This is a genomic window from Pectinatus frisingensis, assembly GCF_015732285.1.
GTDB lineage: Bacteria > Bacillota > Negativicutes > Selenomonadales > Selenomonadaceae > Pectinatus > Pectinatus frisingensis.
Genome location: NZ_WIQU01000007.1, coordinates 57,672 through 147,548, shown reverse-complemented (window position 1 = coordinate 147,548; position 89,877 = coordinate 57,672). Strand labels below are relative to the sequence as shown.

Here is an 89,877-nt window from a genome sequence, read left to right as displayed (position 1 = left end):
ACATAAATGCTTTAATCAAAGAAACTGCAGAGAATGAAGGATTTACCGACGTCAAATTTATTGTGTCAGATAAAGGCGCATGGGATTATACGATAAAAGCAAGAGTAATCGCCGCTCTTGAAAGGGGGATACAATAATGACCGAAATGACTGATCCCAGAACCAGACTGCGTCGTACCATGATGTTCGTTCCCGGTAATAATCCTAAAATGATAAATTCTGCCGATATTTATGGCGCAGACAGCTTGATGTTCGACGTCGAAGATGCCATAACAATAACAGAAAAAGATACCGCACGCTATCTTGTTGCCAATGCCCTTAAGGCGCTGCAGTTTCATTCAGAAACAGTCGTGCGGATAAATCACCCAACCCAGACACCTTTCGGTATGGATGATTTAAAAATCATTTTACCAGCAAAACCGAATATGATCCGCTTACCTAAAGTCGAAGATATTTCAGAAGTCGAACTTGTAAGCAACGAAATAGAACGAGTAGAAAAAGAAAATAACTGGCCAAAAGGTACCATTAACATCATCGGTGCAATAGAAAGTGTCAAAGGACTTTATAATGTCCGGGAAATATGCAAACATCCTCGTATGATGGCAATTGCACTCGGTGCAGAAGATTTTATCGCCAATCTAAAGACACAACGGACCAAGACCGGCATTGAACTTTACTATGCGCGCTCGGAAATACTGATGGCCGCGCGTGATGCCGGAATACAATGTATGGATACTGTATTTTCCGATATTAATGATATGGAAGGCTTTGATCGCGAAGTAACCAACAGCCGCGATATGGGATTTGACGGTAAATCTGTAATTCACCCCAAACAAATCAATGAAGTCCATCGCATCTATACTCCAAATGATAATCAACTGCACCATGCCCTTAAAGTTCTCGCCGCTTTCGAAGATTCCACCAAAAATCATAAAGGTGTACTAGCCGTAGATGGCAAAATGATTGACGGACCAATAGTAGTCAGGGCGGAACGTGTTGTAAACCAAGCCGAAGCGGCTGGTATTGATATTGAAAAGAAGAGGGAAGAATTATGAAAAATGCAGCAGGACGTGAAATCCCCGCACATATTGCAGGAATCAATAACATAAGATTATATAATGGTCCTTTTTCATATATACCACAAAATACAGGTGTTGGGAAAAAAATTCATGCAGGTAAACCTCATACCAATAAAATATTAGCTTCTATCAGTGAGGCAATTGATAAAACCGGTCTTAAAAACGGACAGACTATTTCTTTTCACCATCATCTGAGAAATGGTGATTATGTAATGAAAATGGTAGTGGAAACCATTGCTGATAAGGGCATAAAGGATATAACAATAGCATCCAGCTCGCTTAGTCCATGTCATGATTTTCTTATAGATTATATAAAAAATGGCACAATAACGGCATTAGAATCAAGCGGCTTGCGCGGGCAATTAGGCAAATATCTGACAATGCATCCCCAAGCGCTAAAAAGGCCAACAATAATACGTTCACATGGTGGACGCGCCCGGGCGATAGAAGCCGGGGAGTTGCATATCGATGTAGCTTTTATGGCCGCTCCTGCCTGTGATTACCAGGGTAATGCCACCGGTCGCATCGGTAAATCAGCTTTTGGATCTATGGGCTATGCAATGATCGACTGTGCTTATGCCGATAACGTCGTGTTAATTACAGATAATTTATCGACCGACCCCATCTATCCATGCAGTATTCCACAAACACAAGTGGACTATATCGTTCCTGTTGAAGCTATAGGTGATCCAACCGGTATAGCTTCAGGCGCTATACGTATGACTAAGAGCCCCACCCAACTGCTCATTGCAAAATATGCAACCCAATTAATGGATGAAACAGGCTATTTAAAACAAGATTTTTCAATGCAGCTTGGCAGTGGTGGTGCTTCACTGGCCGCAGCAAAATTTATCAGAGAAAAGATGACCGCAAATAATATCACCGGTAGATTTGGTATTGGCGGTATAACCGGTATTTTTGCCCAAATGTTAAAAGATGGTTTATTCAAAACTTGCTATGACACTCAAACATTTGATACTGTTGCCGTAAAATCATTGGCAGAAAACCCTAATCATCTTGAGATATCAGCTTCTTTTTATGCCAACCCATGGAATGCAGGACCAATAGTCAATAATCTCGATGTAGTCATTCTAAGTGCTACTGAAGTTGATCTCGACTTTAATGTAAATGTAATAACCGACTCCAACGGTATATGCATGGGAGCATCAGGCGGGCACAGTGATACAGCAGCCGGATCTGCTCTCACGATAATAGTAATGCCTCTTGTGCGCGGCAGACTGCCAATGATCAGAAATCACGTGCAAAACATAGTTACTCCTGGGGATTTGGTAGATGTTATCATCACAGAACGTGGTATTGCCATCAATCCAAAAAGGAAAGATATCATCAAAAAATTACAACACAGTAAATTGCCCATTATGAGCATAGAAGCACTGCAGAAAATTGCCTACAGCTTCGTCGGTGAACCCGATTCCGTAAGACTCAGCACTGCCGATAATGATATTGTTGCCGTAATAGAATACCGGGATGGCAGTATTCTCGATGTAATCCATAAACCATTGATTTAATATCATTTTTTAAAATGACCGTATATACCATAAGCGCATCTTTTATCTGAATGTAACACAAGATGCGCTTTATCTTTATTTTATGACATTTATTTCCAGGCAACCCATTAATATTATTTAAGGATACCATAAAAAGGATATTTCACTTTTAATGCCGAAAATTAAATATATAATACTCTATTTTAAAAGGCAGTGAATATCAATGGATGACCGTGATTGGCATATAATAAAAAAGCTGTATACCGAAAAAAATATAACTAAAGCAGCTCAGGCTCTTTATATGTCGCAGCCGGCTCTGACCTCCCGATTGCAGCATATTGAACGCGAATTCAGTGTCTGTATCGTTCATCGGAGCACTAAAGGCATTCAATTTACCGCTGAAGGAGAATACCTTGTAAAACAAGCCGTAATCATGATTGAAAAAATGCACCATATCAAAAATGAAGTCCAGGAACTGTTAAGTGAAAATTCGGGGACTTTGGAAATAGGTGCATCTAACTATCTGACAATGTATATTCTTCCAATATTACTAGAAAAATTTAAAAATAAATACCCAAAAGTAAAGTACCGCGTAACTACCAATTGGAGTAAAAACATTTTTACACTTATTTATAATCAAAAAATACAGGTAGGTTTTGCCAGTGTCGATTATGGCGGCTGCAAAAACAAATACCTGCTTTATGAAGAACCGATCTATGCTGCCTATTATAATCCATTCGAGCTTTCCGATCTTCCTGCACTGCCCAAAATAGAATACGATAGTGATTATCTTCTTAAATCACAATTGGATAAATGGTGGCGGGATAACTATAAACAGCCACCTCAGGTAAGCATGCACGTTTCCAATTTAGAAAACTGTAAGCAAATGGTAGTGCACGGCCTGGGCTACGCATTATTACCGGCACATATAATAAAAGGATTTAACAATCTTCATACTTTGGGTATTACAGATTCCTCCGGCACTTCGCTTGTCAGAAAAACCTGGCTGCTTTATAATGATTTTAATAAAGATATCCCCATAGTAAAATTATTCGTCAATTTTGTAAAAGAATATAAATTTTAATAATAAAGCCTTATGCTGGCATGTTGCAATGTCAGCATAAGGCTTTATTTCACAATCCTGAACGTTTTTTTATTACATAACCGATTGTCAGCAGTATTATCCATATTGGCAAAATAATAACTGCTAAACGCATGTCAGGAATCTGTGTCATCATAATAATAACAAAAATGAAAAAAACAATGCACAGATAATTGTCATACGGATAAAAATATGTCTTAAACGCGGTTTTTTCTCCTTGTTTATTTTTTTTGCGCCGAAAATTGAGATGCACCAAAACAATTGTGAACCAACTTATAACTATAGCAATGATTACAACTGACATTAGATACATAAATACTTCCTTAGGAAATAAATAAGTAAGTACGACTGCCAGCAGCGTTATTAACGAAGATAATAACGTTGGCAGCGCCGGAACACCGGAGCGCGTCAAATGTGAAAATACTTTTGGTGCATTATTTTGTTTAGCCAAACTATACAGCATACGGGATGTGCTGTACATAGCACTATTATATACGGAAACGGCTGCCGTCAAAACTACCACATTAAGTAAATTAGCTGCTGCCGGAATTCCCATTTTAGAAAAAATTTCTACAAAGGGGCTGCCGGATAAACCGACTTCATCCCAGGGATAGATGACCATAAGTACAAACCATGCCCCAATATAAAACAGCAATATGCGCCATATTACATTATTAATGGCCTTAGGAATGGTAACTGACGGATTTTCCGCTTCACCGGCCGTTATACCGACTAATTCTATACCACCAAAGGAAAACATGACAATGACTAATGAGATAGAAAATCCCCATAACCCATGCGGCATATAACCTCCATGCGCCCAAAGGTTGCTAAAATTTTCTGGAAATGGACCAAGCTGTGTCGCAATAATAATTCCGCCAAAAATCATCATTGCTATTATCGCTGTTATTTTAATAATGGTCATGCCAAACTCTACTTCACCATACGAACGGACATTTACAAGATTGACCACAGTAATAATACCTATACAAATTAATGCCGCAATCCACTGAGGAAAATCCGGCAGCCAAAAGTTGACATAAATACCGACAGCCGCAAGTTCTGACATACTGACTAAAATATAGCAAAACCAATAATTCCAACCAGATAGAAAACCCCAAAACTCTCCGCAATATTTATTGGCAAAATAACTGAATGAACCGGCTATCGGTTCATCAACTACCATTTCACCCAACATCCGCATCACACAAAAGATAATTATGCCGCCAACAATATACGCCAATGATAGTGATGGCCCTGCAGCCTGCAATGCCGGCGCTGAACCATAGAAAAGGCCTGTTCCAATCGAACCGCCCAATGCAATCATCTGCAAATGGCGATTTTTTAAACCACGTTTCATTTCAACATTATTTTCATCCATACATTGACCCCTTCGCGCAACATTAAAAAATCCGTATTTATTATAATCAAATCATCTAATAAATTCGGATTTTAAATTCAGTATCATTTTTCACCAATCAATCGTACTTCCGGATATAATCTGACACCATGTTTTTCATAGACACGTTTTTGTACTTCTGCTATAAGATTCAATACATCAGCCGCTGTAGCATTACCGGTATTAACCACAAAACCGGCATGCTTCATCGATATTTGGGCTCCACCGACTTTCAAGCCTTTTAATCCAGTCTGATCTATTAAAGTCCCCGCATAATACCCAGCCGGCCGCTTAAAAGTTGAACCGGCACTTGGTAATTCCAAAGGTTGTTTATTTTCCCGTCTTTGTGTGTAATCAACCATTGCTGCTAATATCTCAGACTTTTCTCCCTTTTTTAAACTGATTTCCACTTCACAAATAACATTGGCATTTTTTTGAAAAATGCTTTGACGATAACCAAATCCTAATTGTTCTTCATCATAACGCACTATCTTACCCTCAGCTGTGACTGCAGTAACCGCTGTAACTACATTTTTTATCTCACCGCCATAAGCACCCGCGTTCATAAATATTGCTCCACCAATACTACCAGGAATACCAACAGCGAACTCGAATCCCGTAAGTAAATTTGAGGCAGCAAATTTTGATAAATCAGCTAACAATGCCCCACAGCCCGCAATCATAAAATCATCGGTACAGCGTACATACGACATCTGCCTGCCGAATTTCAAAACAATACCGCGTATTCCTTTATCAAGTACTAATATATTAGAACCATTACCAATTATTGTGCACGGCACATCATATTTTTTAGTCAATCTGATAATTTGTTGTATTTCTTCAATTGAGCCGGGGAAAATAAGGCAGTCAGCCGGACCGCCAATTTTGAATGTAGTCTGTTCCGACATTGGCGCCTGCAGCAAAATATGGTCCACTGGTAAAATCGATTTTAATTTTGTTATACAATCGTCAATACGTGACAATAAACTCATTCCTTATATTTAAATCAATTTTTTTCAAGATAATCATTTGTCTTTTTCAAACCGATAAAATTTTGCTGCCTGAGCGCTTCATAAACCACAATAGATACCGAATTAGACAAATTCAGCGAACGAGCTTCATCTATCATCGGTATCCGTACACAAGAAGACAAATTCCCTTTCAAAATAGTCTCAGGAATACCAGCATCTTCCCGTCCAAACACCAGCATATCATTTTTGCCGTAAGAAACATCAGTATAAGTATTCGGTGCTTTAGTCGACAAATAATGATATATATTCTCCGGATATTCTTGTAAAACTTCAGCAAAATTCTTATGAAAATGGATCTTAAGAAAATGCCAATAATCAAGCCCGGCTCGTTTTAAATGCTTATCATCAGTTGAAAATCCGAGAGGTTCAACCAAATGAAGCTCACAGCCGGTCACCGCACACAGGCGGGCAATATTGCCTGTGTTTGGTGGAATTTGCGGCTCGATAAGTACTATATGCAACTTTATTACCTGCCTTATAATAAAACCTTGTGAGAAAGATTTACTCGTCCCTGGCTGTCAATTTCCGTAACTTTTACCTCAAGTTCGTCACCGACACTGACAACATCTTCTACCTTACCAACACGTTTTTTATCAAGCTGTGATATATGGCAAAGACCTTCTTTACCCGGTAAAACTTCAACAAATGCGCCAAAATTCATAATGCGGGTTACTTTCCCTTTATAGACTGCACCGACTTCTACTTCCCGCGTCAAATCTTTTATTATATCTACGGCTTTTTGCGCAGCATCAACACCAACAGCTGTTATATGAACAACACCGCTGTCTTCTATATCAATTTGCACGCCGGTTTCATCAATGATTTTTTTGATGATCTTTCCGCCTGGCCCAATAACATCGCGAATCTTATCAACAGGTATCTTAATGGTTGTCACCCGCGGCGCATATGGTGATAACTCTGCTGCAGGTTCACTGATTGTTTCCATCATCTTACTCAGTATGTGGGCCCGGCCTCGTTTAGCCTGTTCCAACGCCGCCGCCAATATTTCACGGGTAATTCCGGTCAGCTTTATATCCATTTGAATAGCAGTTATACCATCTTCAGTCCCTGCAACTTTAAAATCCATATCCCCCAAGGCATCTTCCATACCCTGAATATCCGTGAGAATGGTGTAAGCATCACCATCTTTAACTAATCCCATAGCCACTCCGGATACCGGTTTTTTAATAGGAACACCTGCATTCATCAACGATAACGTACTGCCGCAGACACTTCCCATAGAACTTGAACCATTCGATTCCAAAACTTCAGATACAAGACGAATTGTATAAGGGAACTCTTCTTCCGACGGAATCACTGGAACAAGCGCCCTTTCTGCCAAAGCGCCATGCCCAATTTCGCGACGTCCAGGACTTCTCATAGGACGAGCTTCCCCCACACTATAGCCGGGGAAATTATAATGGTGTATATAGCGTTTTGTTGTTTCCGTACCTAATCCATCAAGTATCTGTTCGTCACCAAGCGAACCCAATGTTGTTATTGTGAGAATCTGTGTCTGTCCACGGGTAAACAAACCTGAACCATGTACGCGCGGCAATAATCCCACTTCACAGCTTACCGGGCGCACTTCATCTACTGCCCGTCCATCAGGACGAATTTTTTCATGTGTAATCATTTGGCGAACAATTTCTTTCACCAATTTATGCAAAACAGCATTTATTTCCATAGTTGATTCCGGATATTCCTCCAGAAAATGCTCAAGAACCGCAGCTTTAACTTCAGTTATATGTTCATCACGACGCAGTTTATCACTGTCACGCACGGCTGTATTCAACTTGTCATAAGCATATGCCCTGATTTTATCAATGAGTTCTTCCTGCGGCTGAAATAGTTTTACAACACGTTTTTCCTTGCCGCATTCTTCAACCATTTTCTGCTGAAATTCAACTAATTTCTTAATTTCCTGATGACCAAATAAAATAGCTTCCAAAATTACATCTTCTGATAGTTCATTGGCACCGGCTTCAACCATCATGACAGCATCATGCGAACCTGCAATAGTAAGATTCAAATCAGATTTTGCCCGTTCTTCAACTGTTGGATTGACAATGAACTGCCCATCGATACGACCGATACGAACACCAGCAATAGGGCCTTTAAAGGGTATATCAGAAATTGACAGTGCTGCTGAAGCCCCGATCATCCCGGCTATTTCTGGTGGATTATCCTGATCAACAGAAAGTACTGTTGCAACTATCTGAACGTCATTTCGAAATCCATCAGGGAATAATGGTCTGATTGGTCTGTCGATAAGGCGGCTGCATAAAATAGCCGATTCAGCCGGACGCCCCTCCCGTTTAATAAATCCACCGGGAATTTTCCCTACAGCATACATTTTTTCTTCATAATCAACAGTCAAAGGGAAAAAATCAATTCCCTCACGCGGTTCAGCAGAAGCCGTAGCCGTCACAATAACCACCGTTTCACCATAGCGAACGAGCACTGCACCATTGGCCTGCTTAGCCATCTTGCCGGTTTCTATGACGAGACTGCGCCCGCCAAATGTGGTTTCAAAACTATGCATCATTTTACCTCCTGAAAAATGCGGTAACCGTGCACAGTAAACAGTGAAATATCTGCTTGCCTTAAAATATTGCAAACAAACATTTCACCATCCACTGAACACACCGCAAATAATTTATTTATAAATATAAAACACGGGACTGGTCCATTATACAAATAGACAACAGCCCCGCTTTTCGATAATCACTAATGTCGGCTCGTATAACTAAATTTCATTTCGCTAAAAATCGAATAAAATCAAGTCTTATCGAATTATCTTTTGTTAGCTTTTCCGATATTTAATTTCTTCAAAATGGCACGATAACGTTCAATGTCTTTATTTTGCAGATAAGCTAACAGTCTGCGACGATGTCCGACCATTTTGAGAAGACCGCGGCGTGAATGAAAGTCTTTCTTATTAGTCTTCAAATGTTCTGTCAAATAAAGTATGCGTGCAGTCAACAGTGCTATTTGCACTTCGGGAGATCCTGTATCTCCTTCATGAGTAGCATTATCCTGCATAATTTGTAACTTTTGTTCCTGTGTAAGCATCAAAATCCTCCTAAAAATTATATAATTCCTATTAGCCAGGCAACCGATGGAGTGGCTAGTAACCGCGCTAAAGGATATAGATTATTCTTACAAAGAATATCACAAAAATAGTCAACTGTAAATAAAAATATATCAGATATCCCATTTTAATGAAGACGGTATAGGAGTAGCTTGATCAATTTCCCGTATTATCCGCGGTGCATCATCATCTGTTGCACTCATAATATTTTCCAGTATTGCCATATTTTTTTGTGGCACTGCCATATATGATAATGCTTTTTTCATCATTTCTATTGTATCGACCGCGTGAAAGTTAGCTGCAGCTAACTGTGCCAAAAAACGATAACCATAATATAAGTAACTTATATGTTTTATAGGTAATGCTCCATAAGCGGCAATTTTATCTTCCACCTCATCGGCAGCAAGGTCAGTCCTGCGCTGTCGTGCCAGTATATTCCATCGATCAGCCCACAGTTCACCGCGCAAAATATATTTATACAGAAAATCGTGCTCTTCTGCCAGTTCAATTGCACTATTTATATAATTCAACGCATCATCAAGCTTGCCTGCATCACGCAGCACCGTACTCAGATGCTGCAGAGCATACACTTTTTCCTCGATATCTTCTGACTCATTCTCATCAACATCTGCCTCAATAACAGAGCGAAAAAGTTCAACTGCCGCTGCTGTTTTATTAAATTCCGGCAAAACAAGGAAATGAGCCAGCCGGGCTCTCACATGCCAATCATCAAATCCTTTGGCAAACAACGCAACCGGTGGATGTAATTTTGAGTCAAGCACCAAATGTGTCAATTCATGAAATTCATTATTGTTCATAAAAACCTCGTTATTAAAATCATTATTATTATCTATGCAGAGTATTACATTTATTATATATAATAATCTGCGTACTATCAATTGCAAATTTAATATATACGTTGTAAAATAAAGTTGTTAAGCTATATTTTCATCGTATTAAGCTTTATTTACAATTACAATTATTTACTATAATTCCAACTTTTGATACGGTTTAAAACTTCTTTTCGAAGGATTGTGAATGAAATGCTGACAGTATTTTTAGGGGCAGCGTTGTTAATAATCTCAGTCAGTGTATTTCTTATATACCATTTCACTTCATTTTGCAGGTTGGGGTTAAATTTAAAGGCAATATTATTGGCTGCTGTTTTGGCATTTGCCGTCAATTTTCTGCTTTGGCCCGTAGAAAAATATATCACCATACCTTATTATGTGATTATTATACTGACTGTTTTGACAGCATCGCTTGTTGCTACCCTTTACAATAAAAAACTTTTAGTTACAACCTCCTGTATCACTGAGACTGTTACTAAAAGCAGCATCACAACTGTAATTGCCCCGCTTTCTATACCGGATACAGCTTCAAACGAATTATCCATACCTGCCATGCTTATTCGGCCACAACGTCTGCCTGCCATTATTATTAATCCGACTGCACCAAAATACCTGCCCGCTGTTTTGGACAAGACAAACAAATATTTCATATTTGCAATAGGTTCTATTTCTACCACTAATAAATTTTTTCTATTTTTTCATAACGATATTTTACTGCCGGCCTTATCCCAGTCAACGCAGAAAAACTTTATTAGCAGCCCGTCTGTCAAACGATATTACAATTTACCAGTTCCTTTGGCAATAAGCAATATTTATGGCATGGCTTTATATCTATTAGACAGTGAAAAAATAAAAATAACATTTTTGTTTAATAATACCCGATCTATCGATGATCTTCTCAATTATATATATGATGAAAAAGAACATGGTCATTATGCCTGTGCTTTATATGCTTTAAAAAAAGGCTTACGCAAATATAATGCCAGCTCTTATGCACCTTTTATCTGCATTGAAATGAGCAATATTTACAAAAAACTTGGATTATATACCAATGCAATAGCGCTGCTGCGCACTGCTCTGCGTTTACCAACTGTCACAATATCCGTGAATGTACAACAAGAATTTATCCGACAAATAAGATATTTGCAGGATATTATTACTATCCCTGCCAATAATGACTTATCAATTATATTATCTGACCGCAGTTATATCGGTTACTTTGAAACAGGAGAAAACTATTACAGTCTCTAGTATAATTTTATCTTTCACTACAGACAGACTTATTATCAACTTATTTTGGTGCTTCATAGATTTTTATCTATTGACATAGAATGGAAGGGGCTTTAATTTAAATGAAAAAAAATGAAGAATTTTTGGGTTTACCTATTATCAGTATTACTGAAGGCCGTGAACTGGGGGTAAGTAAATCTTTATTGATCGACGCAGAACATGGTTGTGTCGCGGCCATTATCATTGAAGATGAAGACTGGTATCGCGGTGTAAAACTTTTACCTTATGGCTCAGTTGTAGCTATTGGTCATGATGCCATCACCATAACCAGCAGTGAAAATATTCTGGTACTTGATGACGCTGTGGAATTTGAACCCTTTCTTGACCAAAATATCCGTGTTATCGGCACTAAAGCCATAACCAAGGGTGGCACAATACAAGGTATTGTTTCCAATATTTTCATCGATGATGATGGAAAAATCGCCAAGATTGTTTTGTCTGCGCAAGATACAGAAGAACAAAAAGAGCTATCTGCCGACGAAATATCAATATTTGGCAAAGAAGTCACAATAATTGACAGTGCTGTCCCTGACAAAGTCAATAATAAACCCGTCGATAAAAAGACATTTTCTGCTGCCGAACAAATAAAACCGGCCATTAGCGTAAAAAAAACCGAACCATCTGAAACAAAACCTGAAAAAAATACCGAACAAGTAAAAAATACTGCCAATATGACTAAAAACGATACCAAACCGATCAAATCAACATCTGTTTCCGGTACAGCTTCAACTAATGATACTACTGCTGAAAAAACAGATTCCTCAGTTACAGCAAGTTCTGCCGAAGACAGACATCGTCGTTTTCTGCTTGGCAAAAAGGCATCCCGTCGCATAACTACCGACAATGGCATTGTGATTGTTGAAGAAGGTGCTGATATAACAGAAGAAATTTTACAAAAAGCAAAGCTTGCTAATAAATTTATTGAGTTATCAATGAATGTAAAATAAACAATGCGTCTGTTTCATGAAAGCTCCTGCGAATACAGGGGCTTTTTATAATCCATATTATTGTTTCGATTTTATTAATTATTGCCTCGATTATATTAACCAAAATATTTATCAGTTGATTTTATCATGAGGGGGCGTGTCGCTTTTGCCGAGACTGCACAAATTAACTATCATATTTTCTATTATCTCTTTCATTCTTGTCGCTGCAAGTGCATCCATATTAGCAATAAAAAACGCTCCCGGTATCACTACTGGTGTTCATTCCGGCAATGTCGATTTGTCCGGACTTGATATTTCTACTGCACAAAAATCTCTAGAAGACAATTTTAATCAAAACATAACAGGGAAAATACTGATTCTAAATTATGACAATCAAGAACAGTCTATAGCAGCATCTGATATAGACTTAGTCTGCGACAGCGAAACGACCGCCCGGGCAGCGGCAAAAATAGGTCACAGTGGTAATTTTTTACGTGATGTGTTTAGTAAGCTCCATTGCCTATATCAAGGCAATGATATCCCGCTGGCAATAAATTACAATGAAGCCAGTCTCACTTACATCTTGAATCAAATTATTCAAAAAGCTTATATTGCCCCGGTTGATGCTTATTGTTATGTTGATCCTGCCGGAGTAAAACTAGTACCGGAAAAAATTGGTAAAAGTATTGACCGTGAACAGCTGTTGTCAACTGTCAAGGCAAAATTAGCCACAGCGACCTACCCACAGGTAATCAACATAAACTCTGTTGATATAAAACCATCCGTCACTGCCAGTAATCTAAAACATATTAATACCATATTGGCATCGTACACAACTAAATTCAATGCTGGTGCTGCCAATCGCAGTGAAAATGTGGCATTGGCAGCCAAAAATCTATCCGGCACGCTGGTCAACCACAACGAAGTTTTTTCCTTCAACAATGCTGTTGGCCCCAGGCTGGCAGCCAGCGGTTATCGTGAAGCTCCGGTAATAATCGATGGTAAAGTTGTTCCCGGTATCGGCGGTGGTGTGTGCCAGGTCAGCTCTACCCTTTATGATGCGATATTATTGGCAGGACTGACGCCGGTCGAAAGAACTGCGCATTATTTTCCCGCTGACTATGTACCACCTGCTTTTGATGCAACAGTGGCCGATGGCGTTATTGATTTCAAATTCAGAAATAATCTGCCGCACAGCATATATGTCTTCACCAGAACGACCAACGAAACACTTTCTATTTTCATTTTAGGCAGCAATACGGATAAGTTACCGTATACCATAACATTAAAAAGTTCTTATAATAATGGTGCCGCTTCTGCTTATCGTGTCTTCAGCAAGGATGGGACAATAATAAAAAATGAATTTTTGCATACTGATAAATAGTTTGTCCCATGTTGTGCTAATTAATAAAAATCGCCAATATACATCTATTTTTAATAATAACTTCTTTGAAGGGAGCCCCTCATATGCATACTGCACGAGACTGGAAAATAATACTGGCAATTTTGACCTGTAATGTTGTCTTAATGTCGGCCAGTTATACTATGTTAATTCCATTCTTACCTCTCTACCTGATAAAAGAGCTTGGCGTTGCCCAAGCTAATGTAAATATGTGGAATGGGGCAATATTTTCAATTTCATTTCTCATTGGTGCAATAATGGCCCCGATATGGGGAAAAATATCAGATAAAAAAGGCCGCAAACTCATGGCTGTACGCTCCAGTATTGGTCTGTCAATAACCTATTTTTTAGGCGGTTTAGTAACTTCCCCGGAACAATTGTTCATGGTACGTGTTCTGCAGGGTTTAGCCGCAGGATTATGGGCATCTGAATTGGCTATCGTGTCATCATCTGTCCCCAGCGAAAAACTGGGTTTCAGTCTTGGTGTTATGCAAGCCGGTCTGACCAGCGGCGGTGTTATTGGCCCACTGTTAGGTGGTGTATTAGCAGAGGTATTCGGCATGCGGGCATCGTTCATGATTGCCGGAATTGCTCTATTTACAATATCACTTATTACAATCTTTTTCGTACCGGAACCACCTCATGACGAAACCGCCAGGGTATCTGCAAAACCTTCACGGCAAATTGATTTATTAAAAAAACCCGTCATAAAACAAATGCTTATTTTAAGCGTATTAGTCCAAATGGTAATTCTTATATTGCAACCGATAATAACTTTATACGTTGCCCAGCTTCGCGGCAGTATGGAAAACATTATTTTAATAGCCGGTGCCGTATTTTCACTTGGGGGCATTGCCTCATCCATATCAGCACCATTTTGGGGCAGGTTTGGTCAAAAAGATTCTTTTGGACTGACAATGTATTTAGCAATGGGTGGTGCCGGTATCTGTCTGTTACTGCAATCAATTCCAAATCAATTGACCTTATTTGCCGTAATGCAGTTTGTCACGGGATTATTTTTTGCCGGCATTAATCCTTCTATTAGTGCTGTTTTAGCTAATAACACAGAAAGAGCCATACAAGGGAGTATTTTCGGTATGCTTTTTTCTGCTCAGCAGCTTGGTTCTATGGCCGGCCCACTCTTAGGCGGACTTGTCGGAACATATTGGGGTTTGAAAGAAGTTTTCATTGTAGCCGGTGCAATCATGATAATGACAAGTATTTTTGTAAAAAATACTCGCGGCAGCATATATTGAACTAATCGCATGCATATGCAATTAGTTTGATTAACCCTACAAAAAATGGTAAAATATAAGGTATATAAATTAGAAGGATGATGTTATGAGCTTAGATGATAATAAAATTGATTTAGTTGATTTATCCGATATCAAAATAAATCATGAAGAAATGAGCAATGATGTAACTGCTGTAAAGAGCAAATATGATGCCAAGCAGATTCAGGTATTGGAAGGTCTCGAAGCTGTCAGAAAACGCCCCGGCATGTATATCGGTGATCAGTCATCACACGGCTTGCATCATCTGGTATCGGAAGTTGTTGATAATAGTATTGATGAAGCTTTAGCAGGATATTGCACCCATATTGAAGTCGTTGTCCACAAAGATAACAGTATAACTGTTTCCGATAACGGACGCGGTATTCCGATTGATATGCACGTCAGCGGCAAACCTGCCGTTGAGGTCGTGCTTACCGTACTTCACGCTGGTGGTAAATTTGGCGGTAACGGCTATAAAGTTTCCGGCGGCCTGCATGGCGTCGGTGTGTCCGTAGTCAATGCGCTCAGCCAAGCGATGAAAGTTCAAGTTAAACGCGGCGGAAAAATATATGAAATCACTTTTGAATATGGCATCACCAAGACACCTTTACGTGAAATAGGCACTACCGACAGTACCGGCACAACAGTATGGTTTAAACCAGATAATACCATCTTCACTGAAACAACCTACGATTACGATATTCTTAAACAGCGCCTGCGTGAATTGGCATTTTTAAACTGCGGCATTCATATAACACTGACCGACGAACGTGATGAAACAGAAAAAAAAGAAATTTTCTACGATAAGGGCGGCATCTCATCTTTTGTAAAATATCTCAATCGCAATAAAGATTTACTGAGTGAAGAACCTGTTTATTTTAATGGTCAAAAAGATGATACTATTGTTGAAATAGCACTTCAATATACGACCAGTTACACAGAAAATATTTATGGCTATGTGAACAATATCCATACTGAAGAAGGCGGTACTCATATCGCCGGCTTAAAAAGTGCCCTGACTCGTGCCACTAATGATTTTGCCCGCAAGCAAAATATTTTAAAATCTAATGATCCCGCTTTAAGCGGCGAAGATGTACGTGAAGGAATAACCTGTGTAATAAATCTCAAGGTGCGCGAACCACAATTTGAGGGCCAGACAAAAACCAAACTTGGCAATTCTGAAGTGAGAGGTATAGTTGACTCAATTGTCACAGAAGGACTGAGCGAATACTTTGAAGAAAATCCGGCAATCACTAAAAAAATAATTGAAAAATCAATAATGGCTTCACGTGCCCGTGAGGCCGCCAGAAAAGCCCGGGATCTTACCCGGCGGAAAAATGCTCTGGAAGTAAGTTCACTACCCGGTAAACTTGCCGACTGTTCGATAAAAGATCCAATGCAGGCTGAAATATACCTGGTCGAAGGTGACAGCGCCGGCGGTTCTGCCAAACAAGGCCGGGATCGTCGATTTCAGGCAATCCTGCCGCTGCGTGGTAAAATTCTCAATGTTGAAAAAGCCCGGCTTGATAAAATTTTAAATAATGAAGAAATACGCACAATGATAACAGCCTTTGGCAGCGGTATCGGAGAAGATTTTGACATTACCAAAAGCCGTTATGGTAAAATCATTATTATGACTGATGCTGATGTTGACGGTGCCCATATTCGTACATTGCTGTTAACCTTTTTTTATAGATATATGCAGCCGTTAATTAAACAAGGGCGTGTATTTATCGCCCAGCCGCCTTTATATCAAATCAGAAAAGGCCGCCAACACTGGTATACGTATAGTGATGATGAATTATCACAAAAGCTGACTGAAGTTGGCCGTGATGGAATTACTGTACAACGTTATAAAGGTCTTGGTGAAATGAATCCGGAGCAGTTATGGGAAACGACAATGGATCCTACAGGAAGAACTGTATTACGTGTTGATTTAACTCAGGCAGAAGAAGCTGATGGTATTTTCTCGGTTCTCATGGGCGACAAAGTTGAACCACGCCGCCGTTTTATTGAAGAACACGCTGATTTGGTGCGCAATCTCGATTTATAATTAAAATCATAAACTCCATGCGGGCAATCACGTACCCGTATGGAGTATTTTTATTCAAATCCATTGCTGGTTTTATATTTTTTGTTATGCTATACTTTTATGAGTAATATTTATCGCATTTTCACACTAAACGGCATGTTTCTGCAATGCCGCCATATTCTATATTTTATTTTTTTTGGGGGGTTCAGTTTGAACTTTATAAAAGAACCAATGGATATTGAAAACCGCAGCATGGAAATAATTGCACCATATTTATCCCTGCTTAAACTGACTGATGATGAAGTGAAATTATATTCACGTATGATTCATGCCTCAGGTGATGTTGATTATGCCAATGTAATAAAAATAGATAAAAACACTATTCCGGCAATGAAACAGGCCTTATGCAAAAGTTGCAACATATTCACTGATGTGGAAATGGTACGCACCGGCATCAACAAAAAAAAACTGGCCTCTTTCGGTGGTAAAGTTTTTTGCCAAATTGCCGATGAACGCATTGCTGCAATTGCCAAGCAAGAAGGTATAACCCGATCAATGGCCGCCATGCGTGATTTCGGTACTAAGCTCAATGGATCTATAGTTGCCATTGGTAATGCCCCTACAGCACTTTTTGAAGTGATCCGCCTAATGGATGAAGAAGATATAAGACCGGCTGCAGTTATCGGCACGCCAGTGGGTTTCGTCGGTGCCGCCGAATCAAAAAAAGAACTTATAGAGCATTCCAAAGTGCCTTACATAACTGTTCAAGGTACCAAAGGCGGCAGTCCAATCGCCGTATCATGCATTAATGCTGTAATGTACCTGATAGATAACAGCAGGTAATCATGAAATACTGCAATATTCCCCGCATTGTTTTAGCAGCACCGCAGAGCAGCTCCGGTAAAACCACGGTAGTTACAGGAATATTAGGTGCTTTGTACAAAAAGGGACTCACTGTTCAACCATTTAAAATTGGTCCCGACTATATAGATCCATCATATCACACTATTGCCGCTCATCGACCGGGCCATAACCTTGATACATGGCTAGTTGACGAACAAAGAATAAGCCAGTTGTTCGCTGAAGCTTCAGCCAATGCCGATATTGCTATAATCGAAGGAGTCATGGGGCTTTATGACGGCGGCAAAAATGGCATAAGTTCTACAGCTGAATTAGCTAAAAAATTAAATGCGCCAATTATCTTAGTTATAAACTGCCGCTCCATGGGTGACAGTGCTGCCGCCTTAGCATTGGGTTTTCGTGAATACGACCCTGATATCAATTTAAGTGGTGTAATTTTAAATTGTCTGGGATCCGCAACACATGAACAAATGATCCGGGATGCCATGGGGCGGTTAAACATACCTGTTTTGGGGGCAGTGCGGCGCGATGACGCTTTAAAAATGCCGGAACGGCATCTAGGTCTTACACCGGCCGGAGAAAAAGATACAACCAAAAAAATAGCCTATATTACTGAAAAAATTTCCAGGCAGGTAGATTTAAAAGCCCTGATACAGACAGCAAAAACAGCTTTACCTCTGCCATATGAAGATTTAATAATAGATGCACTGCCGTCATCCGTGAAAATAGCTGTGGCCAAAGATGAAGCTTTTTCCTTCTACTATGCTGCCGGCCTTAATATATTAAAAAAACTTGGAGCCCGGATAGAATTTTTCAGCCCTATTCATGACACCAGCCTTCCTGAATGTGATGCTGTAATATTAGGCGGCGGCTTTCCCGAATTATTTGTCGATTGTTTGGCATCCAATACTTCTATGCTGAATTCAATAAAAAAAGCTGCAGCTGACAAAATACCACTTTATGCCGAATGCGGTGGCTTTATGTATCTGATGCGGCAAATAAAAGACTTTACCGGGAAAACCTGGAAAATGGCCAATGTTATACCGGCAGATGCTATTATGCAGGAAAAACTGCAGACTGTTGGCTATGTTACCGCACAAGCACTGACTGATAATATTATTGCCACCAAAGGACAGATATTGCATGGTCACGAATTTCATTTTTCCATGCAGGCTGCTGCCGTTGCTGCTTTCCCCTGGGCATTTCTTCTCACTAAGAATCGCACAAACAGTCAGTATAAAGCTGGCTATTATAATGATAATATTTTAGCTTCATATTTTCATTTACATTTTCTCGGTTCAATTAAGGCAGCTAAACGCTTTATTCAAAAAGCTGTTGAATACAAAAAGCTAAAAACAAACCATTATAAATAGTATCATTATTTATAGCCCCGAATCCACCAGTGTTTTGGAGCTGTTATTTTTTTATTTACTGACAATGATTATTCATTACAGTTTTCATCCGGGTTACCTTATATTTATTATTTAGGAGAATTCAGTATGACAAAATACATAATGCTGCAGGGAACATCGTCACATGTTGGAAAGAGTATCTTAACAACGGCTCTCTGTCGTATATTCTTTCAGGATGGTATAAATATAGCACCATTTAAAGCACAAAACATGGCTCTTAATTCCTATGTTACTGAAGATGGCCGGGAAATGGGACGAGCTCAAATAGCTCAGGCTGAAGCCGCCGGATTAAAACCATCTGTAGAAATGAATCCTGTGTTATTGAAACCAACTGGAAATGCCAGCTCCCAGGTAATTTTAATGGGACGGCCTATTGGCAATATGTCCGCCAAACAATATCATCAGGGATATTCTTTAAAAGCTTTTGAAACAGTAAAACAAGCTTTGAATATATTGCAGAATAAATTTGAAATGCTGGCTATAGAAGGAGCTGGCAGTCCGGCTGAAGTTAATCTGAAAGCTAATGATATCGTAAATATGCGTATCGCCAAGTACCTAAACGCACCCGTTTTACTTATAGCCGATATTGACCGCGGTGGAGCATTAGCCTCATTGGTCGGTACTCTGGAGCTCCTTGACGATGACGAACGTGACTTAGTAAAGGGTCTTGTCATCAACAAATTCCGTGGTGACATCAAACTCTTGACACCAGCAATTGATTTTCTGGAAAAAAAGACCGCCAAGCCAGTATTAGGTGTTATCCCTTATTTAGAAAACTTAGGAATAGACGATGAAGATTCAGTATCCCTGGATGATAAAATAACAACAAATAACAACGCTCCTCTCAAGATAGCCGTCATCCGCACACCTAAAATATCAAATTTCACTGATTTTGCTGCCCTAGCCCAAGAAAAGGATGTATTCCTTTACTACGCCGCAAAACCTGAGCAGCTGGGAAAACCTGATCTGATAATACTCCCCGGCAGTAAAAATACCACCGAAGACCTATTACATTTACGTGCATGCGGTATAGAAAAAAAACTTCAGAAAGCTCATGCCGATAAAATTCCATTAATCGGCATCTGCGGAGGATATCAAATGCTCGGCCAAAAAATCTGTGATCCCTACCATACCGAATCATCACATAACACAATAACGGCATTTTCTTTTCTGCCGATGATCACCACATTCGCGCGAAAAAAAATAACCTCACAGGTAACTGCCCAATCACTCGACTGGCATTTCTTAGATGAACAACACGATTTTTCCTCACTGCACGGCTACGAAATCCATATGGGATTAACCGAATTCACTGCAAAAACTGCCCATCCGTTCGTGATAAAAAAACACAATGGTAAAAAGGTTGACAAAATTGATGGTGCAATTTCCTCTGATAATCTCATAATGGGTTCATACATCCATGGCATTTTTGATAACGACGAATACCGCAGGACCCTGCTCAATATGCTGCGGCGACGCAAAGGGCTTTCTCCCTTACCATTGCAGCAAAATTATGCTGCACAAAAACAGGCTGCTTTCAATCGTTTGGCTCAAACTGTCAGAAGTGCTTTAGATATGGAAAAGTTAAAACAAATAATCAGCAAAGATTAGCTGCAAATTTTACGAAGGGAAATAACGATATGCAAACAAAAATTACTTGGCAACAAGCATGGACACATCTGCAAAAATATAACCAGGAGAATTTTCATCGAGTTCATGCCGTCACTGTATCAGCAGTTATGCGTTGGTATGCGCAACAACTTGGTTACACCGATGAGGCCGATTTTTGGGAAATTGTCGGCTTGCTGCACGATATTGATTTTGAAAAATACCCTGAACTGCATTGTCAAAAAGCCCCTGAAATATTATCCCAAATCAATGCCGAACCAGAGCTTATCCACGCTGTTTGTTCACATGGCTATGGTATCTGTTCAGACATAAAACCGACCCATCAAATGGAAAAAGTCTTGTTTGCCTGTGATGAATTGACTGGTCTTATTGGAGCCGCTGCTCTTATGCGCCCATCCAAAAGCGTGCAGGACATGGAACTAAAAAGTTTGAAAAAAAAGTTTAAAGATAAAAAATTTGCAGCCGGCTGTTCCCGCGATATAATAAAACAAGGTGCTCAAATGCTTGACTGGAGTCTTGATGATCTATTGGAAAAAACACTGTCGGCAATGCGCGATAAAGAAGCCTATATCAAAAATACTATCCAATAATTAAATGGGGTTGTTGCACACAGTCATTTTCATTCATAAACATGCAATATTCCGCTTCCTTTGTCCGCTCTTAAAAGGGTGGATACCCGTGTAGCAGTTGTGAATTGCACCTTATGAGGTCAATGTTGTTCATGCGACAGCCCCATTATCATACAAATCTTATTGTGCTTTGATTTCATGCACCATTGTATCAAGCGGATAATTAGTCATTTTAAACCACTGTGCCGTATCATCCCAAGATAACACCAAATTCTCCTGTAGGACATTGCTGCTTCCAGAATCCGCGAAGCCTTGTAAAACAGGCCATGCATCATCAGATAGTTGAACCACTTTCATATGGATACTGTTCCACCCCATAGTGACAATATTACCCATGTCAGCATAAGTAGTATAATAATCAGAATATGGCCCAATCAAATAAAAATCATGTGTCAAACCACTGTCATTACCGGTACCATCCTTGACTATCCAAAACACCATATCAGGATCAACTGCTTTAAATTCAAAGATTTTTATTACTCCACCCGGTAAAAAATCCAAATTTATATTATTGGCATTACCGGAAACTAAAAAGCTGCCGTGTATTTTCCCATTATAATTATCCGGTACATAAAAAGTGAATCTAATATATTCATTCCATTGTCCCACTGTGCGGACACTGGCCGTGTTTCCCCATAAACCGCTGGTATCAAAACTAGCAATTTCCCGGCTGCTTACAACATGCATCGCCTGACAAACCGGCTGGAAAAAATATAATATAGACAAGAATAAAATACTAACAACAGTCAATTTTCTCATAAAATCACTCCTTACAAAAACAGCTGCATAGATTTATTATCGTAGCTTTATAATACAAAATTACTGAATTAACCATCAACAGCTTGAAACATATATTGCTGAAAAATACTTTATACATAAAATATTTTATCATAAAATACTGTCTATTGTCTAAAAAGCAACCGTTGAATCCACTGTAAAAACTTTTTCCATCTTAATCATGTCAATCTCTAAAAAAAGCCATTTAACCCAATATATGGTGTTGTAATATAATTTACCATACAATATCTTGTTATATCATCATGGATTAAAATTGCGTCAGCAATATTTTTCCACTATAATAATTGCATCGATAATAAATTATCTTATTAGAATTATACATATAAGGAGCGAGTTTTTTTGGAAAAATGGTATGAAAATGATATTGGCAAAAATATTCTAAAATCAAAATACTATCATGTTGGTGAAGACGATCCACAGGCATTTATCAATCGGGTAGTGTCAATATTTTCCCCTGAAGTCAGCAATCATATGCATAATTACTTGGAAGACGGTTCAGTCTGCCCTGCCGGAAGGACTTTATATGCTGCTGGAGCTAAAGGCAAATTTAAAGCCAGTTTAAGCAATTGTTATATTCTTCCTTCTCCTAAAGACAATATAGAATCCATCTTCAAAGTTAATACTGAAATCGCTCGGATTTTTTCATACGGCGGCGGTATTGGCGTAAATATAAGCAATTTACGGCCCAAGGAAAGTATCGTCAACAATGCTGCCCGTACTTCCACCGGTTCAGTATCTTTTCTCAAAATTTTTGACTCCACCGGAGAAGTCATCAGTCAAAACGGCCGTCGTGGTGCGATGATGGTTGGGCTCAACTGCGATCACCCTGATATTTACGAATTTCTTCATATGAAACAAAACAATGAAAAACTAGCCTCAATGAATATATCCATTTTATTCAAAGATGATTTCATGAAAGCTGTTATCAACAATGAAGATTATGAATTAAAATTCAATGTAGAAGCCACTGGCGAAAAAATCAGAAAAAAAATCAATGCCGCCGACTTTTTTGATGAATACTGCCAAACTCAGTGGGACTGGGGTGATCCTGGTGCATTATTTGTTGACCGGCTCAATGACTACACTTTACTCAGCGGTTATGATGATTATAAAATCGAAATAACTAATCCATGTGGTGAATTTGGTGGCAATGCCTATAATTCCTGCAATCTTATGAGCATAAATTTATATAATTTTATTGATGATAAATTTACTGATACTCCGCATATAAATGAAACTGCTTTCAACACAGCCGTTGAAACAGCCGTGCGCGCTCTCGATGAAGTGCTCGACTATGGTTATGACACACAACCACTTGATGCAAATCGCAGCTGTATTGACGATTGGCGCAGCATTGGTCTGGGACTCTTCGGTGTAGCTGATGCACTTATCGCCATGAAATTGAAATACGGCAGTCAGGATGCCAACCAATTTGTTGCTGACATTATGCGTACTATGCTCATCGAAGCTGCTCGCACGTCAGCCCAACTGGCAAAGGAAAAAGGAACTTTTGGCCGTTATGACTGGGAGAAAACTAAAAAATCACCATTAATACAATTAATACGCAGGGAAGCACCTACTGTTTATGAAAGTATCAAAGAATCCGGTCTCAGAAATGGTACACTTTTATCCATTGCCCCCACCGGAACCATCTCTTTACTCATGGGAGTATTTTCCGGTGGCTGTGAACCGCTTTACAAAATAAGTTATATGCGCACCACTCATAAAATGGAAGGTGACAAAAAATCTTTTAAAGTGTATGCGCACTCAATAAGGGATTTACTTGACTACCACAATATGAGTTACGATACCGAAGACAGTAAAATAAAAGAATTATTCCCCTGGATCATTGAAAGTCACGATGTACCTTATCTGCATCGAGTAAAATTACAGGCAGCTATGCAACGTTATGTGGATAATTCTATTTCCTCAACCGTAAATCTACGTCATGATGCCACCCCGGAAGAAATCAAAAATATTTATATTGATGCTTGGAAAAATAACTGTAAAGGGATAACGGTATTTCGTGACGGCTGCAAACGCGGTAATATTCTAGGTGTTGATCCCAATGAAAAAACCAAAATAAATTATGATAGTATTCAGCCAATGAAACGCGACAACATTGCCCGCCTGGATGGTTGTACCTTGGTCCGCCATACCTCCTGTGTAGACAAAATGTATATAACTATAAATAAAACCTTAGACGGACAGGTTTTTGAGGTCTTTACCAACGCTTCCGGCGGTTGCTCCAGCAATATTGCTACTATTACCCGCCTGACTTCATTGGCACTGCGTTCCGGTATCAGTGTTAAGCATATTATTAAACAACTGGCCGTAAGCAAATGTTCAGCCTGTCAGGCCTTGATCCGCGGTGGCCGCCGCGATATGTCTCTTTCTTGCGGTAATGCAATTGCTTCTGCCCTCATGGAAATCTATAACGAAGCACAGAAAAAAAGAGATGCCGACGAATATGTTGATAATTCTGAAGACCGCTCAATAAACAAAAAATGTCCGGAATGTGGTCATTATACATTAAGACCAGAAGGTAATTGTGTGACATGTACTTATTGCGGCTGGTCAAAATGTGAATAAGTTTCTACTCAAACGCATGCACACTGCCCATATAAATAATAACGGCAATGATGATTAACATCATTATTGCCGTTATTATTTATATGGGCTATTTTTTCTCGCAGGAAAAGCCATTATGTATGTTTAATTAGGAATAATGATTCAACAATATATAAGGGGAGTAGATTCTATGGAAAGATTAAGAAATCTAAAAATCATTTACAAAGCAATGGCAATAATTGCCGTTGCTGCTATTGGCATGATTATAGTGGGATATACAGGCTATTCCTATTTAATCAAAGCCCAGGCAGCAATGGAAAGTATCTATTCACAAAATTTACAGTCTATAAACTACCTTAGCAATGCAATTGTCGATACCAGGATAATTCAAAGCCGTGCTTTACAGACGTCCATTGAAACTGATCCAGCTAAGCTTCAGGCACGAAAAAATGATATAATGAAATTTATCGGTGACTATGAGCAGCAATGGTCTCAATACCAGTCATTGACTTCAGCCGGTAAAAACGATTTAACACAAACAGATGATGCCTGGAAAAACTATAAAAGCACAATGCTGAACATCATGCAATTGAGTTTACAAGGAGATCGGCAACAGGCAGCCGCTCTTTATGAAGACAAGGGTGCTGCCGATATGATAAAATTACGTGACAGTTTGAACACCCTGCAAAAAAAAGAAGATGACACCGCCAAAAATACTAATGCACAAAATGCCAAAGATATACAGACGGCAATCTATACTATGCTCATAAAAACACTTATTGTTTTTTCGGTTTTATTTATTGCCTGCATGTATTTTATAAAAGAAATAACCCGAATGATAAAAGAAATGATAAAAGTATGTCAGACCCTGCACTCCGGTGATTACCGGGAAAATGGTCCCAAAACATCACGTCGTGATGAATTTGGTGAAATGGCCGCGAGCCTTTTTGATGTTCGCAAAAGCATAGCTGATTTTATGAGAAAAATCAATGATTCGACCGAACAAGTTGCTGCTGCTTCAGAAGAGCTCACGGCAAATTCTACCCAGTCATCACATACTGCTGTACAAATAGCAGAATCTGCCACTCACACAGCTGATATCACCGAGCAAAATAAATCTGCTGTAGACAAAGGGAAAAATGCCGTAGAACAAATTACCCGTTCCATAGAAAATATTCGTGATGAATCCAACAAAGTAACTAAGAATGCTACTAATGTTGCCAAATATATTACCGAAGGCAACAGCTCAATAGATGCCTCTGTAAATAAAATCAAAACTGTGGAAAACACTGTGCAAGCTTCGGCAGAAATTGTAGAAAAACTTGGCCAAAGTTCTCAGGAGATTGGTCAAATAATCGACACCATATCCAATATTGCCGGCCAAACCAATCTGCTGGCGCTCAATGCTGCCATAGAAGCTGCCAGAGCCGGTGAACATGGCAAGGGGTTTGCCGTAGTTGCCGAGGAGGTAAGAAAACTTGCCGAACAATCGCAGGATGCAGCTACACGAATAACTGAATTAATAAGTAATATTCAAAATGAAACTTCCAGTGCAGTAAACGCCATGCAAAAAGGCCGCACGGAAGTCGTAGAAGGTGCACAATCCGTAGAAAATCTGCGTGATATGTTTAGTCAGATAGATACTCTTGTTGATAAAGTGTCTTCGCAAATGACTTCTATGGCACAAGCTGTTGATAAAGTAACTGAAAATGCGAAAAATGTCGATGATGATGTTAAATTGATTGACACTCACAGTAACAGCATATCAGCCGAAATACAGTCAGTGTCCGCTGCCACCGAAGAACAATCAGCTGCCGCGGAAGAAATTGCTTCAGCCAGTGAGGCTCTGGCAAAACTGGCACAAGAATCGCAGGCTGAACTGCACAAATTCAAATTTTAAAAAATATAACCGTGCCTCTCATTATACTAAAACCTTATCCGGTACAAGCCCGATTTTACTTATTGTCTATTCAGTCTGTCTTTCTCCATGTGATTTTTTATATCTGCAAATTTTAAAGGGGTCATCACACGTAAACATTTTCGCTCATAATATGCAATATTTCTTTCTTCTCATCTGGCCTTAAAAGGACAGACTACATAAAAGATGAATTGCATTTATCAGGTTAATGTTACTATGACAACCCCTTTTTATATCTAATTATTTATTTTTCGGCAGCTGTTTGAGAATTTTTTAATGTTCCAGACAGCAATTCTCTGCCACAATGTTTAACCACTGATACTGCCAATATCATAAGAGCCAGTGCCAATATCAGCTGCAGCCCATCGCTCATAAATACAAAATTACCATCGACCAGTTTATTTATAATATGGTAAACAGCCTGACCCAAAGCAGTAAATGTCACTACAAACATAATTCCCATAGGAATGTATAACATCCAGCCTTTACGGTTGGTCATGCGCAAAAACACCGCCATACATATCAATACCAATGCACTTAAAAGCTGATTGGCAGAACCAAACAAAGGCCAGATATTCATATAACCGATACGGCAAAGCAAATAGCCAACAGCTATAGTAAGAAAGGTGGCAACATATTTGTTGGCACATAATTTCTGGATTACATTCATTGATGCGGCATCATCTGATTTGCAAAGTTCCTGCAGTGAAAGCCGCCCCACTCTCACTACCGTATCTAAGGTCGTAAAAGCCAATGCTGACACACACATAGTAATAATACACACAGCATACAACTTAGGTAATCCAAACATACTCAAAAATCCTGCCACAGCACCTGAAAAAATCTGAAATGGTGTACCTTCCGGCATCTGCCCATTTGTTGCCGCTGCGCACACAATTATCAAAGCTGCAATACCTAACACACATTCCACCAGCATGGAACCATACCCGATAAATAACATATCGCGCTCATTGGCAACTGTCTTGGATGATGTTCCTGACGATACCAGGCTATGAAAACCCGATACGGCACCGCAGGCTATCGTTATAAACAAAATAGGGAACAAACTCTGCCCATTCACTTCAAATCCTACAAATGCCGGCATATTTATTGCCGGATTAGCAATACTAATACCAACGACAGCACTAAGAATCATCCCAATAAGTAAAAACGTACTTAAATAATCCCGCGGCTGCATTAACAACCACATTGGCAGCACTGAAGCAACAAAAGAATAACCAAGTGCAACAAAAATCCATATATCACGTGAAAAATATAGGGGAAAAGCGATCCCCAGACAAATCATCCCTGCCATTAACAATACGGCAACTACAAATCTTAATTGTTCTGTCGGTTTTATTTTTTTCACAAAAATTCCAAAAATCAAAGCACCGACAATATAAAGCATAGATATTGAAGCAGCGGCAGCTCCTGGCAGTGCTCTGCTGCCATCTTTGGCAAACCCATTAAAAGTATTGGCAACTATGTCGGCAAAAGCTGCTATCACAAGCAATGTAAACAACCAGCAAAACAACAAAAATAATTTTCTACCCGTTTTACCTATATATTGCTCAATAAGTACTCCCATTGATTTCCCATCATTTTTCACTGATGCATATAATGAGACAAAATCCTGCACACCGCCAAAAAATAGTCCCCCCAGGACAATCCATAAAAATGCCGGCAGCCAGCCAAACATTGCTGCTATAATCGGACCGGTCACCGGTCCGGCACCCGCCACAGAAGAAAACTGATGGGAAAATACCATAAATTTTGATGCCGGTGTATAATCCTGACCATCTTCATACTTGTAAGCCGGTGTCTTTGCCTGCGGATTAATTCCCCAGGTACGTGCCAGCCATTTTCCATATGTAAAATATCCTGTTATAAAAATAATAATTGCTAATCCAAGCATAATTACGCCATTCACATATATTAACTCCTCTCATAAATTTTTGCTAATAATAAAATATATGTGCTCTTTAATATAACACCTATGCTCATCGCAGTCAATTAATATGTGTTAATTTGTAATTATAAAATTTTTGTTATTTTATAATCATAATGATTTTTATTATCATTTTTATCTAAATTCAAGACACTTTTTCAGGAAAATTTCACATTTGTATTGTAGCATGAATATATAAATCTAAAAAACTATATCAGGAGTGCTGTCTATTTTATGTGGAAACAGAAGAAATTTTATTTTATAATATTTTTTCTTTTAGCAGCTGTTTTTTCTATCAATCGCTTCATGAGCAAAAGAGAAATACCTGTCCTCAATTATCACGAAATAAACAATACCAACCACACAGTATTGGCTTTAAGTACCCAGGAATTCACTACACAAATGAAATATCTCAATGATAATGGTTATACCACCATCACACCAGATCAATTATTCAATTATCTGCAAAACGGTGTCCCATTACCCCCCAATCCGGTATTAATAACTTTTGATGATGGTTATGAAGACAACTATACCAATGCTTATCCCATACTAAAGCAATATCATCTTCAAGCTGCGATATTTCTCATTTCGCACTATATTGGCTATAATAATTACCTTTCATGGCAGGATATAAATAAAATGAGAGATACCATTACTTTTGAGGGACATACATTTAATCATCCATATTTGAACAAAATAAATAATGATAATGAACTTCAAAAACAATTATTGGATTCCAAATTGGATCTGGAAAAACATTTGGGCTATCATATTGACTGCCTTGCCTATCCTTATGGGGCTTACAATCAACATGTAATTTCCCTGCTTAAAAAAGACGGTTATCGTGCTGCTTTCACCGTTAATCTGGGAGATGATGCCAAGCGCGACGATATGTATGAATTAAACAGGATACCTGTCTTTCAGGCATACAGTCATACTTTCATCCGTTTTTGGCTTGATTTACACTTTCCATATTTTATGCGTGTTGCAGCGAATACACACTTAAATTTTCCCATATAATAAGTAATTAAAAAGGACATTTGCCAATGAATCGCAGAAGATTTTTACTTTATTCGCTTTATACTTTAGGAAGCTTTTATCTTGCACCAAATCTGCATTTGACCAATATTGCCTATGCGGCAAACGACCATCATGTATCTCCACCTTATATAAAGGAAACTTACCTTCAGTTTGCCCAGCCCCTGCAAGACCGCCCCAGTACCGATATGATCATAATACATCATGTTGGCGGAACGAACCGCGATGTTTCTGCTGCTGAAATCCATCAATGGCACCTTGCCAACGGTTGGGCCGGAATAGGTTATCACTATGTTATACGAAAAGACGGCACAATAGAACGCGGCCGCCCCCGCACAACGATAGGTGCCCATTGCTACGGATATAACCAGACTTCTATCGGTATCAATATAGTCGGTGATTTTGAAGAAGCCTATCCTACTGATCCGCAATTACAATCTGGAGAACAACTTACAGCATTTTTATGTGAATTATATAAATTGAATCCTTCTAACAACGTCATATACGGACACCGTGACCTCAACAGCACATTATGTCCGGGGAAAAATCTTTATTGCCAGCTTGACGATTTTCGCCAAAAAGTCATCGCACAAATGTAATATCTGTATTATCCTGCATTAATGATGATCATCATTGACATCTATCTGTCATTCATTGAATAAGGTGACTGTCATGTACTTAGCTGATTACTTAAACCATATTCCCATTCCTGCCGCATTTTCATTATTTATTCAAAACATTGTTGAAAACACTAACCGTACCAATGAGTTGTGCTTAACACATAAATTTTGCAATAAAAAGGCATTAGAATTACTCAAAAACCCTTTTATCAAAAAAACCGTCAGCTTACATACACTGCAGGAAAATTTTTCTGCAGTGCAAAATGGTGTCGTATGGGCAGATCTAAACTTTAAAAACACCTGCCATTTTTTCAATCCTGCTACTAACCACGGTTTATGGTTTCTCCCGTCAGCCCGCAGCATCTTTTTTTCTTATTTGAATAAAGCAGAACAAGCCAGTAAAAGGCATAATTTCCCCAGAGCATTTTTCTATCTTGGCGCTGCTGCCCATCTACTGCAGGATATGACCGTTCCCCACCATGTATGTATTCATTTATTTCATGGCCACAAAAAATTTGAGCGATGGGTGAGGGCTCATCTCAGCGAATTTACTGTCCTGACAGATAATACCTTGCCAATCTGTCAAAATCCCATGGAATTATTTATCGAAAATGCCAAATTTACCGTTGCTTTCATGCCATCTATAAACGGATCCGTTTCAGAAGACATTTATTTCCACTGTGCCCAAATATTGCTGTCGCGCGCCCAAACCAGTTCTGCCGCTTTTTATCTGTGGTTTATTAAGGAAAACATATCAATTTATGACGCTACACTATAAATTTACTATAACTAACAAAAAGGCTGCCGCATGAACACTACTATTGACCTCATAAAAATGCAGCCTGCCATTGTCCGTTCAATGACAGGCAATTAAAACCAATATGCATATTTATGAATGAAAATATTTACATGCGGCAGTTTCTTTATTATCTTATTACTACTTTTTAAATACTATCAATAAAATGTTCCATAACGTTTAATGTACACTTTTTTTACAACAGTAACTAAAAACATATATACAGCAACCGTGCCTAAGAGAATTGTCCAATAAATACTATTTAAAGGTGCCAGTCCGATATCTGCACCAAATGACGTGTATGGTATATAGGAAAGCACTGCGATCCCGATACTAGTGAGCGTTATTACAGGAAATGATGCGCGGCTTTGAAGAAATGGGATTTTAGGTGTACGAAGCATGTGAATAACTAAAGTCTGTGTCCACATTGATTCAATAAACCAACCTGCCTGGAAAACTGCCACATAAAGAGCCCGCATAGCTGTATCGCTTTCTGGAATGGCTGAGTACAGCAGTCCATTCGATACAATCATTGGACAAACGATAAAATACATAAATAAGTATGTCGTTATATCAAATACTGAACTTGTTGGACCAAACCACAGCATAAAAGATTTTACAAAAGAAGCATCCCATTTGCGGGGAACTCTTAGAAACTCTTTATCCACATTGTCCCAGGGAATCGATGTACAAGACAAATCATAAGTAAGATTTAATAAAATTAAATGCAAACTTTCCATGGGTAAAAATGGCAAAAACATACTGGCAATAACCACAGAAAACACATTGCCAAAATTTGACGAGGCAGTCATTTTTATATACTTAATCATATTGGCATAGGTTTTACGACCTTCGATAATGCCTTTTTGCAAAATCATCAAATCTTTTTCCAATAAAATAACATCTGCAGCTTCTTTAGCTATATCAACTGCTTCATTTACGGAAATACCTACATCAGAAGCCCGCATTGCAGCCGCATCATTTATTCCATCTCCCATAAAACCTACCGTATGTCCATTAACCCGCAGTGCAGTAACAATTCGTGCTTTTTGTTCCGGTGACAGTTTGGCAAACACATTACTTTTTTCTACGGCACGATTTAATTGTTCATCAGTCATACCATCAATATCGCTGCCCAGCAGCAGGTTCTTCGTTTCAATTCCGACTTGCTTGCATATACATGACGTTGTTTCAGGATTGTCCCCAGTGAGTATTTTAGTTTCTACACCACAATCCCAAAGACTTTTTATAGCATTAAATGAAGATTCTTTTGGTGGATCAAAAAATGCCAAATAACCAATTAACACCATATTGCATTCATCTTTGACACTAAACTCCCCAGCTGGTGCCGGATTCGTTTTTTGTGCAACAGCTAATACACGCATCCCATCCAAATTTAATCTTTTGACCGTTTTCTTAATTTTATCGCGTAGCTCCGCTGTTATCTCTGATACATTTCCATCATATTCTACATAAGAACAGATAGACAGCATTTCTTCCACTGCACCTTTAGTTATTATCTGACGTTTTTTTTCTTGATCTTCAACAACTACACTCATACGACGGCGTGTAAAGTCAAATGGTATTTCGTCAACTTTAATATATTGCCCAGGATAATTTTGCAAATGATCATCTTTTTTTGCTTCTTCATCCATACGATTGATTATAGCAATATCCATAAGATTTTTTAAACCGGTCTGAAAATAACTGTTTAAAAAAGCGTGCCGCAATACCCGAACATCTTCCTGTCCTTGTACATTAAGATGATATTCCAGTACAACGCGATTTTGTGTAAGTGTCCCTGTTTTATCAGTACAAAGAATATCCATTGCGCCAAAATTTTGTATGGAATTCAAATTTTTAATTATCGTTTTTTCCTTGGACATAGATACTGCCCCTTTGGCCAGACATGTCGTAACAATCATCGGCAGCATTTCCGGAGTCAGTCCCACTGCAACAGAAATGCCGAATAGAAATGCATCAAACCAGCTTCCCTTGGTAAATACGTTAATGAAAAAAATAACCGGAACCATCACCAACATAAACCGAATCAACACCCATGATACGGAATTTACCCCTTTTTCAAAACTAGTTATCGCCGGTTTTTTAACTACTGCCTGAGCCATAGTGCCAAATAACGTATCATTGCCTGTAGTCACCACCACAGCTTTGGCTGTGCCGCTTAAAACATTGCAGCCCATAAAAACTAAGTCTTCGTATTCCGTCATACTTCCCTTTTTACCGGGTTGTTCTACTACAAATTTTTCGACTGGTTCACTTTCACCGGTCAATACTGATTGACTGATAAATAAATCTTTTGCCTGCAAAAGACAAACATCGGCAGGGATCATATCCCCTGCTGATAAATGTACAATATCACCAACAACTATATCGTCAATGGGGATTTCTGCCAACCCTGTTTCCTTTCTTTCCACAGTGGCTGTTGTCGTAATCATTTCCAATAATTTCGATGCGGCAGCGCCGCTGCGTGATTCTTGTATATATCGCAGTAACCCTGAAATGATAACCATCGTCAAAATAATTATTACGGAAGTAGGATCCACATCATCAGGTGAATTTTGATATATTGGAATAATTATATCTGTAAAAGATGATATAAGCGCTAAAAATATCAAAATGGACGTAAACGGATTAATGAAAGCTTTCGTTATCTTTTTTAAAAACGACAGCCTTTTACCATGCACTATTTTATTATTACCATAAAGTTCACGATTATTTTCTATTGCTTCCGATGATAATCCCTCTGTATCCGTGTTCACTGTCCGTAAAAATTTTTCTTTGTTGTTAACTGCTGATAAAAGCCTTTTTTCGATTTTTTCTTTTTGAACCTTCATTTTTAAATTTTCACTTTTTTTCATTGTCTTCCCTCCATATTTTGCTATGAGGAATTTATCTTTTCAGATGTATTGATAAATATTCTTTTTATGTAAATAAGATATTTATCAATACATCTGAATTTTTTATTATTTTCCCCAAAGTTTATCCTGTGATGACCACCAGCATCATCCATTGTCCTCACCCCTTTCAGTTCAATGCAATTTATAAATTTTTCCATCCGACTCCGATTACTCCTTTATTAATACTCAAGCGGGCAATCAATTTTTCTGCAATTACATTTCTTTGTTTGCCATAACACGAAACCACTGCTTCAATCTCCACTTTTTCACCAATAATATCACCACTTTCCAGTTTAATGAGTTTTAATTTTGTATCTGCAATATAATTCATGATTTTTTCTCGTATGGTCAATTCCTCTCTTTCCATACAAGTCACACAAATATGATATACATTCTCCGTTTCATCAAAATATTCCAAAGGTTTCAGCCAATTAGCAAATGGCCGCAACAATAAATTAACCATGAGTAATACCCCCGTAGCCGCCAAAACAATAGCATACTGTCCAGTACTGGCAAGTACGCCAATTGCTGCTGAACACCAAATAGTTGCTGCCGTATTTAATCCGCGTACACTAGTACCTTCTTTAAAAATAATTCCGCTGCATAAAAAACCAACTCCCGAAACTATCTGCGCTGCCACTCTGGACAGATCCGCCACATGTTCCGGCTCAATTACCATAGAAAACAGTACAAAAACACACGCTCCCAGGCTGACCAGTGTATTGATCCGGACTCCGGCCGGATGCCCTGTCAGCTGACGTTCTATACCAATCAAAATACCGGCTAGCACCGCTATTCCCAATCTCATCAAAAACATCGTAAACATTGTGTCCATCTCCCTCTCATAATGGATTTTTGCAGATCATTTAACCATTTCCACTAAAAAAAGGGCGCAAAAAATCCACAGTCAATTCAATTAAGAAAAATAATTCATTTTATTGTTTTTCTTAATGCCTGACTGTGGAAAATATTATTTATATTAATTCATTGATAAAAATCTATACTTAATATCACTAAAAATCAATTAAATTTCCCCAGTCCGGCATTTTTCGAATACTTCCATCATCCATCACATTCATCTCCTCAAATAAAACAAAAACCCATGTCCCGGTTACAAACCGCAGACATGGGAAAATATCAAATAATATTTTCGCAGTGCAAAAACACCACGCCACCGTTTGAGCTTTAACTTTGCAAGGCGGTGAAACTGTATTAGATGATACCTTGTTTTTCGATATCACCTGTTCAAACCTTCTCATAGTGTCTCCACCACTCCGCGGCAACAGTCCATATCCTTGCAGTAGCCTTACTTACCGGAACAATATTTAATTCTTGTTTATTATATGGCTCATATTTTCACTTGTCAATACTTTTTTATCAGCTTTACATTATCACGATTAATAATTATCATTAATCTTTTAGCCTTTTCTGCTTTATGAATATTTATACAATCCTCTATCATTGATAATCAACTGTCTTTTAACAAATGGGACTGCCAACTTAAAAACAAGATTCAATATCAATGTAGTTAACAAGATTATATCACACTTATATCCGGTCGCAATTTTCTTGCCCCACCCAAATAAACATGTTCTATTTCCGACTGTTTTTTAGAACTATCGGTTAAAAGCAGCACTCTTATACATTTTTCGATGCTATTATCCACTGCCATCTGCTGAGCATCAAAAAGCGGCACTAAATTCCAACCTGGCAGACAGCGTGCCGCTGCTGCCGGAAAAGCCGCTGTTACATCATGTGTCGCTGAAAAAATAGCCGCCCCGATATCATCCACAGTCAACTCATTTTTTAACATTATTACCCTTAACAATTCCTGAACAGCCTCATATATTTCTGTTTTATTATCTTTTTCTACCGTTATTGCCCCGCGTATGCCACGCAACTAAATCGCCTCTTTCATATTTTTGCCACAAAACAAATTATACTGCTTCTGCATTTTATTTTTAGCGATGTCGCCAAATACTTATCAAAAGGCGGGCGCATAAAATAAGCGCTGCCAAATATCCCAAAACGCCTAAAAAAGGAATTTCCAGAAATTTAGGTGTCATATTGGTCGTACAAATAATAGAAGATCCCAGCAGCAAAGCTGAACTTATAATGCCGATTATAAGTTTATTTATCATTTTGTCAAAATTTTTCAACGGCTCCTCTGAACCGGTCAAATCAAGATTGACCTTAGTCTGCCCACTCATCGTCATTTTTATCATATCCGACAGCTGTTCTGGCAGCTGCATTGACCGATACATAAGAGAATAACCATCTTGCCGTATTTTTTTTAGCTCGTCGCGCCAATTAAAATTCTTTGAAAAATCACTTTGCATCTGATCTTTTAAAATATCTACAAAACTAATCTTGGGACAGGTTATACGCATAATCCCGTCTATAGTCATAATACCTCGAGCAAACATGCTAAGTCCCGGTATTATTCCCAGATTATGCTGCCGTAACACAGCAATTATATCTTGAGACAATTGACCCAAATGCAATTCATCAAATCGCATATTATTATATCTCATCATTAATGTGTCTACATCTTCATACAACTTTATATGATTTATTTTGCCTCTGGCTATACCCAATGACAATATTGCTGATTTCATAGCAAAAGTATCATTATGAGCCAATGCATATACAGCTTTTTTTAAAGCACTTCTTTCTTGCTGCGAAAGACGTCCCATCATTCCTAAATCAAGCCAAATTATCTTGCCATTTCTCACCCATATATTGCCGGAATGAGGATCTGCATGAAAATAACCGTCCTTTATAATCTGCTTAATATAATTTTTCCCTAAATTGCGACCAAGCTGTTCAACATTATATCCAGCCTGTTTTAATTTATCTATCTCATCTATCCGTATTCCATCAATATATTCCATTACCAAAATCCGTGCTGTTGTCAACCGTCGGTAAACCTGCGGACAACCGACATTAGGGTCATCACTGTTCAGATGGCGAAACTCATCCAGATGGTCAGCCTCCATCATAAAATCCATTTCCTGTTTTGTAATGCTCCACATCTCATCAAGCACCGCCATGAAATCAATCACACCGCGAGACTTACTGAATAACTGCAAAAGACTCACCGTACGTTTAAGAAGCATAATATCTTGCGCCATTACATCATAGATTCCCGGTCTTTGAACTTTTATAACAACCCGTTCGCCATTTTTTAACACAGCACTGTGGACTTGAGCCATTGAAGCTGACCCCAATGCAGTTTCATCAATCGATTCAAAAATATTAGTCCATTTTTGGGCATATTCCTTTTCAATTACGGTTTTTATTACCTCAAACGACAGTGGATTAGCTTTAGTCTGTAATTTACTTAATTCATAAACATACTCACTGGGCAGAAAGTCAGGCCGCATTGATAACACCTGACCAAGCTTCACAAAGGTTGGCCCCAATGCTTCCAATATCAAACGCATCTTGAGCGGATTCATACCCCGTACTATATCATACTTACGCAATACTGACAGCATTGCCTTTAATCTGAGTGATGAACTTATATAACCATATTTATTATTTTCCCATATCCCATTCAGCATGCCTTGTCCCTGCCCCAATTGAACTCTTGCCTGTTATAGTGTATCCCTTGTTATCCACGTGCACGCCGCCATATGATTAAGCGGTCCGGTTCCCCGGCCGATATTTAATTTATCCGCCAGCAGTAAATTAATGTATTTTTTAGCATATTTAATACTTCCATGTAACGTCATTCCGTCTGCCAAATTACATGCAGCAGCTGATGATAAAGTACATCCGGTTCCATGTGTATTGGGGTTATTTATCCTTTTCCCGTGATATATATAAGTCAGTGATTTATCGCGCATAATATCATCAGCACTGCCAATAAGATGTCCACCTTTTATCAACACACCGCAATCATCATTGCGCCCATCAAAAATTGTATCATGTATTGCTATAGCGGCTTTCTCCATTTCCTCGTCATTGCGGGGCATGAATCCGCACAATACTTCTGCCTCACAAATATTGGGTGTAATCAACCTTGCCAAAGGCAATAATTCTTTCTTTAATGATTCAACAGCAGTTTTATCAATCAATTTGCTGCCTGATGTAGAAACCATAACCGGATCAATCACTATATTTTGAGCATCATATTGCCGCAACTTTTGCGCAATTGCTTTTATTACATCATCATTGGAAACCATCCCAATTTTTACCGCATCGGGAATAATATCAGTAAACACTGCATCCAGCTGTGCTGCCACAAAATCAGCATCTACTTTTGATATATTATATACACCGGTGGTATTTTGCGCTGTTAATGCCGTGATTACACTCATTGCATACATTCTATGAGCTGTAATTGTCTTGATATCCGCCTGAATTCCTGCTCCGCCGCTGCAATCCGATCCTGCAATAGTCAAAACCTTTTTCATATAAACACCCATTTACATAATTAATCATACAAACTGCACTTTCCAATGGGGCACAACATTAGCCCCATAAAGATGCAATTCGTCACCGCTACACGATTCTCCACAAAAGGAACAAAATATTGCATATTTATGAATGAAAATGGTTGCCTGCGACAACCCCTGTTTATATATTATATTATTTATAATAGTATAGCAAATATTTCCGCTATTTATTTTATAAAATAAATAAGTTATAATAACCGCAGTACAACTTATAAAAAAATTATAAACCAACCACTATATTTAATAATCTTCCATATCATGAAAGATATTATATTTTATTATTCATTGCTAAAGTAAATCATAAAGGACGGATTTTTTACGATGCCAATAAAGTTAATTGCTACTGATCTAGACGGCACTCTGCTCAATGATGAAAAAAAAGTCAGCCCTGCCAACATAAAAGCTTTTCAATCAGCTTATGAACAGGGAATAAATATCACCATAGCAACCGGCCGTATGCATTTTGCTGCTGCTTTTTTTGGAAAAGCAATAGGGGCCAATGTACCTGTAATATCCTGCAATGGTGCTATGATACGCGACATTAATACAGATGAACCAATATTCGAAACATATATTGACGATGCTGCCGTAGAAGAACTATTAGCTTTTTTCTTCGAACATAATATCTATTGCAGCTGGTATATTGGCACACAAAAATTTGCACCCTATTTTTCCTGGGACATGTTCTCCGGATACCATACTGTAAAGGGATTCAACATGACTGAAGTTGGTCATAATTATAAACCTTATACTAAAAAAGTTACCCAGGTAGTAATCAGGAGCAATACTAAAATACCACTTGAACTTACACAAATGCTTGAAGAAAAATTTAGGTCATTTGTTAAATTCCAACAAAATACTGGTTATACGATCGATATAACACCACCTGATATTACCAAAGCGGTCGGTTTAAAATATTTAGCCGAATACTTGAACATCCATCGGGAAAATATAATGACACTAGGTGATGGTGACAATGATATTGCCATGCTCGGTTATGCCGGTACTTCTGCAGCTATGGGTAATGCTATTGTTCCCGCCAAAAAAGCAGCAACCTTTATAACTGATACCTGTAACGCTGACGGTGTTGCTAAAGCCATAAACAAAGTCCTCAATAACAATAGGCCTATTAATTGATTATTCTGATAAGACCTGCTTACCCTTTATCAAGGGCAGGCAGGTCTTATTTTATTTGTTATTAAATTTTATATAGGAAGGATATTCCCATTTTTTTAGTTCTTCATCAGATAAAACATGTGGTTCTTTATTATTATTCATTGTCAACGTCCTGTAATAAATTTCTGCTATTTCCTCCACATATTTAGCCTTAAGATAAGTTTCTTCAATGCTTTCCCCCACAGTTATAACACCATGACTTTCCAGCAGGCAGGCATCTGATTTTTTCAATGGTTCAATTATCGATTTAGCCAGTTCTTTAGTACCAGGCCGGCCATACGGTGCCACATATACAGTCCCACCGTAATATGCCGCTTCATAAACTATTGGCGGTATCGGTTTTTTCAATACGGCAAAAGCCGTTGCAAAACGAGAATGTGTATGCACGACTGCTTTTATGTCATTTCTCGACTTATACGCATAAATATGCATAAGCACCTCACTGCTTGGTTTTAAATCATGTTCGTTCTCAATTACATTTAGGTGAGAGTCCATTACACATATATCTTCCGGTGTTAAATCTTCCCTGTCAACACCTGAGGGAGTTATCAGTATATAACCGGTGATTTCATCCCTGATACTGAAATTTCCTGATTTATGCTTACACAATCCATCATTGCTTGCCTTTTTAGCCATTTCTACTAATTCTTGCTTCTTATACTCGAGCATATTTTCTCCCTCCGGTTTTGCATCATGCATCTAGTCTTTTTGTTCTTTCAATTCCATTTGGATATCTTTTTTCTTCATAAACTTAACATACCAAAAGAATAATCCCATGAAACATATTAATAATCCTATCCCCCAAAATTCTCCATTTATCACATTAGCAGCATGAGTCAATATCCATCTGAACTCTGGTCCTTCTATACCATAATAGGTCAAAAGCTGTCCTTGCGGGATTGTAAGAGTATGTTGCACTTCTGCTAAATTGGTAAGTACCGGTGCGAACTCAGAAGAAACAATTAGATATATTGGCGTTGTTATCACACCCATTATAAACATCTTAAAAATATTGCCACCGGTTATAATAAGTGCCGGCACAGTTGCAGCCACATTTATTATTGCTGCTAAAGGCAAAACACTATTTATACCAAATTTTGCCAATACTATTGCCAAAATCAATTCCACCGGAACAAGTAATATCGAAGTTACCCAAAGCTCGGAACGTCCGCCCATGACCGACCAATCAATGCCAATGCAGAATTCTCTGCCCTTGTATCTTTTTTTCATATAATCACCAGCGGCTTCAGCTATAGGACCCAAAGACTCTAGGAATAAATTTGCTACAAGCGGGAAAAGCACCAATGCTGTGGCAATTTCAACACCAGTCTGTAATATCACCTTTAAACTGCATTGACCTATCCCGGCAATAAGTACACCGACAATAAAGCCCATGACACTATTTTCTCCAAATATACCGATTTTTTCTTTAAGTTTATCAGAATCCAAATTAATTTTATTCACTCCGGGAATCTGATCCAACAATTTACTTATCGGTGCCAATACGACACCTTCTAGGTTCATAACATGCGGACAGGTAATATTGTGTATTTTTGATAAATCTGCTACTGATTTTTGCACTATATCCGCATTTTTTAATTCCAATACAACCTGAATGGCCGCAGCAATAAATGCTAAAACTATACTACCTGTAATTGCTGCCACCAAGGTCGCCGTTAAAATTTTTCCCCATACATTCCACATATCTACATTAAGGCAGTTTGTCCATCCCAATGCCAACATAACAACATTTATTCCTATCTGTATCGGAAAAATTATCAATGCGTACGGCCACGCCCATGCTATAGCTGCCACCGGTGCCCAGCCAACATCTATCGTGGTAAGTTTTATTCCCGTACTATTTACAAACGCTGTAGCTGCCGGACTTATCGATTGAAACATAAATCCCAACACCACATTCATTCCAGTGAAAGCTATACCCAAAGTTAAACCGCATACCACAGCTTTTTTGAACTTCATCTTTACCCCCAATGCTATAAGGATCATAACAATTGGCAAAAAAACTGCTGCCCCCATGTCCAGGATATATTTTATTATATCTCCCATTTATCTTTATTCCCCTATCAAAATTAATACTACAACCGTACTGCATCGGTTTTTTTATATTTTTTGACACCTGATACACTACTTTTGCTGTCTTCCTGACCGACTACTTTAATATTTTCTGCAGATTTTCTTTAAACGGCGGATACACTATTCCCTTTTCCGTGACTATAGCCGTTATATTTTCATGTGGTGTAACATCAAAAGAGGGATTATAAACTTTAACATCTTTCGGTGCTGTCCACACACCAAAGCGACATGTTATCTCTTTAGGATCACGTTCTTCTATTGGAATATCCAGTCCCGCAGGTGTATTCAAATCTATACTCGGTGTCGGAGCCGCAATATACATTGGTATACCAAAATATCCGGCTAAAATTGATACCCCAAAAGTCCCTATTTTATTGGCGGTATCTCCATTGGCAGCAATTCTGTCACAGCCGACGATCACTGCATCTATTTTATGTTGTGCCATCACCACTGCCGCCATATTATCTGTTATCGTAGTGACATCAATTCCTGCCATCTGCAATTCCAAGGCCGTCAAAGTAGATCCCTGCAACCTTGGACGTGTTTCATCAGAATAAATTTTCAAATGCCAGCCTTTTTCCTTGGCCAGATACATTGGTGCTGTGGCCGTACCATATTTCGATGTAGCCAGCTGGCCGGCATTACAATGTGTCAGTATTCCCATATCATCTTTAAGCAAAGTTATAAGATTTTCTCCTATTGTCCGACAGATTTGTTCATCTTCATGATGGATACGAATTGCTTCTTCCCGCATTATTTTTTTGATATCAGTTATTTTATACTCCTTCACATCATCAATTTTTTTCAACATTCGTTTAAGTGCCCAGGAAAGGTTAACTGCTGTGGGTCTGCTTGAATTGAGATAATCGGCTTTACCTCTGACATATCCGTAAAAATCTGTGAAAGATGTTTCCGGTGCATTCTTTATACCAAAATACAATCCATAACCGGCTGTAACTCCTATAGCCGGAGCTCCTCTTACCACCATAGTTTTTATAGCATCATAAATGCCCTCCACTGTATCATATTCTATATACTCTATTGAATTAGGTAATTTGGTCTGATCAAGCAAAACCAATTTATCATCAGCATCTTTCCATTTTATTGCAAACAATTCCGACATAATATATTTCCTCCTCTAAATAATCCTGTTTTCATGTAAGAATCACATTATTCACACTTTTAGTAAAACAATTTCTCTATACGACAATGCGTTTATTAATTAACTGCAGCTTCAATTATTTTCACAAAATCAATAATAGATTCTATACTTTCCCGTCTCAACAAAACAGCCTGTGCGATTTGCATTCCCATCTGTTGCGCCTTTGCTCTTTCCTGCAGATTTTCTATTATATCCATATCCGGTACATGCGCCATACCAATAATTCTCCGCAAAATTTCACAAGCACAAAAGCCTGCTGTTTCATGCAACAAATTTCCTAAATAATATTCCTTATACCCATCTACAGTTGTTATTGTATCTTTGGTTTTATTTCCCCATAAAATATTAAATTCATTAACAAATTCTGCCCAAATTTCTTTTATAGATGTCAAAAGATGTTTTCTATAAGCGGTTATCGCCTGATTATCCTTATCATCTCTTCCTTCCCATGAAGCATAATTCAAAAGAAAATTTGCAAATAACAAACCTATATCATATCCATAGGGACCATAAAAAGCGAATTCACAATCAAACACTACCATTTTATCATCATTAATGAAAATTGAACCAGTATGTAAATCACCGTGCAGCAAAGATTCAGCCTTGGTCATAAATATATCTTTCAGCTTGGCGACCTCAAGGGTTATCCTTTTGTCCGACCACATTTTTTCAACATCAGCCTTAATATATTTATTAATATCATTTGATTCAGCATCGGTATAAGGATCATTTAAAACTAATCTTTCCGTTATATCACAAAGTTCCGGACTAATAAATTTACCCACAATTTTCTTTTTACCCATTGGACCCATTCCCATATCAGAAGTCAAAAACAAATTTCTAGCCATAAACTGTCCGATCTGTTTAGGAAATTTGGGAAATGACTTCATCTCCATCATCGCTTTACGCAGAATTTCCATATCCCCCAAATCTTCCATCACGGTAAGCGCATATTGATCACTGTGATGATAAATTTCAGGAACTGCACCTGGACAGACTTGCCCTTGCAACTTCAAAGTTTCTGTCTCTATTCTATTTCTGTCCAAAGTCAACTTCCAACCGTCACCGGCAATTTTAAGATATGGTAAGGCTTGTTTCACAATAACCCTTTTATTATTTTCCAAATCGGTAACACGAAATACCAAATTTAAATTTCCATCCCCGACTTCCTTACTGTTCAATTTATGGTTCTTAGGAAATATACCATTTTTCTTTAAATAATCTCCGATGATTTCATTATTCATCGCTTGATACTGCATCATTTTTATACCCCCTGATATTCATTTATGTTATTTATTAACATTTTATGTTTAAATATTACATCATAATGTTAATTTTAACAAATGGCATATAATAATAAAATTTTGTAAAATTTTATAAATTTCATCGATTATGTACTATTTCCATACACATACTGCATATAACAAAAAAATTTACTATATTTCAGTATTATTCTTTCACAAACAGTATTGCTATGCTATATTAAATATATAAATTCTCATGAATGACTATTATTCAGGAAAGGAGTCTCCTGTGACACAAGAGGAAAGATGGCTTGCCATCAAGGAAATATTAAATAATCATAAAAAAGTAGAGATAAAATATTTAAGTCGAAAATTAGCTGTCTCCGAAATGACAATACGGCGGGACCTTGAAAATCTGGAAAAAAAAGGTATATTAAAAAGAGTACTGAAAGGTGCTATAGCAACATCAATAAATAATACCGATCCCATTGATGACAGCTTGAAAATAAGGGCTCAGCAAAATGTTCCAGGGAAAAATGCTATAGCCAGATACGCCAGTAATCTCATCCATGATGGTGATATAATTTTCTTAGATGCTTCCACCACTGTCTATGCTTTATGTCCGTACATTGTTGATAAAAAAATAACCATTGTTACAAACTGTATACGTATCTGCAATTATTTCAATCTGATAAAAAATGTAAACATAATATTGGCTGGCGGTATATTACGATATGGTACACTTTCCCTGATTGGCACTGATACAAATACTTTTTTAAAACAATATAACACCAATAAGCTTTTTCTTTCGGGAAAAGCTTTATCTTTCAAAGACGGCCTGACCGATGTCAATGCCTTTGAAATAGAAGCTAAAAAAGCCGCCATGGAAAATACCGAAGAAGTTATTTTATTGCTGGACAGCACCAAACTGAATAAAACTTCTTTAATTAAAGTATGCGATATAACTGATATTTCCAAAGTTATTGTGGATGAGTCAAATAATTTTTCTCCAGAACAAACCGCAGTATTAAAAATGATAAAAAATAATATATCTGATGTTATAATAGCAAAATAAATCATCTCTTTTATTATATTTTACATATTGCCAAACGAATACAGGGTATAAAAATGAAAGTACAGCTTTCATTTTTATACCCTGTATTCGCATTAACTAATTAAACATTTTTTGTGTTTGTCTGCAATCAATATCAATTAAAAGCAAACTTTATTTCCGCTGCAGTATCAGCATAATTATCCGAATGTACAATAACCTTTATTTTAGCATTTTGCTGCGCAGGATAAAGCAGTACTGCACGGCTGAGCGGTAATTCAAATTTCATTTCATTACCGGCAGGAATACTTATATCACGGCGACATTCCACAGCCCCGGCCAAATGTTTAGTTATCGTATTGGGTGGATCACTAATCTGGGATAAATCAATGTAATACGGGACAAATTTTATCACCGGGTTTTTTATATCACTATCAGTGTTATTTTTGATTGTCAAAACTAATTTTGCCTTATCGGGAAAAAACACAGAATCTTTCCCCTTTGCGTCTCCCGCTTCCGACAACCCCGCTGCCTTTCCCATATTTACCACAATACTGTCGGCATTTTCCTCCTGCGGTTTACCGGGAAAAGCCAAACTAAGACTTAACTTCCCCTTTGCCAATCCATTGACTCCGACATCAGTACCATCTTGTCCATCACTGTTCCCCATGCCTTTTTCCAATTCAGCCTGCTCAGCCTCCTGTCTAGCACTCTCCTGTTCCTGAGCAAACGCCTGCTGTGCTTTTATTTCCTTCATTGGATCATACCACTTATTAAAGGCAAATAACGCCCCAAATATAATGATATATACTGCTGCGCAAATGCCTCCTATTTCCACCAATGATACCAACCATGCATTTTTAACTGCTTTTTTTAATTGTGCCCCATCTTTATAACGCTTGTCAGATGTTTTTTTACAACGGCGCAGGATTCTTGCATATTTCCCCTTATAGTCAGTTCCCAGTAAATTCTGCATTGTCATTCCCAGCGAATAAACGTCACTACGAAAATCAGCTTTTCCGGAAGTTGTCTGTTCCGGTGCGGCAAATCCGGTTATGCCTTTATATAAAGTCACTTTATCAACGTCATCACTGGCAGTACAATGATCAAATCCGATATATTTTACCTTGCCGCTCATTATCATAATGTTTTCCGGACAAATAGCACGATGCACTATATGTGCAGCATGAAGTTTTTGCAGTCCATCAGCCAACTGCTCAAATATCAGCTTTGCCAGCGTGGCATTTATCGGTTCCAGATCTCTTTGCTCCATCCATTCGACCAATGTTATTCCTGTTATATATTCTTCAATAACAGTAGTTACACCAAATGCCTTATTTTCGCTTACATAATAAATGATTGGCAATACCGAACTGGTGATATTACGCAGCTTATCATAAGCCAGACCCGTACTATAAATATGCTTTAGTACAAAAAGCGCTCCTGTTTTTTTTGCTGCTACGAGTATAGTTTCGCTGGTATCGGTCCGTTTCAACAGTTTTACTGTCCTATATGTGCTCTCAATTATTTTATTTTCAGATGGTTCTGCTGTGCTGTCAGCCGTATCCGTTCCAAGCTGTTCTTGTTCCATAAATTTAACCTGCTTCTTTATTAGGAAATTTTTATCAAAAAAATTATATCATATTTATAATTTGACATCACTAAATAAAATCCCTGTTTTCAAAAAAATAAAAGACAAATAATACGATAATAACTTATTGACCATCAAATATCATCTTTAACTCACACATATTGTAATTACACTGCCATTGCATAATCAATTTATAAATTAATTCGCTGACAAATAAAAATACTGTGATTTTGATGAAAATCACAGTATTTATCAGTAAAGTGCCTATTTTTTTTTAAATGATGTCATATTTTCAAGCGTTAAAAACCACAATAAATTTTTTCAACACCTAAACTTTAAAAACACCCACATCGTCACTAAAATATTGCGCTAATTTCTTAAACTCACCTATCTTATCACTAAGACTTTGAATTTTTTCATTATATAGATGTATGGATGAATTAATTTCTTCAGTAGCCGCAGAGTTTTCCTGGGTAATATCAACAATAGAACCTATTTTGTCATACACTTCGTTCATTCCATTCATTTCTCTTTCAAGCTGTGTTATCATTTCCAATATGCTATCAGATACAGCCCGTATTTTTTTCAAATGGGCTGTATTTTCATCCACAACAGATACCAAATTAGCATTTTCTTTGGAAAGAATACTATATTCCGTATCTACATGTTCTACAACCTCTTCTATGGTCTTAGTAATGGTCAATACATCATCAGAAATAATTTGGGACTGTTCTTGAGATTGTTCGGCAAGTTTTCTTACTTCCTCAGCCACAACAGCAAATCCTTTACCATGTTCACCTGCACGAGCAGCTTCTATCGCAGCATTCAATGCCAGTAAATTTGTTTGTCCGGCAATTGCTGCCACAGTATTAGTAATTTCTGTAATACGTTTAGTCTGATCACGCAGCCCTTCTACTGAAGCATTAACTTTAGAAAAGTTAGCCATACTGGAATTTATTTTATTGCTGGAATCACGTACATTATTAAAACAATTTTCAATTTCCCCAACAGAATTTTGTAGATGTGAATTATTATTGACCTGTTTTTCAACAACATTTTTCAAGGTAGAAATATTTTCATTTAAAATATTTACTGCCTGAGAAACTTTTTCAGCCGCCTCAACTGAAGATTCCGCCCTGCTGTTAACAACTTGAGCAATAGTATCAGAAGTACTGCCCATATGAGCAGCCAATTCATTAAATGAATCGCCATAATGAACAAGTTCATCATCATGCCCCTTTATACTGGTGAAGCGTTTGCGCATACTTACCTTATAAGCTTCCACCTGCTTTGCCAGCATCTCAAAAATGTCCCCGGATATGATTTCTACCGTGGATGCATACTTATGCTCTTGAATATCGCTTAAAATATTATGCAGGGAGTCAAATGGCCTAAGAATGGCTGTTGTAGCCAAATAAGAAATAAAACCAGCTGCGATAGGTAGCCAAAGTGGAAATACAACACCGACAGTTTTAGCTAAAAAAGCCACAATGAACAAAATAATAGTCGTTAAAACTCCGGATTTAGCGGCTAATGATGGTAAGAACCGCAACAAATTATTTAGACGATAGATTTTTCGATTTCTGATTTGATAAGGAAATTTCAATTTCAGTTTTAAAAAATCATCACCCTTTTCAGCAACTGTAATCGTTATTTTTTCATGATAATGCGCTGCAGCGCCATCTAAAAGTCCACGAAAATAATTAAATTTTCTTCTCTTAGAGCGATAAATAAACAACGCCTCATCAGAAGAAATATTTTCAATAGCGATCCCTGGTGGTTTCGCTCCTGGAATAAGTCTGGTTATTTCTACATGAATATCGTGCAGAGAACTCAAAAAAGAATACAAATTTTCTCTTTGAAAAAATCCCGGATAAAACTCATAAAAAGTTTCAGCATTATCCTTCCCTATGGAATGCCATACTTCAGCATTCGTCTTGCCCAACTTCTTGGCAATAGTATCACCGAGTGCCTGTGCCGTTTTATCATCAATATCTTCACTGGGTAAAAATATGTGATTAGCTTTTATGCCAATCTCATCCATGACATTTTTAACGAGTTCATCACCCCAGAGCTTTTTGCAAGTGCGAACCCATGTAGCAACTATAGTACCCTTCATATATGAGGCTCCTCTTCTTTTATTAACTGTCCTTATTATATAACGTTTTTAAACATGAGTAAACGATAATAGAGTTAATTATAATAGCCTAAGTTCAAAAATTTCTGTAATTTATCAGTAATATAAAAATCTCCGTATCAACTGTAAAAAGCAGCTGATATGGAGATTCATCCCGCTGTTAGCGGCTGACTTAAAAATCAAGAATTTATTCAATTGCAATATGTTTTGCCGTGTCCTGAGGCGTAACCTTTGGCAGACGTATATTTAAAATACCATCCTTAAATTCCGCCTTAACCTGACCTTCATCAATATTATCAATATAGAAAGAACGTGACATACTGCCACTCCGGCGTTCACGACGAATATATTTCCCGTCGCTGTCCTTTTCTTCTTTATTATCACCAGTACTGGCCTGTATTGTTAAATATCCACTGTCATAACTTAAAGAAATGTCTTCCTTTTTTACACCAGGAAGTTCGGCAGACAATTCATAAGCATCATCCAAATCTTTTACATCCACTTTGAAAGAAGCAAAACCCGACATTGCAGTCTGCATCGGAGCAAATGCCGAATTAAAAAAAGGTTCATTAAAAATATCAAACACCCGCCCAAAACCATCATCTTTCTTGCTGATATTATTTTTTGTAAAAGGAACCAAACCAAACATTAGGAAAACCCCCTTAAATAATTTATTTATAATTTTATTTTTATAAGGCTCTCTGACTGCTATACCAATCTTCAATCCTTACAATTATTATTATACTCCAAAAAGTCAAAAAGTCAATAAATCAATAAGTCAATTTTTTTTTATTATATATATCATTACCTATTGGCAATGGATATTTTTTTTGCTATTATATAAAGATATTGTAATTATGATAAGAATAGGTGATACTATGGATGTTAATTTGACACAATTGATTACTTTTCCTTCTTTTCGGAAAAATAAAATTATCCGTCTTTACAGCAATGCCGTCAGTGATCCTTACAACATAACGCTGCAGCATTCTTTCCTGTCTGCTCTGGTTCAGCAGAGTGAACAGCTGGGCCTTTCCGGTCAATTATTTTCCGCATACATAATTTATTTACTATCAGAAGGAAATAATTTAGCTGCTGCCAGCATCCGGCAGGGGAAGTTTCCCGATAAAAGTCTTCAAAAACTATTGAAAATTGATATGGAAGTTATTTATCCTTATTTGAAAATTGACTTATTGGGTGACAATAAAATCATTGATATAGTAAACGCCTATTCACCGGTGAAAACTTGTTCTAATGAACTTTACGCCTTATTATCTCAGTCATTGTCACAAACTCAGTCAGCTGAAGAGGCAACGCTTTGCCTGCTTGATCATTATAAAAAATTTGGCTCTGGTAAAATGGCCCATTATCGCGCTTTTTATTGGAATAATAACAGTGGCCTCAACGGTATTAAATACTTTGAGTCCATAAAAATGTCTGATTTAATAGGATATGATCGACAAAAACAAACACTTATTGATAATACAATTGCTTTTATTAAAAATAAACCTGCTAACAACGTTTTGCTTGTTGGTGCCCGCGGCACAGGAAAGTCTTCCGGTGTTAAAGCGTTAATCAATGAATATTATGAAAAAGGTCTGCGCCTCTTACAAATAACCCGGGATCAAATAAAATTACTGCCGGATATAATGGAACATCTGCGCCAATTGGCCGGTTATAAATTTATTGTTTTTCTTGATGACTTATCATTTAATGAAACAGAAACAGAATACAAATACCTGAAATCAGTGATTGAAGGAGGTATCTCATCAATTCCGTCCAATGTAGTATTATATGCCACATCAAACCGTCGACACCTTATCAAGGAAACCTGGAATGACCGGGAAGACACACAAGATGAATTGTATCGCAATGACAGTGTAAATGAATCAATATCATTATCCGATCGTTTTGGCATAATTATTGTATATGATGCCCCAAATCAAGATGAGTACCTGCAAATCATCGATAGTTATCTGCAAAAAACCGGCATTAAATTGGATAACAAACAGCTGCGTATTGAAGGCCTGCGCTGGGAACTGACTCATTCTGGCAGAAGCGGACGAGTGGCACGGCAATTTGTCAATTGGTATTTGGGCCAGTATAAATAATTTAGGGGTTATCCTCACTTCGTATTCATGCTAAAATTAAATTATAGTTTCAAAATCAATAAAAGTGAGGATATAAAAATGTCAATACTAGTGTGTGGCGGAGCTGGCTATATTGGTTCGCATATGGTAGATAAGTTATTGGAAGAAAATGAAATTCCCATCGTAATAGATAATCTCAGGACCGGACATCGCCAGGCAATACCTGATAAGGTAAAATTTTATAATGGTGATATACGCGATGCTGTTATATTAGACAGGATATTTACAGAAAATGACATAGATGCCGTTATCCATTTTGCAGCCTGCTCATTAGTCGGTGAAAGTGTAGAAAAACCACTCTTGTATTTCAATAATAATATATATGGCATGCAGATATTACTTGAAGCCATGGTTAAACACCATATCGGCAAAATCGTCTTTTCTTCCTCTGCCGCAACTTATGGCGAACCTCAACGAATTCCAATAAAGGAAAGTGATCCCACAGAACCTACTAATCCATATGGTGAATCAAAACGCACCATGGAAAAAATGATGAAATGGGTAAATTCCGCACATGGTATCCGTTATATTTCTCTGCGTTATTTCAATGTAGCCGGAGCAGCAGAAGATGGCCATATTGGTGAAGCCCATACTCCGGAAAGCCACTTGGTTCCCATCATACTGCAAGTTCCTTTAAAAAAACGCGCTGCCATAACTGTCTATGGCAGCGACTATCCGACAAAGGACGGTACCTGTATAAGAGACTATGTCCATGTGGTTGACTTGGCAGACGCTCACATGAAAGCTCTGAATTATCTGCGTCAAGGAAACTCTAGTGATATTTTTAATTTGGGCAGCGGCAATGGATTTTCTGTTAAAGAAATGATTGATTCAGCAAAAAAAGCCACCGGTCAGGATATCAAAGTTATAATTGGAAAAAGACGCGCCGGTGATCCGGCACGGCTTGTAGCATCCAGTGAAAAAGCAGAAAGAGTCCTTGGTTGGCAGCCTAAATATACATCTATGGAAGCTATCATAAGTACTGCCTGGAACTGGCATAAAACGCATCCCAACGGATTCAATGACTAAAACATTTCAATATAAGTCAGCAAAATCCACTTGTTGCAATGCCGGTTTAGAAGTAATCCCAGTCGTACATACTGCTATATGGTATTCGGTAAATTCATATTCAATAAATTGATACGGCAGTGGTTTATTTTCCTGATAGGCAGCTACCCCATCAGCTAATATTTTTATAGCAAATGTGTCAAGCATACCAGCGATTCCCCTGCCTAAAGCTTTTATATAACTTTCTTTTAATGTCCAAATGCGAAAAAATGCTTCCGTTTGTTTTTCCGTTGGCAATCCAATCAAATAATCATACTCATCAGTATGTAAAAAACGTTTTGCTAAATCCATATGACATATATTACTTTTTTGAATATCAGCACCAAGTTCATTTTTATCTACTGCACACAAAATATATTCACCGGAATGTGAAAGATTAAAATACAGCAATCCACTTCTTAAATACGGTTTTCCATAACCATTAGTATATATTTCAGCGTTTTCGCCATATATTTCATGTTTTTTTAAGATATAGTCAAGTAAAAGTCCGGCTCCGGCAGATTGCATACGAGTTTTTTCCGCCGTGCCGGACTTCAGCTTTTTCTGTCTTCTCTCAGGCAATAACTGTATTGCCCGGAAAAATAATTTACTGTTTTTTAAAATATTATTATCAGCTATATAAATTTCCATACTGCTATATCTCCAGCCTATAAATCAAGCATTTTGCTCAATGTAGGCGGCCAATAAATTCAAATAATCATTCGCAAAATCTTCTATACCGTCTTTATCACATTCTGCAGCCAAAGCAGGATCAAGCGGGATCTGCGCTGTTTCATGAATATTATAAAAACCAGCCAAAGATGCCACATTACTTTCACCAAATATCTTGTGTTTTTTACCACAATTGGGACATTTGAAATAGGCCATATTTTCAACTATTCCTAATACAGGTTTATTCATCATTGAAGCCATCTTTACTGCTTTTTCAACTATCATCCCTACTAAATCCTGCGGTGAAGTCACGATCACAATACCATCTACCGGTAACGATTGAAATACGGTTAATGGAACATCACCAGTTCCTGGCGGCATGTCAACAAACATATAGTCAATGTCACCCCATACTACCTCGTTCCAGAATTGTTTAACGACGCCACTGATTATTGGCCCACGCCATACAACAGGATCAGTAGCATTCTCCAGCAGCAAGTTGACTGACATCAATTTTATACCTGTCTTAGTCGTAACCGGTAAAATTGTTCCCTTGGCATCGCAGGCAGCTTTTTTATCAATGCCAAAAGCTTTTGGTATTGAAGGTCCTGTAATATCAGCATCCAGCACCCCAACATTAAATCCCCGCCGCCGCATGATTACTGCCAGCATAGATGTGACAAGGGTCTTTCCTACACCACCCTTACCGCTGACTACCGCGATGACTTTTTTTATATGGGAATCAGGATTTCCCTTTTCCATAGGAATTTTTGTACGTTCCTGACAGTCTGAAGTTGCACAGCTGCCACAATCATGTGTACATTGTTCACTCATTTTTTTCATCCTTACAATAATTTTTTTAATACATGCATATTATAACATAAGCTTGCCTTATCAGTGAACGCATTATTCTGTAACAATATCTCATTAATCTTTTTGTTACTCAGCAGACAACATTATTTTCTGCATTCATTACGATGTTCATGTCTATTACATACCGAACCATCCGAAACCAGCTTACCCGCAATATATTGTTCAATAACTTCTTTCACAGTGCCCGTGACACCGGTAATAACTTTAATATCCTTTTGTTTGCAAATTTCAACAGCTCCCTGACCCATACCACCGGAAATTATTACCTGTACACCCATATCATTCAGGTATACCGGCAGGAAACCCGGTTTATGTCCAGGATTATCTATCAATTTGTTTTCTACAATCTTTCCATCATTTACGTCAAAAATATTAAACGTGGAACAATGTCCAAAATGCTGGGCAACCATATCGTTTTCACATGCAATTGCTATTTTCATTTCATATGTCTCCTTACACAAACACTTTATTAACACACTATGTCAATAAAATTACATTATAACACCTATTATAATGTAATTATTATATTAATTTATGACATATGTCATTTATATGCTAACATATTATTATCATATGTCAATAACATTTCAAAAACTAATTTTCACTTTGATCCCGCGAAGCTAATGCACATCTGTGTTTATGGCATCTGCTGCATATACAAAAATTCTCCATGCCGTCACAAATCTCGTATTCTCCACCAGCTATTATTAATAGCTTTCCATTCACCAATGAATCGGCTAATTTTTGTCTTGCACCATTATATATTTTTTGTACAGTAGTCCGTGCTATCTTCATCTGTTTGGCACAATCTTCCTGTGTAAACATTTCTAAATCAATTAACCGTATTGTTTCATATTCATCAATGGTCATATTAATAGTATCTTTGGGTAATTTTCCCTCCATCAAAGGTCCGAATCTATTTTGTTTAGGTAAATAGCATACTTTTCTCCATTTTTTCGGTCTAGCCATATTTTCACCTCTGTATCTAGGTTATTGATACATATTTTCAGTCATTTCCGTTGCACAATGCACTGCTTCATTATAAAAATCAACCAATTTGCGTTCAGAAAAATGGTTCAATACGCACCAGTCACGCACGCCATTCCATTCGCCTCGTTCATAGTGTATCACCATCCGCAGCAATTCTCCAATTGGATTTTTTTTATACAGCAGTGCTTCTTTAATTTCGTCAGCAAGTCCCAATTCATTAACAACATGTTCCATCGGCTGATCCAAAATAACATCCGACAGTGACAACATCCCCACTAAAAAAGCTGTCTCACTATTCAACACCGGATTTTTCAACGCCGCCGCCACAATTTCACAAAGCTTAGCCCGTACAAGCAGCATAATAAATAATTCATTAGGTTTTTCTGCTGACAAATCCCTTAAACATATCAAATTGACCCAGTTACGCGTGCCATTGAGTCCCAGCAATGCAATAGCCTGCCTGATATTATGCACCTTATTACGAATACCAAGATAAGGTGAATTTATATATTTCAGCAGTTTATGAACCAATGATACATCTTGCTTTACTATTTCTTCTACAGATTGTATGTTAATATTAACACGATTAACCTCCCGCAAAAGTAAAAACTGTGATGCTAAATTCACACGAAAAGCTTTTTGTGAAATAATAACCGGTCTGCAAAAAAAATATCCCTGAAAATATTCATAACCCAATGATAAAGCCTGTTTATATTCTTCTTCAGTTTCTACTTTTTCTGCCAGTAATTTAACATGTGCCGGAATTATTTCGCGCATTTTTTGCCGTTCAGCCTCTGTATTAGTAATGATAAAATCAATCTTTATTATATCAGCTAAATCAATAAACGGCTGATATTTAGGATCAAAAACAAAATCATCCAACGCAAATTTATAGCCTTTTTCTCGTAAATGTTTACATATGTCAATCAATGATTTTGTCGGTTCTGTATTTTCCAATATTTCTATATAAACCATCCCTGGTGGCAATAATAATACATCACCATTTTTTATATTTTTTCCGGTAAAATTTACAAATACTTTTTTTCTGTTGGCTATTTTTTCTAGGCCAATAGTAACCATGCTGTTGTATAAGATGCTTTGGGTGGCATCATAGCCGTCAATTTTATCACTCATGGCATTTTTAAACCCATCACGAAACAACAGCTCATATGCCACTGTTTCTTTATTTATATTTAAAATCGGCTGTCGTGCCACATATACATCCATAAAACAATCATCCCTTCTTGTACCAAATAATTAACAGTAAATTATTATTGACGAATTCTTACCTGTTAATAATTATAATAAATTATTCCAAATAATGTAATACTTTTTCACAAAAATCATTACTTAATTTGTAAAAATCATTACTTAATTTAAAACAACTGCTATCTTTTATTGATAGCAGTTGTTTTAAATTAAGTGATATTTTACTGTAATACGGCTCCTGTACTGGCTGAAGTAGTCAGTTTAGCATACCGGGATAAATAACCTGTCTTAACTTTTGGTTCGGGTTTCACCCAGCCTGCCCGACGTTTTTCCATTTCGGCCGCGTCTACCTCCAGTTCCAGTTTACGTCCCGGAATATCAATATTAATTATGTCGCCTTCTTTTATAAGCGCTATCGGTCCTCCTGCCATAGCTTCAGGTGAAACATGCCCGATACAGGCACCACGCGTTGCTCCGGAAAATCTTCCATCAGTAATAAGTGCTACTTTCAATCCCATACCTGTAATAACAGCTGTCGGATTAAGCATCTCCCGCATTCCCGGACCACCCTTAGGGCCTTCATAACGAATAACAACTACATCACCATTTTTTATCTTTCTGCTGGTTATCGCAGCAATAGCTTCTTCTTCAGAATTAAACACCCTGGCCGTTCCCTTATAACACAGCATATCTTCAGTAACAGCACTTTCTTTCACTACTGCATAATCCGGTGCCAGATTGCCTTTCAAAACCGCAATACCGCCGGTTTTACGATATGGCGCGTCAACTGTTTTTATGACATCCGGCCGTTTTATAGCAGCATTGCTGATTCTCTCACCAATTGTACCATCGACTGTCAGTGCATCTAAATGAATGAGATTTTTACGAGAAAGTTCTTTCATTACAGCACAAATCCCGCCGGCTTCATTAAGATCCTGCATATGATGCGTACCGCCAGGACTCAATTTTGTTATATATGGTGTATGGGCACTTATCTCATCAAACAAAGGTGTCGGCAGCGTAATACCTGCTTCATGAGCAATGGCCGTCAAATGAAGTACTGTATTGGATGAACCACCAATTCCCATATCGACAGTCATTGCATTTTCAAAAGCCTGTTTCGTCATGATATCACATGGTTTTATATCATTTTTTACCAAGTCGATTATCAGTTCGCCGGCTCTTTTTGCCAAAAGGCGTCTCTGTCCAAAATAAGCTGCTGGGATCGTACCATTTCCCGGCAATCCCATTCCTAATACTTCAGTCAAACAATTCATCGTATTAGCTGTAAAAAGACCGGAACAAGAACCACAGCCCGGACAAGCATCAGCTTCCAACGAAGCCATTTCGGTTGCGTCCATTTTCCCTGCAGCAAATTTACCGGCAGCTTCAAAAGTCGTGCTGACGCTCACATTTTGTCCATTATGGCGACCGGCAAGCATCGGTCCGCCGCTTACCACAATACAGGGAATATTAAGGCGCGCCGCGGCCATCAGCATTCCAGGAACTATTTTATCGCAATTGGGAATTAAAACCAAACCGTCAAAAGCATGTCCGGCAGCAACGGCCTCTATCGAATCAGCAATAAGTTCCCGGCTGGCTAAAGAATATTTCATTCCCTGATGCCCCATAGCTATACCATCACAAATACCAATTGCCGGAAATTCAACCGGCATGCCGCCTGCTGCTGCAACACCCAGTTTAGCCGCTTCAGCAATAGTCCGCAGATGAATATGTCCCGGAATTATTTCATTGAAAGCATTTACGATCCCAATCATCGGTTTTTTTAAGTCTTCCGGCCCATATCCCATGGCATAGAACAGTGCACGATGTGCCGAACGTTCCGGTCCTTTTTTTGCTAAATCACTTTTCATTTTTATAACTTCCCTTCAATAATTAAATATTGCCTTATCACGCATGGATCGTTGTTTTCCCAGCAGCTACCGCATCACCTTTATTTACAATGTTTTTTGTTCGCGCCGCCAGGATATTAGCCAATAAAGAGCCAGAGATATTATGCCATACACTAAATATAGCACCTGGTATAGCCGCCGCTGCACCAAAATGCATAAGTGCCAGCGATGTAGCCAAGCCCGAATTTTGCATTCCTACTTCAAATAACACTGCCTTACGCTTTGGCATATCAAATCCGGCAATTTTGGCCGCCGTGTATCCCAACAAATAACCACAGATATTATGTATTATTACAATACCGATAATCAAAAGCCCTGTCTGGATAATTTTTTGCGCACTGGCAGATACCACCGCCCCGACTATAAGCATAATAGCAAGCACGGATATCAATGGCAGCACCTTAACCGCTTTTTGCACAAAACGGCCAAAAAATCTATTAACTACAATTCCTAATGCTATCGGTAACACAACTACCTGAAAAATTGAAATAAACATCGCTTCCAATGATATAGATACCCATGCTCCAACCAAATACCAAGTAAGCAATGGAGTAATAAATGGTGCCAGCACTGTCGTCGTTATTCCGATAGCAACAGACAACGCTACATCACCTTTAGCAAGAAAACACATCACATTGGATGATGTTCCGCTTGGACATGTTCCTACCAGAATAACGCCTACTGCCAGTTCAGGCGGCAGCCCGAAAGCCTTAGCCAATCCCCATGCCAAAGCCGGCATTATTGTAAAATGTGCTGCCGAACCGATAAACACATCACGCGGCCTTGTAAACACAAGCGCAAAATCTTTCCAGCGCAGAGTCATCCCCATACCAAACATGACGATTCCCAGCAAATAAGTTACATATTTAGTAGCCCAAGTAAAAGACCATGGCTGCAGCAATGCTATTATTGCAATCAACAAAACAAGTGCTGCCATATATTTAGTTATAAAACCACTGACATTATCAAAAATCTTCATTACTCTTCTCCTTCAATTTCTATTGACTATATCCGCATATTATTGTTGAATTTAACCACTGTCCTTTTACTTTTCAGCACAACTGACAACTATAATTTCCACAACAAAAATCCGCCCCTTAAAAATAAAGGGACGGATTTTCCGTGTTACCACCCAACTTCATTCGTTAGTTTACAACGAATGCTCTCACAGCGCACCAACATACGCTTTTCCTGTAACGGGGAATACCGTCTCCACTTACTCTTTTCAGCGTTGCTTTTCAGAGATGATTTTCCACAAAAACCTGCCTATCGATTTTCACCGCCCATCGACTCTCTATAAAACAAGATAAATGTGTACTCTTTCTCTTCATAAAATTTATTATCGTCATATTATATTGTAATTTTGTAATTGTTAAGTGCTGTGACATTTATTCTATTATTTTAAAAATAATTTGTCAAGTAATATTATATATTTACCGAATAATTCATACCTGAACGCACCATAATCAATCAAACAATTCCCCGCAAAATTGCAAAACAGACGATCCCTTTATTAAAATATTTAATTATCATAAAAATAATTTATTTCAATACCATAATGGTTTTTATCTTAGCCATTTTATTCACTGCACTCAGCAGAGCTTTCACCGAAGCCGTTATAATATCAGTATCCATTCCCGCTCCCCAGGAAGTATTATCATCTTCGTCAGCTATACCAATATAAGCCATAGCTCTTGAAGTGGAACCTATTTCCATAGCGTGCTCACTATAAATCAAATTACTGTATCTTATTCCCAGCTGTTCTTGCAAAGCATTGCTTACTGCATCCAACCGTCCGTTGCCGCGAGCCGGCAGCACTTTCTCCTGTCCGTTAACATATAAATGCAAATGCCCATCCCGCATGCCATCTGCTGTTTTATTCAATTTAAAATCTATCAAAGATAAGGGATTTTCAATATTGACATAGGCTTCTTGAAAAATGTTATAAATTTCATCCGGTAAAAGTTCCTTATGCTTATGATCAGAAACACTTTTGACACAGTATCCAAAATCCTCCCGCATCTTTTTGGGCATATCAAGGCCATATTTTTGTTCCATAATATATGCGACACCGCCCTTACCCGATTGGCTATTGATTCTGATAACATCACCATCGTACTCCCTGCCAATATCCTTAGGATCAATAAGCAAATACGGTACAGTCCAATGTTCTGGTTTTTCTTCTTCCCGCCATTTCATTCCTTTGGCAATAGCATCCTGGTGCGAACCGGAAAATGCCGCAAAAACGAGACTTCCTGAATAGGGTTGGCGTTCATATACATGCATACGCGTAACATTTTCATACATACTGATTATCTCGGGCATATTACTGAAATCAAGTTTGGGATCAACACCAAGAGCATACATATTCATAGCGATAGTAACCACATCTGCATTACCGGTGCGTTCTCCGTTACCAAAAAGTGTGCCTTCAATACGATCAGCTCCAGCCAGTAACCCCATTTCTGAATCAGCTACTCCTGTACCCCGGTCATTATGCGGATGCAATGACAAAACAACATTATCACGATAACTTAAATTCTGTGACATATAGGCGATTTGTGCTGCATATATATGCGGCATTGACATCTGCACAGTAGATGGCAGATTGATAATTGCTTTCCTGTCAGAATTTGGCTGCCAAATATCAAGAACTGCATTGCAAACCTCGCAAGCGTAGTCCACCTCGGTTCCGGTAAAACTTTCCGGTGAATATTCAAACCGATATTTTTCCCCGGCTTCTGCGGTTAACTCTTTGAGCATAACGGCCCCATCAACAGCAATTTTTTTGATATCTTCCCGTGATTTCTTAAAAACCTGTTCGCGCTGAGCGACTGAAGTAGAATTATAAACATGAACAATCGCATTTTTTACACCATCGAGTGCGGCAAAAGTTCTTTTTATTATATGTTCTCTTGACTGCGTTAATACCTGCACAGTAACATCATCAGGGATCAAATCTTTTTCGACTAAAGTTCGCAAAAAAGCATATTCAGTCTCAGAAGCCGCCGGAAATCCGACCTCAATTTCCTTGAAACCAATCTTTACCAGCATCTTATAAAATTCTATTTTTTCATCAATACTCATCGGAATAACAAGTGACTGATTACCGTCCCGCAAATCAACACTGCACCACACCGGTGCTTTAGCAGGATATTCTTTCCTGGTCCAGCTCATATCCACTATTGGTGGTATGAAATAATTTTTAGTATACTTCCTGCTGCTCATATCATACATGGCAAATTCCTCCTGTTTATTTTTGAAAAATGTCTTAGCCAGATAACCAGTCAATTGCATTACCGATTTTTACCGTGTTTTAAGCTGCCTAATATAATAAATTTTTTGGATACCACAATTATTATACATTTGTAACTTAACAGGCATGTTATTTTACAAACAAAAAAGCCTTTCGTCTCTTACAAAGAGACGAAAGGCTAAGCTTTCGCGGTACCACTCTAATTTACATTGCTAAGCAGCAATATACACTTTTACAGATACGTATTGTTTTAATTTAAAACAATATTATATCGTTCCGTTTTAACGGCCGGATCCCGTCTGCGCCTACTTTTAACATTTCAGCGAGCTGCTTCAAGGTGAGTTCATACTTAGTCGAACTATTGCTTTTCATCAAACCGCAATTCTCTGTGAGTTCTAATAAATACTACTATTCCTCTGCAACGCATTTTTCGTATGTCTTATACAATATCATATAGTAAAGTAAATTGCAAGTGTTTTGTATACAGTTTTACATTTTATTTATTTGATAATATTATCAAACAATGTCATAATATTTAATTTTTTTGCGGCAGGCTTTATATAATTGCAATGCATTGCAATTATATCTGTCTTGTCATATGTAAAATTATCTGCTATACTGCATTTAATATCTGTTACTCAGATAAATAAAAAACTGCCATTTTTAATATTTTGACAGACAATAGGAGAAAATTAATGGTTGACCACGAAAAATTATTGAAATTAAAACGAGAGCAAGATGCCGTTATTTTGGCGCATTATTACGCCTGCCCGGCAGTACAGGATATAGCTGATTATGTCGGTGATTCTTTTTATTTAAGTAAAATTGCTGCCAAAATAAAATGTCGCACTATAGTTTTTGCCGGTGTAAAATTTATGGGAGAATGTGCCAAAATACTCAATCCACAAAAAATTGTCCTGATGCCGGATGCACGGGCCGATTGTTTCATGGCCCATATGATCGATAATAATTTTATTCGGGAAAGCAGAAAAAGATACACTGATTTAGCCGTAGTATGTTATGTCAACTCAACGACTGAGACCAAAGCCTGCTCAGATGTCTGCGTAACATCGGCCAATGCCATAACCGTTGTCAGTAAACTGCCTAATAAAAATATTTTATTTATTCCTGATAAAAATTTAGGACATTATGTAGCCCGACATCTGACAGATAAAAACTTTATTTTCAACGACGGTTTTTGTCCAATCCACGAGCATATAGATGTACAGGAAATAAACAGATTAAAAAAAGAACATCCATCAGTTAAAGTTTTGGTTCATCCCGAATGCAATGCCGCAATAATAAAAATAGCTGATTATATTGGTTCCACAAGCGGAATTATTAAATTTGCCGCTGAAAATACCGATCGTGAATTCATCATTGCCACTGAAATCGGTATAAAGCATCGGCTTGAACAGACCAGTCCCAGCAAAAAATACTATTTTCCCGACACAACACCCAAATGTCTCAATATGAAACTTAATACTTTGGAAAATGTCTTGTCTGTCTTAAAAACTGGTAAAAATGCTATAACAGTTCCGACAGAGTTGGCGGTATCTGCTCGGAAAGCACTGACAAAAATGTTAGAATTGGCCTAAGCTGAAAGGAATAACAAATGGAAAATTACAATTACGATATCATTATTGTTGGCTGCGGAGTTGGCGGTTTGTATACCGCACTCAATCTTCCCCATGACAAAAACATACTTATAATAACAAAATCCGATATTCAAAGCAGTGATTCCATGCTGGCTCAGGGTGGTATTTGTGTATTACACGATGCAAATGATTACGATGCTTATTTTGAAGATACTATGCGGGCCGGACATTATGAAAACCGCAAGGAAAGTGTTGCCATAATGATTCGTTCCAGCCGCAGTATCATTGACAATCTATTAGATTTAGGCGTACGTTTTGCCAAAAATCCCGACGGGTCTTTACAATACACTAAAGAAGGTGCCCATTCACGCCCGCGCATTTGCTTTCATGAAGATGTCACCGGTAAAGAAATCACTACCACACTACTGCGGCATGTGCAAAATTTGTCTAACATAACAATGATGGAATATACGACAATGACTGATATTACAACCTGCAATAACATTTGTACCGGCATAAAAATGGCCTTGCCTGATAATCAGGAAATACTTGTTGCTGCACCATTTGTCGTTATGGCTACCGGAGGTATCGGTGGACTTTATGAACATTCCACCAATTTTTCACATCTGACAGGTGACAGCTGTCGTATTGCCAAAAAACATGGCATCGAACTAGAACATATGGACTATGTACAAATACATCCGACAAGTCTTTACACACAAACACCAGGACGCAGTTTTCTGATATCAGAATCGGCACGCGGTGAAAATGCTGTTCTATTAAACAATCATCAGAATCGTTTTGTCAATGAATTATTGCCGCGAGATGTAGTTTCTAATGCTATCTACGCTGAAATGAAAAAAGAAAATTCCAAACATGTCTGGATGTCCTTTGAAAAAGTTCCGGATGACGTTATTTTAAATCATTTTCCACATATTTATGAAAAGTGTAAAGAAGAAGGTTACAATATTTTACAAGAGCCCATTCCCATAGTACCGGCACAGCATTATTTCATGGGAGGAATACACGTTGACAGCAATTCCGAAACAACTATGCCCAATCTTTTTGCCGTCGGTGAAACAAGCTGTAACGGCGTACACGGCAAAAACCGCCTGGCAAGCAACAGTCTGCTGGAAAGTCTTGTCTTCGCCAAACGAGCTGCGACAGAAATTACCGGAAGAATGTTATAGAAGGTGACAATATGAATACAGTAACGCTCCAATTAGTCGCGGACAAATATATAAAACTGGCTTTACAAGAGGATATAACTAATGAGGACATTTCGACAAATTCCGTGATGCCGCATTATAAAAAAGGATCTGTGGAACTTATTTGCAAACAAACCGGTATAATCGCCGGATTAAAAATATTTGAACGCGTCTTTCAATTATTAGATTCAGCTACTGAAATAAAATTTTACACTAAAGATGGCAGCAAAGTATCATCAGGGGAAAAGCTTGCCGTGATAACCGGAGACATACGAGTGCTGTTATCAGCTGAACGCACAGCCCTCAACTATTTACAGCGAATGAGCGGCATAGCAACTTATACAGCAAGAGTTGTCACATTATTAAAAAACTCTCCTACCAGACTTTTGGACACACGTAAAACTACACCGTGTATGCGTATTTTTGAAAAATATGCCGTTACTGTCGGCGGCGGTTTAAATCATCGCTACAATTTATCAGACGGCGTATTGTTAAAAGACAATCACATCAATGCTGCCGGTGGTGTAAAACAGGCCATTGCGGCAGCAAAAAAATATGTTCCTTTTGTCCACAAAATAGAAGTAGAGACTGAAAATCTTGCGATGGTCAAAGATGCCGTTGAAGCGGGCGCCGACATTATAATGCTGGATAATATGTCAATAGAAAACATGAAAAAGGCAATAAAGATTATTGCCGGACGGGCACAAACCGAGTGTTCCGGCAACGTAACGAAAGAAAACATTGAAAAACTATTGTCAGTTGGTGTAGACTATATATCTAGTGGGGCGTTGACCCACTCAGCACCAATATTGGATATAAGTATGAAAAATCTGCAGATACTTTAAGCAGTAACTGCTGATTAAGCTATTTGAATGTTAAAGTGGGAGGGAGATTATGACCGGAGAAAAACGCCGTGAGCTTATCATAAATGCCATAAAAAACTCCAATAAACCTTTATCAGGAACTGCTTTAGGACGACTTGCCAATGTCAGCCGCCAAGTGGTTGTCCAGGACATTGCATTATTACGGGCACAAGATTATCCAATAACATCAACTAACCGCGGCTATATTTTCAGCGATACACATCGTTTTACTCAAATTTTTAAAGTTCATCACAGCAATGCACAAATTGCTGATGAACTATATACCATAGTGGATCAGGGCGGCACTATTCTTGATGTCATTATAAATCACCGGGTATATGGCAAAATGCAGGCCAAACTGAACATCAAAAATCGCCGTGATGTAAATAATTTCTTAAACGATATAAAAACTGGTAAATCAACACCATTGATGAATATAACTGCCGGTTATCATTTTCATACAGTTTGTGCCGATTCTCCTGAAATTCTCAATGACATAAAACTGGCCCTGCAGAGAAAAAAATATCTGGCACAGGTTCTTCCCTACGAACAGCAGATATAATTTAACAATATATTTGCCAGTTCCTTAATAATACAAGTTTAGTATATTTTTATTGACAACATATTAATGTCGTGATAATATATCCATTAATCGATAACGCATATCTGGCTGATCAAAAAAATTGAAGGCTAAGTGCAGTATTTTTACTGTGCTTGGCCTTTTTTACTTATTCATGAAAGGAGCTGATAGTTTGGATTGGGCATTTATGCAAAGGGTTATTCCAATGTACGCGGCTGCTGTTATACTAACTTTGCAATTGGTTATTGTCGGTATAGTTTTAGCAACAATAACCGGCCTTGCTATCAGTGTAATTCGCTACAAAAAAATTTTTTTATTATCTCCGTTATCCGCAGCATATGTGCAGCTTTTCCGCAACACTCCTCTTTTAGTGCAACTGTTTTTTCTTTATTTTGGTTTACCCAAACTGGGAATTCACATTTCCAGCGAAGCTTGTGCTATTATCGGACTCACCTTGTTAGGTGGCAGTTATATGGCTGAAGCTTTTCGTGCCGGCCTCAATTCAATATCACCATCTCAGATAGAATCAGCCCAGGCATTAGGCTTTTCGCCTATACAGACACTGCGTTATATCGTTATACCTCAGGCACTTGCCGTTTCCATCCCACCACTGTGTGCCAATGTGATCTTTCTCATCAAGGAAACTTCCGTATTCAGCGTAGTTGCTCTGGCCGACCTTATTTATGTCGCCAAAGATTTAATTGGCTTATATTATAAAACTGATGAGGCTTTATTACTGCTTGTAGCGGCATATCTCATTATACTTCTTCCAATTTCTCTTGCGGCAGCGGTATTGGAAAGGAGAATCCGTTATGCAGGATTTGGGAATTCGCGTACTCTTTGATGGGGAAAATGGCGTCCGTCTTTTATTAGGGCTAGTAGTTACTTTAAAATTATCAATCATAACTATTATTGCATCCTGTTTACTGGGTACGCTAATGGGACTGTTGATGACGCTGCGTAATCCAATTATTCATATTGTCACACGTGTTTATCTTGAATTTATCCGCATTATGCCACAGCTTGTCCTCTTATTCGTGACTTACTTCGGATTAACCCGGGCTGTTGGCATAAATTTATCAGGTTTTACTGCGGCAGTCATTGTATTTATACTTTGGGGAACCGCCGAAATGGGTGATCTGGTGCGCAGCGCTTTCATTTCTATTCCAAAAGATCAATATGAAAGCGGCACTGCCCTGGGGTTCAGTAAACTGCAGCTCTACAGATTCATCATACTTCCTCAGGCACTGCGGCAAATAATACCGCCAGCGATGAATTTGGCCACGCGTATGATCATGACCACTTCATTGGTAGTATTGATCGGCGTAGTCGAGATGCTTAAAACCGGCCAGCAGATAATTGAGGCAAATCGTTATACGGCACCATCAGCAGCTCTATGGATATATGGTACAATATTTTTCCTGTATTTTTTTTCCTGCTGGCCACTGACAATACTTGCGCAACATTTGGAAAAAAAATGGGAGAAATAATGATATGGAACAAGAAATATTACTAAAAATAGAGCACCTGCAAAAAACATATGACAACCATACTGTATTAAAAGATATCTCTATGGAAATAAAAAAAGGTGAAGTCATTGTAATAGTAGGTCCTTCCGGTTGTGGTAAATCAACTTTTTTACGCTGCATCAATGGACTGGAAAAGATCAACCACGGTGCTGTTTATTTCAAAAACAACTGCATCAGTGATGAGTCATTGCCACATTCACTAATTTGTCAACAGATTGGCATGGTTTTTCAAAGCTATGAACTATTTAATCATCTGACGGTCATGGACAATATTACTCTGGCTGCACTACAAGTACAACGGCGAAAGAAATCAGAAGTACAGCAGACAGCACGCAAATTATTGACAAGAATAGGCTTGGCTGATAAGGAAAACTTCTATCCCCGCCAGTTGTCCGGCGGACAAAAGCAGCGTATTGCCATGATCCGGGCACTTATATTGAATCCGGAGATAATGCTTTTCGACGAAGTTACTGCTTCTTTAGACCCTGAAATGGTTCGCGAAGTCCTTGACGTAATAATAGGATTGGTACGGCAGGGAATGACAATGCTGATTGTAACACACGAAATGTCTTTTGCCCGTGCAATAGCTGATCGAATTTTTTTCTTTGACAATGGTGAAATCGTCGAGGAAAATACCCCGGAACAATTTTTCACTCAACCTTCAACGACCCGGGCCAAACAATTTTTAAACAGTTTCGAATTTAATTCTGTAAAATAATTGCAGAAAAAGGAAGAGGTAATTGAAATGAGTCTTAAAAAAATCCATTTACTGTTTTTAGCAGCCATTATTATGACCGCAGCTGTATTCGTCAGTGGCTGCGCAAGCAGCCCAGATACCTCCCAGCAGCAAAGCAGCACTTCTCCGACTGCTTTTCGTTCACTTGACGACATTAAAAAAAGTGGTGAAATAACCATCGGTGTATTCAGTGATAAAGCTCCATTTGGTTACATAGACCAAAATGGTGAATACCAAGGCTACGATATCTATTATGGTAATCGATTGGCCAAAGATCTGGGTGTAAAAGTCAAATATGTATCTGTAGAACCGGCAAATCGCGTAGAATATTTAAAAACCGGCAAAGTCGATGTCATTCTTGCCAACTTTACCGTCACCCCTGAACGTGCTGAACAGGTAGACTTTGCCCTGCCATATATGAAGGTGGCATTAGGCGTCGTTTCCCCGGATGGTGCACTTATTACAAGTCCTGACCAATTGAAGGGAAAAACGTTGATCGTCGCCAAAGGAACAACGGCCGAAACATATTTTTCTAAAAACTATCCTGATATAAAACTTTTGAAGTTCGACCAATATACCGAAACTTACAATGCCCTTCTCGACGGCCGCGGTGATGCCTTTTCCACCGACAACACAGAAGTCCTGGCATGGGCTTTAAAAAACAAAGGTTTTACCGTCGGCATTACCTCACTGGGAAATATTGATACTATTGCTCCAGCAGTTCAAAAAGGCAACAAGGAATTATTAAATTTTATCAATGATGATATCAAGAAATTAGCTTCTGAAAACTTTTTCCATAAAGATTATGAAGAAACATTAAAGCCAGTTTATGGCGATGCCGTCAATCCTGAAGATTTAGTTGTCGAAGGTGGTGCAGTAAACAATAAATAATTTTCCCCTGTAGACAACTGTTATCCATTATAATTGCATATGTTAACTCTTATTACGAGAGGCTGAGGGACTGGCCCGATGACGCCCGGCAACCGGCTATAATGCAAGGTGCCAATTCCTGCAGGTACAACCTGAAAAATGAGAGACTTAAGGCAGGTTCTTTCATTTTTGAAAGAACCTTTTTTTATTATAAGGAGGTCCATGATTATGCATTTAGAATCAAAAATAGTTCATATCGGCGTCAATACTGATCCACAGACTGGTGCCATCAGTACACCAATCTACAACACGGCATCTTTTGCCCATCCGGCTTTAGGCCAAAGTACCGGCTATGATTACACCAGAAGTAAAAATCCAACGCGTCAAGTAGCAGAAGACGGACTGGCTTCATTAGAAAACGGCACAGCAGGTTTTGTTTTCCCTTCGGGTATGGCTGCGATAACAGCCGTTCTGTTATTATATAAACCCGGTGACCATATTTTGCTCACAGATGATTGTTACGGAGGTACCTATCGCATATTTCAAAATATTTTTGCCAAATTTTCCATAAATTTTTCAACAGTTGATACAACATCCCTATCTTCAATAGAATCAAGCATAACTCCTAGTACCAAAGCCATATTTATTGAAACCCCAACCAATCCACTAATGAAAATAGCTGACATTGCCGCTATTGCCAAAATTTGCCAATGTAGCAACATACAGCTCATTGTCGACAACACCTTCCTAACTCCCTATTTTCAAAAGCCTTTGGATTTGGGTGCAGACATTGTAATTCACAGCGGTACTAAATATTTGGCCGGACACAATGATCTGCTCTGCGGAGTTGTAGTTGTACGTGGTGAACAGTTATCCGAAAAAGTTAAATTTATCCAAAATGCCACCGGCAGTATTTTAAGTCCTTTTGACAGCTGGCTGCTGATTCGCGGTTTAAAAACATTGGCATTACGGATGCAAAAGCATAATGATAATGCCCAAAAAATTGCTGCCTGGCTGCAAACCCAAAAACATATTACACAAGTTTATTATCCGGGGCTGCCCACTCATCCTGGTAAAACAATCCATGATAAACAGGCCTCCGGTTATGGCGGCATAATTTCTTTTGCTGTCGACAATGCAGCTCTCGTCCCACAAATACTAAACAAAGTAACTTTTATCCAATTCGCCGAAAGTCTGGGTGGTGTGGAAAGCTTGATTACATTTCCGGCACGCCAAACCCACATGGATATCCCCGAAGCAGTACGAGAAAAACTTGGTATTACTGACAAATTGCTGCGATTATCCGTTGGCATTGAATCTAGCGAAGATATCATTGCCGATTTAAAACAAGCCCTGCAATAAAGATATATTTTAAACCAAAGGAGAAAATATATGACAAATTTTGATGAAATTATTGATAGAAAAAACAACTTTTCTGCTAAATACGATGAACTGACCGAAAAATTTGGCAGGAATGATCTCATTCCCTTATGGATTGCCGATATGGACTTTAAAACAGCTGCTCCCATCAGTGAAGCACTGCAAAAAAGAGCCATGCAGGGAATATTTGGTTACACCTCAAGGCCACAAACATATTTTAAAACAGTAGGCAGCTGGTTGATGCAAAGACATGACTGGTCAGCAGATCCAAAGCTTATGCTTCATACTCCGGGTGTAGTCACCGCACTAAGCCTGCTTATACGAACCTTAACCTGTCCAGGCGATAAAATAATTATCCAGCCGCCGGTATATTATCCTTTTTTCGATGTAATAGCAAAAAACAATCGTATTTTAGTAGAAAATCCTTTAAAAAATATTGCCGGACATTATGAAATGGATTACGAACAGCTGGAAGAAAAAGCTAAAGCCGGTGCCAAACTATTACTTTTATGCAGTCCGCACAATCCTGTCGGACGGGTATGGAAAAAAGATGAGTTAATAAAACTCGGCAACATCTGCCTGAAATACAATATAATGGTAATTGCCGATGAAATTCATTGTGATATAACTTTCAATTCCCATAAACATATACCTTTAGCCAGCATATCAGAACAATTTCGCCAAAACACCATCACCTGTTTATCCCCAAGCAAAACTTTTAATTTAGCCGGATTGCAGGCATCAATAGTAGTCTTCCCTAATGCCGGATTAAAAAATACTTTTGCTAAAGTACTGGATACTCTCGATTTACAGCGCAATAACTGTTTCAGCCTCATAGCCGTCGAAGCAGCTTACCAACATGGCACCAAGTGGCTTGAAACCGCATTAAATTATATCGAAAACAATTTCAAGTTCATTAATGAATTTTGTGCTAAATACATTCCCGCTGTCAAACCCAATTATCCTGAAGGGACATACCTTGTTCTGCTGGATTGCCGAAAATTAGGGTTAGACAAAAAGCAATTGCACAATTTTATGGTAAATAAAGCACATTTGGCTTTGGATGATGGCTGCTGGTTCAGCAATTCACTGTCACAATATGTTCGTCTCAACGCCGCCTGTCCAAGACCAATATTAAAAAAAGCATTGTATCAATTAGCAGATGCCACACAACAGTTGAATTTGTAAGCAAACTATGTCAAGCTCATCAATACTTTTTCCCAAATTTTTAAAGCTTTATCGGGAAAAATACCGTATGACAAAATTTTTAAAAGTATTTGTTATAGGTGACATATAACGCCCCTTGATCCAAGACAGCCAAATAGTTCGTTGGCAAACAGGATTTTCAATATGAAGCTGCACCGGCAGATGAGAAATATCACTTTGGCGCCAATAGGCCGGTAAAAAAGTAACACCTAATCCTGCATTAACTAATGTAGCGATTGCTTCCAAGCTTTCGATCTCGAAAACGATGCCAGGTTCAAATCCCGCCTGACGACAAAAATTATGAGTAATATCCCAAAGCTCTGAATCGGCAGTATAACTGATAAACGATTCGGCAGCTGCTTCTCGCAGCTGAATACTTTTCCTGCCAGCTAAATGATGTTTCGGCGGCACCGCTAAAAATATTTCTTCATCGATTAACGGTTCCGAATGAATTTGCGGATGAATTACCGGCAGGAAAAAAATGCTTAAATCTATCTGCCCATTAAGCAGCTGCTCCTGCATTTCTGCTTGTCTGGCAAAATGTCTCAAACGAAAGTTCACCTGAGGATGCCCTACAAGAAACTCATTCAAAAGATTAGGCAAAAACCGTGAAGAAGATGCTCCCAGTGTAACATGTTCCTGCCCAATGCCGGCCAAGTCCGCCAATTCCCGCTGCCCGGCATCCAGTTCATTAAAAACACGCTCTACTCTTTTAAGGAAAAGCTTTCCATAGTCATTTAACTTTATGCGTTTTCCAACACGATCAAATAAAACCACTCCCAAGCCTTTTTCCAGCCGAAGAATGGTCTTGCTCAGAGATGGCTGCGCTATATGCAATTTTTCAGCAGCCTTGGTCATACTTTCCGATTGGGCAACTTCGCGAAAATATTTCAGTTGTAATATATCCATAATCACTCTCCCGGTAAATTAATTATAGCTTATAAGGAATAAGTAATATAGTTAATTATATATTTTAATATATAATTATTCAATGCTATAATAAAAATCGTCTTCTTTTATAAAAATCAGTGATATATTAATTAAGGACGGTAATGTTAATGAGCGAACCGCGATTATGGACGAAAAATTTTACAATGGATTCAATAGCCAATTTTTTTATTTATCTTGTATATTACACACTCACTGTAATCATTGCAATTTATGCGATGGATACACTGCAGGCATCCCCTGGTGTTGCTGGTTTGGCTTCAGGTATTTTTATTTTAACCGCACTTTTTTCACGTATATTTACCGGTAAAACCATTGAACAAATCGGCCAAAAAAGAATGTTGCTGATAGGATTGGTACTTTATTTTATAACGACATTTTTATATTTTGGGGCTGATAATATTCCATTCTTACTGCTTATTCGTTCACTGCACGGTATTGGATTTGGCATTGCAGCCACAGCTACAGGAACAATAATCGCCCACATTATTCCAGCATCACGCCGCGGTGAAGGTGTGGGATACTATGCTATGAGCGTCACGCTGGCGTCGGCCATAGGACCTTTTCTCGGTATATACATGAGTCAGCGTATAAACTTTCAAGTAATTTTTGCCATATGTGCCATAATATTGGCCGTCAGCATTCTATCGGCATTACTGCTAAAACTTAACGCTGAACCTCTTACCACTTCTGCAAAAGTCAGCCACGGCAATTTCACCGCCAATAACTTTATCGAATTTAAAGCCTTACCTATAGCTATCATTGGCGGGTTACTGGGATTCTTCTACTCAAGCATAATCAGTTTTCTTGCCCCCTATACCAGAGAAATTGATTTAGTCAGTGCCGGCAGTTCCTTTTTTATCGTTTATTCCATCATCATTTTATTTTCTCGCCCAATAACCGGTCGTCTTTTTGATAAAAAAGGCGAAAATTTTGTCATGTATCCCGCCTTTCTTGTTTTCGCCATCGGTATGATTCTTTTAAGCCAGGCCCATAACAATTTTATTCTCTTAGCTGCCGGTGGACTTTTAGGGCTTGGGTTCGGTACCTTTATGTCAAGTGGTCAAGCCATTGCAATAACATTATCACCATCCCATCGTGTCGGACTGGCGACGTCAACATTTTTCTCTCTGACCGATGGTGGTGTGGGTATTGGTCCGTTGTTTCTGGGACTTTTAGTGCCAACCATTGGATTCCGCGGCCTATATATGCTCATGGCCGGCGGTGCTATTTTCAGCATGCTTTTATATTATTTGCTGCATGGCCGCAAAAAAAGACAGCAGGAATCAGTCATTATCAATTAACATTTTACTAACTGACACCTAGTAATACATATATTTACGAATTTGTTTCAAGCACTTTTATTATATAGCATACTTCATCATCATTTACTTTGATATCATAATTTGCGGCTAAATTGTCTGTCGCCAGCCGAATAGTTTCAAAAAGAGGTTTATGACTATGAATATAACTTCTAATGTCATCAAAATAAATTGCATCCTGATGTACACAGCGGTCGAGCATACAACCAAGATGAACGACTAAATTCAATCGTTTATCCTCCGATTCAAGTGGATAATTAATATCTTCTACAAATTTTTCTATATCTTTAACAGCTGTTTTAGGATTGACGTATCTGACATATTGCTCTAATAACAGCTTTGCTTTTCCATAAACATTCAATTCAATTGGTTCTTGTTTATTTTTTTTGCATCCATTATCAATAAGCTTAAAGAAACTTTTTTGACTATCCTCATTAAGCAATTGTCCAATCGGAAAATATGGTATGCCAAGCTGTGGATCTATATTACCAACAACAGCAATAAAAGTGTTATTCTTAAGTAATCTGGGATAGTTAACTTTTATATCAAAATAATTTGTTACGATTATGTCAACTTTCTCGTAATATTCCGGCGGTAACAAATTTTTTATGACCTCATATGCCATTTTACTTGCACCCTCACCTGTCATGCAAAGAGAAAGTATTGCTGGTTTCTTATCTGTATCCGATTCAGATGGTGTTATAGTAAATTGATAGATTGTAGAAAGATCATTTGTTTTGTAAAGAACTTTTCGTAATAATTCAATAGCTAACGGTGTAGAAATATTATCAACGACTTTAGTCATTATGCCCGTTTCCTGTTGCAATCGTTTGCCAAAGTCGTAGAGTGATCCCATATCCACAAGTAATAAAATTCCTTTATTACGATGTACGGAAACAGCCATACTGCGAAATTTCATATAAGTTTTATCAATGCTGGCTGTTAATGGCATGTCGATTGCTTTCAACCATGTAGTATTCAATAGTGTATTAGCCACATTTGCTATGCTTGAGGCAGTTGTATCACCATGGCAGCAGATTATTATACCGATTCGATCCTGCTCGCCATTGTCATTTTCTTTATTTTGAACCAATAGCAATGCCAAAAAACATTGTTCATAGCTATTTATTGGCGTATTAAATTTTATTTCAAGTCTTTTTACCATTTCATGTGCTATCTGAAGCTCTTTGGGATGTTCTTTTTTTATCTCCGATAATTGCGGTATCGGTAATTTCTGTGTTTTATTAGTTCGTTTTAATAACGCATTGATATGAAAACAAAGCCCAAATATAAACTTATTCTTAAAATTTATAGATAGATGATGCTGGGCAAATTCGACAAGCTTAACCGTTGCATCCACTATTTCACGTGGAACGACCTTGTAAAGCGTATTAATATCAGTTGTTGAATCATCGACTTCCTTCATAAGATTGCTGAAATAATTATCAATGTCATTTTGCAGTAAATCATGAATGACATGCTTATTTATGCCCTGACTACGCAAAGTGGTTAATCGATCAGTAATCTGATTGTATAATTCTGTCGGATGATCGAGCAGTGTATCATCAATTTTTTTATGCGGAGTTATAATTACAGTTTCAGAAAACATATTCAAATATTGTTTTGTTTCTTCATCCAGTTTAGCAATATCAAAAAAACTGGATTTTATTTTGTCATTCAATGCTTGAAAATCTATATGAAATGATTTATTATCCTGCAAATTCTGCAAAAAAGCATTGGCACATAAAAGTTTTATTTCTGAACGCAGCTGACCTATATTGCCTGTACTAAAACTATAAACCGCCAATGCCTTCAGAACTTCCGGAGCAAGACTAAGTGATTGCTTAAGATTCAAAGATTCATATCGGAAAAAATAATCGATAATTTCCACACGTTCACTTATAGGTTTTTGCATAAATGATGGCAGTTTTATAGTTACCGGAATCCGTCTGATAAAAGTTGACAATAATATATTTTCCGGGTTTTCCGTGGTAGCCCCGATAATTAACAAATCTGCCTTATGTCTTGCTGTATTTTCACCCAGACGACTGTATTCCCCCTTATCCATAAGATAAAAAAGCATTTCTTGCCCATTAGGCGGCAGGCGATGAATTTCATCAAGAAAAAGTATCCCTCCGTTTGCTTTTTCTACCAATCCTATTTTATCTTCATCGGCTCCTGTAAATGCATTTTTAGTATACCCAAATAGCTTTGCCAATAATAGTTGTGGATTGTTAAAATAGTCTGCACAATTAAATGTAATAAAAGGATATTCTTTATCTGTTTTCTTGCGAATATATGCACCATATGAATGCATTGCCGCGGCAAAAGTGGTTTTTCCGACACCGCTTTGACCTAATATTAACGTATGTAATCCCTTTGGCGGATAAATAATTGCTGCTTTAGCCTGCCTAACTTGCTGTATAAGACTGCCGTCATGTCCCAATAATTGTTCAAAAGGGTCATTGGCTGCATTGGCTGATATTATCTCAAAAAGTTCATCAGGATTATAAACATCTTTTAATGGTACATGGTATTCTTCACAAAATCTATAAATAAAGTTTTGTGGTACAAAACATACCGGACGAGTATTTAACTTGGTTAACATCTTTTTTTTATACAATTGATTTAAAAATGTACTGCCATTATTGCGTACTATTCCCAGTTTCTCTTGAACCTGTTCTGCATTGATTCCTGGAGTCTGCCTTAATTGTAATTGTTCAATAAATTTTTCATAAGATAGATTATTTTGAATAAAATGAAATATAGTATCAATATTTTTCATTAAATGTATCCTCCTTTTAAGATTTGTATTATAAAATTAAGAATATAATATATATTATAACTTATTGTGCATAAAAATAAATAAATTATCATATATTTAACTAGTTTTTTTATGCAATAATAATTCTTTTTCATATAGTGCATAGTATGAACTTAATTAATATCATTTCATATTAAAATAAATAATATAATCATAGCCATTATTCAACAAAATCACTGTTTTCCTGATTATAGTAAGTGTTATGCACTAATTTGGCACATGATTTGCTTATATTAACAGATAAGAAGGAGGAAGAAAACATGAATAATTCAATACTACATGAAAATCTTATTTTCTTAAATTATGAAGCAACAGATCAGTTAAATTTGTTGAATAAGTTTTCTGGAATTTTATACGCAAATGGTTATGTGAAAAACAGTTATGCTCAAGCCGTTATTAAACGTGAACAAGAATTTCCTACGGGGCTTAATACTCCTGGTGTCAAAATAGCAATGCCTCATACATACCCAGCGCATGTCTTAAAATCAACAATTTTGGTTGCTACGCTGAAAGACCCAGTTACTTTTAAAGAAATGGGTAATAGCGATAATAATGTAAATGCCCAGCTTGTATTTATGCTGGCTATCACAGATCCTAAAGGACATTTATCGATATTAAGTAAATTGATGTCTATTTTTTCTGACAAAGAAAAATTATCCGATATATATCACACCGATAATAAAATGGACATGATCAAAAAACTTAACAAAATATTATTTTAAAGGAAGATGATTAAAATGAAAAGAATTTTCGTAGCCTGCGGTTCCGGTGTGGCAACATCACAAACAGTTGCCTCAAAAGTACAGTCGATGTGTGAAGATGAAAATTTGGATGTTTCAGTTGAAGCTGTTGACTTCAAATCTTTGGAAAACATAATCGACCAATGTGATATTTATATTTCAATTGTTTCCGAAAAAGATAATAATTGGAATGTTCCTACCATCAAGGGAATACCTTTTTTGACAGGTATAGGAATGGAGGAAGAGTTTGAAAAGCTTAAAGAGTTAATCAAAAAATAAGAAATAAATAAAAAAGCTCTTACAGCTATATAATAAGCTGCAAGAGTTTTATACACACACATTTATTATACACTCAATCAAAAAAATAATGCAATATATTTATTGATATAAAGGAGGAGTCATTGTGTTTAACGACATTATACAGTATATACTGGGTCTTGGTGCTGCCATTTTTCTTCCTGTAATCATGATAATACTCGGTTTATGCGTGAAAATGAAGATAAAGAAGGCCATCATATCAGGTATTACTTTAGGTATAGCTTTTACAGGAATGAACGTAGTTTTAGGGTTTATGTTCAACAGTATTAGTCCTGCTGCACAAGCATTAGTACAAAGGACCGGTCTTCAACTCACGGCCATTGATGTTGGATGGGCACCTATATCCGCTATAGCCTGGGCCTGGCCATTTGCTCTTTTTATGTTTCCTGTGCAAATAATCATAAATTTAATAATGCTGGCATTGAAATTTACAGATTGTTTAAATGTGGATTTATGGAATGTTTGGGGAAAAATTCTCACGGCCACGCTAGTAGCTTATATTACGGGAAGTGTTGTATTAGGCTTTGTTGCTGGCGGCATCCAAGTCATATTAGAACTCATTAGTGGCGATCTTGTGCAAAAACGTTGCTATGAAGCTACAAATATTCCTGGTGTTACCTGTACACATCCAATGTTTCTTCAAGGTCCATATCTCGCATTGATCAATAAAATACTCGACTTTGTACCTGGAATCAACAAAGTCAACGTTGATGCTGCTGAATTAAAAAAACGCATCGGCATATTCGGCGAAAACAGCATAATGGGATTCATTGTTGGCGGCCTTATAGCATTTTTAGGTGGCTATGCTATAAAAGATATTTTAATAACAGCTATGTCAGTAGCTACGGCTATGGTTTTATTTCCTATGGTGGCAAAATTATTCATGCAGGCACTTGCCCCAATTGCTGATGCTGCAGGAACGTTTATGAAGAGCAAATTTAAAGGACGTGACTTTTATATAGGCTTGGACTGGCCATTTCTGGCCGGATGTTCAGAAGTATGGGTAATTGCCATTGTCCTAGTACCTATTGAGCTTATTCTTGCTTTTGGATTAAGTCAAATGGGTCTCAATAAACTCATTCCACTTGCATCCATAATAAATATTGTTGTAACTCCCCCTGCTATGATTATTGCCCGTAAAAATTTACTTCGTATGTTTATAATGTGTATTATAGCCACTCCCTCCTACCTAGTAGTAGCTACTCAATTTGCCCCTCAAATTACCCAGATGGCCGCTGACACTCATACTTTGCAAACTCAAACCGGCCAGTTAATTTCTTGGATGCAAATAGAAGCTCCCGAATTCAGATGGTCTATAGTCCATGCTCTAAATGGTGATATAAGCGGTATTGCCGGAATAGCTGTATTTGCCATTTTATTCGTATGGTATTTTATCTATATGAAAAAAAGCAATGCTCAGTTGAGTAAAAAAGAATAATATTATTCATTACTGAAAGGATGAAAAAAATGTTAGAAGAACTAAAAAAACAAGTTGCAAAGTATGCTCTGCAGGCAGATAGAAGCGGTCTTTGTAAACATAGATCTGGTAACTTCAGTATTCGTGATACTAAAACAAATTACGTGTGTATTACACCAACAGGTATGGACAGAGAGGAAATGACTTACCACGATATAATAGTACTTGATTTAAACGCTGTAGTCATAGAATCGGAAACAAGTCAGCGCCGTCCTACAAGTGAAAGTTTAATGCATTTGGAGATATATAAACACTATGCAAATATAAATGCCATTGTCCATACTCACTCTCGTTATGCCACTGCCTTTTCTGTCTTGAAAAAACCTATTCCTGCTATTGTCTATGAAATTTTAGGTCTCGGATGTAAAGAAGGATTTGTTCCTATTGCAGACTATGGCAGGCCTGGAACCCTTTCGTTAGCCAAAAATACTGCAAAAGCACTCAAAAAATCAGATGTTGCTCTTATGCAGGCGCATGGAGTGATAGCTGTTGATACAGTTTTAAAAGAAGCCTTGTTAAAAGCCAGCTACGTTGAGGAATTAGCTGAAATATATTATCATACCTTAGTAATTAATAATGGTAAAGAACCTCCGTATGTTCCAGATACAGAATTGCAAAAATGGGAATATCCGGCAGAAATAACTTTATTGGATAAAAATATACGAACTTCAAAATAATTTTTGCATTAGTGGACTGCCCAATTTTAAAGAAAGGTCGAGTTATATGAAAAAGCTTATAAATAATCCCAAAGATTTTGCTAAAGAAACTATAGAGGGTATAATCGCGGCTCATCCCGAAAGCTTGAAATTGGTTAATGGCAGCTGGCATTGTGTTATCCGCAGTGATGCCGGTACTAAGCCAGGCAAAGTAGCTATAGCTACCGGTGGTGGCTCCGGTCATCTGCCTGTATTTTTAGGCTATGTTGGGCAAGGGCTGGCCGATGGTGTAAGTGTAGGCAATGTGTTTGCCTCACCAAGCGCTGAAGCGATGCATGAAGTGGACAAGGCCATCAATAATGGTGCCGGTGTTCTGCATCTTTATGGCAGATATGGCGGTGACATAATGAATTTTGGCATGGCCTCTGATTTAGACGAAATTGAGAATATAAAAGTTACAGAAGTATTAGTAAGTGATGATGTGGCATCCGCGCAAAAAGGCAATGAAAATAAACGTCGTGGCGTAGCCGGAATGCTATTCGCATATAAAGCTGCCGGCGCTGCCGCTGAAAAAATGTTACCTTTAGAAGAAGTAACTCGTATAGCCCAAAAAACCGTTGATAATACCCGAACCATGGGAGTTGCCCTCACATCCTGTACTGTTCCTGAAGTTGGTACCCCGACTTTCGCAATTGCCGATGATGAGATGGAAATTGGCATGGGTATCCACGGAGAACCCGGTATAACCAGAACAAAGCTGCAGCCTATTGATAAAATAGTAGAAAAACTTACCGATAAAATTTTAACTGATTTACCATTTGCAAGTGATGACACTGTAGCTGTTATAGTCAACGGCTTAGGTGCAACTCCAAAGGAAGAACTATATATTGCTTACCGAAAATTAAAACAGATCCTTAGCAGCAAAAATATTAAGATTCATCGGAAATATATAGGCGAATATGCTACATCTCTTGAAATGGCCGGCATGTCTATATCTATATTAAAATTAGACGAAGAACTGCTGCCTCTTATTGATGCCAAATGCTATTCACCTTTTTTTGAACAAAGCCGCTAAGGAGTCACAAACTTATGGAAACTATTAATAAAAACACACTAAAAAAAATTTTTGAAAGCATTCTTTCTTCTATGAGTGATGCCAAGGAAGAATTAATAGCACTTGATGGTTCAATGGGTGATGGCGATCTTGGTTTAACTATGTGTAATGGCTTCAAAGCTATATGTGATGAATTTGATAACATTACCGATGATGATTTAGGCAAACTTCTTATGAAATTAGGCATGAAAATGAATTCTACAGTTCCTTCTACAATGGGGACCTTGATTTCAACATGTATATTAAAAGCAGGTTCTAAAGCAAAGGGAAAAACCTCTCTTGATTTAGATGACTTGTCTGATATGGCTCAAGCTGCTGTTGATGGTGTAATGCAGCGTGGTAATAGCAAAGTAGGAGATAAAACAATGCTTGATGCACTTTATCCTGCTGCTAATGCTCTAAAAAATGCCGCTGTTAAAAACAAGGATATGTTTTCTGCCCAACAAGATGCTTATAAAGCAACCTGCCTAGGTGCCGAAAATACTAAAAACTTAAAGTCTGTACACGGACGTGCTGCTTATTACAGCGAAAAATCCATAGGCCGGCGAGATCCTGGTGCAGTCGCAGTGATGTATATATTTCGCGGTATAGCTGCTGTATTTAATAAATAATACACCAAATCCAAATTCTATTGTTATAAAAACATGACTAAATATCCCCATATAAGCTATTAAAATACAAAAATCTTATATGGGGATATTTAGTTGCCCCGAACACCCCTTACATCAAATTGACCAAAAAACATCGCCAGCCCATAGCAGACTGACGATAAAAATTACTATTTTCCTAAAAACCGTATTTTTTTTGCAATCGGCACAAAACGTCAACAAAACGATTAATTTGTTCTTCTGTATGATGGGCATTAAGCATAATGCGAATAAGTGCATGATCCGGTCTTACCGCCGGATAACGAAACATAGGTACTATCATCTTTTCTTCTAAAAATTCCTCATATACTTTTACAGCTTTTTCATCCTGTCCAATCAACACAGAAATAATATATGACGGGTCTTCATTCAACTGAAGTTTTCTTTCTGCCAACCGCTGCCGCAAATCAAGTGAACGGGATAAATAAGTGTCCATAATTTCCGGCTGGGCAGTAAGTTTATACATTATATAGTCAATAGTACTGGCCGTAGGCGGTTGAATAGCAGCCGTAAAAAGTGATGTTCCTGACAACACTTCAAAAGCATGGATATATTTTTCCGGGCCAGTAATAGCTCCACCTTCCATTCCAACAGCTTTGGAAAAAGAAACCATTTTAAAGGTAGCACGTTTCATCTGGGCAAATTCATTCACAAACAAACGATTCTGTGGGCCATATATTAAAAATCCATTAGCATCATCAACATAACTCAACGCATGATATTGCTCACAAGCATCAAACAATTCTTTCATTGGAGCAATAGAGCCATCAGCTGAATAAACACTTTCAAATACAACAATAATTTTATCATGCTTTACAGATAGTCTTGCCAGTAATTTTCGCAAATCTGCCGGATTATTGTGTTTAAATGAAAACAACTGTTGTCCAAATTTCAAATGGGAAGCCGCTTTCCATAAACTCCAATGGCAATCACGGTCAAGCACAAATATCGCATCAGAATTGTCAATTTCACATGTTTCACTAAAATGAAATTTGCAAGACATTGCATTGATAAAGCCTAAATTTGCCAGTAAACCGCTGGCAAATGATATAGCCCGTTCCTGACCGTTTAATAGACAAAGATGATTTTCCATTTTTTTATGGGCTTCGCACACACCCTGAGTGACTCGGGAGCCACCTGTTGTAAGACCATAAATATCAGCAGCAGCGTGGAAATGTTCAAGTACGTCCTTAGTTTGATGAAGATCAAGGATATTGATGCTGGCAAAATTTATGAATTCGTCATCATTATAAGTAATTGTCGGTCCCACTGGTTTCGTCGTTGTTAAAATGTCATAAAAAAATCCTTCATTGACAGCGGCATCAGTAAAATTATTAAATCCCCATAAATCTGCATCACTTTCACATAAGGAATTTTTTGAAACAGCCGAACTAGTCATATAAGCACCATCCTCAAAATAAGAATATAAATATCAGCATTGCGTCAAATGTTAATTTTTAACCCAATGACACCGGCAATAATCAGCATTATGCAAACCAGCCGCATTGCCTGATGTGGTTCTCCGAACCAAATCATACCCATTATCGCTGTACCAGCAGCCCCTATTCCGGTCCAAACGGCATAAGCAGTCCCTATGGGAATGCTTTTTGTCGACAGATCCAATAAATATACGCTGCCAAGCATGGCAGCCCCGGTAAACAGCGATGGCAGCAAACAAGTAAAACCTTCTGTATATTTTAATGATATAGCCCATGTTATTTCTAAAAAACCAGCTACTATCAAATAAACCCATTCCAAATCAGTCACCCGCCAAAAATGTATTTATAAATCTAGACTAACTTATATTTTATCGCTTTAATATGAAATTAATATGAAAATAATGCATATAAATAATATTTTTATACATTATCTACCTTTTCACAGACATAACGCCTTGACAAAATATTTAATTATGTACTATCATTGCATACAGGCATGTTTACATTTTTACAAACATTTGATTAGAAATACTATTATAATTTTATTATTCCAAACTAATCTCACAAAACAAAAGCTGATATTATGCATTTGTACGAAAAATTTAAAATGATTAACTATCAGGAGGATTTTTATGGGAATGAATATGACAGAAAAAATTCTTGCCGCTCATGCGGGTGTAGAGAAAGTATCAGCCGGGCAATTGATAACCTGCAGCCTTGATATGGTGCTGGCGAATGATGTAACAGCACCACCGTCATTCAAAGAATTCGATAAAATCGGCGGACCAGTTTTTGATAATACAAAAATAGCTTTGATTCCGGATCATTTCACCCCAAATAAAGACATCAAATCAGCTCAATTGGCTAAGTCAGTACGTGAATTTGCTGATAAACACGACATAATAAATTATTTTGAAGTAGGCCGGGGTGGCATCGAACACGTAATTTTGCCGGAAAAAGGCATTGTCGCACCAGGGATGCTGACAATCGGTGCCGATTCACATACCTGCACCTATGGTGCATTAGGAGGTTTTTCCACCGGGGTGGGAACGACTGATCTGGCAGTGGGACTGGCGACCGGCAAGGCATGGTTCAAGGTGCCCGAAACAATAAAGGTAGAATTATCCGGCGAAAAACCACACGACATAACCGGTAAAGATGTCATTCTTACACTAATCGGCATGATTGGTGTCGATGGTGCTCTTTACAAAGCACTGGAATTTACAGGAGAAGGCATAAAATCATTATCAATGGACGATCGTTTTACCATTTCTAATATGGCGATTGAAGCCGGTGGTAAAAATGGTATTTTCCCAGTGGATGAAACGACTCTGATATATATAAAGGATCGGGTTAAAGCTCCTTATAAGATATTTAATTCTGATCCGGATGCCCAGTACTGCCAAACAGTACGCATAAACTTATCTGATTTAGTTCCAGTAGTGGCTTTTCCCCATTTACCGGGCAACACAAAAAAAATTACGGATATTGGTAATATTCCAATTGATCAGGTAGTCATTGGTTCCTGCACTAACGGACGTATTGAAGATATGAAAATTGCAGCCAATATACTAAAAGGACATACCATTGATAAAAATGTGCGCTGTATCGTAATTCCCGGCAGTCAGCAGGTATACAAACAATCTATGCGGGCAGGTTACATTGACATCTTTATTGAAGCAGGTGCTGCCGTCAGCACACCAACTTGTGGACCATGTTTAGGCGCCCACATGGGTATATTAGCCGCTGGAGAACGCTGCGTATCAACAACAAACCGCAACTTTCGCGGCAGGATGGGTCACATCGACAGTGAAGTTTATTTAGCTGGTCCGCAGGTAGCTGCCGCTAGTGCTGTTCTTGGTAAAATAGCGCAGCCAAGCGATTTAAAATAATAACCGATAAAAATGAAAGGCATGATATTATGGCATTAGAAGGAAAAGTATGGCGTTATGGAGATAATATAGATACTGATGTTATTATTCCGGCCCGCTATTTAATTTCATTTGATCCACAGGAATTAGCCACACATTGTATGGCAGATATAGATAAAAGTTTCGCTGAAAACGTAAAAAAAGGAGACATGATCGTTGGTGGTAAAAATTTTGGCTGCGGTTCATCGCGTGAACATGCTCCAATTGCCATCAAGACCAGTGGTGTACCGGTAATCATAGCTGCCAGTTTTGCCCGCATATTTTACCGCAATGGTATAAACATCGGTTTACCGCTCTTAGAAATTGGTGACGATGTCAACAAAATCAAAAGCAATGATACATTACGTGTAGACACATCGACTGGTAAAATAGAAAATCTTACCAGCGGTGATGTTTTCCAAGCCCACCCGCTGCCAGGATTCGTCGAAGACATTGCCAAAGCCGGCGGACTCATCAACTATATCAAGGAGAACAAACATAATGACTAAAAACATCGTCGTTATTCCCGGTGATGGAATAGGTAAGGAAATAACTGTTGCTGCCGTAAATGTTTTAAAAAAAATAGCCGGCAAGTATAGCTGGCAATTAAATTTTTCTTATTATGACGCTGGTGGAACAGCTTATGATAAATTTGGTGTACCACTGCCTGCTGAAACACTTGCTGCCGCCAAAGCTGCCGATGCAGTGCTTTTCGGTGCCGTTGGCGGCGACAAATGGGACAATGTTGCTCCTGCCCTGCGTCCGGAAAAAGCCATATTAGGTTTGCGGCAGGGATTAGGATTATATGCCAATTTAAGACCGGTAAAAGCAATGGAGGCTTTACTGGAATATTCTCCATTGAAACCCAGTATAATTCGTGGCACCGATATTTTAATCGTGCGGGAGCTTATCGGCGGTATCTATTTTGGTGAAAGATGTGAATCTGAAGAATATGAAGGCACTACACGCGCCTGGGATCTGGAAAATTACAGTATTCCTGAAGTCGAAAGAATCGTTGCTTTAGCCTTGACTGCCGCCCGCAATCGTAAAGGCAGGGTGACCTCCGTAGACAAGGCTAATGTACTGGCTACTTCACGCTTATGGAGAAAAACAGCTGCTAAAACAGCCGAAAAATATTCCGATGTGCAGCTCGACAATATGTACGTTGATAATTGCTCAATGCAGCTGGCAATAAATCCGACACGCTTTGATGTCATTGTCACCAGCAACCTCTTTGGTGATATATTGAGTGATGAGGCTGCCGTTTTAAGTGGCTCCATTGGTCTTATGCCATCAGCGAGCATCGGCGAACGAACCAGTCTTTATGAACCGATTCATGGATCAGCTCCTGACATTGCAGGAAAGGGTATTGCCAATCCCCTTGGTACTATCCTATCGGCTGCGATGCTGCTGCGTCATTCCTTTTCAGCTGAGGCGGCAGCAGCAGATATAGAAGTAGCAGTACAGAAGGCTTTAGCCGATGGCTATCGAACAGCCGATATCTACAGCACAGGATTTAAAAAGGCTGATACCCTGCAAATGACACAGGCCGTTATTGATAATATAGGATAAAAATATATTCTCATAAAATGAGCTGCCCCCCATAAGTTAGCTTTAAAAATCTAACTTATGGGGGGCAGCTTTTAATTATGCTAATGTATACTCCTATCCCATATTATTTTGCATCCGACGCCAGACCAAAACGGGTTATCCCAGCGCCCTTAAGCCTATCAAGCAATCCCATGAGCTGATCATAATTCATATCCTTATCCGCACGTATCACGACAGCAAAATTAGGATTTTGCTGCTTTGCCTTCTGGGCCTGTGCCAACAAATCTTTTTCGGCAATACGCTTATCCTCCAGATAAAGCGAACCATCTTTTTTTATTGTCACCAAATAATTCACCCGTGCCTGCATCTCAGCATTTTCGGTTTTAGGCATATTCACCGGCACTGTCTTGATATTCACCATATACAAAGTACTAAGCATAAAAAATACCAATAAAAAAAACATTATGTCGATCATCGGTATAATCATTACTTCCGGTTTAGAAAAAGAACGGCGATCACGCAGACGCATCGGAATCACCTCTGTTACGATATGCTTCTACCAATGAGAAAGACTGCTCCATATCGGTTACGATATTATCCACACGTTGTGTAAAATATGCATGAATAATTAATGAGACCACAGCCACACATAGCCCCATCGCTGTTGCAATCAAAGCTTCACCTACACCACCGGTTATCGCATGTGCCTGACCTTCCTGAACATTAAAAATACTGAAAGCTGATATCATGCCACTGATAGTTCCTAAAAGTCCAAGCAGCGGCGCCATTGTTACTATTACATTAAGATAATAAAGCCGCGACCGAAATTTAGCCAGGGAAATCCCTGATTGAATTTCAAAGAAAGCCGCAATCTTAAAATTATTATCGGTTCTCGTCATTCCAGAATGCAAAAGCATTGCCAGATCACCCTTTGTTTGTGCAGCCAGTCTCTTAGCTTCCTCAATCTTATTATTAACCATCAATCGATAAAAATTATCGGCAAATTTTCTTCCTGAGTCAGCCTTAGAAAAATAAAATACCCTTTCAATAGCAATGGAAATAACAAAAATCGAACATAAGAGCAGTATGTACATGACGAATCCGCCCTTATGAAAATAACCGACACCCTGCATAATAAAATCCATAAATTATCCCCCTCATAGTTGCCTTTCCAGATGCATTAATGCAATTGAAAAGTAATTGTCTGTGTATAATAGGATTGCACTGATTCGTTATAAGCATTAACCCCGGGTGAAAAAGTAAATTGTCTGCCCGCTGCCAAAGCCGCCTGTTCAAATTCTCTTTGTCCTGATGACCCCACAACAGTTACACTCGCCACACTGCCGTCTGTATTTACAACAAACTGCAATACAACATAGCCTTCTTCATCTGCTTCACGCATGTCTTCCGGATAATCAGGTTTCGGCGTATACTGAGGCCTGGGCGGAACGGTAACTTTCAATTTACTTCCATCATCACCGGAACCACTGCCACCACCATTACCGTTGCCAGATCCATTACCAGTTCCAGTTCCATTGCCGGAACCACTGCCAGAACCAGATCCGCTGCCGGTTCCAACTCCATTGCCAGTTCCTGTACCACTGCCAACAGCAGTGCCTGTTGAACTACTGGAGCCATTACCAACTCCAATTGTACCTTCCATATGCTTAAGCAGTTTTTCTTTTTGGAAGTTATCATCAGTCTCCTCTTTTTTAACAGTTTTATCAATTTTATCCACATCATTATTTGACAAGACTATATCGCTGCTGGAAAAAGAAGCTTCCCCGCCACCGCTGACACCACCACCGCCGCTGTTTCCGCCGCCGGCTGATCTATCACTATCATCAATAGTATAGATATTATCATCTGTGGCATAAACATGGTGCAAATTCGAAAAAAAACCTCCGAATGCTAATAGCATAAATAAAATAACATGTATTGTCAATGACCAGAAAAGGCCTGTTTTACGATATTTCGTCACCCGCATACAGATTCCCCCAACTGAAAAAAGCACACTCCCAAAGGAATATGCTTCTTAAAGGCAAAATCTATACTGAATTCATTACTGCCCAAAAATAATCCCCTCCCTATCACTCGCAGGTTAGATGGTGATCTTCAAACAGGCAGTTCTTCTGGCTCTGGATCATTACCACGTTGCGCCTTCCCAGTTTCCCAGTGACTTTAATTACAACATGATTTCCCTTTACAGCGGCGTGACCGCAGCGGTGTATTACCGCACTTCTCTATTAAGCGTACCCGCACCTGTTCACTGTATTTTATTATTGAATAATTATAGTTTATATAACAAATCTATATTACATGATATAAAGCTTTCCTCTCCTTGTCAAGAGCAAAAGCTTATACTAAATATTGATATTGTAAATCATATTATTGATAACAGCTATTCATTTTTACTTTATTATGTTATAATATGAAAGTGTTTCAGAAAAATTTCATATTTCAGGAATAAGTGTCCTATGGGACTTAATAGAAAAACCGGTATAAAGCCGGTACGGTCACGCCGCTGTAACAGGGAGCAAAGCCAAAAATGTCATTGGAGAAATCCGAGAAGGCTGGTCTAGCGATGAACTGAAGTCAGAAGAACTGCTTATTCAACAGTCACCATTAAAACCTGCGAGTGATAGGGAGGGGAATTAAGTGCAATATCTTATTGTACACTATTCACTGGCTTTTCAAGCCAGCTTTTGTTATGTTTAAGGCTATTTCTCACTGGGAATAGCCTTAATTTTTTTGCAAAGTTAATTTTTTTATTTTTATTGTAAGGGGAAAAAAATTGAAAAAAAGTTTTATATTTTTAACTACTGTTTGCATTATAAACAGTAGTTATCCGAATGCCTATGCTGATACGGCTGCCGACAGCAGCGCTGATGACAGCACTGCTCCGGCAGTTGCGTTGGAAAACGTGAGTGTGACAGCCTTGCGTTATCACAAAAAAAATATCGACATTCCTGCTGACACAGAAACTTTGACAGCTCAGCAGCTGGCTAATACCGGTGCAAACAATTTGCAGGAAGCACTCAAATATACTGCAGGTATCGTTTATTTAGATTATGGACCCGGCGGCAACAGCATGGGTAATATGCGCTCAAAGGTACTGATTCGCGGTGCGGAAGCATTGATACTGATCAATGGTGCTCCACTCAATATAAGAGGCTCATATAATTTATCAGACATTCCTCTGAATGATGTGGAGCGTGTAGAAATAGTACGCGGCGGTGGTTCTGTTCTATATGGCAGTGATGCAGTGGGTGGTGTTATAAATATTATTACCAAAAAACAGCGAAACAACTCTGTTAAAACCAGCTGGGGCAATATGGGCCAGCAAGAACACAGCATTAATATACAACAAGATAAATTAGGAATTGGGTACAATTATCAAAAATGGGGACATATAAACAATATTGCTTCTAACGACAAAGACTTTAATGGCTCAGAAAAAAATAATATATCCTTAAATTATACCATTGATGATAACTGGTCACTATTTTACAACCACAACAATTCTCGTGTGGGATATTTCACTCCATTAGTAGGTAAAGGAACAAAAAATCAGAGTGATAATTATAATACCACCCGTGATTTTTTCCAAATAAATTATAAAAATAACGGCCTGTCCGGTAATTTTTACTACAACGGACGCCGTCATAATTCAAAATCATTTTATGATAAATCCGCCAAGGGTAAAGTTGGTTACGAAGCTGACGACAGCAAAGAATCCAATTATAATATGGGGCTTGATATAAATAAAAAATGGCAATTTATCAATAACAGCCTGTTATTTGGT

At 38.1% G+C, this 89,877-nt stretch carries 79 protein-coding genes, 4 riboswitches and 2 other annotated features (1 of these 85 cut by a window edge); of the genes, 43 read left to right on the top strand and 36 right to left on the bottom strand.

Annotated features, from left to right (window positions below; all coding sequences use genetic code 11):
* Positions 1-2: 2 nt before the first annotated feature.
* The 4 genes from I6751_RS14045 (at position 3) to I6751_RS00975 (ending at position 3,670) form a co-directional block, all read left to right on the top strand.
* Positions 3-137, top strand: a complete 135-nt coding sequence (locus I6751_RS14045; RefSeq protein WP_414153198.1) for a hypothetical protein — start codon at positions 3-5, stop codon at positions 135-137.
* Positions 137-1,054, top strand: a complete 918-nt coding sequence (locus tag I6751_RS00985; RefSeq protein ID WP_231037926.1) for an aldolase/citrate lyase family protein — start codon at positions 137-139, stop codon at positions 1,052-1,054. Before I6751_RS14045 ends, I6751_RS00985 begins: the two co-directional genes overlap by 1 nt.
* Positions 1,051-2,607, top strand: coding sequence for a citrate lyase subunit alpha (citF, locus tag I6751_RS00980; RefSeq protein WP_196591525.1), 1,557 nt, complete (start codon positions 1,051-1,053; stop codon positions 2,605-2,607). The genes I6751_RS00985 and citF overlap by 4 nt, the downstream gene beginning before the upstream one ends.
* Positions 2,608-2,809: 202 nt before the next feature.
* Positions 2,810-3,670: a LysR family transcriptional regulator gene (locus I6751_RS00975; RefSeq protein WP_196591524.1), complete on the top strand. Its 861-nt coding sequence runs from the start codon at positions 2,810-2,812 to the stop codon at positions 3,668-3,670.
* Positions 3,671-3,719: 49 nt separating this feature from the next.
* Here I6751_RS00975 and I6751_RS00970 read toward each other — a convergent pair whose 3' ends face one another.
* The 6 genes from I6751_RS00970 to I6751_RS00945 form a co-directional block, all read right to left on the bottom strand.
* Positions 3,720-5,069, bottom strand: a complete 1,350-nt coding sequence (locus I6751_RS00970) for an amino acid permease (protein ID WP_196591523.1) — start codon at positions 5,067-5,069, stop codon at positions 3,720-3,722.
* A gap of 83 nt (positions 5,070-5,152) precedes the next feature.
* On the bottom strand, positions 5,153-6,079 hold the full coding sequence (murB, locus tag I6751_RS00965) for a UDP-N-acetylmuramate dehydrogenase (RefSeq protein ID WP_196591522.1): 927 nt from the start codon (positions 6,077-6,079) through the stop codon (positions 5,153-5,155).
* A 14-nt stretch (positions 6,080-6,093) separates the two neighbouring features.
* Positions 6,094-6,579, bottom strand: a complete 486-nt coding sequence (trmL, locus tag I6751_RS00960) for a tRNA (uridine(34)/cytosine(34)/5-carboxymethylaminomethyluridine(34)-2'-O)-methyltransferase TrmL (RefSeq protein WP_182186748.1) — start codon at positions 6,577-6,579, stop codon at positions 6,094-6,096.
* A gap of 14 nt (positions 6,580-6,593) precedes the next feature.
* Positions 6,594-8,663, bottom strand: a complete 2,070-nt coding sequence (locus I6751_RS00955) for a polyribonucleotide nucleotidyltransferase (protein WP_196591570.1) — start codon at positions 8,661-8,663, stop codon at positions 6,594-6,596.
* 251 nt (positions 8,664-8,914) lie between these two features.
* Positions 8,915-9,193, bottom strand: a complete 279-nt coding sequence (rpsO, locus tag I6751_RS00950) for a 30S ribosomal protein S15 (RefSeq protein WP_182186749.1) — start codon at positions 9,191-9,193, stop codon at positions 8,915-8,917.
* A gap of 132 nt (positions 9,194-9,325) precedes the next feature.
* A complete protein-coding gene (locus I6751_RS00945) occupies positions 9,326-10,030 on the bottom strand; it encodes a tetratricopeptide repeat protein (protein ID WP_196591521.1) in 705 nt (234 codons plus the stop codon).
* 225 nt (positions 10,031-10,255) lie between these two features.
* Between I6751_RS00945 and I6751_RS00940 the strand changes: the two genes are divergently transcribed.
* From I6751_RS00940 to I6751_RS00900, 9 genes are all read left to right on the top strand, one after another.
* Entirely contained in the window at positions 10,256-11,314 is a 1,059-nt protein-coding gene (locus tag I6751_RS00940; RefSeq protein WP_196591520.1) for a hypothetical protein, read from the top strand.
* Between the two features lie 101 nt (positions 11,315-11,415).
* Positions 11,416-12,300 carry a PRC-barrel domain-containing protein gene (locus tag I6751_RS00935; RefSeq protein WP_182186752.1) on the top strand — a complete coding sequence of 295 codons (885 nt, stop codon included), beginning with the start codon at positions 11,416-11,418 and terminating at the stop codon, positions 12,298-12,300.
* Positions 12,301-12,445: 145 nt separating this feature from the next.
* Positions 12,446-13,663 carry a VanW family protein gene (locus I6751_RS00930; protein ID WP_196591519.1) on the top strand — a complete coding sequence of 406 codons (1,218 nt, stop codon included), beginning with the start codon at positions 12,446-12,448 and terminating at the stop codon, positions 13,661-13,663.
* A gap of 83 nt (positions 13,664-13,746) precedes the next feature.
* On the top strand, positions 13,747-14,937 hold the full coding sequence (locus I6751_RS00925) for an MFS transporter (RefSeq protein WP_196591518.1): 1,191 nt from the start codon (positions 13,747-13,749) through the stop codon (positions 14,935-14,937).
* A 151-nt stretch (positions 14,938-15,088) separates the two neighbouring features.
* Positions 15,089-17,008, top strand: coding sequence for a DNA topoisomerase (ATP-hydrolyzing) subunit B (gyrB, locus tag I6751_RS00920; RefSeq protein ID WP_231037931.1), 1,920 nt, complete (start codon positions 15,089-15,091; stop codon positions 17,006-17,008).
* A gap of 189 nt (positions 17,009-17,197) precedes the next feature.
* The gene (locus I6751_RS00915; RefSeq protein ID WP_196591516.1) at positions 17,198-17,830 is read left to right on the top strand and encodes a precorrin-8X methylmutase; all 633 of its coding nucleotides are present in this window, start codon (positions 17,198-17,200) and stop codon (positions 17,828-17,830) included.
* Positions 17,831-17,832: 2 nt separating this feature from the next.
* Entirely contained in the window at positions 17,833-19,221 is a 1,389-nt protein-coding gene (locus tag I6751_RS00910) for a cobyrinate a,c-diamide synthase (RefSeq protein WP_196591515.1), read from the top strand.
* Positions 19,222-19,347: 126 nt separating this feature from the next.
* Positions 19,348-20,871 (top strand): cobyric acid synthase, encoded by a 1,524-nt coding sequence (locus I6751_RS00905; RefSeq protein WP_196591514.1) that lies wholly within the window; start codon positions 19,348-19,350, stop codon positions 20,869-20,871.
* 29 nt (positions 20,872-20,900) lie between these two features.
* Positions 20,901-21,479, top strand: coding sequence for a hydrolase (locus tag I6751_RS00900; RefSeq protein WP_182186759.1), 579 nt, complete (start codon positions 20,901-20,903; stop codon positions 21,477-21,479).
* A gap of 159 nt (positions 21,480-21,638) precedes the next feature.
* Here the strand turns inward: I6751_RS00900 and I6751_RS00895 are convergent, their stop codons facing one another.
* Complete coding sequence (locus I6751_RS00895; RefSeq protein WP_196591513.1) at positions 21,639-22,277, bottom strand: hypothetical protein; 639 nt, start codon at positions 22,275-22,277, stop codon at positions 21,639-21,641.
* A 378-nt stretch (positions 22,278-22,655) separates the two neighbouring features.
* On the opposite strand from I6751_RS00895, the gene I6751_RS00890 reads away from it, so the two are divergent.
* Together I6751_RS00890 and I6751_RS00885 are read left to right on the top strand one after the other, a co-directional pair.
* The gene (locus I6751_RS00890) at positions 22,656-24,908 is read left to right on the top strand and encodes an adenosylcobalamin-dependent ribonucleoside-diphosphate reductase (RefSeq protein WP_196591512.1); all 2,253 of its coding nucleotides are present in this window, start codon (positions 22,656-22,658) and stop codon (positions 24,906-24,908) included.
* Positions 24,909-25,077: 169 nt separating this feature from the next.
* Positions 25,078-26,787 carry a methyl-accepting chemotaxis protein gene (locus tag I6751_RS00885; RefSeq protein ID WP_196591511.1) on the top strand — a complete coding sequence of 570 codons (1,710 nt, stop codon included), beginning with the start codon at positions 25,078-25,080 and terminating at the stop codon, positions 26,785-26,787.
* A 262-nt stretch (positions 26,788-27,049) separates the two neighbouring features.
* Here I6751_RS00885 and I6751_RS00880 read toward each other — a convergent pair whose 3' ends face one another.
* Entirely contained in the window at positions 27,050-28,735 is a 1,686-nt protein-coding gene (locus I6751_RS00880) for a carbon starvation CstA family protein (protein ID WP_196591510.1), read from the bottom strand.
* A gap of 252 nt (positions 28,736-28,987) precedes the next feature.
* Here I6751_RS00880 and I6751_RS00875 point away from each other — a divergent pair, with 252 nt between their 5' ends.
* The 3 genes from I6751_RS00875 (at position 28,988) to I6751_RS00865 (ending at position 31,192) form a co-directional block, all read left to right on the top strand.
* On the top strand, positions 28,988-29,776 hold the full coding sequence (locus I6751_RS00875; RefSeq protein WP_196591509.1) for a polysaccharide deacetylase family protein: 789 nt from the start codon (positions 28,988-28,990) through the stop codon (positions 29,774-29,776).
* A gap of 26 nt (positions 29,777-29,802) precedes the next feature.
* Positions 29,803-30,393 (top strand): peptidoglycan recognition protein family protein, encoded by a 591-nt coding sequence (locus I6751_RS00870; protein ID WP_196591508.1) that lies wholly within the window; start codon positions 29,803-29,805, stop codon positions 30,391-30,393.
* Positions 30,394-30,466: 73 nt separating this feature from the next.
* Positions 30,467-31,192, top strand: a complete 726-nt coding sequence (locus I6751_RS00865; RefSeq protein WP_196598937.1) for a zinc dependent phospholipase C family protein — start codon at positions 30,467-30,469, stop codon at positions 31,190-31,192.
* Positions 31,193-31,368: 176 nt separating this feature from the next.
* Here the strand turns inward: I6751_RS00865 and mgtA are convergent, their stop codons facing one another.
* From mgtA to thiD, 6 genes are all read right to left on the bottom strand, one after another.
* On the bottom strand, positions 31,369-34,089 hold the full coding sequence (gene mgtA / locus I6751_RS00860) for a magnesium-translocating P-type ATPase (RefSeq protein WP_196591506.1): 2,721 nt from the start codon (positions 34,087-34,089) through the stop codon (positions 31,369-31,371).
* A 20-nt stretch (positions 34,090-34,109) separates the two neighbouring features.
* The gene (locus I6751_RS00855; RefSeq protein ID WP_196591505.1) at positions 34,110-34,286 is read right to left on the bottom strand and encodes a hypothetical protein; all 177 of its coding nucleotides are present in this window, start codon (positions 34,284-34,286) and stop codon (positions 34,110-34,112) included.
* Complete coding sequence (locus I6751_RS00850) at positions 34,271-34,954, bottom strand: MgtC/SapB family protein (RefSeq protein WP_196591504.1); 684 nt, start codon at positions 34,952-34,954, stop codon at positions 34,271-34,273. Before I6751_RS00850 ends, I6751_RS00855 begins: the two co-directional genes overlap by 16 nt.
* Positions 34,955-35,291: 337 nt before the next feature.
* Positions 35,292-35,453: riboswitch (M-box (ykoK) riboswitch) on the bottom strand.
* Between the two features lie 212 nt (positions 35,454-35,665).
* Complete coding sequence (gene aroH, locus I6751_RS00840; protein WP_182186768.1) at positions 35,666-36,028, bottom strand: chorismate mutase; 363 nt, start codon at positions 36,026-36,028, stop codon at positions 35,666-35,668.
* A gap of 61 nt (positions 36,029-36,089) precedes the next feature.
* Entirely contained in the window at positions 36,090-37,694 is a 1,605-nt protein-coding gene (locus I6751_RS00835; protein WP_182186769.1) for an ABC1 kinase family protein, read from the bottom strand.
* 33 nt (positions 37,695-37,727) lie between these two features.
* Positions 37,728-38,549, bottom strand: coding sequence for a bifunctional hydroxymethylpyrimidine kinase/phosphomethylpyrimidine kinase (gene thiD, locus I6751_RS00830; protein WP_196591502.1), 822 nt, complete (start codon positions 38,547-38,549; stop codon positions 37,728-37,730).
* Positions 38,550-38,912: 363 nt separating this feature from the next.
* Between thiD and I6751_RS00825 the strand changes: the two genes are divergently transcribed.
* Positions 38,913-39,728, top strand: coding sequence for a Cof-type HAD-IIB family hydrolase (locus I6751_RS00825; protein ID WP_196591501.1), 816 nt, complete (start codon positions 38,913-38,915; stop codon positions 39,726-39,728).
* Positions 39,729-39,779: 51 nt separating this feature from the next.
* Here I6751_RS00825 and I6751_RS00820 read toward each other — a convergent pair whose 3' ends face one another.
* The 4 genes from I6751_RS00820 to mtnK form a co-directional block, all read right to left on the bottom strand.
* Positions 39,780-40,436: a class II aldolase/adducin family protein gene (locus I6751_RS00820; RefSeq protein ID WP_196591500.1), complete on the bottom strand. Its 657-nt coding sequence runs from the start codon at positions 40,434-40,436 to the stop codon at positions 39,780-39,782.
* Between the two features lie 30 nt (positions 40,437-40,466).
* On the bottom strand, positions 40,467-41,834 hold the full coding sequence (locus I6751_RS00815) for a PTS galactitol transporter subunit IIC (RefSeq protein ID WP_196591499.1): 1,368 nt from the start codon (positions 41,832-41,834) through the stop codon (positions 40,467-40,469).
* A gap of 103 nt (positions 41,835-41,937) precedes the next feature.
* Positions 41,938-42,984 carry an S-methyl-5-thioribose-1-phosphate isomerase gene (gene mtnA / locus I6751_RS00810; RefSeq protein ID WP_196591498.1) on the bottom strand — a complete coding sequence of 349 codons (1,047 nt, stop codon included), beginning with the start codon at positions 42,982-42,984 and terminating at the stop codon, positions 41,938-41,940.
* A gap of 95 nt (positions 42,985-43,079) precedes the next feature.
* Entirely contained in the window at positions 43,080-44,285 is a 1,206-nt protein-coding gene (mtnK, locus tag I6751_RS00805) for an S-methyl-5-thioribose kinase (protein ID WP_196591497.1), read from the bottom strand.
* Between the two features lie 271 nt (positions 44,286-44,556).
* Between mtnK and I6751_RS00800 the strand changes: the two genes are divergently transcribed.
* A complete protein-coding gene (locus I6751_RS00800) occupies positions 44,557-45,342 on the top strand; it encodes a DeoR/GlpR family DNA-binding transcription regulator (protein WP_196591496.1) in 786 nt (261 codons plus the stop codon).
* A gap of 133 nt (positions 45,343-45,475) precedes the next feature.
* Here the strand turns inward: I6751_RS00800 and I6751_RS00795 are convergent, their stop codons facing one another.
* The 3 genes from I6751_RS00795 to I6751_RS00785 form a co-directional block, all read right to left on the bottom strand.
* Positions 45,476-46,909, bottom strand: coding sequence for a protein kinase domain-containing protein (locus I6751_RS00795; protein WP_196591495.1), 1,434 nt, complete (start codon positions 46,907-46,909; stop codon positions 45,476-45,478).
* A 328-nt stretch (positions 46,910-47,237) separates the two neighbouring features.
* A complete protein-coding gene (locus I6751_RS00790; RefSeq protein ID WP_196591494.1) occupies positions 47,238-49,028 on the bottom strand; it encodes a heme NO-binding domain-containing protein in 1,791 nt (596 codons plus the stop codon).
* A 205-nt stretch (positions 49,029-49,233) separates the two neighbouring features.
* Positions 49,234-49,695, bottom strand: coding sequence for an Hsp20/alpha crystallin family protein (locus I6751_RS00785; protein WP_196591493.1), 462 nt, complete (start codon positions 49,693-49,695; stop codon positions 49,234-49,236).
* A 208-nt stretch (positions 49,696-49,903) separates the two neighbouring features.
* Between I6751_RS00785 and I6751_RS00780 the strand changes: the two genes are divergently transcribed.
* Together I6751_RS00780 and galE are read left to right on the top strand one after the other, a co-directional pair.
* Positions 49,904-51,157: an ATP-binding protein gene (locus tag I6751_RS00780; protein ID WP_231037925.1), complete on the top strand. Its 1,254-nt coding sequence runs from the start codon at positions 49,904-49,906 to the stop codon at positions 51,155-51,157.
* Between the two features lie 78 nt (positions 51,158-51,235).
* On the top strand, positions 51,236-52,225 hold the full coding sequence (galE, locus tag I6751_RS00775; protein ID WP_196591492.1) for a UDP-glucose 4-epimerase GalE: 990 nt from the start codon (positions 51,236-51,238) through the stop codon (positions 52,223-52,225).
* Between the two features lie 6 nt (positions 52,226-52,231).
* Here galE and I6751_RS00770 read toward each other — a convergent pair whose 3' ends face one another.
* The 8 genes from I6751_RS00770 to I6751_RS00735 all read right to left on the bottom strand — a co-directional run bounded on the left by I6751_RS00770 (position 52,232) and on the right by I6751_RS00735 (position 61,128).
* On the bottom strand, positions 52,232-52,894 hold the full coding sequence (locus tag I6751_RS00770; RefSeq protein WP_196591491.1) for a 4'-phosphopantetheinyl transferase family protein: 663 nt from the start codon (positions 52,892-52,894) through the stop codon (positions 52,232-52,234).
* A gap of 24 nt (positions 52,895-52,918) precedes the next feature.
* Positions 52,919-53,749: an Mrp/NBP35 family ATP-binding protein gene (locus tag I6751_RS00765; protein ID WP_196591490.1), complete on the bottom strand. Its 831-nt coding sequence runs from the start codon at positions 53,747-53,749 to the stop codon at positions 52,919-52,921.
* Between the two features lie 122 nt (positions 53,750-53,871).
* Positions 53,872-54,228 (bottom strand): NifB/NifX family molybdenum-iron cluster-binding protein, encoded by a 357-nt coding sequence (locus tag I6751_RS00760; RefSeq protein ID WP_182186780.1) that lies wholly within the window; start codon positions 54,226-54,228, stop codon positions 53,872-53,874.
* A 154-nt stretch (positions 54,229-54,382) separates the two neighbouring features.
* Positions 54,383-54,757, bottom strand: a complete 375-nt coding sequence (locus I6751_RS00755; protein WP_182186781.1) for a DUF134 domain-containing protein — start codon at positions 54,755-54,757, stop codon at positions 54,383-54,385.
* A gap of 21 nt (positions 54,758-54,778) precedes the next feature.
* Positions 54,779-56,005: an EAL and HDOD domain-containing protein gene (locus I6751_RS00750; RefSeq protein ID WP_196591489.1), complete on the bottom strand. Its 1,227-nt coding sequence runs from the start codon at positions 56,003-56,005 to the stop codon at positions 54,779-54,781.
* 203 nt (positions 56,006-56,208) lie between these two features.
* On the bottom strand, positions 56,209-57,861 hold the full coding sequence (ilvD, locus tag I6751_RS00745) for a dihydroxy-acid dehydratase (RefSeq protein WP_196591488.1): 1,653 nt from the start codon (positions 57,859-57,861) through the stop codon (positions 56,209-56,211).
* Positions 57,862-57,898: 37 nt separating this feature from the next.
* The gene (locus tag I6751_RS00740) at positions 57,899-58,879 is read right to left on the bottom strand and encodes a bile acid:sodium symporter family protein (protein WP_196591487.1); all 981 of its coding nucleotides are present in this window, start codon (positions 58,877-58,879) and stop codon (positions 57,899-57,901) included.
* Positions 58,880-59,004: 125 nt separating this feature from the next.
* Positions 59,005-59,240 (bottom strand) — a binding site (T-box leader).
* 202 nt (positions 59,241-59,442) lie between these two features.
* Positions 59,443-61,128 (bottom strand): 2-isopropylmalate synthase, encoded by a 1,686-nt coding sequence (locus I6751_RS00735; RefSeq protein WP_182188742.1) that lies wholly within the window; start codon positions 61,126-61,128, stop codon positions 59,443-59,445.
* A 191-nt stretch (positions 61,129-61,319) separates the two neighbouring features.
* Positions 61,320-61,587, bottom strand: a binding site (T-box leader).
* Between the two features lie 264 nt (positions 61,588-61,851).
* On the opposite strand from I6751_RS00735, the gene nadA reads away from it, so the two are divergent.
* The 10 genes from nadA to I6751_RS00685 all read left to right on the top strand — a co-directional run bounded on the left by nadA (position 61,852) and on the right by I6751_RS00685 (position 71,108).
* Positions 61,852-62,754 carry a quinolinate synthase NadA gene (gene nadA, locus I6751_RS00730; protein ID WP_196591486.1) on the top strand — a complete coding sequence of 301 codons (903 nt, stop codon included), beginning with the start codon at positions 61,852-61,854 and terminating at the stop codon, positions 62,752-62,754.
* 17 nt (positions 62,755-62,771) lie between these two features.
* Positions 62,772-63,944 carry an L-aspartate oxidase gene (locus I6751_RS00725; protein WP_196591485.1) on the top strand — a complete coding sequence of 391 codons (1,173 nt, stop codon included), beginning with the start codon at positions 62,772-62,774 and terminating at the stop codon, positions 63,942-63,944.
* An 11-nt stretch (positions 63,945-63,955) separates the two neighbouring features.
* Positions 63,956-64,807 (top strand): carboxylating nicotinate-nucleotide diphosphorylase, encoded by an 852-nt coding sequence (nadC, locus tag I6751_RS00720; protein WP_196591484.1) that lies wholly within the window; start codon positions 63,956-63,958, stop codon positions 64,805-64,807.
* Between the two features lie 49 nt (positions 64,808-64,856).
* Positions 64,857-65,387, top strand: coding sequence for a transcription repressor NadR (locus I6751_RS00715; protein ID WP_196591483.1), 531 nt, complete (start codon positions 64,857-64,859; stop codon positions 65,385-65,387).
* Between the two features lie 190 nt (positions 65,388-65,577).
* A complete protein-coding gene (locus I6751_RS00710) occupies positions 65,578-66,249 on the top strand; it encodes an amino acid ABC transporter permease (protein WP_231037924.1) in 672 nt (223 codons plus the stop codon).
* Positions 66,218-66,895 (top strand): amino acid ABC transporter permease, encoded by a 678-nt coding sequence (locus I6751_RS00705; protein WP_196591482.1) that lies wholly within the window; start codon positions 66,218-66,220, stop codon positions 66,893-66,895. The genes I6751_RS00710 and I6751_RS00705 overlap by 32 nt, the downstream gene beginning before the upstream one ends.
* Before the next feature lie 4 nt (positions 66,896-66,899).
* Positions 66,900-67,652 carry an amino acid ABC transporter ATP-binding protein gene (locus I6751_RS00700; protein WP_196591481.1) on the top strand — a complete coding sequence of 251 codons (753 nt, stop codon included), beginning with the start codon at positions 66,900-66,902 and terminating at the stop codon, positions 67,650-67,652.
* 27 nt (positions 67,653-67,679) lie between these two features.
* Complete coding sequence (locus tag I6751_RS00695; protein WP_231037923.1) at positions 67,680-68,561, top strand: cysteine ABC transporter substrate-binding protein; 882 nt, start codon at positions 67,680-67,682, stop codon at positions 68,559-68,561.
* Positions 68,562-68,607: 46 nt separating this feature from the next.
* A riboswitch (SAM riboswitch) is annotated at positions 68,608-68,706 on the top strand.
* 62 nt (positions 68,707-68,768) lie between these two features.
* Positions 68,769-69,902 carry a trans-sulfuration enzyme family protein gene (locus tag I6751_RS00690; protein ID WP_330998631.1) on the top strand — a complete coding sequence of 378 codons (1,134 nt, stop codon included), beginning with the start codon at positions 68,769-68,771 and terminating at the stop codon, positions 69,900-69,902.
* Between the two features lie 30 nt (positions 69,903-69,932).
* Positions 69,933-71,108, top strand: a complete 1,176-nt coding sequence (locus I6751_RS00685) for a MalY/PatB family protein (protein ID WP_196591479.1) — start codon at positions 69,933-69,935, stop codon at positions 71,106-71,108.
* Between the two features lie 48 nt (positions 71,109-71,156).
* On the opposite strand, the gene I6751_RS00680 is transcribed toward I6751_RS00685, so the two are convergent.
* A complete protein-coding gene (locus I6751_RS00680; RefSeq protein WP_196591478.1) occupies positions 71,157-72,035 on the bottom strand; it encodes a LysR family transcriptional regulator in 879 nt (292 codons plus the stop codon).
* A 149-nt stretch (positions 72,036-72,184) separates the two neighbouring features.
* Here I6751_RS00680 and I6751_RS00675 point away from each other — a divergent pair, with 149 nt between their 5' ends.
* A complete protein-coding gene (locus I6751_RS00675) occupies positions 72,185-73,378 on the top strand; it encodes an MFS transporter (RefSeq protein WP_196591477.1) in 1,194 nt (397 codons plus the stop codon).
* Between the two features lie 34 nt (positions 73,379-73,412).
* Here I6751_RS00675 and I6751_RS00670 read toward each other — a convergent pair whose 3' ends face one another.
* On the bottom strand, positions 73,413-76,181 hold the full coding sequence (locus tag I6751_RS00670; protein WP_196591476.1) for a sigma 54-interacting transcriptional regulator: 2,769 nt from the start codon (positions 76,179-76,181) through the stop codon (positions 73,413-73,415).
* A gap of 299 nt (positions 76,182-76,480) precedes the next feature.
* Here I6751_RS00670 and I6751_RS00665 point away from each other — a divergent pair, with 299 nt between their 5' ends.
* The 6 genes from I6751_RS00665 (at position 76,481) to dhaL (ending at position 81,136) form a co-directional block, all read left to right on the top strand.
* Positions 76,481-76,942 (top strand): PTS sugar transporter subunit IIA, encoded by a 462-nt coding sequence (locus tag I6751_RS00665; protein ID WP_196591475.1) that lies wholly within the window; start codon positions 76,481-76,483, stop codon positions 76,940-76,942.
* A gap of 15 nt (positions 76,943-76,957) precedes the next feature.
* Positions 76,958-77,239: a PTS sugar transporter subunit IIB gene (locus tag I6751_RS00660; RefSeq protein WP_196591474.1), complete on the top strand. Its 282-nt coding sequence runs from the start codon at positions 76,958-76,960 to the stop codon at positions 77,237-77,239.
* Positions 77,240-77,363: 124 nt separating this feature from the next.
* Positions 77,364-78,716: a PTS galactitol transporter subunit IIC gene (locus I6751_RS00655; protein WP_196591473.1), complete on the top strand. Its 1,353-nt coding sequence runs from the start codon at positions 77,364-77,366 to the stop codon at positions 78,714-78,716.
* Positions 78,717-78,745: 29 nt separating this feature from the next.
* Complete coding sequence (locus tag I6751_RS00650) at positions 78,746-79,432, top strand: class II aldolase/adducin family protein (RefSeq protein ID WP_196591472.1); 687 nt, start codon at positions 78,746-78,748, stop codon at positions 79,430-79,432.
* A 46-nt stretch (positions 79,433-79,478) separates the two neighbouring features.
* Positions 79,479-80,486, top strand: a complete 1,008-nt coding sequence (locus tag I6751_RS00645) for a dihydroxyacetone kinase subunit DhaK (protein WP_196591471.1) — start codon at positions 79,479-79,481, stop codon at positions 80,484-80,486.
* A 14-nt stretch (positions 80,487-80,500) separates the two neighbouring features.
* Positions 80,501-81,136: a dihydroxyacetone kinase subunit DhaL gene (dhaL, locus tag I6751_RS00640; RefSeq protein WP_196591470.1), complete on the top strand. Its 636-nt coding sequence runs from the start codon at positions 80,501-80,503 to the stop codon at positions 81,134-81,136.
* A 175-nt stretch (positions 81,137-81,311) separates the two neighbouring features.
* Here dhaL and I6751_RS00635 read toward each other — a convergent pair whose 3' ends face one another.
* Entirely contained in the window at positions 81,312-82,571 is a 1,260-nt protein-coding gene (locus I6751_RS00635) for an aminotransferase class I/II-fold pyridoxal phosphate-dependent enzyme (RefSeq protein WP_196591469.1), read from the bottom strand.
* Between the two features lie 44 nt (positions 82,572-82,615).
* Complete coding sequence (locus I6751_RS00630) at positions 82,616-82,930, bottom strand: DMT family transporter (protein ID WP_196591468.1); 315 nt, start codon at positions 82,928-82,930, stop codon at positions 82,616-82,618.
* Between the two features lie 313 nt (positions 82,931-83,243).
* Between I6751_RS00630 and leuC the strand changes: the two genes are divergently transcribed.
* From leuC to leuB, 3 genes are read left to right on the top strand one after another with little or no spacing between them, the layout of a single operon-like run.
* Positions 83,244-84,503, top strand: coding sequence for a 3-isopropylmalate dehydratase large subunit (leuC, locus tag I6751_RS00625; protein WP_196591467.1), 1,260 nt, complete (start codon positions 83,244-83,246; stop codon positions 84,501-84,503).
* Between the two features lie 29 nt (positions 84,504-84,532).
* Positions 84,533-85,030, top strand: coding sequence for a 3-isopropylmalate dehydratase small subunit (locus I6751_RS00620; protein ID WP_196591466.1), 498 nt, complete (start codon positions 84,533-84,535; stop codon positions 85,028-85,030).
* A complete protein-coding gene (gene leuB / locus I6751_RS00615; protein ID WP_196591465.1) occupies positions 85,023-86,093 on the top strand; it encodes a 3-isopropylmalate dehydrogenase in 1,071 nt (356 codons plus the stop codon). Before I6751_RS00620 ends, leuB begins: the two co-directional genes overlap by 8 nt.
* Positions 86,094-86,196: 103 nt before the next feature.
* Here the strand turns inward: leuB and I6751_RS00610 are convergent, their stop codons facing one another.
* From I6751_RS00610 to I6751_RS00600, 3 genes are read right to left on the bottom strand one after another with little or no spacing between them, the layout of a single operon-like run.
* Positions 86,197-86,601, bottom strand: a complete 405-nt coding sequence (locus tag I6751_RS00610) for an ExbD/TolR family protein (protein ID WP_196591464.1) — start codon at positions 86,599-86,601, stop codon at positions 86,197-86,199.
* Positions 86,588-87,217 carry a MotA/TolQ/ExbB proton channel family protein gene (locus I6751_RS00605; RefSeq protein ID WP_196591463.1) on the bottom strand — a complete coding sequence of 210 codons (630 nt, stop codon included), beginning with the start codon at positions 87,215-87,217 and terminating at the stop codon, positions 86,588-86,590. The genes I6751_RS00610 and I6751_RS00605 overlap by 14 nt, the downstream gene beginning before the upstream one ends.
* A gap of 35 nt (positions 87,218-87,252) precedes the next feature.
* Positions 87,253-88,059 (bottom strand): energy transducer TonB, encoded by an 807-nt coding sequence (locus tag I6751_RS00600; RefSeq protein WP_196591462.1) that lies wholly within the window; start codon positions 88,057-88,059, stop codon positions 87,253-87,255.
* Positions 88,060-88,177: 118 nt separating this feature from the next.
* A riboswitch (cobalamin riboswitch) is annotated at positions 88,178-88,353 on the bottom strand.
* 170 nt (positions 88,354-88,523) lie between these two features.
* A riboswitch (cobalamin riboswitch) is annotated at positions 88,524-88,698 on the top strand.
* Between the two features lie 168 nt (positions 88,699-88,866).
* Between I6751_RS00600 and I6751_RS00595 the strand changes: the two genes are divergently transcribed.
* On the top strand, positions 88,867-89,877 hold the 5' portion of the coding sequence (locus I6751_RS00595) for a TonB-dependent receptor plug domain-containing protein (RefSeq protein WP_196591461.1). The gene runs 939 nt beyond the window's last position; 1,011 of the gene's 1,950 nt are visible here — the first part of the coding sequence; the start codon lies at positions 88,867-88,869; its stop codon lies off the right edge, out of view.

Coding starts and splice junctions, on each gene's coding strand:
- I6751_RS00985 (WP_231037926.1), top strand. CDS start 137: ATGACCGAAATGACTGATCCCAGAACCAGACTGCGTCGTACCATGATG.
- citF (WP_196591525.1), top strand. CDS start 1,051: ATGAAAAATGCAGCAGGACGTGAAATCCCCGCACATATTGCAGGAATC.
- I6751_RS00975 (WP_196591524.1), top strand. CDS start 2,810: ATGGATGACCGTGATTGGCATATAATAAAAAAGCTGTATACCGAAAAA.
- I6751_RS00970 (WP_196591523.1), bottom strand. CDS start 5,069: ATGGATGAAAATAATGTTGAAATGAAACGTGGTTTAAAAAATCGCCAT.
- murB (WP_196591522.1), bottom strand. CDS start 6,079: ATGAGTTTATTGTCACGTATTGACGATTGTATAACAAAATTAAAATCG.
- I6751_RS00955 (WP_196591570.1), bottom strand. CDS start 8,663: ATGCATAGTTTTGAAACCACATTTGGCGGGCGCAGTCTCGTCATAGAA.
- rpsO (WP_182186749.1), bottom strand. CDS start 9,193: ATGCTTACACAGGAACAAAAGTTACAAATTATGCAGGATAATGCTACT.
- I6751_RS00945 (WP_196591521.1), bottom strand. CDS start 10,030: ATGAACAATAATGAATTTCATGAATTGACACATTTGGTGCTTGACTCA.
- I6751_RS00940 (WP_196591520.1), top strand. CDS start 10,256: ATGCTGACAGTATTTTTAGGGGCAGCGTTGTTAATAATCTCAGTCAGT.
- I6751_RS00935 (WP_182186752.1), top strand. CDS start 11,416: ATGAAAAAAAATGAAGAATTTTTGGGTTTACCTATTATCAGTATTACT.
- I6751_RS00925 (WP_196591518.1), top strand. CDS start 13,747: ATGCATACTGCACGAGACTGGAAAATAATACTGGCAATTTTGACCTGT.
- gyrB (WP_231037931.1), top strand. CDS start 15,089: ATGAGCAATGATGTAACTGCTGTAAAGAGCAAATATGATGCCAAGCAG.
- I6751_RS00910 (WP_196591515.1), top strand. CDS start 17,833: ATGAAATACTGCAATATTCCCCGCATTGTTTTAGCAGCACCGCAGAGC.
- I6751_RS00905 (WP_196591514.1), top strand. CDS start 19,348: ATGACAAAATACATAATGCTGCAGGGAACATCGTCACATGTTGGAAAG.
- I6751_RS00900 (WP_182186759.1), top strand. CDS start 20,901: ATGCAAACAAAAATTACTTGGCAACAAGCATGGACACATCTGCAAAAA.
- I6751_RS00895 (WP_196591513.1), bottom strand. CDS start 22,277: ATGAGAAAATTGACTGTTGTTAGTATTTTATTCTTGTCTATATTATAT.
- I6751_RS00885 (WP_196591511.1), top strand. CDS start 25,078: ATGGAAAGATTAAGAAATCTAAAAATCATTTACAAAGCAATGGCAATA.
- I6751_RS00875 (WP_196591509.1), top strand. CDS start 28,988: ATGTGGAAACAGAAGAAATTTTATTTTATAATATTTTTTCTTTTAGCA.
- I6751_RS00870 (WP_196591508.1), top strand. CDS start 29,803: ATGAATCGCAGAAGATTTTTACTTTATTCGCTTTATACTTTAGGAAGC.
- I6751_RS00865 (WP_196598937.1), top strand. CDS start 30,467: ATGTACTTAGCTGATTACTTAAACCATATTCCCATTCCTGCCGCATTT.
- mgtA (WP_196591506.1), bottom strand. CDS start 34,089: ATGAAAAAAAGTGAAAATTTAAAAATGAAGGTTCAAAAAGAAAAAATC.
- I6751_RS00855 (WP_196591505.1), bottom strand. CDS start 34,286: ATGGAAAAATTTATAAATTGCATTGAACTGAAAGGGGTGAGGACAATG.
- I6751_RS00850 (WP_196591504.1), bottom strand. CDS start 34,954: ATGTTTACGATGTTTTTGATGAGATTGGGAATAGCGGTGCTAGCCGGT.
- I6751_RS00835 (WP_182186769.1), bottom strand. CDS start 37,694: ATGCTGAATGGGATATGGGAAAATAATAAATATGGTTATATAAGTTCA.
- thiD (WP_196591502.1), bottom strand. CDS start 38,549: ATGAAAAAGGTTTTGACTATTGCAGGATCGGATTGCAGCGGCGGAGCA.
- I6751_RS00825 (WP_196591501.1), top strand. CDS start 38,913: ATGCCAATAAAGTTAATTGCTACTGATCTAGACGGCACTCTGCTCAAT.
- I6751_RS00820 (WP_196591500.1), bottom strand. CDS start 40,436: ATGCTCGAGTATAAGAAGCAAGAATTAGTAGAAATGGCTAAAAAGGCA.
- I6751_RS00815 (WP_196591499.1), bottom strand. CDS start 41,834: ATGGGAGATATAATAAAATATATCCTGGACATGGGGGCAGCAGTTTTT.
- mtnA (WP_196591498.1), bottom strand. CDS start 42,984: ATGTCGGAATTGTTTGCAATAAAATGGAAAGATGCTGATGATAAATTG.
- mtnK (WP_196591497.1), bottom strand. CDS start 44,285: ATGATGCAGTATCAAGCGATGAATAATGAAATCATCGGAGATTATTTA.
- I6751_RS00795 (WP_196591495.1), bottom strand. CDS start 46,909: ATGGAACAAGAACAGCTTGGAACGGATACGGCTGACAGCACAGCAGAA.
- I6751_RS00790 (WP_196591494.1), bottom strand. CDS start 49,028: ATGAAGGGTACTATAGTTGCTACATGGGTTCGCACTTGCAAAAAGCTC.
- I6751_RS00785 (WP_196591493.1), bottom strand. CDS start 49,695: ATGTTTGGTTTGGTTCCTTTTACAAAAAATAATATCAGCAAGAAAGAT.
- I6751_RS00780 (WP_231037925.1), top strand. CDS start 49,904: ATGATAAGAATAGGTGATACTATGGATGTTAATTTGACACAATTGATT.
- galE (WP_196591492.1), top strand. CDS start 51,236: ATGTCAATACTAGTGTGTGGCGGAGCTGGCTATATTGGTTCGCATATG.
- I6751_RS00770 (WP_196591491.1), bottom strand. CDS start 52,894: ATGGAAATTTATATAGCTGATAATAATATTTTAAAAAACAGTAAATTA.
- I6751_RS00765 (WP_196591490.1), bottom strand. CDS start 53,749: ATGAGTGAACAATGTACACATGATTGTGGCAGCTGTGCAACTTCAGAC.
- I6751_RS00760 (WP_182186780.1), bottom strand. CDS start 54,228: ATGAAAATAGCAATTGCATGTGAAAACGATATGGTTGCCCAGCATTTT.
- I6751_RS00755 (WP_182186781.1), bottom strand. CDS start 54,757: ATGGCTAGACCGAAAAAATGGAGAAAAGTATGCTATTTACCTAAACAA.
- I6751_RS00750 (WP_196591489.1), bottom strand. CDS start 56,005: ATGGATGTATATGTGGCACGACAGCCGATTTTAAATATAAATAAAGAA.
- ilvD (WP_196591488.1), bottom strand. CDS start 57,861: ATGAAAAGTGATTTAGCAAAAAAAGGACCGGAACGTTCGGCACATCGT.
- I6751_RS00740 (WP_196591487.1), bottom strand. CDS start 58,879: ATGAAGATTTTTGATAATGTCAGTGGTTTTATAACTAAATATATGGCA.
- I6751_RS00735 (WP_182188742.1), bottom strand. CDS start 61,128: ATGAGCAGCAGGAAGTATACTAAAAATTATTTCATACCACCAATAGTG.
- nadA (WP_196591486.1), top strand. CDS start 61,852: ATGGTTGACCACGAAAAATTATTGAAATTAAAACGAGAGCAAGATGCC.
- I6751_RS00725 (WP_196591485.1), top strand. CDS start 62,772: ATGGAAAATTACAATTACGATATCATTATTGTTGGCTGCGGAGTTGGC.
- nadC (WP_196591484.1), top strand. CDS start 63,956: ATGAATACAGTAACGCTCCAATTAGTCGCGGACAAATATATAAAACTG.
- I6751_RS00715 (WP_196591483.1), top strand. CDS start 64,857: ATGACCGGAGAAAAACGCCGTGAGCTTATCATAAATGCCATAAAAAAC.
- I6751_RS00705 (WP_196591482.1), top strand. CDS start 66,218: ATGCAGGATTTGGGAATTCGCGTACTCTTTGATGGGGAAAATGGCGTC.
- I6751_RS00700 (WP_196591481.1), top strand. CDS start 66,900: ATGGAACAAGAAATATTACTAAAAATAGAGCACCTGCAAAAAACATAT.
- I6751_RS00695 (WP_231037923.1), top strand. CDS start 67,680: ATGAGTCTTAAAAAAATCCATTTACTGTTTTTAGCAGCCATTATTATG.
- I6751_RS00690 (WP_330998631.1), top strand. CDS start 68,769: ATGCATTTAGAATCAAAAATAGTTCATATCGGCGTCAATACTGATCCA.
- I6751_RS00685 (WP_196591479.1), top strand. CDS start 69,933: ATGACAAATTTTGATGAAATTATTGATAGAAAAAACAACTTTTCTGCT.
- I6751_RS00680 (WP_196591478.1), bottom strand. CDS start 72,035: ATGGATATATTACAACTGAAATATTTTCGCGAAGTTGCCCAATCGGAA.
- I6751_RS00675 (WP_196591477.1), top strand. CDS start 72,185: ATGAGCGAACCGCGATTATGGACGAAAAATTTTACAATGGATTCAATA.
- I6751_RS00670 (WP_196591476.1), bottom strand. CDS start 76,181: ATGAAAAATATTGATACTATATTTCATTTTATTCAAAATAATCTATCT.
- I6751_RS00665 (WP_196591475.1), top strand. CDS start 76,481: ATGAATAATTCAATACTACATGAAAATCTTATTTTCTTAAATTATGAA.
- I6751_RS00660 (WP_196591474.1), top strand. CDS start 76,958: ATGAAAAGAATTTTCGTAGCCTGCGGTTCCGGTGTGGCAACATCACAA.
- I6751_RS00650 (WP_196591472.1), top strand. CDS start 78,746: ATGTTAGAAGAACTAAAAAAACAAGTTGCAAAGTATGCTCTGCAGGCA.
- I6751_RS00645 (WP_196591471.1), top strand. CDS start 79,479: ATGAAAAAGCTTATAAATAATCCCAAAGATTTTGCTAAAGAAACTATA.
- dhaL (WP_196591470.1), top strand. CDS start 80,501: ATGGAAACTATTAATAAAAACACACTAAAAAAAATTTTTGAAAGCATT.
- I6751_RS00635 (WP_196591469.1), bottom strand. CDS start 82,571: ATGACTAGTTCGGCTGTTTCAAAAAATTCCTTATGTGAAAGTGATGCA.
- leuC (WP_196591467.1), top strand. CDS start 83,244: ATGGGAATGAATATGACAGAAAAAATTCTTGCCGCTCATGCGGGTGTA.
- I6751_RS00620 (WP_196591466.1), top strand. CDS start 84,533: ATGGCATTAGAAGGAAAAGTATGGCGTTATGGAGATAATATAGATACT.
- leuB (WP_196591465.1), top strand. CDS start 85,023: ATGACTAAAAACATCGTCGTTATTCCCGGTGATGGAATAGGTAAGGAA.
- I6751_RS00610 (WP_196591464.1), bottom strand. CDS start 86,601: ATGCGTCTGCGTGATCGCCGTTCTTTTTCTAAACCGGAAGTAATGATT.
- I6751_RS00605 (WP_196591463.1), bottom strand. CDS start 87,217: ATGGATTTTATTATGCAGGGTGTCGGTTATTTTCATAAGGGCGGATTC.
- I6751_RS00600 (WP_196591462.1), bottom strand. CDS start 88,059: ATGCGGGTGACGAAATATCGTAAAACAGGCCTTTTCTGGTCATTGACA.